This window comes from Paenibacillus sp. FSL M7-0420 (assembly GCF_038002345.1).
In the GTDB taxonomy this organism is placed as follows: domain Bacteria; phylum Bacillota; class Bacilli; order Paenibacillales; family Paenibacillaceae; genus Paenibacillus_AQ.
The window spans coordinates 115,343-230,685 of the sequence record NZ_JBBOCJ010000001.1; the positions used below are offsets into that span (position 1 = coordinate 115,343).

Sequence of the window (115,343 nt, forward strand, 5' to 3'; positions counted from 1 at the left end):
GAAGAGGCGCTGCGCAAGCGGCTGGTAGCCGATCTGTCGCATGATCTGCGGACTCCGCTGACCGTCATTCGCAGCCACCTCCATGTACTGGGCAAGGAGCCGTTGTCACCGCACGGCCAGTCCTCCCTTGAGCTGATGGATCAGCGGATCGAGAGCCTGGGCATCCTGATTGAGAACCTGCTGTCCTACAATCTGCTGAACAGCGGACGCATCGCGCTGACTCTGGAACGCCGGGATGTGCTGAGACTGGTACGGGAGAGCGCCGCCGCCTGGTATCCCGTCTGGGAGAAGGAGGGGTACCGGATCGATATTGATCTGGAGGCCGCGCCGCTGTACTGGGAGATCGATGACAGCTGGTTCCGCAGAGTGCTGGATAATTTGTTTCAGAACATTCTGCGTCATGCGCGCAGCGGATTATATGTAGGCATTCTTACGGAGATCCGTGAGGGCAACCGGGTGATTATCATCTCCGATCACGGCGGCGGCCTTGCGCAGAGCACGGATTCCGCCGGAGCAGGTCTGGGACTGTCCATTGTCGACTTGCTGTTGAAGCGGATGGACCTGGAGTGGAGCATGGAGAGTACAGCGAAGGGTACCGAGGTTGTGATCTGGAAGCGGGACGCCTGAACAATTTAAACAAAATTTAAACCGGCTGCTTCTGTGCTTTTAACCTTGGGGCGTTATGCTGTTACCGAGGTGAAGAGAATGAAGGATACAGTGATAGAGACAAGAAATCTGCTTAAGGAATACCGCGGCCGTGCGGCAGTGAAGAACCTGAATCTCAATATTACAAAAGGGGAAATCTACGGCTTCCTCGGACCGAACGGTGCCGGCAAGACAACAACCATCCGCATGCTGCTCGGCCTGATCAAGCCGACCTCCGGCAGCATTGAAATCTTCGGCAAGGAGCTGCGTGCGAACCGGATGCAGATTCTGCGCAAGGTAGGCTCGCTGGTGGAATCGCCGTCCTACTACGGGCATCTGAGTGCATGGGACAACCTGGAGGCGATCCGCCGCATTCTGGGGGTGCCCAAGGTGCGTATTGCCGAGGTGCTGGAGATCGTAGCGCTTACCGGGGAGGAGAAGCGGCCGGTCAAGGGCTTCTCGCTGGGCATGAAGCAGCGGCTGGGGATTGCAGCAGCTCTGCTGGGCAGCCCGGAGCTGCTGATTCTCGATGAGCCGACCAACGGGCTGGACCCGTCAGGCATACAGGAGATCCGGTCCCTGATCAAGCGGCTGCCTGGAGAGCAAGGCATTACAGTGCTGGTATCCAGCCATCTGCTGAGCGAGATTGAGCAAATGGCCGGTACGGTCGGCATTATCCGCGAGGGGCAGATGGTCTACCAGGATACCATTTCCCATCTCCAGCAGCAGGCGGCCGGCTATCTGCGCCTGGCGTTATCCGAGCCGGAGACTGCGCTGATGACGGCGGTGCGGCGCGGCTGCGGCGGCGAGCTGCAGGAGGGCCGGCTGGTCCTGCCCCGGATGAGTGATGCGAGAGTATCGCTGCTGGTCAAAGAACTGGTCGAGGAGGGCCATGCGATCTACAGGGTAGAAGAGCACAGGCAATCTCTGGAGGAATTCTTCCTGCAGGTGGTTGGGGGAGAGGAGCTATGATGTGGCGTGCGCTGTCGGCGGACTGGCTTAAGATCCGCGGCAAAGGTATATGGTTCCTCGCCTTCCTTGGCCCGCTGGGCCTCATCGCCATGCAGGGACTGAATTTCGGCCTCCGTTATGACTACCTTCGCGGGCAGTACCGGGAGGACCTGTGGGGTGGCCTGCTCAGTGAGATCGTGCCCTTCGTGCCGATTGCCCTATATCTGGGCGGTACACTGATCTGCTCTCTGATTGCGAATGTCGAACATCAGACCAGCTCATGGAAGCAGCTTCTGGCGCTGCCTGTCTCCCGTACGGCTGTGTTCATAGCGAAGCTGCTGCTCTGCCTGCTGCTGCTTATCGTGTCCTGCCTGCTGCTGTCGGCAGGAACTGTCGTCCTCGGGCTGCTGCTCGGCTTCGGCGCTCAGCCGATACCGCTTGCGGACATCCTGCGGATGGGCTTCGCCGCTTACGCTGGGGCCATGCCTGTCATTGCACTTCAGCTGTGGCTCTCTCTATCCAGCCGGAACCAGACACTTCCGGTATCGTTGGGATTGACACTCTCGCTGGTTAGCCCGTTCGGTGTGTACTTCACGGAATGGGTCCCGCTCTCCTGGCCGGCCTTGGCCTGGAGCGATCCGCGTCCTTGGCTGTTCAGCGGAGCCGGTCTGTTGCTTGGACTCCTGGTACTACTGCCGGGAGCCATACATTTCGCGCGAAAGGATGTGGACTGAATATGCGGACTTTCCTGCGAATATTGTCTGCGGAGGGCATGAAGATAGCCGGATTCCGCACCTGGCTGTTAATTCTGCTCAGTCCGCTGGTCTCTCTGCCGATAGGCGCGCTTTCGGACATGCAAGAGGATAGGGTGATAACCTGGCAGGTTCTGCTGAGCACAATGTCAGCGGTACATGCGCTGCTGTTTCTTCCGGTACTCTCTGGGCTCTTCGCCGCTTTAATCTGCCGCAATGAGCATAGTGACGGCGGCTGGAAGCAGCTCCTGGCGCTTCCGGTTACACGGACCTCCGTATATTTTGCCAAATATGCATTAATTGTAGCGCTGCTGGGTGCGGTTCAGCTGCTGTTTCTTGCAGGGGTTCTGGGAGTGGGATGGTATCGGGGTGCAGAAGGGGGAGTTCCCTGGTGGCTTCTGCTGAACAGCCTGTTCGGAGGCTGGTTTGCCTGCCTGCCGCTGGCTGCACTGCAACTGGCGATATCTCAAGGCTGGAGCAGCTTCGGCGCCCCGCTTGCGCTGAATGTCTGCTTCACCATTCCTAACATACTGATTGCCAATTCTTCCACCTACGGTCCTTATTATCCATGGGTGCAGCCGACGCTGGCCATGTCCCCTTTCGGCGAAGAACGGTTCGGCGCCTTCAACCTGCCGCTGGAGAGCCTGATGATTGTCGTGGCGGGGAGCCTGCTTCTGTTCCTGGGTGCTGGCTTGATAGCCTTTTGGCGTAAGGCGGTATAAGATTCCCTTCTCCATGGACATTGGACGCCATTTTTTCTATAATTAATCGTAGAAGATACTATTAAGCGCCGGTGATGCCGGATGAGCATATGGAGGAGGGCGGGAGCATGGAACCAGCGGCACTTGAAGAATGCGACAACACCTGTAATGGTTCCGAACTGGAACCGGAATCTATGGCCTTGATTCTGCCGGACCGTGAGATTACAGATAAGATGGCAGAAATGTTCAAGGCACTGGGTGATCCGACAAGAGTTCGGCTGATCTACGCGTTATCCCAGCAGGAGCTATGTGTGCATGACTTGTCCTCCATACTGGATATGGGACAGTCGGCAGTCTCCCATCAGCTCCGCTATCTGCGGAACCTGCGGATTGTGAAGCGCCGCAAGGAAGGCAAGACCGTATATTATTCGCTGAACGATGCACATGTGGAGCAGATCTTCCTGCAGACTCATGAGCATATCCGGCATGAATAGATTGTTATGACAGGAAAAGGGGCTGTCCCAAAGCCAGGTAGTGGCTTGGGGTAGCCCTTTTATATTATGATGTGCGATAAACCAAATGTATGTGGAAAACAGCATACATTCGGTGGTCGTGAGGGCAAGTGGTTCGAATATATGTGGAAAACAGCATACAAATGGTGGTCGTGAGGACAAGTGGCCCGAATGTATGTGGAAAACAGCATACAATCGGTCGTTGTGAGGGCAAGTGGCCGAATGTATGTGGAAAACAGCATACAATCGGCAGGCCTACAGAATCGTTAGGTTTTCCTCGTACTCCCTCAAATTTCTCGGCTTCTCACGGACTCGCTTGGACTCTCACACTCCCCCACCCTTACCCGCTAACCACCTCTTCCTCAGACCGGAAGGTGATCGTGCTTCACAGTGGAATTCTCAATCTGCAGTGTGGTGTGCCGGATGCCGAAATTCTCTTCCACCATTTTAAGTGCCAGTTGCAGTACCTGTTCCGAATTCATCCCGTCCTTGATCAGCAGATGACCGCTGAGAGCATCCAGGCCGGAGGTGATGGTCCAGATATGCAGGTCATGCACATCCTGAACCCCTTCAATTGCCAGTAGCGCCTTCTCGACATCATCAGCATTCACGCTAAGCGGAGTTCCTTCCATAAGGATATGGAAGGCCTGCTTGATGACACCCCAGGCGCTGCGCAGGATGAGCAGGGCGACCAGCACACTGATGATAGGGTCTGCCACATACCAGGAGAACAGGTTCATAATCAGACCGGCCGCCAGCGCTCCAACGGAGCCGAGAGCATCGCTGATCACATGCAGATAAGCGCTGCGGATATTGATGTTGTCTTTAGCCCCGCTTTTGCGCATCAGCGACCATGCGCTAACGAGATTGGCCAGCAGTCCAACACTGGCAATCAGCATCATTGTTCCGCTGGCTACCACCGGAGGGGCGGAGAAGCGCTGGAAAGCTTCATACATAATGAATCCGGAGATTACAAACAGGGTCACCCCGTTGAACAAAGCCGCCATAATCTCAAACCGGTGGAAGCCGTAAGAGTTCTTGGAGGATGCCGGCTTCACCGCGATAATCATGGCCACAAGGCTAAGGGCAAGGGAAGCGGTGTCGCTGAGCATATGCCCCGAGTCGGACAAAAGAGCCAGGCTCCCGGTGAGCAGGCCGCCGAAGAATTCAAGAAACATAATACCGCCTGTGATGATTAAGGCGATCAGCAGGCCTTTCTTATTATCCGGTGCATGGGAATGTGAATGGGAGTGGGAATGCGAATGCCCGCCAGCGTGCGAATGAGCATGTGAATCGTTGTGCGTATGCTCTGCATTCTCATGACCGGGGGGCTCCGATCCATGTCTGTTCGAATTTGCTGCATGCTGGTGCTGCCCGGAAGGTCTAACGTTGTTCATTTTGGAATTGTTCATTAGGTAGGACCCCTTTTCAGTTAACATATGAATGATTGCTCATATGTTAATATTATGACGGCAGCAGGCAAATTACAAGCTTTTGTTATTTTATTTTTGCCACAATCTGTGGGCTGAATGCATTGACACTGTATGATTCAGGGGAATATAATAAGTGTAAGTTAACATATGAACAAATACTCATATATAGGAACGATCAAGGGAGATGAGTCATTTGAGTACGGTAGAAGACAATGTGAAGCGCAAGTGGGTCCTGGATGGGCTGGACTGCGCGAATTGCGCTATGAAGATCGAGAATAAGGTCAAGAAGATCGAAGGCGTGTCCTCCTGCTCCGTCAACTTCGCGACGAAGACCATGACACTGGAGACAACAGCTGCTGCTGCGGATGAAATCGCCGAACAGGCTGAGCATACGGTAACCAAGCTGGAGCCGCATGTGAAGCCGCGGGCAGTTCAAGCTTCACGGGCGGTCAAGAAGCCGTTGTCTGCGGAGGGTGCAGCTCAGGTGCGCGGTGTAGCGGTTCAAGGACGGGGACATGTTCATTCCCACGGCGAAGGGCACCAGCATTCACATGCTGCTAAGCATAACCACAGCCAGGAGGAATCACATGGCCACGGACACAGCCATGACCATGGGGAGGGCGATACGCGCCGCATCCTGATGCGGCTGGGCGGCGGTGCCATTCTGGCTGCGGCCGGGATGTTCCTGCCGGTCAGCGGGATCACCGAGCTGCTGATCTTCCTCGCAGCCTATCTGATTGTCGGCGGAGAGGTCGTCCTCGCCGCTGCCCGGAATATTGTAAGGGGCCAGGTGTTCGATGAGAACTTCCTGATGGCCCTTGCGACCATTGGCGCCTTCGCCATCGGCGAATATCCCGAAGGCGTTGCGGTTATGCTCTTCTATCAGGTAGGGGAGCTGTTCCAGGGGATGGCGGTGAACCGTTCACGCCGTTCGATTACAGCGCTGATGGATATCCGGCCGGAGTTCGCCTATCTGAAGGAAGGCAGTAATCTGCGCAAGGTGTCCCCCGAAGAGGTTAGAGTAGGAGACAGCATCGTAGTTAAGCCCGGCGAGAAGGTTCCGCTGGACGGGATCATTCTGGAGGGCAGTGCGATGATGGATACCTCGGCGCTGACCGGAGAATCGGTGCCCCGCTCGACACAGCCGGGAAGCCAGGTACTCAGCGGATTCATTAACCGCAATGGCGTGATTACCATTGAAGTGACCAAGGACTTCGGTGAATCCGCAGTCTCGCAGATTCTGGAGCTGGTCCAGAATGCTACGAATAACAAAGCAAAGACAGAGAATTTCATCACCAAATTCGCCCGTGCCTATACGCCGGTCGTAGTCATAACAGCGCTGCTGCTGGCAGTGGTTCCGCCGCTGGTTCTGAGCGGAGCTACCTTCTCCGACTGGATCTACCGTGCACTGGTCTTTCTCGTTATCTCTTGCCCTTGTGCGCTTGTCGTGTCGATTCCCCTCGGGTTCTTCGGCGGGATCGGTGCCGCGTCGAAGAACGGGATTCTGGTGAAGGGCAGCAACTATCTGGAAGCCTTGAATGATGTGAAGATCGTTGTGTTCGATAAGACAGGAACCTTGACCAAAGGCCAGTTCACGGTAACCGGCAATGTTCCGGCGGAAGGCTTCACAGAGCAGGAACTGCTGCGGGTAGCGGCTTATGCGGAGAGCCACTCCAGCCATCCGATTGCGGAATCCATCCGTGCAGCCTATGGCGAACCTATTCCGGGTGAAGCCATTAAAGGCTATAACGAAATTTCCGGCCACGGCATCGCCGTTACAGTGGAGGGGCAGGCAGTGCTGGCCGGGAATGCGCGGCTGATGGAGCGTGAAGGGATCGCCAGCGTAATCCCGCAGGAGTACGGGACGATCGTTCATATTGCTGTAGATAAGCGCTACGCAGGCTATCTCGTCATTGCAGATGAAGTGAAGGACGATTCGCTTAAGGCCATTCAGGCTCTGAATGCACTGGGAATCCACAAGACGGTTATGCTGACTGGTGACGCCGCCCCTGTAGCCGAGTCTGTCGGCAGACAGCTGGGCATTCAGGAGATTCATGCAGAGCTGCTGCCGGGAGATAAGGTCGCGGCGATTGAACAGCTGGAGCGGGAAAAGGGACCGAAGGAGAAGATCATTTTTGTCGGGGACGGGATTAATGATACTCCGGTGCTGGCCAGAGCAGATGTCGGGATTGCCATGGGCGGACTTGGCTCGGATGCAGCCATTGAGGCTGCGGATATTGTCATCATGACGGATGAGCCTTCCAAAATCGCTTCCGCCATCGGGATCGCCAAACGGACGCGGACCATTGTCTGGCAGAACATTGCTTTTGCGCTGGGAGTCAAAGCGGTCTTCCTGCTGCTGGGAGCGTTCGGAATTGCCACGATGTGGGAGGCCGTATTCTCAGATGTCGGAGTGACTGTACTAGCTGTACTGAACAGCATGCGCGCCTTACAGCCGCCGAAATCGGTATAATCGTGTAAGATGAAGCGATAATGAAATAATTATGAAAAGTATAAGCCTTAATGATCCTAATTTTTGGGTCTTAAGGCTTATTTTTATTGCATGTATTATGTTTTTTGTCTATTTATGCCGATATATCAATATACATATTTACAGCATATGGAAGACCAGAATGGGTTTCTAGGGGGATTTTGCGGTGAATGAGGGAAATGTACGGTCAAAATTGAAAATGAATGCAAAGAATGGAAAATCATTATCGCTGCAAAGCAAGTATTCGCTTGTTATTTTGGCAATTGCTATTGTACCTCTGCTCGGCGTCACGATTTTTTTCATGCAGTACTTCGGGGGTGTAACCAGAGACGACAGCGAGGAGCTGGCCCAGAATATTCTGGAGATGAACACCACACGGATCGTAGAGTGGCTGAATACGCGGACATCTGCGGTCCAGGAGCTGATTGCGCAGCATCCTGAATTCGATACCGCAAGACCCGATACTATTTTTCCGGTGGTCAAGGTACTCGAAGAGAGCGATACTCAGTCCGAAGGCTACAGCGTCATTAACAAGCAGGGCATTCTGGCCAATTCCCTTAAGCTTACGGCGGATGTAGGCCAATCGGCATATTTCCTGCAGGCCAAGGGGAGTCTTGCTCCGGCGGTAGCGGAGATGTCTTATCTGGAACAGCTCAGTAAATATATTATCCCGGTATTCGTTCCGGTCGTGGACAAGGACAAGCAGTTTGGCGGCGGTATCGCCTTCTCGGTGACACCGGACATTCTGATGGAGATGGGCAAAAACATTCACGTGGGCGATACCGGCTACGGATATGTGATCTCTGGCAAGGGTGATTATTACGCCTACTCCGAGACCGAGCGGATCGGCAAGAATATCGCGGATTACGCCAAGACCACAGAGATGAAGCAGGCCGTAGCGCATATTCTCGGCAAGGAAGCAGGCTCGGAGGCCTATAAGGGAGAGGACGGAAAGCAGGTGATTACCTATTTCCGTACCGTCCCTGGCACAGACTGGAAGCTGCTGATTACGGTTCCCAAAAGCGAGATTACCGCTAAAGTCACCTCAGCCCAGCGGATAACCACACTGTTCATTGTAATCATCATTCTGGCGGTCATTGCCTTGGCCTTGTATCTGACCCGTCTGATTGTGAAGCCGATTGTGGCAATCTCCGGGGTGATGAAGAAAGTAGCGGACGGCTATCTCAGCGAACGGGTAACCGTGCGCTCGGGTGATGAGATCGGCCAGATGAGCCAGAGCATTAATGATATGATCGGATCATTGTCCGGCATTGTCGGCAAAATCGATGCTACCGTGGCGCAGGTTGCTGTCTCGGCAGAAAGTGTGCTGAAGTATGCCAATCAGACCTCGAATACGTCGGCAGAGATTGAGACGGTCGTCCAGGAGGTCGCCCAGGGAATGGGCGAGCAGTTCAAGGGCTCGGAGCAGGCGGCCAGAGCTACGGAAGAGATGGCGATCGGGCTGCAGCGGATTGCGGAATCCTCTGTTAATGTGTCCGACCAAGCGGAGACGGTCAGCACGGAGGTCGAGAACGGATACGTGGAGATTCAATCCACACTTAAGCAAATGACTGTAATTAGCGGCGCAGCGGAGGAGACCTCGGCTCTGATCAGCAATCTGAGCGGGCAATCCGAACAGATTGGGCAGATTATCGATGTAATCTCCGAAATCTCCAATCAGACGGGGCTGTTATCCCTCAATGCGTCGATTGAAGCGGCCAGAGCAGGCGAGCATGGGCGCGGGTTCGGCGTGGTGGCGAATGAAGTGAAGAAGCTGGCGGAGCGCACGAACAGTGCCATTGTGAACATTGTGGAGCTGATCCGTCAGATTCAGGAATCCACCAGAGCGGCCGAGGTCTCTATGGAGAAGAGCATTGCTGAGATCGGCGACGGGATGGGGAAAATGCAAAACGTAGGCACCTCCTTCGATCATATCCGCTCGTCCATCCGTGAGGTATCGGTTCAAATTCAGGACGTCTCTGCCGTCAATGAGCAGATGTCCGCCGGGACAGAGGAGATTACAGCCTCCATCTCCGATATGCTGATTATTGCCAGAGATTCTGCCGAGAGCGCCGAGATGGTGGCTGAGGCCTCCACCGAGCAGCGGAATCTGATGGGCCAGGTTGTCACCTCAGCCGAATCCCTCAACCAGCTGATGAGCGAATTGCGCAGCGAGATCGAGAAGTTCCAATAATATCAGGTAAAATAACCGCAAACACCCCTCTGCCCCACAGGTTACTGTGTGAAGCAGAGGGGTGTTTGCGGTATAGGCTGTGCTGTTAAGCTTAGTGCTGCTCCTCCAGCGTGAGGCTGTCAATCCCTGTGCGGATGATACTGCAGGAGTCGGTGAATTTAGCCATCTCCGTATCGCTGAGGTTCAGCTCCAGCAATTCCTGAATACCGCTGCTGCTGATAATGGCCGGGACCCCGGCGCATACGCCGCGTTGTCCGTATTCCCCGTCCAGGATGGCGGAGACGGCGATGATTTTGTGCTCGTCATTCAGAATGGAGCGGGTGATATAAGCGAGGGCACTGCCGATTCCGAAGTGAGTCGAGCCCTTGCGCGTAAAAATCTCCCAGCCTGCATCTTTCGTCTTGCGGGCAATATCCTCAAGGTCCAGGCTGCTGAAGCGCTCGCGGTGCTGCTCCATAATCTGCAGAATCGGCTTGCCGCCGATGGTCACATGGGACCAGGCCACGAACTGCGACTCCCCGTGCTCGCCAAGAGCGTAGCCGTTGACGCTGCGCGGATCAATCGTGAATACCTCCGACAGCAGTGTCTTCAGCCGGGAAGAGTCGATGGAGGTGCCGGTGCCGATCACCCGGTGCCGCGGCAGGCCGGAGATCTGCCAGACCATATAAGTCACAATATCTACAGGGTTCGCAGCGACGACGAAGATCCCATCGAAGCCGCCCGCCATAATCTCGGTGATGATCTCCCGGGTAATTACAGCGGCGGCATCCAGTACATCCAGCCGGGTCTGCCCGGGCTTGGGATTGGCGCCTGCCGTCAGTATGACGACATCCATCCCCGCACAGTCGCTTGCGGTGCCCGCATAGACCTTGGTGCGTGTTCCGGTGAAGTCCATGCAGTGCGAGAGATCAAGCGCTTGTGCCATGGCGCGGTCGTAGGTGCGGTCGATCATCATGATCTCATCGCATACGGCTTGATTCACCATGGAATAGGCAACGCTTGAGCCGACCATGCCTGAGCCGACGATTGCCACTTTTCTCGATTTACTTTTCAATTGCCCAGTCCCCACTCTCTACAAGTATGGTACTATTCTAACTGATCTCATCGCAAGTTACCTGACATGGCACCGAAAATGCCCGCTGCACCCGTCCGTTATTTGGCCACAATTCACATGGGAGGTTAGAGTGTTCAGAATTCTTATAAACTATAATATGCAGCGGATGGGTATTGGGGAATGCAGAAGGAAAGGGTATCCCCGGCAGTCATCCCTATGGCTGCCGGGGATACCCCCTTGTACATAATCATATAATCCATCCCTGCTTCGCCCTAGACCCGGGGCTGCGGAATCTGCGGCTCGGCAGGCAGCATTCCGGTATAGTGCTTATACATGAACAGTCTCCAGTGGAGGATCATGCCGAAGGCAAGAATGAAGAATAATCCGCCGGACTGCGGAACAGAGACATACCGGTTGATGAACTCATGGAGCAGGGTGCGGACCAGCAGCAGTCCCAGCAGAATGAAGGCGAAGCTCTTGGAGCGCTGGGCATAGATCAGCCCCTCACGTTCTTCGAACCGCGTACTGCGGATTAGCGGATAGGCAAAAATAAACCAGCCGACCAGGAAAGCCGCTACCGCCCACCACCAGGGGAAGCGCACTTCCGGTACGACGAACATGGCGAAGCCGGTGGACATGCCAAGCGGCGGAATCCATATTTTGCGGATGGTTACCGGGCGGGCGCTGGCTTTCATGCGGATAAAAATCACCATCAGCGCCATGAATACAGCTCCCAGTGTGGAGCCCACATGCAGAAGTGAGGGGTTGATGTTACCCATAATTCACGTTCCTCCTCTGTGATTTCGGTCACTATTTACTTCATTATAGCAGATAATGAACGGATTTCATTAATGATGCGCAGCCTGCCTCATGCGGGGGGATCTGTCCGAAGCACACAACAAACCCGCCAGAGTCTAACCCCGGCGGGTCTGCTTGTTAAGTATAGTTCAGCAGCTTCAGGAAAGAATGCTGCCATAGGGCTTAAGAGCGGCTACGTCCGCCAACCGAACGCAGAATCAGGCTTACGATAAAGATCAGAACCACAGCACCGATCAGTGAAGGGAAGACATAGTAGTCGCTGATCTTAGGTCCCCAGCTTCCCAGCAGCATGCCGCCAAGCCATGAACCGAGAATACCAGCGATAATGTTGCCGATAATTCCGCCCGGAATGTCTCTACCCATAATCAACCCGGCCAGCCAACCAATTACGCCACCAACAATCAACATCCATAGTAAACTCATTAACTCTCAGCTCCTTTTGTGTTTGTTGTCTTCGATGGTTACTATTAACCTTATGCCCAGCGTTTAAACCAGTGTTAAATTTTGCCGGCACACATTTATTTAGTATTCCAGTCTGTCCAGATTTATGCTGTTTAACCCTGATAATGTAGTGGGTACATAAAGATGTTATAGTGAATTTATGGTTCACCCGCTGAGTGAGTATAGGGGTGTACAGGGTATATAAGCTTATATACTATACAACAAAGGAGCCGCTGCCATGCACCAGCCTAATGAAGTATTATTCTATATTGGAACGTACAACAGTGAGGAGAAAGAGGCCATCCTGCTGGGTGCGCTGGATAAGGAGAGCGGAGAAATGAGGGTTATGGGCGGTACCCGGGGGACCCGGAACCCTTCTTATCTGGCGGTTAATGCGGCGCAGACGGTATTATATGCAGTGAGTGAGCAGGATGAGGGTGAGGTTCATGCCTACGCCATTGATCCCGGCAGCAAAGCGCTGCATCCGCTGGGCAGCAGAGCGACCGGGGGCGGCGCGCCCTGCTATGTCTCGGTGGCTCCGAAGGGAGATTACATAGCCGTGTCTAACTATACGGGAGGGAATGTCAATGTGTTCCCGCTGAACGGGGACGGGTCATTACAGGAGATGTCCTCCCAAGTGAAGCATGAGGGCTCGGGAATCCGCAGTGACCGTCAGGATGCCCCCCATCCCCATTCCGTGATTCCGGACAAGACGGGTGATCATGTGCTGGTCTGTGATCTCGGTCTCGACCAGATCGTGTTCTACCGTGTGAAGGACGGGAAGCTGGTCACTCACCGGGAGGTAGAGCTTCCTCCAGGCTCAGGACCGCGCCATCTGGCGGTTCATCCTTCGCGGCAATGGATCTATCTGGTTAATGAACTGAACAATACGGTCACCGTATTCGCCAATGATGAGCCTCAGGGCAATCTGAAGCTCCTGCAGAGTATCAGCAGTCTCCCGGAGCATTATACCGCCGGAAGTGATGATACGGCTGCAGATATCCATGTCTCCCCATGCGGACGTTATCTCTACGTTTCCAACCGCGGGCATGACAGCATCGCACTGTTCCATATTGATAAGGCTACGGGTCTGCTGGAAGCCGAGGACTGGGTGACTTCCGGAGGACGGACACCGCGTAACTTCGCTCTGATCGGCGGCATGCTGCTCGCTGCTAACCAGAACAGCGGCAATATTGCCTCCTTCCGCATAGACAGTGAGACCGGACGGCTGATCCCTACCGGCAATGAGCTGGAAGTGCCGGCACCTGTCTGCCTTGTAGCCCTGGATTAACCTGCATAAGGATTTCCTATGCAGGAACAGCAAAGCCCCCTGTTAGCCGGAGTATGGCGGACAGGGGGCAATTTGGGCTGTTGTTATTTATTTTATAAATAGAAGGATGTCCAGTTAATATACGCCTGTCAGCGGGTCCTCCCGCTCGTAGAAGCCGATGTCGTCCAGCATAATCTTGTCTTCTGTCCCTTGCAGATAAAAGGTGATGTCCTTCAGACTGTCCGGATCAAGCTCGGGCTCTTCCTCAAGGAACAGCTCGAAGGGCAGCTTGTACGTCTGGTAGACGGCTTCCGAGCGGTTGCCGAATTTGCCGTCACTGATCCGCTCCTCCAGCCACGGACTAAGCGTAAATTCCGTCTGCGGCAGCGGCAGAATATCCATCACCTCGTCCAGGGGGATTCTTGCGGCGGTGTCGTTGCTGTCAGTCAGCTCCACCTCCACATCCGGGGAGAGCTCAGTTTCCGGCATCGCCCCAGCATCGCCGTCCTGGTTAGGATCGGAGTTATGGTTCGCCAGGGAGAAGGCCAGTCCCTCTACGGCAGGGGATTCCGCAAGCGTCTGAGTCAGCGTGTCGCTAAGCCTAATGCTGTAAGCGGCTTCGGCATCCGTATGCTCCTGATCCGGGCTGCTACTGCGCTCCAGCAGAATACCGTAAGAGGGCTTGTTGTTCCGTTCGCGGTCCTTCGCGGCCTCTTCGCTCCAGTGAAGCCCCGTTGTAGCAGAGACGGTCCCGCCTTGGACGGCGCCCCGGTTGCGGTCTTCATCATAGTCCGCCACCGTGATATAGGCCCCGCTCTGGAAGCGGTTATAGTAGGCGGTATCCGGCAGCCACCGGGCGCCGCTGCGGTAATCGCGGAACAATTGCCGGTACTCGCTCCTCCCGTGCAGCGTGGTCTCCAGGAAGGCAGAGACATAGACCTTGGCGATTCTCCGCTGCTCCTCCCCGTCCATGATCCGGGAGCGCTTCAGGAACAGGCCGGTAGGCAGCGTCTGGTCATATAGCCCCCAGTCCGTATTGAACTGGCTGTGATTAGCGTCGGCAATATAGAGCGAACTTTTGAAGCCAGGGGTATTGCCGGTGTAGGAAGAGCGCATATATTGACGGTCCCCGTAGAAATCATGTACATCGCCGTCACGGGCGCCCTGGAGTGTCAGATAGCTCACATCGGTTAGACGGGCCTGCTTGCTGTCGATCATTTTATCCGTAGGAGCCAGGGCAATGACTGAAGTAATATGGAACTGCTGAATAGCGTCCAGAACAGGATCGCTGCTGAACCAGAGCGATGCATCCGCCGCCATGGCTGCGGCCTGCCCGCCGCGGCTGTGGCCAAGCAGTGCAACAGAGTCATAATCAACCTTCTGGTAAAAGGGGGTGCCAGGCTGCTCCGCGAAGCTGCCGATCTGCTCCAGATGCTTCAGAATCATCCAGGTCCGCGCCTTGAAGTCGTTGTCCGGAATACCCGACCAGGCCGAATAATTCAGGAAATTCTCATCCAGGGTGACCGCGATGAAGCCCCGGCTGGCCAGTAATTCACCCAGATAGGTATAGCCGTCCTCGGAGAAGTCCTCCATCATATGGTTGCCATGGACCATGAGCACCAGCGGATAAGGCCCGTCCCCATCCGGCATCCATACTCTGGCATTCAGCGGGAGGGAAGCGGGATCGAAGCCCCAGAACAGGGTCCGCAGCATGGGCCAGGAAGAGATATATTCGGTAGCATCCACGGAAGCAGAGGCTAGAAGGACATCCTTGCCATACGCCTTGCGCTGCAGATCCTTGCCGCTGCCATAGGTGAAGGTGTGGAATTCATAGACACCCGGCTGGGCGGGATCGTCCGCCGTTACGGGAAGCACCTGTCCGTCCTCCGCCAGACTCTGAAGCGAGGGTACAGGTTCCGGGCTGCTTCCCGTCCCATAGCCATAGGCCAGTGCGAAGGGGGAGAGGAAGAGTGCCGCTGCCAGCAGACCACCGGTGAACATTCTCCGGGTCCGCAGCAGACCGGCCGCAAGTCCCCCTATCCCGCAGGCCAAGGCTGCGATACAGGCGACAACGGCTGCAGCTCCAAGCTCCAGATCGGAATAATACAGGATCAGCAGTACAGCCCCATAGGTGCTGAGTAAAGAGCCTGCGAACAGATGCGGAAGCCGCAGTCCGGTTAAGGAGAGCAGCACAGCCAGCAGATTGCTGGACAGTGCCATAACAAGTGTTCCCGCACCGGCTGCCAGCATGATATCTGCTGCGCTCCCGAGGCCGGTAGGGATACCCATGACAGCTATAGTAAAAGCCAGAATACATAGAATCCAAGGACCGCTCAGCGCAGTCCTCCATAAGGTTGTATCGTACCTGTACGTCTTCAGGATACGTCTGCCCAGTTCTCTGAGTACACGCCTGTGCAGCCGCGGTCCCTGCGGCGCGGGGCCATACTCCAAATCCATTCCCATGATTATTTCCCCCGGTGTAAGCGGCAATAATAGAAACTGCGCTGCCGTTTCTATTTATATGAATTCGCTCTATTTTCGCTCAATAAGATGTAGCAATGATATTACTTTGAGGCAACAATAACAAGTGGGTCTTACAGGAACGGGCACCACTTCCTGCCCCGGGTCCGGCGGTCGCCGTCTTTCATTCAAAGTGAAAAAAAGGTTTGACAGCGCGGGAAGCGTTCAGTATTATATCTGTATAACCTACTAAATGGGTAGGAATAATCGAATAAGTTCTTACCGTACAGACGGAGGAACGCCTGCTTCAGGCTCGCAGATACGTGTCTTTAAGACCGGTTTGACTTGCCGCAAGCGGGCTTTCCTGCGTCTATTACTTGTTACAAGACTATTATGGGGGAGTGGACTAAGATGACAAAAGGGATCAAGAAGGGGCTTCTCGCCGGGGTTGCATTGATATTGACGGCAGGGCTTACGGCTTGCGGGAACAGCAATACAGGGAACAGTGCGGGTGCCGGAACAGCGGCCCCGGCCCCCACAGAAGCGGCTGCAAATTCTCCGGCCGCAACGGAAGCTGCCCAGACACAGTCAAAGGAACCGGTCGAGCTGCTGAATGTATCCTACGATCCAACGCGTGAGCTGTATGAGAACTACAACAAGGCCTTCGCCGCCTACTGGGAGCAGGAGACCGGCCAGAAGGTAACAGTCAAGCAATCGCATGGCGGATCGGGCAAGCAGAGCCGGGCGGTGCTGGATGGCTTGGAGGCGGATGTCGTTACACTGGCGCTCGGGTATGACATTGATGCGCTTCAGGAAGCTGGCTTGATTGGCGAGGACTGGCAGAGTAAATATGAGCATAACAGCTCCCCGTATACCTCCACCATCGTCTTCCTGGTCCGCAAAGGCAACCCGAAAGGCATCAAGGATTGGCCGGATCTGCTGAAGGAGGGCGTAGAGGTCATCACCCCTAACCCCAAGACCTCCGGTGGTGCCCGCTGGAACTACCTGGCTGCCTGGGGCTATGCGCTGGACCACAATAATAATGATGAAGCCAAGGCCCAGGAATTCGTGCAAAAGCTGTTCAAGAATGTACCGGTCCTGGACACTGGCGCGCGCGGCTCGACCACTACCTTCGTGGAACGCGGCATCGGGGATGTACTGATCGCCTGGGAGAATGAGGCGTATCTGTCCATCAAGGAGCTGGGTCCGGACAAATTCGAGATTGTGAATCCGTCAGAGAGTATTCTGGCTGAGCCGCCGGTTGCTGTGGTGGATAAGGTCGTCGATAAAAGAGGAACGCGCGAGGTAGCAGATGCCTATCTGAAATATCTCTACACCGAGGAAGGCCAGAAGATTGCTGCCGAGAACTATTACCGTCCGACACTGGATAGCGTGAAGGCACAGTTCAAGGACCAATTCCCGGAGATCAAGCTGTTCACCCTGGCGGATAAATTCGGAACCTGGAAGGAGACGCAGGCGAAGCACTTCAATGACGGCGGGATTTTCGACACAATCTACGTTCCGGGCAGCTGACAGCGGAGTTCGTGAACGATGATGCAGAAGCGGCAAGACCATACTGACAGGCGAAATTCCGCCAGAGGCTGATCGGCCATATGCCGAAGGCAGGAAAGGATGAATGGGCACATGAATGTCACGACCAAAGCTGCTGTAAGGACGGTGTCACGGCGCAAGCTGCTGCCGGGGTTCGGGATTACGATGGGATTCAGCGTGCTGTATCTGAGTCTTGTGGTTCTGCTGCCGCTGTCCGCGCTGCTCTTCAATTCAACGGGGCTGAGCTGGGCCAAGTTCTGGGATGTGGCTACGGATGCCCGCGTCCTGGCCTCCTATCGTGTCAGTCTGAGTACGGCGGGCGCTGCGGCCCTGATCAATGTTGGTCTGGGACTGCTGCTGGCCTGGGTGCTCGTACGGTATGAATTCCCCGGCAAAAGAATCTTCGACGCCCTGATCGATCTGCCGTTCGCGCTCCCTACAGCCGTGGCGGGCGTATCGCTGACCGCTCTCTATTCCCAGAACGGCTGGATCGGCTCTCTGCTGGCGCCGCTGGGAATTAAGGTAGCCTTCACGCCGCTGGGCATCACGCTGGCGCTGATGTTCATCGGCATTCCCTTTGTCGTCCGCACGGTACAGCCGGTGCTGGAGGACCTGGACAGAGACATGGAGGAGGCAGCCGCTACGCTGGGGGCAGGCCGCGGGCGGACCTTCCTGCGGATTGTCCTGCCGGAGCTGTTCCCTCCGCTGCTTACGGGCTTCGCCCTGGCGTTCGCCCGGGGCATCGGCGAATACGGCTCAGTCGTGTTCATCTCCGGCAATATGCCGATGCGCACCGAGATCGCCCCGCTGCTGATCATGTCCAAGCTGGAGCAGTTCGATTACGCCGGAGCGACCGCCGTGGCCCTGATTCTGCTGCTGCTCTCCTTCCTGATGCTGCTGGTCATCAACAGCCTTCAGCATTGGGCGCGGAGGAGCTCGCGGTAAGGGAGAACGGGTATGCTTCATAAAACTTAAGCGTATGCTTCCGAGGCGAGTTTTGTCTGGAGCGAATTCAGGATGCATATACTAACAAAACTTAAGCTTAAGCTTCCGAAGCGAGTTTTATTGCGGAGTTAATCGGGGAGCGTATGCTTCATAAAACTTTTAGGAGGAATAAATATGGCCGGTACGGTTCCCTTGCATGTCCCCGGGCCGCGTACAGGCGCGTCATCGCCCTCTACCACAGAGTCCCAAGCGGTGAAATGGGTGCTCATCTCCCTGGCCGGACTGGTCCTGCTCTGGCTGATTGCGCTGCCGCTGATCATTGTGCTGGTGGAGTCGCTGAAGCGGGGGCTGGATGTCTACTGGGCCGCATTGACCGACCCGGACGCCGCCTCGGCGCTGAAGCTGACGCTGCTGGTCGCCGCCATTACGGTTCCGCTGAATACGGTCTTTGGGGTAACGGCGGCGTGGGCGGTGACCAAGTTCCGTTTTCGCGGCAAGGGCTTTCTGGTGACGCTGATCGATCTGCCTTTTGCCGTATCACCGGTGATTGGCGGGCTGATCTTCATTCTGGTGTTCGGCTCGCACGGCTGGTTCGGCCCCTGGTTAAGCGACCATGATATCAAAATCGTCTTCGCCCTGCCGGGCATTGTGCTGGCTACACTGTTTATCACGTTCCCGTTCGTAGCCCGCGAGCTGATTCCGCTGATGGAGGAGCAGGGCACACAGGAGGAGGAGGCTGCGATTACGCTCGGTGCGCACGGGTGGCAGATCTTCTGGCGCGTAACGCTGCCGAATATCAAGTGGGGCCTGCTCTATGGCATCATTCTCTGTAATGCACGGGCCATGGGTGAGTTCGGGGCCGTCTCGGTGGTGTCCGGGCATATTCGCGGGGAGACGAATACGTTGCCGCTGCATGTCGAAATTTTGTACAACGAATATCAGTTCTCGGCATCCTTCGCGGTGGCTTCTCTGCTGCTCCTGCTGGCACTGGTGACGATGGTTGTAAAAAGCCTGCTTGTACGCAAAAATGCTCATTGACAGCTATTGGGTGCCGTGCTAAGTTAATTCATAGTATACAAGGTGGTAATAACGGAATTTAGGCAGAGTTATTCCCTAACCGGGAAAGGGAGGCTTGCGAATGGCGAAACCACTGAAGGTGGATGAGGTATGGCTTGCGCGGATAACGGAACTGCTCGACGATATGGAATTCGGCTCCTTGCACATCGTAGTGCATGAAGGCCAGATCGTACAGATGGAGCGCACGGAGCGCAAACGTTTCGAGAACAGCACAGCAAATTCACGTGGTAGTGGAGAGACCGGAAGCCGGCGGACCGATACCCGTGCAGGGGGGCGAGGATAATACAGAAAGACCTTCCATTGGGCAACTAATGGAAGGTCTTTCTTGTGGTATAGGAAATTATGATTTTCTTCTGTTGTGAATAAGTGGCGCGCAGGCATGTGGCCCGAATGTATGCGGAAAACAGTATACATTGTGCTCACATGCAGACGCGTGGCCCGATTGTATGCGAAAAACAGCATACAGTTGCTGGCACGCAGGCATGAGGCCCGAATGTATGCGAAAAACAGTATACATGTCGGTTTCCCTGTAGGTTCCTCTCAGCATGGCTGCTGGAACTAATCGCTGGACTTCCTGCACAGCTCCTCCCACTCCTCAAAAGACAGCTTGCTTGTGATCGTCTTCAACCCCTGAGGGACTTCGATATGACACATCAGCTCCAGAGAGTTGCCGTCCGGATCATTGAAGTAAACCGAGGCATTGCCTTGATGGGGGCGGATAAAAGGCTCAACCGTGCTTCTGCTGCCGAAAGGAACCGGGTCAATCCGCAGGGAACGCAGCCAGGCGAGCGATTGCTTCAGGTCCTCATAAGTGACTTCGAAGGCAATATGCCTCAGGGAAGGGTGATAAGGGGTCTGAACCTCCGGCCCTTCCCATAATCCGATCCAGCTCCGCCCCTCTGTAATCCAGAAGAACGCGGTGTCCTCATCGCGCCAGGCGAATTTCAGTCCCAGCCTTTTATAGAATTCAATAGATGCTTCCAGATTAGAAACGGGTAAATGGGCTTCGTATAATCCTTTAATCATAGCTGGTAGTGTACTCCTTGTTCACTGATTAGTGTGTTGAATTTCAGTAACGTGGATTGCGCCGTGATCCGCTGAGCCCTTCTACGAGCAGAATAATTGCGGTAATGGCATGCATCACCCAGCCGACAAAAGGAATCAGGGCAACCACCGAGGTGACCACGCCCACTGCATTTCCGATAATCGGACCACGCTCTCTCAGCAGAATGATTATGGCTACCGCATGCAGCAGAAAAGCGATTCCGAGCGGCGCCCAGGCATTTGCCACCACAAAGCTTCCCCCGATAATCGGCAGCGCCAGAAAAGCCTCATAAGCGAAAGTTCCCCATTTAAACAGTTTCCCTGTAGGAGACATAATTACTTCACCAACCTTCCAAAATAGTAGTGTTGCTTGTCTATCCACAGTTTACCCAAGGACACGGGGTAAGAATAACCTGCCCGTTTGCAGAGTGCAAGTGCTGTGTTTTGAGTTATTGTACGCCGGAGGAGGCGGGGCGTTTCAATTTTGAACAAATACATATATATTGGTATCAGTATGGCAGGCGGGTTATGCTTGCAGATTGCAGTAAATAGGAGGAGTAGCATGACAGATTCAGCACAGCCGGAGATCCGGCAGGAGCTGCCCTCGGTAGAGGATTATCTCGCACTGCGGCAGGAGGCCGGGCTTAGCCCGATGAGCATAGAGGGGGCGGCAGCCGGACTGCCTAATTCTGCTTTTGCAGTTACTGTGTATGCGGGCGAGCAGCTGGTGGGAATGGGCAGGGTTATTGGGGACGGGGGATGTTTTTTTCAAGTGACGGATATCGCAGTGAAGCCTTCCTTCCAGGGACGGGGTCTCGGAAAAACCATCATGCGGGAAATCCGCGCATTCCTGGACAGTGTGCCGGAGAAGGCGTATATCAGTCTCATCGCTGACGGGGAAGCGGCCAAGCTGTATGCCAAATACGGGTTCGCGCCGGTAATGCCTGCTTCACAGGGAATGTTTCTGCGGCGATAAATCGTGTGAATTCGTGTAATGCTAAAGGATAGCAGATTAGGAAAGTGAGGCAGCGGTAGAATGGATATTGTAGTGTTTGGAGCATCGGGCAGGGTTGGAAGTGCCATCGTACAGGAAGCGTTAAAAAGAAAACATGAGGTCACGGCTGCGGTACGCAGACCGGAAGCCTTCGGCCTTCAGCATGAGCGGCTGCAGGTGACGGCTGCTGATCTGCTGGACCCGGCCTCGGTAACGGCAGCGGTACGCGGACATGAAGAGGTAATCAGTGCGTTCGGCCCGGCGGCGGGGCATGAGAATGATCTGCTGCGGGTGGCGGATTCACTGCTGGAGGGGCTGCGGGCGGCTGGGCTTGAGCGTCTGATCATTGTCGGCGGAGCAGGCAGCCTCAAGACGGAATCGGGAGAATGGCTGATGGACACCGCCGGATTCCCGGAGGACTACCGCGCGCTGGCTTCGGCTCATGCCAATGCTTATGAGATCTATAGAGGGTCAGAGCTGGACTATACGTATCTTAGTCCGCCTGCCGCTCTGGTAGACGGGCGCCGTACCGGCCAATTCCGTATCGGCCTCGACCGGCTGATTGTAGACGAAGACGGCCGGAGCAGCATCAGCATCCAGGATTTCGCCGTGGCGGTCATCGATGAGCTGGAGGAAGGCAATTTCAGCAGAGCCAGGTTTACTGTAGGGTATTGATGTGGGTATACGCAGAAGCGGAAGATGAAAAGGCAGAGGTAGAGGCAGCGGCAGATTTAATCGCACTCTGTACAACTAAAACGCCTGATTTTTCACCGATTATCCGTATAGTTGCAGTCTGTACATTTAAAACATCCTCTGTGCCGGGATTCTCCTCATTCGGGCAGATATAGTTGTACAAACTACAGTTAGAAGAGGAGGGCTTTGCTTTTGCGTGTTTTTAGGTGTATGGAATGCAACTATGGATGCAAGTATGCTTATCTGATCCTCAGGACTAAGGGATCATTGTATATCCTTAACTAACTAATATAGAGGTCCTCTTCGTAGCGGGAGGGCTTTTTGCTGTTGGAGGGGCTTGTCGCTCGTTGGCCGCCATGAGCTACTTGGGTTATTTGCTTGCTGAAACGGGACTTAGTACAATCGAAGCAACTATAAAGGAGGTCTGGAGCAATGGATGTGGTGACAGCGGAGGAGATGCGGGCATTCGACCGCGACACGATCGAGCGGCTGGGCATCCCGGCCATCGCCCTGATGGAAAATGCCGGACGGGCTATTGCCGAGGAGGTCATCGCCCTGTGCCGCCGCCGCCGGGCAAGCGTAGCTAGTGTGCCTGGTGGCGGGACGTGGGGGGCTGGAGCGGGAGCGGTTGGAGGCGGAGCGAAGTGGAATGGAACGGGTACGGCTGGAGGCGGAGTGTGGAGTAATGAAGCGGGAGTGCTGGGTGGTATGATGCAGTGGAACGGGGCAGGCGTGGCTGGGGCTGGAGCTGGAGCGGGAGCGAGCGTTAATGGTGCACCGGGTGATGGGTTCGGCACGGTTGGTGGCGGAGTGCAGAGTAATGAAGCGGGAGTGCTGGGTAGCATGATGCAGTGGAACGGGGCAGGCGTGGCTGGAGCTGGTGCGGGCAGTGGCGGCGCGGGCGCTTTAAGCGGGCACGGGGCGCCAGGCTTCGGCGCTGACGCTGCGGGCTTCTCCGTCAGCGGAGATGCGGCGCTGACGCTTCCCGCTGCCGGCGGAGAGCATTGGCTCGTCCTCGCCGGCAAGGGCAACAACGGCGGCGATGGCCTCGCCGCCGCCCGGCACCTGCGTGAGGCCGGCATCGCCGTCACGCTGGTGTACGCCGCCGCGCCGGAGTCGCTGGCCGGCGAAGCCGCGCTGCAGCGTGATGCTGCTGCAGCCATGGGCATTCCTGCCGTAGTCTACGGCAGGGACGCCCTGGACCTTGCCGCATGCAGCGGCATCGTGGATGCGCTGCTCGGCACAGGCAGCGCGGGAGCCCCGCGCGGTGCCTATGCGGAGCTGATTGCCGCTGCGAACGCCAGCGGCAGAGCCATTGTGTCCGCAGACATCCCCAGCGGGCTGGATGCGGACACGGGGGAGACGCATGAGCCCTGCATTCATGCGTCAGTGACCGTCTGCCTCGCGTTCCTGAAGCGAGGGCTGCTGCAATATCCCGGCGCGCAGGCCGCCGGGCGGGTCGTGGTCCGCTCCATCGGCATACCCGCTGCCCTTGCCCGAGAGGGAGGCGTCCAGGTCAGCCTCCTGACGCCGGAAGTACTGACGGCGCGCCTGAAGGTCGACCTGGCGCGCCGCCGTTCGCCCGAGGGCCACAAGGGCACCTACGGGCATATCCTGCTTGCAGCAGGAAGCCGGCGCATGAGCGGTGCAGGCCTGTTGTCTGCCCGCGCTGCACTGCGCGCAGGCTGCGGGCTGGTAACCTGGGCGCTGCCGGAGAAGCTGCTGCCCTATGTGATCGGTTCTGTACCGGAGCTGATGCTGGCCCCGGTCACCGGAGGTGACGGGGAGTGGAATGCGGGTACGGCCGCTGAAGTGCTGCGGCTGAGCACCAGCCGCGATTGTATAGCCATCGGCCCCGGCCTGGGCCGGTTCGAAGGAGACACGGAGTGGCTCCGCAGACTGTGGGAGGAGACGGACGGTCCTATGGTTATCGATGCGGATGCGCTGAATATACTGGCCGATACCGGTTACCGGAGCTGGAGCCGCCGCCATCCGGTTATTCTGACCCCGCATCCGGGGGAGATGGCCCGTCTGGCGGGGATATCTACAGCGGAGGTGCAGCGGGACCGGATCGGAATAGCATTGTCCTACGCCGTTCAGCATGGGGTAATCCTTGTGCTCAAAGGAGCACATACCGTAATAGCAACGCCCGAAGGTCAGGCCTATATCAATATCACCGGACATCCCGGTATGGGCACCGGCGGTGCGGGGGATGTGCTGACAGGCATCATCTCCGGTTTGCTGGCCCAGGGCCTGGAGGCGGATCAGGCTGCAGCGTTTGGAGTCTATCTGCACGGGCTGGCTGGAGAGCGCGCCGCCCGGAAGCGGGACAACCCTTCCGCCCTGATCGCAGGGGATATTATCGAAGCGCTGTAAGTGTAGGCACCGGCTCGATGTCTCCAACCAACATTCCTTTAACAAATTCAAGCTCTTGCTCGCTCTGGCGCACGGCCCTGCTTCGAGCTCAAAGTCTATGTTGGTCTGCTATCTGCTTTAGCGGATAATAGGTGGATTTCGTCCACCTGCTGATGAGCGGACGAGTGCTGGCGGGACGTTAGTTGGATAAACGACACTTCATTTGGCACATTTCACCCCAGGCGGCAAAACTAACTTTATTAGTTGTAGTTTTTTCACCTGCTTGCCTATAATCGGCAGAAACGGATGAAATAAGACACATTTCTCCAATTGTTTGCTTAGGGCATCCTATTGAGCTCGATGCACCGGACGATAAGAGTTAACGCAATGTGCTAGCGCGAGGTCATCGGGCCCAATATAATCGAAAAACCGACCACATTGGGCGTGACGGAGGCGTGTGGTCCCAATATAGTCGAAAAACCGACCACATTGGGCGTGACGGAGACGTATGGTCCAAATATAGTCGAAAAACCGACCACATTGGGCGTGACGGAGGCGTGTGATCCCAATGTAATCGAAAAACCGACCACATTGGGCGTGACGGAGGCGTGTGGTCCCAATGTAATCGAAAAACCGACCACGTTGGGGGTGACGGAGACGTATGGTCCCAATATAGTCGAAAAACCGACCACATTGGTCCTGACGGAGGCGTGTGGTCCCAATGTATGCGGAAAACCGAACACAATGTGCCGTGAGAAGGGTTTGCGGTTTCCGAATACCGATCCCATCCAGCCCGGTATCCAGCCTTACCCGCCATCCCGGCCCTTCCCCATTCTCCGCCCCGTCTGAACCCGCCAGGTCAGAACAAGATCAGACAGACCAGCGGAATGAACAGAGCGAAGAAGGGAAGCAGGATCGGGAAGCGTTCGCCCGCGATCTGGGCGATGCGGAACAGCAGCAGGATGGCGAGTCCGGTAAGGCCGGAGACAAGGGAGTCGCCGCCCTGCTCCGCAGCGAGCCACAGGCCGGCGCCATAGCCGGCAATGGCATACAGGGCCAGCGCCGGGCTGAGCGAGGTGGAGCGCAACATGCGCAGCAGCGCATCGGCCAGGATGGCAGCCGGTAGGCCGTAGGCGTAGATGGCATAAGGCACCGATACCGGCCAGCCGGACGGAATTCCGTCCTCATAGCCATGGATCAGCATGAACAGGGAGATCAGGATGAAGGTCAATCCGGCGGCCGACAGCTTGGTTAGAGCATACATGCCCGCATTCAGGCGGACAGAAGGCAGGTTGAAATCCTTGTGTTGATTCATCGCTATACATCCTTTCGGGTTGGGAATGAACAAGGCCGGAGTGACCGGCTGAAGCCTGGACATGGATCAGCTGGTAACCATGTCTCCGCCGTTAACATGAATGCAGGTGCCTGTTACATAAGAAGCATCATCGCTGGCCAGGTAGACATAGGCTCCTGCCAGTTCGTAAGGCTGTGCCGCACGCTTGAACGGAGTCTCCGTACCGAAGACACTGATCTCCTCCGCAGAGAAGCTGGCGGGAATCAGCGGCGTCCATACCGGACCGGGAGACGATAGCGCCCTTGGTAGATGGCTTCCGTATATGGGTATGCATGCGCCCAGAAAAGCGTGCGGCGTGAAGTGGAGTCATACACATAGAAATGGGGAGAATGCATGATATATAGAGCAATGACAGGGGAAGATTACGAAGCGGCTTACCGGTTGTGGGAGAATACGGACGGAATGGGCCTCAGTGAAGCCGACTCACGTGAGCATATTATCCGTTATCTGGAGCGGAATCCGGGGATCAGCCAGGTATGCGTGAAGGAGGACGGTACCCTTATGGGCACAGCGATGTGCGGGCATGACGGACGCAGAGGCTATATGTATCATGTGGCTGTTGACAGCAGCAGCCGGGGAAGCGGTGCAGGCCGTGAGCTGGTGAGGCGTTGTCTCGCGGGACTGCAGGAAGCGGGCATCACGAAATGCCATCTCATGGTGATCGGGGATAATACGCCGGGCCGCAGCTTCTGGACCCGTATCGGCTGGCAGGAGCGGGACGGGCTGGTGCTTTTCTCAAAATAAGAATGTATAGGTTTCACGTTATAAATTATCCTTCTACTTCCCTCACAATTCATGTAATAGTGTAGCTTTGGGGCGGACGCAGTATAATGTATAGGTGCTGCACAATGAACGGATGTACATCATTACATCATTCGTTGTACATGGCCGAATTCAGATAGCGGGAGACCAGAACTATGAGATTTAAAGATGTATTCTCAATTATAGGTCCGGCTATGGTCGGGCCTTCCAGTTCTCATACAGCGGGAGCCGCGCGGATCGGGCGGGCCGCAAGGCAGGTGCTTGGTGAGCTGCCGGGAGAGGCCGAGGTTACGTTCTTCGGTTCTTTTGCCGCGACTTATCAGGGACACGGGACAGACCGGGCGATCGCCGGAGGTCTGCTTGACTTCGCCACGGACGACCACCGGCTGCCGGATTCCATTGAGCTTGCGGCCGAAGCCGGGATGAGCCTCTCCTTCGGTCAGGGAACGGGGCTGTTTCCCCATCCCAATACGGTCCGTCTGCGCCTTGCAGGCAGGGAGAGCGGGACGGAGCTGACCCTTACCGGCACCTCCATCGGCGGCGGCAATATTGAGATTGTAGATATTGACGGCTTCAGCGTGAAGCTGACCGGCATGTACCCGACGGTGCTGATTCAGCATATGGATTATCTGGGTGTGCTGGCCAGTGTTACGGATGTCATGCGGGAGGGCCAGTTCAATATCGGACATATGTCACTCGACCGGAAGAACCGCAGCGGGGCGGCCTTGACGGTGCTGGAGCTGGATGAGCCAGCCACGGCGGAGCTGCTGGAGAAGCTGCGGGCGCTTCCGGCAGTGAACAGCGTCAAGGTAGTCGATTTGAACGGCAATACACAAGAACAGACACAGAAGGGGAAGGACATCACAACATGAATTTTCAAACACTCAGCCAGCTGGCTGTACTATGCGGGGAGCGGGAGCTTGGAATCGGTGCTCTGATGCTTGAGGAGCAGAGTGCCGAATCCGGCCGTTCCCAGGAGCAGGAATTTGCCACCATGCGTGAGTATTACGGGGTAATGAAGGAAGCGGTGCAACGCGGCATGACCGAAGATACCACCTCACGCAGCGGCTTGACAGGCCTGGATGCCCAGCGGGTGGCCGCCTATAATGCAGCGGATGAGCCTTGTCTCGGGGGACCGGCAGGCCAGGCGATGGCGTATGCCCTTGCCGTCTCTGAAGTGAATGCCTCCATGGGCCGGATTATTGCCACACCGACTGCCGGTTCCTGCGGGATTATTCCCGGGGTGTTCTTGAGCTGTCAGGAGCGCTTCGGCTGGGACGATGATTATATGGTCTCCGGTCTGTTCGCGGCTGGAGCGATAGGGTATGTTATTGCTAATAATTCTTTTGTATCGGGTGCGGAAGGCGGCTGTCAGGCCGAGGTGGGTTCAGCGATCGGCATGGCGGCCGGAGCCTTGACCGAGATGCGCGGCGGGACTCCGGCACAGGCTGTACATGCGGTGGGTCTCGCGCTCAAAAATACACTGGGGCTGATCTGTGATCCGGTGGGCGGACTTGTGGAGATTCCATGCATTGTCCGCAACGGCTTCGGTGCCGTTACGGCACTGGCGGCGGCGGATATGGCCTTGGCCGGCGTCCGTAGCGTGATTCCGTCCGATGAAGTGATTAAGGTCATGCTGGAGGTCGGCTCTGCGATGCCCGAGAAGCACCGGGAGACGGCCGGGGGCGGGCTGGCCCAGACCCCGACCGGCCGCCGGATTATGAAGGATCTGCGGAACCCGAAATAACCGCCCGGTCACAGGCACACTTGCAGTCTGCCGTTCATCAGAGCATACGGAAGCGTTCCAGGTGCTCCCATAAGCCCTCCTGCCGGAGAATCTCCGCCTGCTTCGGGCCCATGAGGTCGAAGTGGGGGAACGGCTGGCGGTTATGAATATACCGCGCGGGGAGACCATGCTTCCTGCACCACTCCCGCAGGCGGGGCAGATCGCTGCAGCCCACTTTGGTGACGGTTGTGATCTCCGGGTAGCGTTTGTCTATCCAGTAATGGGTCAGGAACGCAATCTCCCCTGCGGAGACGGCCTGTTTCCAGCGGGTTAATTCCGCCCGGTTGATTCCAAAAGCCATGGCTGTTCATCCTTATCTGTAAGAGTAAGTAGACTATATATAACGCAAATATTACCGGAAGGAGAGTGTATTATGAACGGACAAGTAAGAGCCGATATCCGCCCCGGCATTCAGGTAGACATCGTACTGAAGCAGGATCAGGCAACCGGCAAGCTCACGCACGGCACAGTGAAAGACATCCTGACCAACTCGCCCCGCCATCCGCACGGGATCAAGGTGCGGCTAGCGGACGGCCAGGTTGGACGGGTCAAGAACATTACCGGCTCATGAATTGCTCCACCGACTGGTCGGCCTTCGTCTGATTGCATAAATTGCAGGCACAGACGCAGTTATCCGGCGTAGTATGCCCGCCCTTGGCGCGGGGGAGCAGATGATCAATGGTATCCCCGTATTGGCCGCAGAAATAACAGGTATAGTTGTCCCTCGTCAAAATATAGGCGCGGAAGTCCTTGTTGCTGTATAAGCGGCGGATCGTCCGCCGGTTCACGACGATGGCCGCATGCTCCTTGACCAGTGTCACGGCAAGCTCAAGGTCGATCTCCTGATGCCAGCGGCGGCCCTTATCGCTGTGCCCGCGCATGAGAATCATGCCCTTGGCTGAAGGAATCAGAGCAGAGGCATCCTGCGGATCGGGCTTCGGCCCGCGCTGCTGCGGAAGGCTGCGCCCGGTCTCGGCGGCATGCCGTGGACGCGCCTTGCCCTTAAGGCCGGCCGTGCCCGCGCTGCCTCTGGCGTCCCGGGCACGCTCCGGCCGGGAGGCTGGACGGGGCTGGGCCATGGGCGGCTTTGCCTTCTCGGGCGCCGCTGCCCCGGAGGTAGAGACCGGCCCCTTGTCCCGCTTAAGGGGGCTGGCCGGTCCGGCCTGGCGCTCCGGCAAGGCAGGCGCTGCGCTTGAATGCACTGGAGGCAAGGAAGCTTCGGCCTCGCGGAGCTTGCGGCATTCCCGGCACGCGCCGCGCCGGGACATGCCTTTGGCGCGCTTGCCTGTGCGTCTGCGGAATTCAGAGAGCGGCTTCAGCTGATGGCAGTACGCGCATTTTTTGGATGGAGGTAGAGTTGTAATCTCAGTCATAAGTGTACTTGGCAGAAGCAGCCTTAAGCCGCAACCGTCCAATCCCTTCTGTATTGTGAATGATAATTGCATCTGCTTGTATGCGTCCGCTTTAATGTCAGTAGTTGTCCTAATTGATACTAGTATAGCGTAAACCGCAGACATTCACACAGCAGGCACATCATGCAAATTTTCCGGAGTGTGATTTCTTTCCCGGCAATCTTGAGGAGAAATGTGTAAAATCTCAATAAAGCATAGGTGCTAACCAGAAATAGCCCTAATCCGTAGCCGGAAAACATGTGCCTGAAATGAGGAATGAGGATGAACGCTGCTAAAAAAATGCCAGGTGCTGTTAGGGTGCTGGTGGTACTTCAAGGGTTTTTGAGCTTGGGGGCCATCGCAGGCGGGCTGGCGCTGCTAACGGATCCCAGCGGGGAATTGCTCGGTATGCCGGCCACTGCAATGGCACGGATGCCCTTTCACAGCTTTGCCGTCCCTGGGCTGCTGCTGCTGTCCGTATTCGGCATGCTCCCGCTGCTCGTGCTGTACGGCCTCTGGAAGCAGCCGCAGTGGGCTTGGAGCTACGCCTTGACACCGTTCAAGGAGCGGCATGCGGCCTGGAGCTTTTCGCTCTATATCGGCTTCGGCCAGATTATCTGGATTATGGTGCAGACCTACATGTGGAACATGGTCAGCTTGATTCATGTGTTCTATATGTCGCTGGGAATGCTGATTCAGATCGTGACGCTGCTGCCCGGGGTTCAAAGATATTTTATGCTGGACGGCCGTGCCGAAAGAAGTTAGAATGTCAGTGAACATAAAAGGGCTTTCATTGAGCTGCGGGAGTGAACCGGAAATGACCACGATATACGATATTGCCAAAAGGACCGGCTACTCACCAACCACAGTGTCCAAGGCGTTCAATAACTATTCCGATGTGCGGGAGAAGACGCGTGAGGAGATTCTGCGTACCGCCCGGGAGATGGGGTATCTTCCCAATGCGCATGCACGTACACTGACGACCAAGAAATCCTGGACCATCGGTGTGCTGTTTGTGGAGAATACGGGGGCGGGAATCCGCCATCCTTTTTTCAGCGCAGTGATTGAGAGCTTCAAGCAGGTTGCCGTAGCCAAGGGCTATGCCCTCATGTTCATCTCGAAGGATGTAGGCGGCAAGCAGAGCGGATATCTGGAGAACTGCCGGATTCGCGGCGTCGACGGGGTGGTAGTGTTCCTCTCTGATTATGATGACCCGTATTTCCGGGAGCTGCTGGAGAGTGATATTCCGACCGTGGTGCTCGATTTCGAGACGGAGCTGTCGCATACAGTCTGCTCGGATAATATGACGGGTGCGCTGCAGGCCGTGGAGTATCTGGCCAGTCTTGGACACCGCCGGATTGCCCATATCTCGGGAGGCGGGAACACCTATCCGGGACAGCAGCGGGAGCTGGGGTACAGAACGGCGATGAAGCAGCAGGGACTTGAGGTGCCGGATGAATATGTGGCTGAGGGAGCCTTCTACGCGCTGGAGAATGGTTATGGTGCAATGAAGCGTCTGCTGGCGTTGCCGCAGCGGCCGACGGCTGTTTTTGCTTCGGGTGACTTGCTGGCCCTGGGTGCGGTAATGGCGGCCAAGGATCAGGGGCTTGCGGTGCCGGAGGATGTCTCTGTGATGGGTTATGACGACATTGAGCTTGCCGGATACGTTACGCCTGCGCTGACCACTGTACGCCAGAATACCGAAATGCTGGGGACCCGGGCGGCGGAGCTGCTGCTGGCATCTATGAACGGTCCAGGTACGGCACAGGAAGCACTTGTGCTGCCTGTGGAGATTATTGTGAGGGATTCCTGCGCACCGCCGCGCATGTGATGAAGGTGCGTACATTCAGGAATACCTTTTTTTTCGGCAAAATCGAAACCGGTTTCGATTTCTTTCGTCCCTGGTTTCGCTGGCACAAATAATAAAGGAGTGATGGACATGACAACCGTTCAAACCGTAGTCACCGCCAAAGATACAGGAGATCGCCTGAGTCCCAAGGATGGCATTCAGTTCAGCGCAGAGGGCGCAGCGGCAAAAGCAGATATCGTGCTGCACCCGGAGCAGGCGTTCCAGACCATTATTGGTTTTGGCGGCGCATTCACAGAAGCAGCGGCTTATACCTTGTCCCGGATGAGTCCTGCGAAGCGCACAGAGGTCATCCGGCGGTATTTTGACCCGGTAGACGGGCTGAATTACAGTATGGGCCGTGTGCATATCCATAGCTGCGACTTCGCACTCGGCAATTATACGTATGTGGAGGATGGGGATACGGAGCTTAAGACCTTCGATATCTCGCGTGACCATAAGTGGGTTCTGCCGCTGATTAAGGATGCTATGGAGGTCCGGGGCGAACCGTTCACCATGCTGGCCTCCCCGTGGAGCCCGCCTGCCTGGATGAAGACGAACGGGGAGATGAACAACGGCGGCTCGCTGAAGCCGGAGTATGCGCCGGTCTGGGCGCGGTATTACACCAAATTCATCGAGGCCTACCGCAAGGAAGGCGTTCCGGTCTGGGCTGTCTCTGTACAGAATGAGCCTGCAGCGGTGCAGACCTGGGATTCCTGTGTGTACAGTGCGGAGGAAGAGCGTGATTTTGTCAAAACCCATCTCGGCCCCGTGATGCACGAAGCCGGAATGGGCGATGTGAACATCGTAATCTGGGATCATAACCGCGACATTATGGTCGAGCGTGTGACCCCGATTCTGTCAGACCCGGAAGCTGCACAGTATGTCTGGGGGACCGGTATCCACTGGTACGGCGGCGAGGAGTTCGGCAATGTGAAGCAGGTGCATGAGCTTTTCCCGGATAAGCATGTGCTGTTCACCGAAGGCTGCCAGGAGGGCGGCGTGCGTCTGGGAGAATGGTTCACGGGCGAGCGCTATGGCCGCAATATGATCGGCGATCTGAATGCCTGGACCGAAGGTTACCTGGACTGGAATCTGGTGCTGGATGAGACAGGCGGGCCGAACCATGTGGGCAATCTCTGCGATGCTCCGGTGATCGCGGATACGGCTACTGACGAGGTCCACTACAACAGCTCGTATTACTACATCGGGCATTTCAGCAAATTCATCGCTCCGGGTGCGGTGCGGATCGGCCTGGATTCGGCGGCGGCAGATGTGCTGTCGGCAGCGTTCCGCAATCCGGACGGCAGTCTCGCTGTGGTGCTGATGAACGAAGGCGGGGAAGCACGTACGCTGACGCTGGGACTGGGCGCTGAGACCGCCGAATGTACGCTGCCTGCGCACTCTATCGCGACACATCTGATTACGCAGGGGTAGGCCTGCATAGTGGAGCAAGGTTAGAGGGCGGGCTCTGTGGAGTAGCTGGAAGAAGGATCGAGCGGCGGGGCTGTACAGTAGCTTGAAAGAGGAATGTGATCCGGCGGGAGCGTACTGGTGTAAGTGGGTGGACGATTGCATTTTGTACACTAGATTCCTGTTATTCACGCCTAAATTAGCGATCTATTGCACTAGGTACAGTAGAATCCTGCGTAAGCGGCCTTTTTGGGCAGCAAGCCGGGAATCTACTGTATGAAATACAACAGAAGGCTGGTCGGGAGCGTAATGAGACAAATTTTATTGTACAAAGTGTAATCACCCAGGCGGGTGGCTAATCTTCAAAGGGCTGTAGAGCGGTCATAAAGCGAAGGCACCCAGACTGGCAGCAGCCATTCAGGGGGCGCAATTACCCAAAAGTTATATCGCAAGGGAAAGTTCAGCCGACAACGTAGCTACTACGGCCCGGTAGCTGAAGCGGGCTGTAAGCATTCATTGATATTTTAGGAGGAGTAAATATGAGCCGTTATACTTTTGACTCAGGAAAATTTGTGATCGAGCAGTTCCACGAAGGCAAGCCGTTTGCCAGCTTCCTGCCCGGCCTGGCCGGACTGAAGGGGATACCGATGTGGACGTTCTATGTGAACCGCGGCCAAGGGATCAGCAGCTTCGGCGTACGGGACAAAAACTCGCCGATTATGGAGTTCTCTCCAGCCAATATTTCCTACAAGAACGTAACATCGACCGGCTTCCGTACCTTCATCAAGCTGAAGGGAGCAGCAGAGATCTATGAACCGTTCCAGTCAGCCCGCCCGGACCCGGCAGCCAAGCGGATCATGACCATTCTGCCGAACGGACTGACCATTGAGGAATCGCATGCCGGACATGGACTGAAGACTACGGTCCACTATTTCAACCTTCCGGGGGATGATTATGCCGCGCTGGTCCGCCAGGTGGAGATTCAGAATACCGGCGGGGCTGAGCTTGAGCTGGAACTGCTGGACGGTCTGCCGGAGGTGCTTCCATTCGGGGTAGAGAACAGCAACTATAAGGAGATGGGGAACCTGCTCCGCAGCTGGATGGATGTGTTCAACCTGGAGCACGGGATTCCGTTCTACAAGCTGCGCTCCGGCACGAATGACGATGCCGAAATCGGCAAGATCGAGAGCGGGCATTTCTATCTCTCCTCCACGGCGGAAGGGGAATTGCTCCGTCCGCTGGTAGACTATGAGGTGATTTTTGGCGGGAATACTTCACTGACCTACCCCGACCGCTTCGCGGCGCTTCCGCTGGCCGAGCTGCTGGCACAGGCGCAGTATCCGGTCAACAAGGTGCCGTGCGGCTTCAGCGGCACAGCCCGCACGCTGGCCCCGGGGGCTTCGCTGAAGCTGAACACCATCATCGGGCATGTGAATGATATTGCCCGGATTAATGAACGGACGGCGGAGTTGTGCCGTGCGGAGTATTTTGCCGCCAAGTCCCTTGAAGCTGCCGCGCTTACCGAGGAGTTAACTGCGGATATCGCCACCCGGACGTCCTCGCCGATCTTTGACGCGTATTGCCGCCAGTCCTATCTCGACAATTTCCTGCGCGGGGGATATCCGTTTATTTTTGACAATGGGGAAGAGGGCTTCGTGGTCCATCTCTACTCCCGCAAGCATGGCGATATGGAACGGGATTATAACTTCTTCTCGCTGGCCCCCGAATATTATTCGCAGGGGAACGGGAATTTCCGCGATATGAACCAGAACCGCCGGAATGACGTCTTTTTCCATCCCAAGGTGGGCAGCTTCAATATCAAAATGTTCTATAGCCTGATTCAGGCGGACGGCTACAACCCGCTCAGTGTGCAGGGCACCAGCTTCGAGATTCTGCCGGGTGCGGAAGAGCAGCTTAAGGCATGGCTGGACGGGGCGCTTGCGGAGCAGCATGCGGGACTTACACAGCTCCTGGCCGGACGCTTCACCGCAGGCAGTCTGATTAACTATATTGCCGATCAGCAGATCGTGTTAACCCTAAGTGAGCAGGAATTCCTCAGCGGGGTGCTTGCGTTGTCGCAGCAGAACATTGAAGCCGCCTTCGGCGAAGGGTTCTGGTCGGATCACTGGACGTATAATCTGGACCTGGTGGAAGGCTATCTGGATATTTATCCTGAGCGCCTTGGGGAGCTGCTGTTCGGGGATGAGACGTATGCGTTCTACGACTCTCCAGCCTATGTCCTGCCGCGCAGCGAGAAGTACGTGATTAGCGGCGGCAAGGTGCGGCAGTTCGGAGCTCTGCTGGAGGATGAGGAGAAGCTGCATAAGCTGAAGCGCAAGGCATCCGGTACCGAGTGGCTGCGCACACAAGGCGGGCACGGGGAGATCTACCGGACCAGCTTATTTGTGAAAATGCTGTCGCTCGCCCTGAACAAATTCGCCACGCTTGACCCGTATGGCATGGGTGTGGAGATGGAGGCGAACAAGCCAGGCTGGAACGATGCGATGAACGGGCTGCCGGGCCTGATCGGCTCCGGGATGAGCGAGACGCTGGAGCTGAAGCGGATGCTGGTCTTCATGTCGGAAGCGCTGGAGAACTGTGCGGAGCTTCCTTCCGCAGTTGCTCTCCCGTCGGAGATCGCGGCGCTGCTGACACAGGTAGGCCAGGCTGTAACGGAAGTGCTGGACGGTTCGCTGGACCCATTCCTGTACTGGGACCGCATAGCCTCGGCACGTGAGGCTTACCGGGCAGACATCCGCTTTGGGATTACCGGCGAAACTACGGACTACTCTGTTGCCGAGATCCGCGATATGCTGGCCCGGTGTATCATCAAGGTGGATCAGGGGATTGCGCGTGCGGTGGAGATGGGCGGCGGACTGGTGCCCACCTATTTCCGTTTCGAGGCTACGCGCTTCCGGCCGGTCACGGATGCTGCCGGAGCGCTGGTCATCAGCGGCTATGGACTGCCTAAGGCAGTAGTGGAGGAATTCGAGGCTTCGGCGCTGCCGTATTTCCTGGAAGGTCCAACCCGCTGGCTCAAAACTCTAGATGATCTTGAGACTGCCAAGGATATATACAGCCGGGTGAAGCAGAGCGGGCTGTTCGATCCGGTCACCTCGATGTACCGCACTTCGGTATCGCTGGAGGAAGAGGGGCACGAGATCGGACGCATCCGGGCCTTCACCGCCGGGTGGCAGGAGCGGGAATCCAACTTCCTGCATATGTCGTATAAATATCTGCTGGAGCTGCTGAAGGCGGGGCTGTATGAAGAATTCTACAGTGAGCTGAGAACGTCGCTGATTCCGTTCCTTGATCCGGAGGTCTATGGACGCAGTACGCTGGAGAATTCGTCGTTCATCTCCACGGGCGGCAACCCTGACCCGAATACACACGGACGGGGGTTCGTTGCCCGGCTGAGCGGCTCCACGGCCGAGTTCCTGAGCATGTGGAGAACGATGATGGCAGGCAGCAGCCTGTTTGCTATCGAGAATGGCGAGTTGACTCTGGCGCTGCATCCGGCCCTTCCCGGCTGGCTGTTCGACGAGCAGGGAGAGGTCTCCTTCAAGCTGCTGGGCAGCACGGAAGTAACGTATGTGAATCCGCATCATGCGGATACCTTCGGTGACAGCAAGGCGGTTATTCAGACGCTGGCACTGACCTTCCGGGACGGTATGGAGCGCGTAATTACCGGCGGCTTGCTGCGCGGCGCAGATGCCGAGGCCTTGCGGCGCGGGGAGATCGCCGCGATCCGTGCGGAGATGGAATAACGGGCATAGATAGTGATGGAGAGGAGGTCCTTGGGGGCCTCCTTTCTGATTGTCTGGGGAGTATGATTACTTTTGATGTGAATAAGACAGTGCGGACCAAATGTAATCGAAAAACCGATTACAATGGGCGGGCGGAGGGTGTGCGGACCAAATGTAATCGAAAAACCGATTACAATGGGCGGGCGGAGAGTATGCGGACCAAATGTAATCGAAAAACCGATTACAATGGGCGGGCGGAGGGTGTGCGGATCAAATGTAATCGAAAAACCGATTACAATGGGCGGGCAGAGGGTGTGTGGACCAAATGTAATCGAAAAACCGATTACAATGGGCGGGCAGAGGGTGTGTGGACCAAATGTAATCGAAAAACCGATTACATTGGGCGGGCAGAAGGTGTGCAGACCCAATGTAATCGAAAAACCGATTACAATGGGCGGGCGGAGGGTGTGTGGACCCAATGTAATCGAAAAACCGATCACAATGGGCGGGCGGAGGGTGTGCGGATCAAATGTAATCGAAAAACCGATTACAATGGGCGGGCGGAGAGTATGCGGGCCAAATGTAATCGAAAAACCGATTACAATGGGCGAGCGGAGAGTATGCGGACCGAATGTAATCGAAAAACCGATTACATTGGGCGGGCGGAGGGTGTGTGGACCCAATGTAATCGAAAAACCGATTACAATCGCAATAGGCTGGCGCAGACTCCAACTTAGACGCAAATTCACCAGTCCAAAAGCTAGTTTATAATACTAAGGTATACATCTGTTAACAGGATACAGCCTGAGGTGATATATCAGATTGGGTTAATCTAGCTTGGGTTGGAGCAGCTCGGTTTGAATTACCTTAGAGCAGAGCAGCCAAACACGAGGGGAGCATCATCAACAATGAGCGAGCTTAAGATGGGACTGATTGAGAAATATTCTATGATTGTTCCGGCCGCGCAGCGGGAGGTGTGGGAGTCGAGGGGCTGGGTGGAAGAACCTGCGTTCAGGGATTTCCACTATGAGGCGGAAGAAGGCGAGGCGATGATGACCGCCAGACCCCGGAGCCTGACAGAGATTGACACGGACTCGCTGCTGGGCAGCAGGGCAATGGAATTCTGCACCCATCTGGGAACCTATGGCATGGGCGGTCCCGGGTTCTTCGGATTGCTGCTGGAGAAGGAAGGCATTAGGCAGTATCTGGTGTATGCCGTCTGGGCATCGGGTCAATATATTCTGCTGGACGGTAGAGTGATTGAATGCCATCTGAGGCATAACCAGAGCCACCGGCCATGGATATCCAGCTGGGCAGGGGAGCCTGAGGAAGAGCAATGGGGTGAGCTGACGGCAAAAGTAACGGGGAGCGTGGTGTCCGCTGTCCATCTGACCGATGAGGAGCTGCGGCTTGAGCTGACTCAGGAGGGCGCGCGGTCCCAGTTTGTTTTCTACAGATACCATCAGGATCTGCCGCCGCTCGGAAACGGCCAGCCGCGCAAGCCTGCCTTTGAGGACGGCGTGATCGGTGATTATATCGTACTATCGGAGGAGCATGCGGTTCTGCATGTGTAACAGGCTCGGCTTGGGGAGTCCAGAAGAACGCTCCAAGCCGAAATATGAGCCCCTAAATACGAAATATGAGGCCTTTTACCGGGTATCTAAAACGCATACAATACATACATAGAGATGAAAACGCTTCACAATAAAGATAGGTATTTTGGAGGTCCATACGATGGAGAACAAACGAAACACCAAGCCGGATCCGGCCATGGCGCCGCTTATTCCGGCGTCAATCGAAACCGGTTCAGGTCGTAAACATTCACTCTGGAGGAAGTTTGTAGCCCAGCGTCATCTGCAGACCATGGCCCTGCTCGGTGTAGTCTGGATGATCATCTTCAACTACATCCCGATTTATGGCTTGATTATTTCCTTCAAGGAATATAACATCGTCAAGTCGATTGCCGAAGCCCCATGGGTGGGCCTGCAGCATTTCAGAGAACTGTTCGACGACGACGAGCTGCCCAATGTTATACGCAATACGCTGGGAATCAGTCTGATCAAGCTGATTATCGGATTTCCGCTGCCGATTATATTCGCTTTATTTCTTAATGAGGTCCGTTCCCTCCGCTATAAGAAGGCGATTCAGACGATCTCTTATCTGCCGCATTTCCTCTCCTGGGTCGTGCTTGGCGGGATTCTGGCCACCTGGCTGGCTGATGTAGGGATTGTCAATAATATCCTGATGGCGCTGCATATCATTGACCAGCCGATTACGTATCTGGCAGAGCCAAGCTACTTCTGGACCATTATTATTAGCTCCGACATCTGGAAAGAGCTGGGATGGTCAGCGATTATCTATCTGGCGGCGATCGCCGGTGTCTCTCCGGAGATGTATGAGGCGGCGACGATTGACGGAGCCGGGCGGTTCCAGAAAATGTGGTTCGTCACGCTGCCGTCCGTCCGGGGCACGATCAGCATTCTATTCATTCTCGCGGTCAGCGGGGTGCTGAGCTCCAACTTCGACCAGATTCTGGTGCTGCGCAACTCGCTGAATGACAGTGCTTCTAACGTCATTGACTACTATATTTATCAGACAGGTATTGTTTCTAACCGCTTCTCCTACTCTGCGGCGGTCACTCTGGTTAAGGCGGTCATTGCACTGATTCTGCTGCTGATTGCTAACCAGGTATCCAAAAAAATCAACGACACGTCGCTGTTCTAGAACAAGGAGGATCTATCTATGTTTGCACTCAAACGCAGAACCAAAGGCGAAGTCATCTTCGACATCATCAATAATCTGGTCATGCTCTGCGTCTGCTTCCTGACGCTCTATCCGATCTGGTATGTGCTGGTCAACGCCTTCAATGACGGCAATGACGCCATGCTGGGCGGAATCTACTGGTGGCCGCGAATCATTACACTGAAGAACTTCGAGGCGGTCTTCGCAAGTCCGGGCATTATGCTGGCGATGGCCATTACCGTAGCCAAAACGGCGCTTGGCGTCGTCGTCCATGTATTCTTCACGGCGATGGTGGCGTATGCGTTATCCCGCAGGGATCTGGTCGGCGGCAAAATCTACATCCTGATCGGTACCATCACCCTGTTCTTCAACGGCGGGCTGATTCCGACCTTCCTGCTGAACCGTGACCTGCATCTGCTCGATAATTTCCTGGTGTATATCATTCCAGTCATGTTCAGCTTCTTCGACCTCATTATCTTCATGACGTTCTTCCGGGAGATACCGGATGGCCTCGATGAGGCGGCGCGGATTGACGGGGCTAACGACTGGTCGATTCTGCTGCGGATTGTGCTTCCGGTCTCCATGCCGGTCATCGCCACCATCGCCCTGTTCCACGGGGTCTACCAGTGGAATGATTATTTTACAGGCATTATCTATATCAACAATGTGGATCTTCAGCCGATTCAGACCTATCTGTTCCGGGTCGTGGCCCAGTCCAGCTCCAATACGATGATGACCGCTGTCCAGGGCAGCGCGGCTACAAGAACGGTCACCTCACAGTCGATTAAGCTGGCTACCATGGTCGTGACCACACTGCCGATCGTGTTCGTCTATCCGTTCCTGCAGCGTTATTTTGTCAAAGGCATGATGATTGGTTCGATCAAGGGCTAAGCATCTGCAAGCCACAGGTAACTCCTCCAACGCCCGGGTGTCTGAAGGGCTACGGGGTTGAGCTTATAAATATTATGATCTAGAAAAGGGGTAAACAAATGGGCATGAAACATAAGCCGAAGAAAACGGTCCTGCTGCTCTTGGGACTCATGATGGCCTTCTCTGTTACGGGCTGTGGCAGCAAGGATAACGCCGCGGGCGGAAACACGGGGAATAATAAGCCGGCGAACACGGAGGCTACAACTGCACCTGCAACAGACAGCGCAACACCGGCACCTGCGGCTTCGGCCGATGAACCGGGCTGGAAGAGCGATACTTCACCGATTACTTTTGACTGGTATCTGAACTTTGCCTGGTTCCCGAATAAATGGGGTGTAGACCCGACCTCCCAATATGTGACGAAAAAGACCGGCGTAAATATCAACTTCATCGTTCCGGCGGGCAATGAGAACGAGAAGCTGAACACATTGATGGCTTCCGGCAAGCTGCCGGACTTCATTACACTCGGCTACTGGGAAGATGCGATTAAAAAAATGGTGGAAGGCGATCTTGTACTTCCGCTGAACAAGCTGGCGGATGAATATGACCCTTACTTCTACAAGGTATCGGATAAGGATAAGCTGGGCTGGTATACTCAGCCGGACGGCAATGTCTACGGCTACCCGAACTCTTCGTCCTCTCCGGCCGATTATAAGCAATACGGCGACACCTATGTATCCAACCAGACCTTTGCTGTCCGCAAGGACATCTATGAAGCCATCGGCAGCCCGGATATGCGTACACCTGAAGGCTTCCTCGCCGCGCTGAAAGCGGCGCAGGAGAAATTCCCTCAGGTGAACGGCCAGCCGCTGATTCCGCTCGGTCTGCATGAGTTCACCGAGAACGGCAACGACTCGCTGGAAGGCTACATTCAGAACTTCCTGAACATCCCTTGGGAAAAAGACGGCAAGGTCTATGACCGTGAGACTGATCCTGAGTATGTTCGCTGGATGAAGACCCTCCGCCAGGCAAACCAGGACGGACTCTTGGCAAAGGATATCTTCATTGACAAGCGTGCGCAAATGGAAGAAAAAATCGTACAGGGACGCTACTTCGCAATGCTCTATCAGCGTACAGATTTTGCTTCGCAGCTCGGTACAATTTTCCAGAAAAACCCTGATCAAGTGTACATTGCAGTAGACGGACCGGCCAACACCAAGATGGACCCGCCTGCACTGAACGGCCCTGGGATCTCCGGCTGGACGGTGACCCTGATCTCCAAGAATGTGAAGGATAAAGCGCGTGCGATTAAATTCCTCAGCTATCTGAACAGTGAGGAAGGCAACAAGGATCTTTATCTGGGCGAAAAAGGGGTCAGCTATGATACAATTGACGGCAAGGATCAATTCCTGCCTGAGGCGCTGAAGCTGATGAACACCGACCGCGGAGCCTTCGATAAGCAGTACGGTTCATCCTTCACCTTCTGGATGATGCAGAACACCAATATTACCGATCAATGGAAGCCGGAATCTGTAGAGCCATACAAACAACTGGAAGACTGGACGAAGGGCAAATCGGTCAATACCTCCGAATTCCAATTGATTGACCCTACCGGCAACTCGCCGGAAGGCATTATCGCGACCAAGCTGAAACAGCTTCGCGGCAAAACCATGCCGAAGCTGCTGATGGCGGATTCCGATGCAGACTTCGATAAGATCTGGAGCGATTATCTCGCCAAGAAAGAAAAGGACGGCCAGGCGACCTTCGATGCCTACCGCCAGACGAAATATGAAGAGAACAAAAAGAAACTCGGAATGTAAGTTTTAAAATATAAGACCCATTGGCCCGCAGACTGCGGGCTTTTGGGCTATTTTCAAGAGGTGAGCATGCGCGAACGAACAGGGGCATTATGGAATTCCTTCCGCTATTGGTGGGGGCGGAGATCACTGCAGAGCCGGCTGATTGCTGCATATATCTTCATTATTCTGGGACCCAGCCTGCTGGTGTCCCTCTATTCGTACAGAGCGATCAATAATACTTATAAGCGGGATTCCATTGAGAAGAACAGCTATCTCCTTCAGATGGAGAAGCTGTATGTGCTGAACCAGATTGAAGCGATGGAGCGGGTCGCCCAGATGGCTTCCTCGGATAAAGGGGTGGAGAGCTATCTGGTCAGCGAGGACGATCCCCCGCTGGGCGAGCTGATCGATTTCAATACGACCACCTATGTGAGCTTGAGTCAGATGCAGTTTAACAATCCGAATATCGAGCATCTGCGGCTGTTCTCCGGCAGCAGCAATGTACATGAGCTGTGGCCGGTCATCTTTCGGGAGGACCGGGTATCCAGGGAGCCGTGGTTTCAGAAGGCGCTGCAGTTGGAAGGAGGCTATTATTGGTCCTTTCAGAAGAGAGATCCCGACCTTATGAAGCGCTACTCGGGGGAAGTGGAGGCGGGTCCGGCCAAGGTCTCGCTGCTGAAGGAGATCAGTATTCCTGCCGGGCACCATGTCGGGATGGTCCAGGTCGATATGCTGCTGAGCAAGTTCGCGCCGAAGGCGTTCACCACTGTGCAGGACAATGAATCGCAGATGATGATCGCCGATGAGGAGCTGAACCTGTTCTCCAGGACGGATCACTCTTTTTTGCAGGAGAATCCGGGACTAGCTGAAGCGGTAAAGGAACGGCTGGCCGATTATCGTAAGACCGGGGAATGGGCGATGGATTACCAGGAGAACGGCAATTCCTTCCTGCTCATTCAGACCCCGCTGGAGCAGATTGACGCCTCGCTGGTAACGGTGGTCTCGATGAAGGGGTTAATGAAGGATATTTCGCATACCCGTAACCTGATTGTAGGGGCGAATATCGGCTTCCTGTTCCTGGTTACCGTCATTACGTATGTGATGAATGCCTTCATTCTGAAGAATCTCCGCCGTCTGACGGACACGATGAAGAAAGTGCGCCGGGGCGAGCCGTATGGCAGCATCCGCATCAGCGGGGGCGGCGAGGTCGGGGAGCTGGCGCATCATTTCTCCAAGCTCATGAATACGATTAATACGCTGGTTGCCCAGGCAGTTCATAAGCAGGCGCTATCCAAAGAGGCGGAGCTGCGCACCCTGCATAATCAGATCGATGCCCACTTCCTCTACAATACGCTGGAGAATATCAAAATGCTGGCGGAAATCGAGAACCAGCGGACGATCTCAGATGCATTGACCCGGCTGGGGGGCATGATGCGTTATAATTTCAAGTGGAGCGGAGAATACGTGAAGCTGAGGGACGAGATCCGCCATATTGAGAATTATGTGGAGGTTATGAACATCAGGTTCGAGCATACCATCCGGTTAGAGCTGGATATTGACAGCGCTTATCTGGAGGTGGAGGTGCTTAAGATGTCGCTGCAGCCGATTGTCGAGAACAGTGTGAAGCATGCCTGGAACGCGGACGGAGTCGAGCTTACGGACCGGGTGGTGCGGATTGATCTGACGGAGGTCGGGACGGAGATTCTAATTGTGGTGCGCGACAATGGTCTGGGACTGACGCCGGAGCGGCTGCTTGCGCTGCATGAGGCGATCTATGCGAAGGAGGAGCCTGGAGCGGACGCTTCCGGGATCAGCAGCGGTGGATATAAGGCTGGAGGCGTCGGGCTGCGCAATGTGCATCAGCGCCTGCAGCTCTTTTACGGGGAAGCCTATGGACTGGAAGTGCAGAGCGAAGCAGGGAAGTGGACAGCAGTGTACATGTCTCTGCCCAAAGTTCTATTGACAGGGGATAATCAGCGATGACAAATCTGATGATTGTGGATGATGAGAGAATGATCCGTCAAGGTCTGAAGGCGATGATCGAACGGGAATATCCGTCGGTCTACAATATATTGCTGGCGGGGAACGGCGCAGAGGCACTGGAGCAGTACAAGCGGGAGCGGCAGGATGTGATTATCACCGATATCCGGATGCCGATCATGGATGGAATTACGCTGCTGGCGCGGCTGTCTGCGGAAGCAGGGCCGGGTGGAGCTCCGGCTGTGATTATTCTCAGCGGCCATGATGATTTCGAATATGCCAAAAGCGCAATCCGCTACCGCGTCAAGGATTATCTGCTCAAGCCGATCCGCCGCGAGGAGCTGTTCGAGATTCTGGAGCGGATAGCCAAGGAAGGGGCGGAGCGGGAATCCAGCAGCCATAAGCAGCAGCAGGAAGCAGAGGGCTACCGCCGCGAGCTGCGGGCAGCCCGTCTGCGCAGCCTCCTGATGCAGCAGGAGGGCGAGGTATCGGCGGCCCAGCAGGAGGAGCTTGCGGGGCTGGCACTGCCTTTTACAGTAGGGGTGCTGAACTATTATCACAGTGACGGTACACGTATGAAGCCTGGAGAGGTGCAGGGGCTGCTGGAGCAGCTGGACGGACCGCTGGAACATAAATTCAAGGAGATCCTGACGGACGGGGACGGGAAGCTGGTGCTGGTCGGAGAGGGGGAGAGCTTCCTGGAGCTGGCAAAGAAGGCCGAGTCCAAGGAGTTAACGCGGCTGCTGCTCGGAATCAGCAGGGAGAGCCGCAGCGCCGAGCAGTTCCGCGCCTGTTATCTGGAGGCTTGCCGGGCGCTGGAATACACCTTCCTGTCGCCGCAGGCCAGCTTCGTGGACTATGCGGATATTCAGGCCGGACGGCTGAGCTTCCCTTCCCCGGAGGAGGAGCTACGCAAGCTGCTTAATATGCTGGGGACCGGGCGGGAGAAGGAGATTAAGGCGCTGCTTAGCGCTGTTTTTCAGACGGAGCATCTGCTGAGGCTGGATCTGAGTTACCTGGAGAATGTAGGGCGGAGTATGAATGAACGCGTACTGGATGAGGTGTTCCGTGCGCACGGCGAAGCTTCGGTGGAGGTGCTGAAGCTCTACCGCCAAGTGGGCAACCTGCATAATTTCCGCCATTTCCACGACTATTACCGTGCGCTTGAGCATCTGCTCCTGAGCGTTAACGATTATATTCTAGGCATCAAATCCGCCCACACGGAGCATGCCGATATGGAGGAAGCGCTGGCTTATATCGAAGCGAATTATGCCCGCCCGCTGAACATGGCGATGGTCAGTAACTATGTATCTCTCAACTATTCATATTTCAGTGAAGCGTTCAAGGCTTACACCGGGGAGAGCTTCGTGCTGTATCTCAAAAAAGTCCGCATCCGCCATGCCAAAGAGCTGCTGGCCGATAACCGGGTCAAGCTGGCCTCCGTCTCCGAGTCCGTCGGCTTCGAGAACAGCAAGCAGTTCGCGCGGGTATTCAAGGAGCTGGAGGGCATCTCTCCCGGGGAATTCCGGGCGAAGCTGCTGATGGGGCGTTATCCCGGCCAGGCCGAGGATAAGGAGTCTTAGGGCGGGAGCAAGTGCAGGTGCAGGTGCAGGTGCAGGTGCAGGTGCAGGTGCAGGTGCAAGAGTAGGTGCGGGTGTAAGAGCAGGTGTAAGTGCAGTAGCGGCAGGTGCAAGTGCAGTAGCGGCAGGTGCAAGTGCAGTAGCGGCAGGTGCAAGTGCAGTAGCGGCAGGTGTAAGTGCAGTAGCGGCAGGTGCAAGTGCAGGGGGGCCACGGGCGTAAGATAAGGCCGGTTGGCAAGGCCGCCGGTTCTGGTCTATGATAGGAGAGATGAACGGCTGGGAGGTGACTTACAATGGAGGAAGTACAAGGAACATTGATTACAGTAGACAGGCTTGCCGCCGACTTCCGGCGGCTGGGTGTGCAGGAGGGGATGACGCTGCTACTGCACTCCTCCTTGAAGTCACTCGGGCAGTGGGTAGCAGGCGGACCCGTTGCCGTGATCCTCGCGCTGGAGCAGGTGCTGGGCGAGGAGGGAACGCTGGTGATGCCGACGCAATCCTCGGATCTGACCGATCCGTCAGGCTGGAGCAGACCGCCAGTGCCGGAGGCCTGGTGGCCGGAGATCCGGGAGCATATGCCGGCGTACGACCCTGACCTCACTCCTATCAGAGGCATGGGGATTATCCCGGACTGCTTCCGCAAGCAGCGGGGGGTGCGGCGCAGCAGCCATCCGATTGATTCTTTTGCCGCCTGGGGGAAGCACCGGGATGTCATTATTGACGGCCATGGCCTGGAATATGCCTTCGGAGAGCGGTCGCCGCTGGCCCGGATCTATGAGCTGGGAGGAAGCGTGCTGCTGCTGGGCGTGGACCATGGGAACAATACCTCGCTGCATCTGGCGGAGCACCGGGCGGATTATGCCGGGAAGCAGGAGGTTATCGCAGGTGCTCCGATGCTGGTGGATGGCGTCCGGCAATGGGTGGAGTTCAGTGATTACAACTGGAATTCAGATGATTTCGCTGAGCTTGGTGCGGACTTTGACAAGGAGACCGGGCGGATTGCCAAGAGCTTCATTGCAGCTTCTGCGGCACAGCTGGTCCCCCAGCGGGAGATTGTCGATTATGGGGTGAAGTGGCTGGAGCACCGCCGCAGGTAATTATCGATACATACTTGGGTAAAGGGGAATCAGAATTCATGACTACTACGGTGTATATTACAAGACACGGGCAGACGGAATGGAATGTGCAGAAGCGGATGCAGGGCCATCAGGATTCGCCGCTTACGCCGCTGGGCGTCCAGCAGGCGGAGTGGCTGAGTAAGAGCCTGCAGGATATCCATCTGGACGCGGTCTATGCCAGCTCCAGCCCCCGGGCGCTGCGGACGGCACAGATTATCCGGGGCGGGCGGGAGATCCCGCTTACCGCCTATGATGAATTCAAAGAGATTAACCTCGGCATCTGGGAAGGCAAGGAGGCCGGTGAGCTGGAGGAGCAGTACCCGGAGCAGCACCAGTTATTTTTGGGGGACCCGGCGCTGTTCAGCATCCAGGGCGGCGAGACCTTCGCAGCAGTGCAGGAGCGTGCGCTCAGCAAGCTGCGTGAGCTCATAGATCTGCATGAAGGCGGCACGATCCTTATTGCCACCCATACGGTAGTAGTGAAGGTGTTGATGGCTTATTTTGAAGACCGGGCTATGGACAAGCTATGGGATCTGCCCTACATTCACCCTACCTGCCTTTGCAGAATTGATATTACTGACGGCGTGCCGGAGATTGTGCTGCACGGGGACACCAGTCATTATGTGACCAGTGAGGGCGGGCTGGAGTCCTGAGCAGCAGTTACTGGATAGCAGCACAGCAGGTAGAGTTACGATAAACAGGCGATGCGCATGTGGCATCGCCTGTTTGGCGTGGTGCGGTGTAAGGCGTGGATGACGTCGTGCGGCGTGTATAGTGAGAGGTAATGCTGCATGAAATACAACACTGGAGCTCAATAGGGGCTGCCTGCGTGGAGATCCTGCACGAAATGCAACACTGGAGCACGATAGGGGCTGCTTGCGCGGACATCCTGCACGACATGCAACAATCCAGCTCCCACTCGCCCCGAATCGCCGGAAATCCTGCAATAGTTGCAACAATGCGTCATAGCCAGTAACAAATTAGAAAAAATCCTGCATAATGTGCAACACTGGAGCACGATAGGGGCTGCTTGCGCGGACATCCTGCACGAAATGCAACAATCCAGCTCCCACTCGCCCCGAATCGCCGGAAATCCTGCAATAGTTGCAACAATGCGCCATAGCCAGTAACAAATTAGAAAAAATCCTGCACATTGTGCAACACTGGAGCACGATAGGGGCTGCTTGCGCAGAAATCCTGCACGAAATGCAACAATCCAGCTCCCACTCGCCCCGAATCGCCCGAATTCCTGCAAATGTTGCAACAATATGCCACAGCCCGTAACAAATTAGAAAAAATCCTGCACATTGTGCAACACTGGAGCACGATAGGGGCTGCTTGCGCAGAAATCCTGCACGAAATGCAACAATCCAGCTCCCACTCGCCCCGAATCGCCTAAATTCCTGCAAAAGTTGCAACAATGCGCCACAGCCAGTAACAAATTAAGAAAAATCCTGCACATTGTGCAACACTGGAGCACGATAGGGGCTGCCTGCGCGGAGATCCTGCACGAAATGCAACACTGCGGCTCTCACTCGCCCCGAATCGCCTGAAATCCTGCAATAGTTGCAACAATGCGCCATAGCCAGTAACAAATTAGAAAAAATCCTGCATAATGTGCAACACTGGAGCACGATAGGGGCTGCTTGCGCGGACATCCTGCACGAAATGCAACAATCCAGCTCGATAGGAACGACCTGCGCGGACATCCTGCATGAAATGCAACGCTGCCAGCTCCTTGAGGTCCATCTACATAGAGATCTTGCCCGTCAGTGCAGCCTCTCTGCGCTGACGGTCCCGCTGCTCCAGCACAGACAGGTCGCCGTCCAGCGCCTTCAGGCCGGGCAGGCGCAGGGCCACTCCGGCGTAGAGCGCCGGAAGCAGGCCTGCGGCAAGCAAAAGAACAGGAACCCCATACAGCTCGGCGACCGCACCGGCTGCCAGGGCACCAATCGGCGACAGGCTTCCGCCAATCAGGAAGCGGACCGAGTTGACCCGGCCCTGAAGCTGGCCGGGCACGAGCCGCCCGTGCAGGGAGGAACTCAGGGAGCTGAAGAAGGGCCCCATCAGTCCGGCAGCGAATACGGCGAACAAGGCGAAGGCATAGCTGGGGATGAAGCCCCACAGCATGGTGACGATGCCTGACAAGCCCAGGCTGCCCAGCATGACAGCGCGCCGCTGCTTAATCTCGCCCAAGATAGAGATGACCCCGAGTCCGGTGAGATACCCAAGCGCAGAGGCTGTAGACAGCGTGCCTACAGCCGCCGCATCGCGGTGCAGCACCTCGCGGACATAAGGGACCATCATCGTCCATATGGCTGTGGAGCTAAGATTGCTGACGGCAGCCATCATCATGATCGTCAGCATGGCGGGGAACCGCCGGTAGAATGAGAAGCCTTCGGCCACCTCCCGCAGATAGCCGGATCTGGAGGCGGCAGCGGCAGGCGGACCGGCGGGCTTGCCCATCCGGGGCAGCCACAGTAGCATGGCAATCGCAGCTATGTAACAGACGGCGTTGACCCCGAGTGCAGGCAAGGCGCCGCTGGCTGCGGTCAGGATGCCGGCAAGGGCCGGTCCGAGCAGCGCGGCGGCACCCTTGCAGCCGTCAATGATGGCGAAGGCGCGCATCAGCTTGCCGGTCCCGGCAACGCCGGGGATGACGGCCATGGCCGTCGGCAGGAACAGCGCGGAGCAGGCGCCGCTCAGGCTGGCAGCAGCGAACAGCTGCCAGAGCTGGAGATGCCCGGCGAGGCCCATGCCGAGCGGAAGCAGGAGCGCCAGCAGCCGAAGCACGGCGAGGCAGGCCATGAACCGCACGCGGGGCAGCCGGTCGGATAGCGGCGAGCCGAGCAGGCGCAGCACCTGCTCGGGAATCATGGAGCTGAGCGCAAGCGCCCCCATTGCCACCTTGGAGCCAGTCAGGTCATAGACCAGCCACTCCATGGCCAGCAGCCCAAAGGCATCGCCGAAGGCGCTGAGTGAAACCGTGGATAACAATCCGTAATAGCTCCGTTTCTGCAACCCGCTCACCCCTTCAGATAGTCCTCAATATGTCCGGGCAGATCGTCCAGCGCCTCCAGCCGCAGGCTGTAGGAGATACTTTTGCCGCTGGTGTGAACGATGACCAGACCTGCTGCGCGCAGAGCGATCAGGTGGTAGTGGATCGTGCTTTTGGACAGCTGGACTGCCTTCACAATCTCCGTGAAATTCATCTGACGTCCGGTAAGCTGCCGGAGAATGAACAGTCGGGTCTCATCCGACAATGCCCGGGTAAGCCGCAGGAGCGCGGCAGCAGGACGTCCTTCTCCGGGAGGGAGTGCATCGCAGGAGTAGCTGGTGAACACAAACTCATCATATTGAGAGGAGATGACCAGCGGACGGGCATGATACTGCGGAGTGATAATAACCTGCTTCAGCGTCTCCGACGGATAGAGCCGCATCCCTTCGGTGGCTGCCTCGTAGATGGCCATATCATTCGTGCCGTCCAGCATCGCTGCCCGTGCTTCGGCCTCCTGCCGCAGCCCTTCTATAATAGCCGGATCAATGCTGCTGAAATAGCTGTCATTCCATACCCGGATCACTTCAGCCGCAGCATCCCGCAGCCCGGCAAGATTCGCAGGCACACTCTGCCCGAACTGCCCTGCAATGTCGTAGAGCTCCCCCGGAGACAGCGCTTCGAACCAATGCAGGAACTCCTCCGCCGTACGCTCTCCGGGACAGCTCCAGATGTAGGGGGAGAGACTGAAATTATCGGTGAGCTTGAGCACCTCCTTCATACGCTGGAGCATGACAGGGGCGAACTGCGTCTGAACCTGGCGGACCCAGGAGGTCCCGGCATCCATAGCCGTATGATTTTGCTTGCCGATAAAAGCGTTGAGGCTGGTAATGCATTCATAGACAGGCGCGAAGTCCACAGTTACTTTATAATCCATAAGAAATTCCTGCTTTCTGGTGTAGTTGAGATAATTGTTCTACAAACATAGAACTTATATTTGTTTTATTATAAACGAACTTTTTGGGTTTGGGAAATGATTCTTTTTGGTGGGTCTGTCACAAAACACAGCCTTTTGCAGTTATACAGGCAGAGAGGAGAGAGAAGCTGTGGATAAAGCGGAAATCAGCGGTTCGGATAACCGGACAGAGCAGGGGGCGGAGCCGAAGCTGGCAGTGGAGCAGACGGTAAAGCAAGTCCAGCAGGGGGATGTACAGGCATACACCCTGATCATTAGACATTTTCAGCGGCCGATCTACTTGTACTGCTACTACTTACTGGGAAACCGGGAAGAGGCTGAGGATGCGGCGCAGGATATTTTTATCAGGGCACTAACGCGGCTGCAGCAGTATTCGGAGGAAGTTTCTTTCTCGGCTTGGCTGTACACCATTGCGCGCAACCATTGTCTCGACCGGATTAAGCGCAGGAATAAGAGCTTCAAGCTGCTCAGTCTCTACAGGCAACATCAACACCAGGAGGAAGAGCAGGCCGGAGATACAAGATATACAGAGATTGTCCACGGTCTGCTTGAGAAGTTAAATATGGAGGAGCGGCAGATTCTGCTGCTGCGGGCGCTTGAGGAGCATAGCTTCGAGGAGATCGGGATCATCATGGACATGAAGGCCGGGACGGTCCGCAAAAAATATGAACGGCTGCGCAAAAAGCTAGGACGCCGTCAGAATAGTGGAGGGAGAATCACCCATGAACCAAGTTAAACGGGAGGAAGCCGAACTGGAACGGATTGGACGCATGATCCGGGAGACCCCGGTTCAGATTGATCTGGAGGAACGCATCATGCGCCGGGCGCTTAGCGGGCGACTGTCAGGCGTGAAGGCAGAGCCTAGAAGGCTAAGAAGAACAGGCCGGATGCTGCGGAAAAGTGCGGGGATCGCAGCGGCTGTCCTCCTGGTTACCCTGCTGATTGCAAGCACTGAATGGATCTCTCCTACGCTGGCGGCATCCATTAAGCAAATACCGGGGATGAACTCGATCTTCCGGCTTGCCGGGGATCTGGGGCTGCGGAATGCAGATGAGCAGGGGCTCGCAGCAGTACCGGAGCGTAGCGATACCCACGGCGGGTTAACGCTCAAGGTGTCTGAGGTGATGTACGACGGAATTCGCGTGACCCTTGGGATAGAGCGCCATACGGATGTAGAGAAGCTGCAGCAGGGCGATATCAGCGACCTGATGACAGATATCAAGCTGTCGGTGGACGGTGAGGATATTAACACCTATGGTCCGCTTGGCGGCACCGGCGGCGGTTCCTTTGGTCCGTTCCTGCTGCGCGGGAAGGATGCCGATTCCAGGATCATTCAGTTCACGGATTTGCAGAATCAGGGCGGGCGTGCCTTCCCGGATACCTTCGATCTGACGATGGCTGTTGATATCCAGGGCATCGCGGAGCCTTTTGAAATCACGCTGCCTGTGGTCAAGAAGACCTATCGTAACAGTATTGCGGAGCCCATTGTCCGCAGCGTCTCCGGCATGACCTTCACGCTGGAGACGCTGGAGCTTACGCCGATTACTACAAGACTCACCACACGGATTGAACGGCCTGCGGGGCAGCCCGTCGATGCAGTGAAGGACTTCTTGGGCTATGATCTTATAGATGATGAGGGCAACGTATTGCAGGAGATTAACGGGGGTACCGGCTGGAGTGCCTCGGGAGGAACTGCTCTGCTGTCAGCAGCCCTATTCGAACCGCTGGTGCATCCGGGCGGACGGCTCACGGTCAAGCCCTTCCGTACACTGTCCATCAACAAGGACGGAGTGCGGGAGAAGGAGTATATCCCCGAATTCGAAGTGACTGTGCCGGTATCAGTGCCAGTGCCAGTACCAGTACCAGTACCATTGCCGATAACGGAGAAGTAATCTTATGCTTCACAAAATAACCCCACAAAGTGGAGTTCCAGCTTCGAAGATGACTCAGGTACTTTGCGGGGACCCCAAAACATAAAAATTCTTATCTATCAAAAAAGGCGGTTCCCGCAGCGCATCATGCGCCTTGGGAACCGCCTTTACTGATTTAAACCTCGTATAACGCTGTAGCGTGCGTGCGTTAGTTAATGAATTGCAGCGACTTCAAGGTCTTCTCCAGCATCGTAGCCGCTTCCGCACGGGTAGCCAGCTTCGCCGGAGCGAACGCACCATCAGGGGTACCCTGGATGATGCCTGCGGCGGCGATCTCTGCTACCGCTGCTCTGGACCAGGCCGGGATGCTTGAGGCATCGCGGAATTTAGCCAGTACAGCCGGATCGGCCGTCAGGGTCTTGCCGGTGTATTTCATGGCTTTGGACAGGACGGCTGCCATCTCCTGCCGGGTAATTGGACTGCCCGGCTTGAAGCTGCCATCCGTATATCCGGTAATCAGACCTGCGGCTGAGGCTGTCTGTACGGCATCCGTGTACCATGCTCCAGCACGGACGTCACTGAAGGACGTTCCTGTTGCTGCCGGGGCAAGGCCCAGGGAACGGGTAATCAGTGCCGCGAACTCTGCCCGTGTTATGGACTGGGCAGGCGAGAAAGCGGCGGCGCTGGTGCCGGTAATCACCAGCTTCGAGGCCAGCAGTTCAATGGCGGATTGTGCCCAGTGCCCGGTAGTGTCACCGAAGGTCTTGGACGACTTCACCACAGTATAATAGCTGTTGCTGTTGCGCTTAATCGTTACTTCCGTATGCCCCTCTGCCGGATTACCAAAGACCGAAGGCACGAAGGATAGCTTGCCTGTGGCCGGGTCAAAGGCGACACCGGTCGCACCCTTGGCATCAAGTGCCCCTGTGGCCGTGAGGGTCCGCTTCACATAAGTGCTGCCGAAGCTGTTCAGAGGTACGCTCTTGCCGCCGGCCTGGGCAGTGATGCTGAATTCAATCACGGGCGCCGCCACAGTAACACTGCCGGCATGCACTGCGATAGCCTTGTTCAGGCTGTCAAGTATAGCGTTACCCGCCTGAAGCAGAGAGACGGTAACCGTGAATTCACTAGTGCCAAGCTGGGCAGCCAGAGCCGTTCCGTTAATAAGACCCAGCGGCAGGGAATAGGAAGCGCCGCCGGTAGAGGTGAAGGTCAACACTGTGTTCGGATGTGCCGCCGCCTGCTGCACTAGCACGCTGCCTGGAAGCACAGCCTGGGCGCCGCCTGCTGAAGCCGTGAGCGGGAGCTTCAGCTCATTAGTACCGGCAGGCAAGGCTGCAAACTGAGCGGTAAGCTCCGCTGCTGTAAACGTGGTAATCTGCGGCGCTGCTGCACTTGAAGCCGGAGTCGGACTTGGTGCAGGCGTTGCTGTAGGCGTCACTCCTCCGGAGCCTCCCGGATTAGATCCGCCCGGATTGGTGGTTGGTGCTGGTGTTGTAGTCGGACTTGGGTTTGGAGCGGCACCCTTCAGATCGGTGATCCGTCCTTCAACGCTGGAGGTCACCTGAAGGTGTTTCTTCAGATAGGCCAGCAGAACTTCGAAGTCGGGAAGACCCAGCTCGTAATAACGTCCGTCTGCCTTGGCTGAGGCCAGTGCACGGTAGAAATCCCCGCCGCCTGCCATGAAGGAATTCGTAGACAGAATATAATAGCCTGCCGGATCAATCGGCAGGTAAGACCCGTCTGCCTGTTTGATTTCAACGGAGATTATGCGTTCTCCCGCTTGCGTGACCTTGCCGGTTAATGAATCTATAATCTCCGGCTTCTTGGTAGAGTCATATGTGTATTTCATCCCCGAGACATGGGCGAAACGTCCCTGGTCGGATTCCAGGCCGCTGACTGCGTTCTCCAGGGAGGAGATAATTTCTGCGCCGGTGACCTTCAGGGCTGCCAGACTGTTATTGAATGGGAGTGTGGTCAACACCTCACCCATCGTAATATCGCCCTTGTCAATTGCTGCACGAATGCCACCGCCGTTCTGGATGGCGACGACCCCTTTGATCGTACTCTGGTCCTCCTTGGAGACGAAGTTAGGCATTAGCTCGGTTACTTTCTCCGCAATACTGTCAGCAATCATGTTGCCGATTGGCGTCTCTTCCTTACGCACTACGCGGACGGATTTCCCGTCAATGTCGCGGTTGGTGTAGAGGTCAACGTTCGAGTAACCTACCACCTGGCTTCGAACCGTTTCTAGTTCGGCATCGTATGGGGCAAGAATTTTTTTGGCAGCAGCATCTTCACCGAACAGGTTAACATCCAGCAATTTACCTTGGTATGCCTTAACCTCACCGTTCTTATCGAAGGTAACGTCAAGCTCACCGAGGAACTGGCTGTACTCGCCGGTCTGTACAATCAGGACCTTCTTGTCCGTCCCTGCAATCACCACAGGAGTTGGCGGGTTGTCGATCTTCGTGTGGGAATGTCCGCCGACAATGATGTCGATCCCCGGAACGGCCTTGGCCAGCTCCTGATCCACGGTGTACCCCAGATGGGTGACGGCGATAATCTTGTTGATACCCTGGGCTTCAAGCGCCTGGACGGTCCGCTTCGCGCTTTCTATATGATCTTTGAAAATAATCTTGTCACCGGGAGATGCGAGGCCTACAGTATCCTCAGTCGTCAAGCCGAAGACTCCGATCTTCTCTCCATATACGTCCTTGATGACGGAAGGATAGATATGACCGTCTTTGGCGGTACTTTTGGACTCATCGGTCTCCAGAATACCAGTCATCTCATGATACAGATCGGCAAGCTCACTGTTCTTCGTAGTGAAATCAATATTGGAGCTGGCAAAAGGGAACTTGGCTGCCGTCACGAAATTCCGCAGAATCTCCGGATTCTCCTTATTCATATCAAACTCATGATTGCCGAAGGTCATCGCATCATAACCGATATGATTCATGAACTTGATGTCTGCCTGACCCTTGAACTGGTTGAAATACAGAGTTCCGGAGAAGACGTCACCCGCATCCAGCAGCACCGTATTGCCTGTCCGTTCGCTGCTGATGGCAGAGGTCCGCTTGGTGATATTCTCCAGATGGCTATGGGTATCGTTCGTATGCAGGACGCGCAGATTGAAATCTGCCCCGCCGAAGTCAATCTGTGCGAGCAGCGGATCATGGTCACTGATCCGGATGCCGTCTGCATCAGATACAGTACCTTGCGGATAATCTCCCGGATCTGCGTAATCGGCATTAATATGCACGATATCAAGCTTGCTGGCAGAAGCCAGCCGGTTATTGACGAGGATATGATCCAGCGTCTGGGAGTTGCCCTGGAAGTTGTAGGAATACCGTTCATTCAGCGGCAGGGTATTTACAAGATTCGTAAGTGCGCTGCCCTTGAGGATATTCAGCGTGTCTGAGAACTGGAAGTCATTCAGATCGCCGAGCACGACAAGATTTGCCGCCGGGTTCTTCTGAAGCACATCCTCAGCGAAGCTGCCTACCACCTTGGCGATCTTGGCCCGCTGAACTTCAGTCGAGAAGACCGGAGGTTGTACGGAACCGAACAGATAGTTGTCACTGCTCTTGGAGTTGAAGTGATTGGCAATCACGATGATTTCTTTGCCTCCGAAGATGAACTCGGCAGCCAGCGGCTTGCGCGACTCCTTGAAGGCTTCATTGCCGGGATCAATGCGGCCCGGATTCAGGCTGAGGCCGGAACCGGCGGTATAGCTTACAGCGTCAGTAGCATTACCAGGTGTGCCTTGCTTCAGCGAGACGCGGTTCATATTGTACAGGAAGCCGGAGCGGATATTGCCGTCCGGAACGCCGCCATCCTGGTTGTTCAGCGGTGCGATATCCGTGTAACGATAGTTAGATGCACCGCCGTCAACAGCTGCAATGGCAGCAATTAGCGCTGTGTAGCTCTCGCTGGCATCCGTTCCGACTTTGCCGGTTCCATCATTATCCTGCACTTCTGTCAGGCCGATAATATCGGGTGTTTTGAGATTGACCACGATATCTTTGGCGACATTGGCGATTTTGGCGGGATCATTATGCTGGGAGAAGTTCTCAATGTTAAAAGAAGCGATATTCAGCTTATCCGCATCTCCCGGGGAGAGCGAAGTCACTTCTCTCTTCAGCTTGCTTGGGGAGACATCCGGCAGGCCGTCTGTTTCCGTAGAAATCAGGAATTTGCCGTAATCATAGGTCAGAATACCGGTGACATTGCCCAGGAATTGTTGGCCTGTAGTGAGTACCGGAGCGGTCTTCACAGAGAGTATGAGGCGCTGCGGGTTAAAGTCGGCACCCGTCAGTACCAGCCCGCCGGCAGGGGAAGTCACTTCAGTCGTGTTGCCCGTACCGTTGACGGTCACCACTGGGATTTCAAAAGTACTGCTGGAAGCATAGTAGACTGCCGGGCCCACAGTGGTTGGCTTGGCAATCTCCAGCCGCATGCCTTCCAGACTCTCATAGAAGTCTATGGCATCGGTGGCCGGCTCGAACTTGGCCGGATTCAGACCATCATCATCGATCACGGCTGTTGGGATGAGGCGCCCGCCAGTGCCCAGCAGGGTTGGGGCCGGAAGCGGATTACCGCTGCTGATAACCGTTGTCTGGGTGGCAGTGATCTGTGTAGTGGATAACTGCCCAGAGCGGCCGAATTCCTTGACTACTCCGTCTACCGTTACAGCATCGCCTGGTTTAACGGCGCTGCTTTTTCCTTTTTGATAGATTTGGATGGCCTCTGAGGTCTTGATATCCGTATCCATATCAGCGGCTGCAGACTGAATGTAGAAGCTGTCCGCATCCTTGATGTAGGTAACAATTCCCTTGATATCGGTGACCACTTTGTCCGCGTAAGGGGAGGTATGTCCAGCGCCCTGAATCTGGTTAATCTTCAGACCTGCCAGTGCAGGGGCGACGCTGTATTCAAAAGTGGAGGTTGGACCTTTCTCAGAATCGGGTAATAAGGCATAGGCTGTAATCTTAAGCGAGGTAATACCGGAATGAACGATGATTGGGGCAGTATACAATTGGTCTGCCACTTCTGGGGTTGCACTCTTGTTAGCGTAGACACTGTAATACACACTTGCCGTTACCGGGGTGCTTAGCGTAATGGTTGAGCCTGTGCCAATCTTAGTACCCGAAGCGGGAGATGCAGTAACGGGGGGCGCTTGGGTCGCTACAGCAGTGTCGGCTGCTATAATCGGCTCTGCTGAGGCCGTCCCTGAGCCTCCTGATAATGCCGGGAACATCCCGGTTAATAGCAATGCTACCGCCAGGAATAGACTGAGCGGCTTCCTGCATTGTGAAGAAAGTTTCATGTGAGTATACCTCCCCATAAAATATCATTCGTACTCTATTATAATAGAGATAATATGAATCTAGCGCAATTTTTCGGCAATATTTGTTAAACTTGCATAAATCCATGGTTGGAAATGCATGAAATATATAAAACTTTACTATGTTTATACGAAATTCGTTATGTTTTCTGAAAATCATGTAAACTACATGTTATTTATATGCTAAAACAGCGTTCCTCTCCTGAGTGTGGGGGAACGCTGTTCCACTTTCCCCTCAACGCCTTCGGTGCGCTAAAAACCGATAATAATGTGCTAGCGGGAGGATGCGGGGCAAGTGGGCCGGATATATGTGAAAAACAATATACAATGGGCCTGTGCGGGGGTGAACGGACCGAATGTATGCGGAAAATAGTATACAATGGGGCTGTGCGGAGGCGAGCGGCCTGGATGTATGCGGAAAACAGTATACAACGGAGCTGTGCGAGGTCGAGCGGGCGAATGTAGGCGAAAAACAGTATACAATGGGGCTGTGCGGGGGCGAGCGGGTGAATGTATGCGAAAAACCACTTACAATTTGTTAGCGGGAGGGTGCGTAGGACGGGTGAAGCTCAGGTAAGGGCAAAAATCAGGGGCAGTATTGCCCCTGAATGTCCCCCGAATGCCCCCCGAATGCCCCCCGAATGCCCCCAGAAGTGGGCGGATGAGTAGCCGGTGGTGGTTAAGGTGAGGTTACTTGAGTTCAATCCGCTCCGCCCCGCCCATATACTGGCGCAGCGCCTGCGGGATGTAGATCGATCCGTCCTCCTGCTGGTGATTCTCCAGCAGCGGAATCAGAATGCGCGGCGTGGCGACCGCTGTGTTGTTCAAGGTATGGCAGTATTGCAGCCGCCCGTCTTCATCACGGTAGCGGATGCCCGAGCGGCGGGCCTGGAAGTCGAGCAGATTGGAAGCCGAGTGGGTCTCCCCGTAGGCTTCTCTGCCCGGCATCCAGGTCTCGATGTCATACTGCTTGTGGGTCTTCATCGCCATGTCTCCGCTACAGACGGCGACTACCCGGTAGGGCAGCTCCAGCAGCTGGAGAATATGCTCGGCATTGCCGAGAATCTCCTGGAGCATCTGCTCCGATTCTGCCGGATCGTTCTTGCACATGACCACCTGCTCGATCTTCGAGAACTGGTGGACCCGGTACAGCCCGCGCACATCGCGCCCGGCCGAGCCGACCTCGCGGCGGAAGCAGGCCGACATCCCGGCCAGCCGCAGCGGCTGATCCAGCTCCAGAATCTCATCGCTGTACAGCGAGACCAGCGATACCTCCGAGGTCCCGGCCAGCCAGCGCTTCTCGCCCGTCAGCTCGTAGGTCTGATCCATGCCGCCGGGGAAGAAGCCGGTCCGCTCCAGCGCCTCCGGCCGGACGATCACGGGCACATCCAGCGCGGTGAAGCCGCGCTGCATCAGCACATCGAGGGCCAGCCGCTGCACGGCAAGATGCAGCAGCAGCCCGGCCCCCTTCAGCACATAGCTGCGGGGCCCTCCGGCTTTGACGCCGCGCGGAAGGTCGATGATGTCGTGCAGCTCTCCGAGCTCGACATGGTCCCGCGCGCGGAACCCGAAGACCGGCAGCGCGCCATGCCGCCGCAGCTCCACATTCGCGCGCTCATCCGGCCCGATCGGCGTATCCGCCGACACGGGATTCGGCGCTTCCAGCAGCAGCTCGCCGCAGCGCTGCTCCGCTTCCGCAAGCTCCGCCTCCAGCAGAGTCAGCTGGCCGTTGATCACCCGCACCTGCTCCTTGGCCAGCTCGCCACCCGAAACGTCGCCCCCGCGCAGCAGGCGCTCGACCTCCTTCGTCAGCGCGTTGCGCTCCGCGCGCCGCTGCTCCGTCTCCCGGCGGGCCAGCCGCCGCCGGTCATCCCACTCCAGAAGTTCCTCCAGGGGGAACTTCAATCTTTTCCACTCGGCTGTCTTCCGTACAATGTCCTCATTCTCCCTGATCCAGTTCATATCCAGCATCTGCATCCGCTCCTTAAGTGTGGGTAAAAAAACGCAAAAAACGCCCTCATCCATGGGACGAGGAGCGTCAGCTCGCGGTGCCACCCAGGTTGACCTCATTCGCGTACAGCTGCTATGCAGCGCGCGGAATCAGGCCCTCTTTGGTCTTCGCGGTAACGGGCGAAACCCGGTAAACTTAGGGAACAGGAAGCTGCTCCGGTCGCAGACGCCTCGCGGTTGGATGCCGGTCGTTGGCCTGGTCGGGATATAGGTTTGCCGCTTATTATAACCAGAGCGGCAGCGGTTTGCAAGCATAAGAGGGGTTTGACAATATTCCTTGTACTCTGCTAGGATTATTACTAATTTAAAGTATTGATGCCCGGCGAAGCAGCCCGGTTTATCCTATCATGCGGACGGAAGAGGTGCGGAAATGGCCAAAATAGTCGTAATTAACGGAACACCCTCGCTGGTCTCACGGATCAATGCCGTGATTGAGTATGCAGAGAATGACCTGCGGGAGCGCGGATTTGAAGTGGAGCGGATCAATGTGGCGGAGCTGCCCGCGGAGGATCTGATCCATACCAAATTCGAGAGCGAAGCCATCGTCAAGGCGAACGGGCTCGTGGCGGAAGCCGATGCGGTCATCGTAGTTAGCCCGGTGTATAAGGCCTCCTATACCGGAGTGCTGAAGACCTTCCTGGATCTGGTGCCGCAAAAAGGGCTGGCCGGCAAAATCGTGCTGCCGCTCTTCATGGGCGGAAGCCTCGCGCATCTGCTGGCGATTGACTATGCGCTGAAGCCGGTACTGTCCGTGCTGGGTGCCCGCTACATTCTTGGCGGCGTCTACGCCGTAGACTCGCAGGCGGTGCGTAACGACCAGGGCGTAGTTGAGCTGGCCGAAGAGCTGAAGCTGCGTCTGGACAGCGTACTGGAGGAGCTGGCAGAGGAGACGGAGCATAAGGTGGCACGTAAGGCAGGGCAATAAGCCGTACCCGGTCCGAACCAATAAAAGGCACTAAACCACCCGGTAGCGGGAGTTTAGTGCCTTTGTTATTTTTGTACCCCTTGAAAGCTCAGCTCCGGCTCCCACAGAACAACCCTATCTCCCGCCAGACTCGCAGGAATATCAATGATCCGCTGGTTGCTGCTTCCCCGGTAAGAGAGGGTAAGGTCTTTGAGCGCTTCGACGAACCGTCCGTCGATCACGACCTGGCACAAGGCCAGCAGGTTCCATTCCGCTGAACCGGGGGAAGCCGTAAGCTCCTCGTACGTATAACCGGTATAGATCCAGATTGGGAAGTCCGGCAGCTCGGCGCGCAGCTCGTGAATGAAGTCTGCAGCCTCCTCAGCCGAGAAAAAAGGGTCCCCGCCCGCCAGCGTCAAGCCGTCCAGCAGCGGATTGCCTGCAATCTCTTCTATGATCTCCCGCCGCCGCTCCGGGGTGAAGACTTCCCCGAAGTTAAAGTTCCAGGTCTTCGGGTTGAAGCAGCCCGGGCAGCGGTGGCGGCAGCCGCTGATGAAGAGGACGGCCCGCAGGCCTTCCCCTTCATTGATCGACTCCGGGTAATATCCGCAGATGTTCATAGATGCTTAACACGGTCCCGGACTTCGGCTTGCTTGGCCGCATTGAAGCGGGTCTGATAGTCACCGGTCAGATACCCGGTAACCCGGCGCAGACGGCGGATATGGGTGGTATCCTCATGGGCATTGCAGGTCGGGCAATTCGTACCGATGACCCCTTCATAGCCGCAGCCGGAGCAGCGGTCAATCGGATGGTTAATGCTGAAGTAGCTGATGTCCTGCTCCAGCGCGTATTTGATGATTTTGACGAAGGCTGCAGGGTTGCTCCGGGCATTGCCGTTCAGTTCGACATAGGAGATCGCTCCGGCGTTGCAATATTCATGGAACGTGGCTTCCAGGCTGATCTTCTTGGCTGCGCTCAGTTCATGGTAGACCGGAATGTGGAACGAGTTCGTATAATATTCACGGTCGGTTACCCCAGGGATAGAGCCTAGCACCTTGCGGTCGATCTTGGTAAATTTGCCGGAAAGACCCTCGGCCGGCGTGGCGAACAAGGTGATGTTGAGGTTAAGCTCCTCGCTCTTGCGGTCGCAATATTCACGCATGTGGCGGACGATGGCTACAGCCTTGGCGTGAATCTCCATATCTTCGCCGTGGTGCTTGCCGTACATGGCCTTCATGCATTCCGCCATCCCGATGAAGCCCAGTGACAGGCTGCCGTGCTTCAGCAGTTCGCCTACACTGTCATCAGGGGCAAGCTGCTCGCCGCCTTCCCAGACGCCTTCACGCATCATGAAATCGGAGGCTTTGGCCTTCTGGGAAGCCTGGATACGGAAGCGGTGCAGCAGGCCGTCCAGCGCAATATCCATATAGTGATTGAGGTCGTCGAAGAACCCTTCTTCATCAGCAGCGAGGCGGCGGCCGGTTATCGTGCCGTGGGCCAGTCCAAGACGCACCAGGTTGAGCGTGTTGAAGGACAGGTTGCCTTTGCCGGAGCAATGGTTGCGTCCGAAGCGGTCGCCGAGCACACGGGTCCGGCAGCCCATCGTAGCGAACTCGGTATCCGGGTCAGCCGGATCGTAATACTGCATGTTCAGCGGAGCGTCCAGATTGGCGAAGTTCGGATACAATCTGCGCGCCGAGCACTCCGCTGCCTTCAGGAACAGCTCGTAGTTAGGATCACCCGGTTGCTGGTTAATGCCTTGCTTGCATTTGAAGATCTGAATCGGGAACACCGGCGTCTCCCCGCTGCCCAGTCCATTCATCGTGGCCGTCAGCAGCGAGCTGATCACCAGCTGGCCCTCCGGGGAGGTGCAGGTGCCGTAGTTGATGCTGGTAAAAGGAATCTGGCCGCCGGAGCGGCTGGACATCGTATTCAGGTTATGTACCATACTCTCTGCGGCCTGCAGGGTCTCGCTCTGCGTCTCCTTCAGGGCAAAACGGAAGGCCCGCGGATACTGCTCAGCCAGATCGCTGCGGCTCATCGTAATCTCCCCAAGCTCCGAACCCTCTGCGTTCTCCTCGAAATACTCCAGACCTTTGCGGAAGAGCTTGGAGAAGGATTTGGTCACATAAGGGGCCAGATCATAATCCAGCTTGTTGGCGGACACACCGCCGTACTGCGCATTCTGCTGCGACTGGAAAATAATCGCCACCAGCGACATCGCCGTCATAATCGAGTTGGGAGGCCGTACGCTGCCGTTGCCGGTGTTGAAGCCTTCACGGAGAAGCCGTTCGAACGGGATGAAGATGCAGTTGGTAGTTCCGATGGCGTATTGATCCAGGTCATGTACATAGACGACATTATCCAGGGTAGCCTGTACCAGCTGCGGCGGCATGGTGAAGTTGCGGGCATACCATTTGGAGTATTCACTGCCGAACTTGCTCATTTTGCCGGAGAAGCTCTCCCCGTTCAGGTTCGCATTCTCGCGCAGCAGATCCAGATCCCGGCTGTCGATAATATCCCGTCCCAGATGAATGACCTCTTCCAAAAGATCCTCCTGTGCAGCTTGTCCTTCGTTATAACGTTTCTCCAGCAGCGTCATTATATAACTCTCTCCTCTCGGGTATTGTAAGCGTTAAAAAAGCACCCCCGGCCGGGAAGGCCGGAAATGCCCGAATGCATGATGCAAAGATCCGGGAAACGGAAATTTGCCTGTGGTCTGGGTGGAACATACGAGCAGACACAAGGGCGATAGCTTACGCCCGTTCTTGTATATTCCGCAGAGCCGATACCTGAAAATAATCCCCGATCGTCCTCAGGTATCGGCAGCCTCTGACCCGAATGACGGAAGGCTAACTCTGCTATTGCAGGCCGCATACGGACACCTCCCCTGTTCCTCGCAGGAGTCTAAGCGGTGCCACCGAAACAGGCAGGTCTCCTGGCTTCCGGCAACTCCTCCGGCGCCTTCCCGGGGGGCTTATTCCGCCCCTTAGTGGCAATTAGCCGGAGAATGCGGCCCTGGGCATCGCACCCTGGGAGCATCCGGTTACAGTGGCGGGACCGCAGCGGTTTTGCACCGCGCTTCCCTATTAAGTCGCACCTCTATTACAAGAGGTGAAACACCCGTTTCTACTATATTTTGTTGTTATCTATTAAAGCTACCGCAATATATTGTGTTTGTAAATGTTTTTTTGCAATCCCGCACGGGGAGCGGGTTCGGCGCTTTTACTCACAGCTGATCCACAGTTAGTCCACAGGTAATCCACAACTTTCCTCTGAATCTGCCGTGAATGTTTCATAAAATCTCCGAAAATACGCCACAAAGAATCCATAAATAGAGTGCGTCTAATCCTGGTAATCATTTTGACGGATATTAATAGAATAGAGAGGGTGCAGGTGATTTGTAGCAAGCCTGGCGAAGCGTTACAATAAAGAGGAAAAGTTAGAGGCAGGCACATCAGATCATTAGGAGGCAGTTCACAATGGCAATTGGCGAAGTGACCGTTATTCCGGTTGGGACAGGCAGCACCAGTCTCAGCAGCTATGTGGCCGAGATGCAGCGCGTGTTGGAGACGGTGGAGGGCATTACCTATGAGCTTACTTCCATGGGTACGATTATTGAGGGTCCGGTAGCGCGGATTCTGGCTGCGGTAGAAGCGCTGCATGAGTCGCCGTTCACCGCCGGGGCGCAGAGAGTCTCAACCTCGCTCAAGATCGATGACCGGCGCGACAAGACCTCGACCAGCCGCAGCAAGCTGGAATCCGTGGAGCGCAAGCTACAGGGGAAGTAGCGGGAATATAGTATCCAATCAGAAATGACGATAAGGAGCGGATTCTTCATGACAACAGCAGCACAGCAGATCGGAATTCAAATGTATACACTGCGCGACCAGACGGAGCGCGATTTCCTCGGCACACTGGCCAAGGTGGCAGAGATGGGGTACCAGGCAGTGGAATTCGCCGGTTATTTCGGTGTATCTGCAGGGGAACTGCGCCGTAAGCTGGATGAACTTGGCCTGGCGGCCCCCTCGGCGCATGTAGGCCTGGACTTCAGCAGTCTGGATAAGATGGAACAGGCCTTAGCCAAAGAGATTGAATACGCGGTAGAGCTCGGACTGCAATATATAATCACCCCGTCGGCACCGCTTCCGCCGAATCCTTCCATAGAGGATGTAACGAGAATCATTCCATTCCTGGAGAAGGCTTCCGCGATGGTCCGGGCGGCGGGGATGCAGTACGGCTACCACAACCATGATTATGAATTCAAAGAGGTTGACGGCAAGGCGGTCATCGATATCTGGCTGGAGCAGATTCCTGCCGAGCATATGCTGGCTGAGTTTGATCTGGGATGGGTATACAGGGGTGGAGCCCGGCCCGTTGATTATGTGTCACGGTACGCCGGCCGTGTTCCGCTGGTTCACATTAAGGACTTCGGAGCAGACAATGAGGAGACCGATCTCGGAAAGGGAGAGGTCGATTTCCGGAGCGTCTTCGAGATCGCGGAGCAGAGCGGAATTCTCTATTATATTGTAGAACAAGAGGCTTATGAGGTATCCTCCCTAGCAAGCGCTAAGCTCGCGCTGGATTATTTCCGCGGGCTGGGACTGATGCACGGCTAATGCACGGCTGAGGATACAGCAACCAGCGGAAAAAGGGGTTGCGTTTTCCGCTGGAAGAGTTATAATATTTTTTGCTTGGCAGGACAGCAAAGCCTGTTCGCTGGTGTAGCTCAGGGGTAGAGCAACGCACTCGTAATGCGTAGGCCGGGGGTTCAATTCCCTTCACCAGCATTTGTAAGAACTCAATAGTGGCGCGGCTTCTCAAGGTTTTGGGAGGGCGCGTTTTTTTGTGGGAAAAGCTGAACTTCTAACATTCTTCTAACCTTTACTCAACTAAAGTGGTTATTTTACCCTCTTCCTTTACTTCATGGCGGGTTCCTAAGATAGAGTCACCGATGCCTCGAAGCACTGCTTCCTGCAGATTGGGCAGGACATGAGAGTAAGTATCCAAGGTAACATTGATAGAGGAATGCCCCAGTCTCTCCTGGACGATCTTGGGATGAACCCCGGCCTTCAAGAGCAGAGTTGCGTGAGTATGCCTGAGATCATGGAAACGAATGTTTGGGAATGATGGGTGTTCCTTGGTAATCTGCTCAAGTATTCGATAATAATGACGCATTAAGAGGCGTGGACCAACCGGGGTACCAATGCTGGTCTGGACAACCAACCCGGTATACCGTTAGATCTCAAGCTGAGAACAAGATGAAAATGGACAGACGGGCAGAATTTTCGGAAGATTGAAATTTAAGCGGCGTTTGTGACTTGTCGTCTCGATATAGCTAGCGCAGAAGCAAGCAAAACAATAGCATTCAAATATTGATGAGTTGTGACTTTCTGAATGCCCCAAACATGTAATTGGTCTGCGGTTAGATAGGTCTTCATTCGAGAATTGCATCGTTCTACAATTGTTCGCTTGTTGTAGAGTTCTTTCCAATTTCGGCTTTCTCGGTGTGGTAACGCATAGCGGCGAAAATCGTCTCTGCTGCTGCTGACCTTAACGACCATTCCGTAATTGGACGACTAACAGGCCGTCATACCTAAAGGACAATCCACTTGTCCGGTAGCATGTGGACGACGAAACTTCAAACGTCCTTTTCCTGTCCCCCAATACGTCATCAGAACCCCCATTGAACACAAGGTGTCCCTTTGCTTGCATAGTTGGGAGTTCCTTTTCGTTCTGCGGATTCATGGGAATAATCGCTTGGGCCTTGATGCTACGAGCCGTTTCGTAGTTTTTCATTTGGTCATTTGTAGGATCATTTTCACGGCGAGGTAACGTGGGATAACGCCCGATAAGAATCATTCTTTGGGCATTTAAAGACGAGGCCTGTCTTATAAATTATAAAAAATGGAAAAATTGAGGAAGGAAATCAAGAGCTACATGCTTTACTACAATTTCAGATATCAATGGAATTTAAAGAAGATGACTCCTGTATAATACAGAAATCACCTTCACATACCTCATATCACAGACGTGTTATAGATGCATACGCATTCTCTTCCGCAGTAACAGCTGTGTTAAACATGGCAATTACTCCTCCAGCAGTAACGGCTGATAATATTCCAAGGCTAACTAATCCAGGAGGGCCTAACCATGGGGCAGTCAATGAACTTCCTGTTAATCCAACCAAAGCCGTTGCGTAAGACGCTCTATAGTTCGAATAAGCATTTCCAAAATTATCTACATCTTGTCTAGCTCTATTAAAAAAGCCGTTTGTACTTGTAACTCCATATTTCGCAATATGATTCCCCTCAGGTTCACCGTGACCATTCCCCTCACCAACCCAGTTATAGTTCATAGATTCGTAAGCTCTAAAAGTATAACTTGTCCATGCATCGTTAGAATAGTAGTGACAAACTGCTGCAAAACCACCTGTATCCCCAGCGCGAGCGGATAAACCTTTTTGGACAGCGTCTATATCTTTCTTTTCTCCGTTAATAAACAATTCGTTATTATTTGCAAATAGAACTACAGTTTGGTCGGTAGAATCGTTATACATTGTACCATACTCTTCTTGATAAGCAGGTAAGATAGTATAGTCATAATTGATGTCGACAGTGACTTCAGTCCCATTCGTTTTTGTAACACCTGTAGAATCTGTAGTCACTGTTACACTTCCAATTATTTCCTTTGAATCACCGACCACAACATTATTCGTAAAACTACTGGTTTCTTTCACTACTTCTGGAGTTACTATTTCTTCTGCAAGTGCAACAGAACCCATGCTAGAAATTATGATAACTAAAGCGACAAATGATGAAATTAACCTTTTCATTAATGTAACCCCTCTTCTTAATATTATTGAACTTTTAGAAAGAACGATTTTTAGATATGCACCAAACAATTCACCACCAATCCGAGAATGAGTGAGTAGTAACTGCCCTAAACTTGAAATTTTCCGATTAAACAATATAATTGGAATTATATCCATTATGAACCAATGGAATCTATGTTTAAATAGGTATGAATGATCAAATAATAGAAAAAAATGTCGAATATTAGGGGCGCTGCTGTGTGTGTAGAACATTTAAGGAAAAAGGGAGATTCAGGTTATGCTTGCAGAAAAACTAATCCGGATTACTGGAATAGTTTTAGAGAGAGTTTTTCGCTCGTGTTATGAATACTTATAAGCTGCAGCAAATGAATAATAGACTAGGAGTTGGCCATTATAAGGAAATCAGTCATGTTCGAATATCATTTGAGTAGTTTCGTTGATTTATTTTTACAATGTTAAACACAGAACACGGAGATAGAATCCAACTCTTAGAAGGTAAGGCAGAGGAAACTGAGAGGTCCTGCCCTTAAATTGTCTAATCAACACAACGAGATTAAAGAGCCTGACAGACCAGAGGATCTAATGAATGAGGAACAAGTGGATCTGCTAAAACTTAACACTGATCAACTGAAAGAGATTGCCAACATTGGTCAATTAAATGGTAAGTACGAAGATATCCTCACAGAAAATCGAGAACGCATAGAACGTTTCTCAAGATGTAATTATGCTGAACTATAGATTTTGTGCTTGTGCTGAAACATTGGGCTAGGTTTTGTACACATTTCCAAACCAGCCTCAATCTTAGTGATGACAAGTAGTAGTGGGGAACATTATAGTGCTCGGGATGAACCCCTACGGGCAGGAAGGTTCGATCCGGCTACCTTAATTCTTAAAGCTAATGAAAAGGGATCAATCAGAAAGAACTGGTTGATCTTATAATCACAAAGAGGATATTATGAACTGATCTGCTGAATTACACTTAAAAATAATGTTACAAAATATGGATATTTTATGAATCCCTTATTAATTCTTTATAATGCTATGGAGGGAATGGTTATTAAATTTATGTATTGGTTGATTTTATGGGCGTATAGGCGTTAGCGGGCGAATACAATAGAACTATAGAAACACAGTAGTGTGTTAAACTGTACATTCAAGGGAACAATTAGTTTATCCCGCATCAGCCATAGATGTTTGATTGCTTATTATTGAAGTGGACAATATCTCAGGAGGGATTGGAGAAAGTATGAAGAAAAAAGACTGGATTTTAGTAATTTTAGTAGTTTCTCTATTCGGGAATGCTGCATTATTTATGAATCAGAAACGTGTCAGCAGAAATGAAGATTTGCAATATGAATTATTGAATGCTTACATTCAACGAGATCTAGCTCAACTTGAAGAAACTATACAATATCAACAAGATAATAATTGGAAAAATGAAACTCTTGTTACACAGAAACTAGATGATGCCATCGATTCAATTATCTTGCACAGTGGAATGGAACGACATAAGGATAGAGAAGATATCCTTATGAAATTGTACGATTACATGAATGAGTTCAAGGTTGGTGACACTACTTTTGATGTTAGCCTAAACGATAAGCAACGAGCCGATTACATCCTTTTAGGTCAAAAGCTGCGTTCTAACGGGTGGAATTATGGTGTAGGATATGATACAAGCTGGGATTCTTTTGCATCAAAAGTTAACAAGTTCGTAGGAGAATCATAGAAGTTATTATATGAATCACTCTTTCTCTAATTGGGATGTTTTATGGTGGAATTACAATTACATATAGTTTAAGAGCCTGTTCAAAAAGCTATCAATTTCATAAAAGAAACAAAAATGTACCGCTGCATTAAATGGTAAAATGGAGGTATCCCTACAACCATCAAACCAACTATGCGAGGTGCATTTTCATGGAGTTGCAGTTAGAACTGCTACCCTACCTAAACCGATATCATCGCCAACATTGATACTCATCAAAGTCACTTGAAATGTTTCCCTGTCCATAAAGTAGTACGGTAAGTTTGGTTTTGCTTTGCTACCTGGTCAATATTCACTACAAGTGGACATTGTCTATAATCTCTTAAGTTTATTTTTCCATAGGGGTAACAATTATAATAATGTTGAGGCTGATATGTTTGATAGTTGTTATTCCAATTGTTATGCATAGGGTAATGCAATTGATACTGGTGGCATGAATTATGGTACATACTCATTCTCCTCTTACGATTTTGTGTGTACTTTAGTCAGATGCATTTGCCTATACAAAGGAGTGCAAAACCTGCAAAAATGGGCTGCAGGCATAAGGAATTTACAATTAGATTCTTCCTTCGTTTCAATGGAAGGTTAAAGACGTTTATAATAAACGTGTTAACACAAGGACGCTCATGTTCAAGGAGATTTAGGAAGAAGTGATATGCTGGCCCCAATACTTAGTATTATTCCAGCGGGAACGTGGTGTTAAGGTAGCGTTACGTTGCGGTTTTTCTTCTAACAAAACTTCTAACCAATCTTCTAACAATCCAAATATCAACAATACTTTAGAAGTAACTATACGCTTAAAACACGCGATTTATTGCCCAACAGACCCCAGGAAAACCTTATAAATCTATGCTGGGTCGCACTCGTAATGCGTAGGCCGGGGGTTCAATTCCCTTCACCAGCATCTTTACAAAGTCGATAGTGGCGCGGGTTTCCGGTTTTTTGGAACTGCGCCTTTTTTCTATGCAAGCATCAACATCTACCATTCTTCTAACCTTTAGTTAAGTAAAGTGGGGAGCATAGGGTTGGATGCTAGGAGGCAAGGATCTTATATGGGAAACCGGACATTCCTGAGTGTTACCAGTGCCGATACAGATTTGATTGATTATGAGAATACAGCTTTCGAGACGAATAATTTTCTCGCTCCAGTATGGTTTTGTCTGGTCAGCCAAGACCAGTTCCAGCGCTATAGCAGGCAGCTTATGCAAGCCTGGAGCAAGATTCAACCCCATATGGACCAACCGGATGTGGAGGATTTGCCTGAGTGGGAACATTTTGCAGGGGCCTTCCAATGGCAGATTCCATGGGCGGATGCTGCAGAGCAATTGCGCCTGAGCTTACCCGGCACGCTGGCCCATTTCCCGGCGCTTTCCACTCCTGTACATGAGTGGCTGGTAACCTTATCGACCCATGTACAGCGTTATTCTACTGCCGTTATTCATCTGGAGCTTTCGCAATATTTCTCATTCACGGGCGATCCCGCCCTGTATCTAAAAGACATTCAAGAATACGTTACTCTCTGGCAGTCGCCGCATCCCTCGCAGGAGAAGGTCTGGCAGGGAGCAGCCGATAACGTTTATATGCTGAACGGGGAGCATTTGCCATGGAGAGAACGTAGGGCAGCTCAACCGGAGCAAGCTCTTGATATTCAGCCAGCACAGTCCATTCCTCCAGCATCCGGGAAGCGCCAGTCCAAATGGCGGCAGGAGATCTACATCTGGTTGCTTGCGATTCTATCCGCAGCCCTCTTTTTTACCGTCTATGTTAAGACCTCCAGTGGTTGGTTGGCGGTGCTCTGCTTCTTCATCCCCTCTCTGTGTATCGTTTTGTGGAATATAATTATCGGTCGTAAACGAACCTCCCGTCATCAGCTCGAAGCGGCTAGGACCTTGAAGAGGAACAGTCGCCCTTCTGATGCTGTGCTCAGAATTGAGTATTTCGCTGGGCATTCCCCTATTGGGGTGGATGGCATGGAGACCGGTCCTTCGGAGGATAAAGCGTTACCGGATCTTATCCCCTGGCTGCAAATCCTGCAAGCGAAGGTGCTCTCATCTCATGAGGTTGAGCTCATCGTTTCTGCTAACCATTCACCAGTCGCTACCTTACAACTTCATTTGAAGCTGGATGAACAGCTGGATGCCAAGGATACCGTATCAGCGGTTAATGCGTTGGTGTTGGCTCATGACAAAGCATTGGTATGATTACATTCACTAACCGGCTTGGTGGCATCTCCCTGGTCGTTAGTACACCAGGATTGGGACTGGAAGGCCAGGAAGATAGCCACCCATCTGTGTTCATTCTCGAAATGAATAAGGACTCCGCCGTCTTGCCATGTGCCATTTTCTCTGGCGTACCCGCCCGCATTGCCTTGGTTCATATGAATATTATGGACGCCCTGCCCAGGGGAGAAGCCGAAGTATTTATCGGATTTATCCTCTTCGGGTCCCCAAGGCTCGCCGAATACGTACAGGGTTGCATCCTGTTCCTGTGCCTCCTTGAGATAAGAGGTGATTTTATCATACAGATTGTTGTGGGGATCATTGTCTTCCTTGTCATCCTGGTTCGTATTAGGCAGAGCCACCATCTTACTGGGAATCACCAGGTTTCCCCTGATATAATCTAGGGCAAGGCTCCGGTTATGCCAGGTGATCTTCGTGAAGCCGGATTCAAGCGTGAGCCAACGGGCCGTTTCTTCCGCTTTGAAATCTTCGCCCACATAATAAAGCACCTGATTTGCAGTGTCCTCCGGTAAATGTTCCGCTTTAGCGCTTGATCTGATATTGATAGCCACCCTGTACTTTTTATGAATATCACCTTCAACCTCAACCAGTACCTGGATATGATTATTTTTGACACCTAGCTTATATATGATATTCTCATTGGATAATTTGCATTTTAATACCCCGTACCCTTGATCTAATCCGTTACCCATAGTCCGTCAGTCCCCCTTCTTAGCTATTATTCTTTCCCGTAGAAGGCCATAGTAATTCTGAGTAAAAAGGTGTTCATCAGAGGAGGCAAGCTACTTTATGAAGATTCTGACCATCCGCCAGCCGTGGGCAACATTAATTGCGCTGGGAGAAAAACAAATCGAAACCCGGACCTGGCGGACCGCCCACCGGGGAGAGTTAGCCATTCATGCCGGGATGCAGGTGAATAAGGCGATCTGCCGGACGGAGCCGTATCAGTCGTTGCTGGCACGTTACGGCTACACTGCGGACAACCTGCCAACCGGCAAGATCATTGCAGTCAGCCGCATTGCGGATTGCTGTGAGGTGACGCCGGAGCTTGCGCAGCAAGGCTGGCCGGGCGGCAATGAATATGTATTCGGCAATTATGCCGAAGGAAGGTATGCCTGGAAGCTGGAGGAGGTTGTTCCGCTGGTACATCCCATCCCTGCTAAGGGACGTCTGGGTTTCTGGGAATATCCTGTGCTGGAAGAGGAATTGTGAATTTCTTGACGGCAATGTGAAGAAAAATTGCTCCAGATTGGCTGTCAGCTGGTATAATTGGGATATTCGGCGGGAAATCTTCCTATATATAAGGATAGTTGTGCTCTGAGGCGGTCTACCGCTGGAGAGGGGCAGAAATGCCGGGAAGGAGCGTATGCATAATAGATGGGAAGCCTTCTAATTGCATGGCTTTGTATGCTTTGTTTGTTTCTTGCGTTCAGGGATCAGGTAAGCCGGAGAATCCTGTACCCGGTAGCTGTGGTGGTGATATGCGGCACGCTCGGGTATTGGACGTTGTTAATGTAACCGCATCCGGGTGAACATTTCATGCAGAAGTCTGCCGCTTGCGGCAGGCTTCTTTGGTTAGCCCTGCTCCATCTTCTCCATACCCAGGTATCTGCGCATATGCAGAGTGGCCTGGGCTGCAATCACATCATCCAGCAGCAGCATCCGCTCGTGATAACCCCTGCAGACGAATTTGGCTTCAACACCCGCCTCCAGCCGCTGCTGCTCATAGACTTTCAGACCACGGGCGCGCATCCCGGCACGGACCTCCCGCAGATCAGCAGAAGCGGCATGGACGGCCGTCTGGATCACCTCCAGATAAGGCGCAGGCGTGCGCAGCTCTGAGGATATAGCAGAAGCATCGCGCTCGAAGGCGGATAAAATAAGCGGCAGCAAAATATAGGATTTGACCAGCAGGTTATCCTGGCTCTCTGCTCTTTGCATCCTTCTCAACCCCTCGAAGAGAACGTATATTCGCATTGTAACTCATCCTTCAAAAAATAATCAATGGGTTTTATAAATTAACTCAAATAATGTGATATATTTCACAAAAAAATAAGATGAATTATTTTATATTAAAATTGAAATATTAAAGATTAAGGATTGAAAAATAAATCAGCTCAAAGGAGAATGGCAATGAGTCATGAAGGAAGTCTCCGCCGTGGTTTGGTATTCGGGATCATTCTAAGTGTTCCGCTCTGGGTATCGATGATTGGCTGGGTTCAGCTGTTCGGGTCTGCCTAGGCGACATTTTATTCAAAATATATGAAGTCTATTAGCAGGTGTCGTCCCTATGGGCGGCACTTTTTTTCTGAGCTGAGCTGCCTGTAAATAGGTAAAATTGCATTGAACAGGAGCAGACAATGAGTTCGAGGGGCCTGAGGGCTATAAAATAGGACAAATGAATCAAATTTAAATAATATAAATTGATATTATTATAGGGAAGAGAGACAAACGGCTACAGCCAATCTTCTGATTTCTCGACTTTTTTCGTCAATAAATAAAAAGAGACTCGCCCCTGAACCCTTATGGTACAAGGGATCAATGAGGAACCATCGAAAAATATAATTTCAAAAAATATACTGGGAATGGATTGACAATAGGATGGGGGAGCGGATAAACTGAAATTAGTACAAAAGTAACAAATGTCATAGACTCAACGATGAATTTACATAAGTTACTCCCAATTTCATACCGAAATCATGTACAAACGCAAACCGGATCGAAAGAACGGGACGCAAAGTCAGGAATCTACTGTCTCTAAAGTTGAGACTAGGGTCGTCCGGCCGCCGTGAAGCTAACCCTTCTTGGCGGTCTTTTTGTTGTTATAGTCGCGTGACAGATTCATAGAATAGTAACTAGGAGGTGTGGACTATTGAAAAAAGGAGTACGTAAAACAGCCGCCATCCTTATGGCAGGCTTATTGACCGTATCCAGTGCTTTTACGTGGGGCACGGATGTCAGAGCAGCTTCAGGGGTTCCTTATACGCCAACACCGGTTTTGGGGGTCGCAGGGAATTTTAATGCTTTTATTCTTGGGGATTTCACACAAGGCGGTGATCAGATTGAAGGCCGTCTGGCAGCGGCGGGGAACATTACCCTCACCGGAGGTTACGGAGTAGCCAGGGCATACAGGAATGCTTCGCCTACGGATGTGCTGGTTGCGGGCAAGAATTTTGAACATTCGGGTAGCGGAGAAATTTACGGAAATGTGGTATACGGGGACAGCATTACAGTCAATGAGCCCCAGGTTAAAATTATAGGTACTAAGAGGAAAGAGAAGCCGATTGATTTTGCAGCCGAGCAGCAGGCTCTGATCTCCCGTTCCACAGAGTATGGGGCCTTGGCTGACACGAATGAGATCGGCAATAACAATTATGGACAGCTCAAGATAAGTGCACCGGATCGTTTCAATGTAGTTCATTTGGATGCCTCGACACTGGCGAAGACCAACTATATTGAATTCAACATTGCCCAGAACGCTACGCTGATTATTAATATAAGCGGGCCTACAGTCAATGTGCCGAGCTTTTCAATGAATAACGGCAGAGCCAGTCAAGTATTGTTCAACTTTTACGAAGCTTCTGAGGTGAATATCGCTAATACCTCCTTCTATGGCAGCATTCTCGCACCCAGAGCGGATGTTCATTATGCCCGAGCAGAGCTGTACGGAACCCTGATTGCAAAATCTTTTAGCGGCGGGGTAGAGATGCACCTGGGATTGTACGAGGGAGAGGGGCCGCCGCCGAGTCCGACGCCGACCGCAACGCCGACACCTAGTCCGACACCAACGGCAACGCCGACAGTGAAACCAACACCAACGGTAACGCCAACGCCGACTGTGAAACCAACACCAACGGTAACGCCTACACCAACAGTGAAACCTACACCAACGGTAACACCAACGCCAACGGTAACGCCTACACCTACAGTGAAGCCTACACCCACAGTAAAACCTAGCCCGACACCTGTGTGCACCCCAACTCCAAAGCCAACGCCGACTGTAAAGCCGACACCAACGCCAACTGTGAAGCCAACGCCGACGCCGACCGTGAAGCCGACGCCGACGCCGACCGTGAAGCCGACGCCAACACCGACCGTGAAGCCAACGCCGACACCGACCGTGAAGCCAACGCCAACGCCGACTGTGAAGCCAACACCAACGCCGACCGTGAAGCCGACACCAACGCCGACCGTGAAGCCAACGCCAACACCGACCGTGAAGCCAACGCCGACACCGACCGTGAAGCCAACACCAACGCCAACGGTGAAGCCAACACCGACGCCGACCGTGAAGCCGACACCAACGCCGACCGTGAAGCCAACACCAACGCCGACCGTGAAGCCGACACCAACGCCGACCGTGAAGCCAACACCGACGCCGACCGTGAAGCCGACACCAACGCCAACGGTAGAACCGACACCGACACCAACGGCAGTACCGACACCAACGCCAACGGCAGTACCGACACCAACGCCAACAGCAGTACCGACACCAACACCAACGGCAGTACCGACACCAACACCAACGGCAGTACCGACACCAACACCAACGGCAGTACCGACACCAACGCCAACGGCAGTACCGACACCAACGCCAACAGCAGTACCGACACCAACGCCAACAGCAGTACCGACACCAACGCCAACAGCAGTACCGACACCAACACCAACGGTAGTACCGACACCAACACCAACAGCAGTACCGACACCAACGCCAACAGCAGTACCGACACCAACACCAACGGCAGAACCGACACCAACACCAACGGCAGTACCGACACCAACGCCAACGGCAGTACCGACACCAACACCAACGGCAGAGCCGACACCAACGCCAACGGCAGAGCCGACACCGACGCCGACAGCGGTGCCTACGCCAACGCCAACGGTAGAACCGACACCAACGCCAACGGCAGAGCCAACACCGACGCCGACAGCGGTGCCTACGCCAACACCAACGGCAGAGCCGACACCAACGGTAGAGCCAACGCCAACACCAACGGCAGAGCCAACACCAACACCGACGGTAGAGCCGACACCAACGCCAACGGCAGAGCCAACACCAACACCGACGGTAGAGCCGACACCAACGCCAACGGTAGAACCGACACCGACACCAACGGTAGAGCCAACGCCAACACCAACGGCAGAGCCAACACCAACACCGACGGTAGAGCCGACACCAACGCCAACGGTAGAACCGACACCAACGCCAACAGCGGTGCCTACGCCAACACCAACGGCAGAACCGACACCAACACCAACGGCAGAGCCGACACCAACGCCAACGGTAGAACCGACACCAACGCCAACGGCAGAGCCAACACCGACGCCAACGGCAGTACCGACACCGACGCCAACGGCAGTACCGACACCGACACCAACAGCAGAGCCGACACCAACGCCAACGGCAGAGCCGACACCAACGCCAACGGCAGAGCCGACACCAACGCCAACGGCAGAGCCAACACCGACGCCGACGATAGAACCGACACCAACACCAACGGCAGAGCCAACACCGACGCCAACAGCAGTACCGACACCAACGCCAACACCAACACCAACACCAACACCAACACCAACACCAACACCGACACCGACACCAACACCAACACCGACACCAACGCCGACACCGACACCAACGCCGACACCAACGCCGACACCAACACCGACGCCGACACCAACGCCGACGCCGACACCAACGCCGACACCAACACCGACGCCGACACCAACACCGACGGTAGAGCCGACACCAACGCCGACACCAGATCCAACACCAGTAACAACGCCAGCGCTAACATCGCCGCCGTTCAGTTTCCCTCCAGTGCCTACGCCGACTCCGATTATCGGATTTATCGTGAGCAATGATGTGGCTGTGAATGATGATCCGCTGCCGCTTGGGCCTGTAGCAACTCCGATAGCTACAACAGTACCGGCATCAACGCCGACACCGGCTATTGCGGTTGCGCCAATAGCAGCAACACCGGAGCCAACGCCTTCAGCAGAACCGGCACCCGATGTAGTCCTTATTGATGATGAGGTTCCTCTAGGCGGTGTGCCTGTGGATGGAACCTTGCCGAAGACGGGCGAATCCAGTCCGGCGCCTTATTATTTTGCCGGTTTGGCACTCGCTGGTCTGGGCTTGATTCTTAGAAGAACCACCAGAAACAGCAAACGTAAATGAGTGACCGGAACTGAGATTTATATAAACAAACAATGATCCTGTGATTTGACAAGGGCTGCTTTCGGAGAAGACGTTCTCCTGGAAGCAGCTCTTTTTTCGTTGGAAATAAGTGCCCGGATACAGAATGTATGCGAAAAACAACATACAATGTGCCGGTGAGAGAGTCAGCGGACCAAATGTATGCGAAAAACAATATACAATGTGCCGATGAGAGAGGCAGCGGACCAAATGTATGTGGAAAATAGCATACATACATGCAATCTGCTGCGGGAAGGCGAGTGTGCTAAATAGAGTCCACCTGCTTCTTTCAAGAGTCTTGCAGAGTGCAATGGATTTGAAGTTTGTGAAGAGAAAGAAATTCATGCTGAATCTCTTACCGTAGCCCCAGCCGTATTTTTAGTTGGCCGTACTCCCATGCTATACTAGGCTCAAATTAATATGGTTGCTTACTGAAGGAGGAACGTTGATGTGGATGATATACCTGCTTGTGGTGCTGATCGTGGTGGCCGGAGGGGTGGGGTATGCCGGATTCTATTTTTATGGAGTAGCCATTAAGCGGGCCCCTAAGGAATTCCTGGCCAAGACCCCAGACCTTAAGATTGATCCGCCGCCGGTGGCCGGAGCCTCGTGGGGAGAAGGAGCGGAGTGGGTGTCCCGGCAGACCTTCCGTGAGGTAGAACTGGTGTCTGAGGATGGGCTCAAGCTGCAAGGCTATTATCTGGCGTCAGCACGTGCTGCGGGACGGACGGTCATTGTTGCCCACGGTTATTCCGGGAAGGCCAAGGATATGGGAGCGACCGCCAAGAACTATTATGAGAACCTGGGGTACAATGTGCTGCTGCCTGATGCCAGGGGACACGGGAAAAGTGAAGGAGATTATATCGGCTTTGGCTGGCCGGAGCGCCGGGATTATCTGAAATGGATCGGATTCGTCCTGCAGGAGAACGGCCCGGACGCGCAGATCGTGCTGCATGGCGTATCGATGGGCGGAGCCACGGTGCTGATGACGTCCGGCGAGGAGCTTCCTCCGCAGGTCAAGGCGATTGTCGCCGATTGCGGCTACACCTCGGTCAAGGCACAGCTGTCCTATCAGCTGAAGCGGATGTATCGTCTGCCCAGCTTCCCGTTTGTGCCGGTGGCCAGTCTGGTGACCCGGATGAAGGCCGGTTATTCCTTCGGGGAGGCGTCTGCGCTGAAGCAGGTACGCAAGGCCAAGGTGCCAATTCTGTTCATCCACGGGGATGCGGATAAGTTCGTGCCTTATGCGATGATGAATGAGCTGTATGAGGCCTGTAAGAGTCCGAAGGAGAAGCTGGTGGTGCATGGAGCGGGGCATGGTCTTGCCTATGATACGGATAAAAACACATACATCCGCACAGTAGGCGAATTCGTGGAACGCTATGTACACAGCCCGGCTGCCGCTGAATCTGTCCGGTAAAAGTCCATAGAACGTAGACGCGCCCGATATCCGCTGACAGCGGTTATCGGGCGCTAATTATGTTCCACACATGGAGCCTTTCCCTGAAGAACAGAGAAGCAGCGGGCCATGTCTTATCGGTATATTAATCCCCCGCCGTCTGTGAGCAAGACGGGTGTCGTTATTCCTTGTTATTTCCAGCAGCCGTGTGGCGAGAATAATCCTTCCAATACGACAAAAGCCCTACCTCTCTTTTGTCCTTGCGGCTCCGTGGCCGCGCCAGTGTGAATCGGAATGCTATGTTCGAATTTAATCTCATAAAAGGGATAAGTACTGCAAGAAAACGTAAGATATTGTGTCCAAACCGCCGATAATATAGAGAAGTGATTCATCGGCCTGACATCTTCTTGATGGGGATAAACATACTCGAAAACAAATATTATTTTATTATAGCACGGGAATTATAAATACGCAAGAGTATATTGGGCTGAGGCCCGGGCAGGAATGAGGGGACAGATGGAACTATACAGAATTTTTTTGAAGCAACAGATCCGGAACTATATCTTCGGTTCAGCTGTAGCGGTACTCGCGGTCGGGAGTCTGCTTATGCTATCTTCCCTGGAGATCAGCCGGGTTGAATATTACCGCCTCTTACTGGTGCTTGTTTGTTCTTTTGTAATAATGGCGTCTATAGAGATTACTGTCTTTCTCAGACAGATCAGGCCCATACGGGCTGCGCTCGTTCAGGAGAATGCTGCGCTATCGATGCTGGAAGAAGCATATCTGCACACGCACCTGCTGCCCAAACGGGCTATACAGCGGATTATGGGCCCGCATCTGCTCGGATTATCCGTTCCGGCTCTGCTGCTGTCGGTGTGGATGATCCATTCTGGCTGGGTCACGTTTCCGTACTTCTATCTGATTCTGGCGATGTGCTGCGCAGTGCTTGTGGCTTGTATGCATTCCCTCATTGAATTCTTCCTGACCTGCACCTCCATTATTCCGCTGATCAAGGAATTCAGGAACCGTGCGCTGGAGCAGTACGGTGTGGATTTTTCCCTGGAGGGCCATGTGTTCGTGCCGATACGCCCCAAATTCCTGGTGAGCTGTATGCTGATCGGTACCTTTCCGCTGTTCCTGTTTATTATGGCCACGCATATCCGTATGAACGGTGAGGGGGACTCGATAGTCGTCGTCGGACTTCAGAGCTATTGGGCCTGGGCGGGGATGGTGCTGCTGATCGGCACGCTGTTCTCCTCCATTGCGGCCTGGCTGCTGACGAACAGTGTGCAGCATCCGATCCATGAGCTGTATCAGGCGATGAACCAGGTGAAGGACGGGAATCTGGTCCAGGTGCAGGATGAGTACTCCGATGAGTTCTCGAAGCTGGTGGCAGGCTTTAACATGATGGTCCGGGGGCTGCAGGCGCGAGAGCAGCAGAGCCGCCAGCTGCTGGACAGCTACTTCTCCACCCTTGCCGTGGCGCTGGACGCCCGCGATTCCTATACGGCAGGACACTCGCTCCGTGTAGCGGAGTATTCGGTGATTATCGGACAGCTGGCCGGACTGAGGGGGCAGGAGCTGGATGATCTGCGCAAGTCAGCGCTGCTGCATGATATTGGTAAGATCGGGGTGAGAGACAGCATCCTGTTCAAGGAAGAAGCCTTAACGGATGAGGAATTCCTCCAGATTCAGAGTCATACTGTGCTGGGAGAGAATATTCTGCGGCAGATTGAACCGGCGGACAAAATGGCACCCTATCTGGGTGGCGTCCGCTCGCATCATGAGCGTTATGACGGCCGGGGCTACCCTGATGGTCTTGCCGGCAGGGAGATCCCGCTGCACGGCCGGATTATCGCGGTAGCGGATGCTTATGATGCGATGACGTCCGACCGGCCTTACCGGAAAGGGATGGACCACGAACGGGCGCTGGGTATTCTGGAGCAGGGCAGGGGCAGCCAGTGGGACCCTGAATTCGCCGGATTGTTCCTGGGGTACTTCGGCCGGAAGCCGGAAGCCCGTAAGGGTACTCAGCCTGTTCAGGCCGGATAATACGCTAGTTGAAGGCATTATCCTTATATTCCTTGCCGAAGCGGATACTATCCAGTTTATGGGGGTTCCGCTTCGGCTTTGCGTGCCTATTTTGTGAACTGCCCATGAAATGCGACAATTAACGACTACATTCATTGAAGGATTGAAGGCGGACCGTTATAATTATTAAGTCTGGATTTTAATTAAAAAATAAGGGAGATTTCTATGAAACGCGCAGATGTGCTGCTGATTTCTATCGTTCTGATTGCTGCGCTCGCTTTTCTCGTGCCAAGATGGTTGTCTAACGATGCTGATAAAGGTGGGCCAGGCAAAGAACTCAAGGCCAATATAACGGTAGATGGTAAGTTATTCAAAACGATAACCCTTACCAAAGAAGAGCAGACTATTGAGGTCCGCACCGAACGGGGCTATAACATTCTGAAGGTGCATGATTACGGGGTCGAGATGTTTGATGCGGATTGTCCCGATAAGGTATGCCTCGGCTTCGGATTCATCACGCTGCCCAAGCAGACCATTGTCTGCCTTCCGCACCGGGTATTGGTTGAGATTGCAAGTGCGGCCGGGGAGGATGAAGTAGATGGCTATGTCCAGTAGTGAATCGGCTACAGCGCTGAAGCGGACGGTAATTATTGCTATATTCGCTGCCGTTGCTGTGGTGCTGAGTATTGTGGAGGCACAGATCCCGCTGGCCGGAGTGGGGCTGATGCCCGGGGCGAAGCTCGGCTTCGCCAATATTATGATTTTGACCTGTATTTACTTTTTGCGCGGACGCGATGTTCTGGTTCTGGTGATCCTGAAGACACTGCTGACCGCCTTCCTGCTCGGCACGCTGTCCAGCCTGCTGTTCAGCTTGTTCGGCTCCCTGTTCAGCTTCATTGTGATGTTCGCGCTGGTGAAGCTCGGCCGCAGAAAGTTCAGTGTTATCGGCATCAGCATTGCGGGCGGCTTGGCTCATAATACGGGACAGCTGCTGGCAGCCTCGTTCGTATTCAATTCAACGAGTATTTTCTATTACCTGCCGGTTCTGCTGATTACCGGTATTATTACGGGCATTGCTGTCGGCTTCGCCGTCCGGTATGTGGTTGACTCGCTATCCAAAATATCCTTGTTTGAAGAGTTCCTGAACGGACCGGGTCACTAGCTGCGGAAGGATGAGTAACATGAATCAAGCGTACAACGATAGAACAGCCGGTGAAAAGCCAGCGGTGATTGCCCTTGAGGGCGTATCCTTCGGCTATGACCCGGAGCATCCGATTCTTCATGATATCAACGTAACGGTCCCGCAGGGCCAATGGGTGAGCATTGTCGGGCCTAACGGCTGCGGCAAATCGACCCTGGTCAAGCTGCTGAATGCGCTGCTTCCGAAGAGCGCCGGTCATATCTCAGTCTGCGGGCATACGCTGCAGGAAGAGACGGTCCAGTCCATCCGGCAATGCATCGGAATGGTCTTTCAGAACCCTGATAACCAGTTCATCGGGCAGACGGTGGAAGAGGATATTCTCTTCGGCCTGGAGGGTCTGTGCTTATCGTACGAAGAGATGAAGCAGCGGCTTGAATTCTATACCGGGAAGCTCGGGATAGGCCATCTGCTGTCCAAGCATCCCGGAGAACTGTCGGGCGGGCAGAAGCAGCGGGTGGCCATCGCCTCGATTCTCGCCATGAAGCCAGGCATCGTCATCTTCGACGAGGCCTCTTCTATGTTGGACGAAGGCAGCCGCGATGAGCTGATGGGGATTCTGCGGGATATGCAGGCCGAGGGCAGTTACACCATTGTGCTGATTACTCATGATGCCGATGAGATTCTGGCTTCGGACCGGGTGCTTGCGCTGCACGGGGGGAGCATCGCGGCGGATGTATCACCTGCGGAGCTGTTCCGTGATGCAGAGCTGCTGGAGAAGTGTCATTTGCGGGAGCCTTATACTTGGCAGCTTGCCCGTGAACTGGAGAGCCGGGGAATTAAGGTGGATGTACCCGCCAGCGAAAAGGAGCTTATAGATACACTATGGCTATACAACTACAGCAAGTAAGCTACACGTATGCTGACCGCAGTATGTGGAAGCAGACGGCGCTGCACGGGATTAATCTGGAGATTGCCGAGGGTTCGCTGACCGGAATTGCCGGAGCCACCGGCTCGGGCAAATCGACACTGCTCCAGCTGTTCAATGGCATTCTTAAGCCGACAGAAGGCACGGTGCAGGTGCTGGATGTAACGATAACTGCAGGGGAGAAATCACCGAGGCTGCTTCCGCTGCGGCGGAGGGTAGGCCTCGTCTTTCAATTCCCGGAGCAGCAGATGTTCGAAGATACGGTGGAGAAGGATCTCTGCTTCGGGCCGCTGAACTTCGGGGTCAGCCTGGAGGAGGCCAAGGAGCGGGCGCGCAAGTCGATGACGGATATGGGACTGGATCTGGCGCTGCTGGAGCGCAATCCCTTCCGGCTCAGCGGAGGACAGATGCGCAAGGCAGCCATCGCCTCCGTGCTGGCGATGGACCCGGACATTGTGGTGCTGGATGAGCCGACAGCCACCCTGGACCCGGTAAGCCGCGCCGAGCTGATCGCGCTCCTGGAGCGGCTGTGCCGCGAGCAGGGCCGGACGATCATCATCGTAACGCACCGGATGGATGAACTGCTGCCTTATGCCGACAACTGGGTCCTGCTTAAGGATGGGGAACTCGCCTTCCAGGGCAGCGGACCAGAGCTGGCCGCCGATCCGGCGATTCTGGAGCGCTGCGGACTGCGGGTTCCGCAGTCTCTGCGGTACTGGCAGGCTGCCGCCGAGCGCTTCGGCCTTAGCGGCGAGCAGCCGCTTCTTACAGCGGAGGGCCTCGCCGGGCGGCTTGCCGCCTTGCTTGAAGAGCGCCGCACGCTGAATGCCTCCGGCAGGGAAGAAATGGGGAATGGCCATGAATGAGCGGCTGCTGCTGGGACGCAGCATTGATACGGGCTCCTGGGTCCATAAGCTGGATGCCCGGTCAAAAATCACCGGGATGCTGCTCTATGTAGCCATCATCCTGCTGTCTACTTCGTGGATATCAATCGGGCTGGTCGCGGTCTTCTCCATCGTGGTGATGGCGACGACCCGCATTCCACTGAAATATTTCATCAAGGCTGCGAAGCCTTTGCGTTATCTGATGTTGTTCATCTTCATCGTACAGGCGCTGTCCGTGAAGGAAGGGGAGGTGCTGTGGTCCCTGGGCTCGTTCTCGCTGCATGCGGGCGGCCTGCGGATGGGGGCTTTCTCGGTGATCCGCATGCTGTTCCTGCTGACCTTCACCGCGCTGCTGACCTTCACGACAACGCCCGCCAAGCTAAACCAGGGGCTGGAGGGAGTGCTGGCCCCGCTGAAGAAGCTCAGGCTGTCACCCGACCGGATTACGCTGATGATCAGCCTCGCGCTGCGCTTCATTCCGACGATTCTGGATGAGGCGCAGATTATTCTGAAGGCGCAGGCCTCGCGCGGAGCCGATCTGAAGGAACTGCCGCTGAAGGAGAAGGCGCGGATGCTTGTCTCGCTGCTGGTCCCGGTTATCGCCAGTGCGTTCCGGCGCGCCCAGGACCTGATCTATTCCATGGAAGCCCGGGGCTTCCGCATGGATGCGCCGCGCAGCCGGTATCACCGGCTCAGGTGGGGCACGGCGGATACGCTTTTTGTTGCTATGTTCGTTGTACTGGGAGTTGCAGTTGCATTATTGTAAGACATTTAGGGGGATACGGGAATGGCACGTTATTTTAATGGTAAAGAAGTAGAGTTACTGGCGCCTGCGGGAACCTTCGAGATCTTCAAGGCGGTCATTGAATCGAAGTGTGATGCGGTGTATTTCGGCGGTCCGGTGCTGAACATGAGAATGATGCGCAAGGGCTACAACTTAAGTCATGAAGAGATTATCGAAGCCCTGAATATCGCCCATAGTATGGACAAAAAAGTATATATCACGGTCAATAATCTGTTCAGCGAAGAGGATGTGGAGGAGGCCAGAGCGTACCTGCGCTTCCTGGACACGGCCCGCCCGGACGCGCTGATCGTGCAGGATATGGCGGTGCTGGAATTGATCCGCGAGATGGGGCTGAATCTGCCGGTTCACGCGTCTGTCATGATGAATGTGCATAATCTGGAGATGATCCACGCACTGAAGGAGCTGGGCGTCAGCCGGGTGGTTACCTCGCGGGAGATGGATCTGCAGACCGCGAAGCTGCTGGGCGCAAGAAGCGGCATGGAGCTGGAGTATTTCATCCATGGCGATATGTGCTCTGTCCACGGGGCGAACTGTTATTTCAGCTCCCAGGTGTTCGGGATGAGCAGCAACCGGGGCAAATGCATGAAGCCTTGCCGCTGGGATTACCGGATTAAGCGTGACGGCTACGTCTTCCCTGCGGAATATCCGCTGGCAGTGAAGGATATGTTCATGTATGAGCATCTTCCGGAGCTGATTGAATCCGCTATTACTTCCTTCAAAATCGAAGGCCGTATGCGCGACCAAGACTTCATGGTGATGCTGTCCAACAGCTATGGCGATGCGATTGACCGCTATATCGATGATCCGCTGGGCTTCGACCGGACCAAGGATTCCAAGGCGCTGTATAACAACCGCAAGCGTGATTTCTCCACGGCATATGCTTTTGGCAAACCGGGACTGTCGAATATCAACCGCCGTTATGAGGGAACAGGCAAGTTCTACAGCACCGGCAAAGTATTCAGTACGCCGACTGCGGAGCGTGAGCTGTCTGCCGAGCGGGTGAAGGAGCTGCGCGGGCGAATGGCTGAAGACAGACGCAATACCCTCAACAAGCCTGAGCTGGCAGTGCGTGTGAATAATATGGAGCAGGCGTGTCTCGTACTGGAGATGGGAGTAGACAGCCTCTACCTGCCAGGCGATGTGTTTGAGCCGGACCGTCCTTTTACGAAGCAGGATATTAAGGAGCTTGGAGCGGTAAAAGGTCATACCAAGTTATACCTGGGCCTGCCGCGGATGATGAACGAGCTGCATTTCGACCAGTATGATCATCTGCTGAACGGAGAACGGCTGCCGATTGACGGACTGATCATTACGAACCTGGGGGCGATCCGCCGTTACCGTGGCACCGGTTACCCGATGATGGGTGATGCTAATCTGAATGTCTACAACCATCTGTCAGCCGGACTGTATGCCGGACTGGGCCTGACGAAGCTGACCGTTTCGCCGGAGATGACGCTGGAGCATTTCGCCTCCTTCACCTCACGCAGCGACTTGCCGCTGGAGGTTGTGGTGCACGGAACGCCTGCGCTGATGTATATGGAGCATGATCTGTTCGAGAATACAGAGGTGATGGAGCCGATCGGTGAGGAAGACAACCAGTATGTCCGCAATGATGTGCTGGTGCTCAAGACCGACAAGGGCGAGAATCCGGTCTACCGTGACCAATATGGCCGCTGCCATCTGCTGTTCGCCAAGGAGCTGTGTTATCTCCCGATGCTGGGTGAAATGAACGGCCTGGGGATTGCCAGCTTCCGGATAGAAGGCGCGACCTATAGTATCAAGGAGCTGCGCACCATTATTGCTGCTTATCAGGCTGCGATGGATGGAACGAAGCCTGAGGATGATCTGCTGGGCGGGCTGAAGCCGGTCTATGCGGGGTACACCCTCGGTTCACTGCAGTTTAACTAATGCTAATAATTCAATTTTAAAATAACGCTGCGGCGAGTATAATAAGGGTATATGGCGCGATTATAAGTACCTTTTTTCACAAACTATCATCTTGAATCATCAGCAGTTGAAAGTGAGGGAAGCTTCATGGAATTCGAACAGAGTAACTTCATTGGAAGAGAAGCGGTAGCTGCTAAAAGAAAGCAGTATTTCTACCCGTGCACCGCACATTTTTACCGGGATGCCCCGCAATTGGTACGCGGAAGCATGCAGTATGTCTACGATGAGAATGGCAAGGAATACACCGACTTCTTCGCGGGAGTCTCAGTGGTTGCCTGCGGCCACTGTAATCCGGCTATTACTTCCCGTACGATAGCACAGCTTCAGCAATTGCAGCACACTTCGCCCATCTACCTGACCCAGCCGAATGTAGATTTGGCGGAACGTCTGGAAGAAGTGCTGCCGGGCGCGCTGCGCCGGACATTCTTCGTCAACAGCGGCTCGGAGGCGAATGAAGGAGCGCTGCTGCTGGCGCGGATGCATACCGGCCGCAAAGGCTTTATTGCCCTGGAAGCCGGCCTGCATGGCCGGACCAACCTCACCATGAGTGTGACCGGGCTGCAAATGTGGAGAACCGATGCCTACCTGGATGAGGATGTGACGTTCATTAAGCGCCCGTATCATCCGGAATTGACGCTGGAGGAAGCGGCGGCGCAGTCCATCCAGAATCTGAAGGAGGTACTCGCTGCCCAAGGAGACACCATTGCCGCCATGATCGTGGAGCCGATTCAAGGGAACGGCGGGATCGTCATGCCTGCGCTGTCCTATTTCCGTGAGGTGAAGGCGCTGCTTGAGCAGTACGGTGTACTGCTGATTGACGACGAAATCCAGACCGGCTACGGCCGGAGCGGAGCTATGTTTGCGATGGAGCATTTCGGCGTCGTGCCGGACATTATCAGCATGGCCAAGGCGCTGGGGAACGGAGTACCGATCGCTGCCTTTTCCACGACGGATGAGATAGCGGCATCGCTGAACAAGCCTTCCGCCTCGACGTTCGGAGGGAATCCAGTCTCTGCGGCTACCGCGCTGGCGGTGCTGGACTACATCCGTGATGAGCGGCTGGCAGAACGTGCGGCTGAGCTGGGCGGCCAGTTGAAGCAAGGCTTGCTTGCTCTCCAGGAGCGTTACCCTGCGTTGATTACCGATGTACGGGGCAGCGGACTTATGCTGGGGGCCGAGCTGGCCGGTTCGGAGACTGAGGATGCCGCTGCTGTGACAGACTATGTGCTGGAAGAGCTGAAGGACCGCGGATACCTGATCGGCAAAAACGGCATAGGCCGCAACGTCCTCGCCTTCCAGCCGCCGCTTGTTGTGACTTCCGGGAATATTGATGCCCTGCTGGCTGCACTCCATGAAGTACTGCAAGCGATCCACTAAGAAAGAGGCCTAACATTATGGTGATCATTAATGCTTTTAAACATACGGCGCTTAAAATGAAAATGTTCAGCGAGCTGGTGATGTTCTCCCATACGCTGTTCTCACTGCCTTTTGCCATCATCTCCATGGTCTGGGCGGCGGGCGGCTGGCCTTCCGGCCATATGATGTTATGGGGGCTGATCGCGCTGATCGGGGCACGCAACGGGGCGAATGCGTTCAATCGCCTGGTGGACCGTACCTTCGACGGCAACAATCCGCGAACCGCCCACCGGCATCTGCCGCAGCGTCTGCTCGCAGAGAAGGAAGTCATTCTGTTCATTATCATCAATTATGCCCTGTTCATTGTGGCCTCCGGGATGCTGAACCTGCTCTGTCTGGTGTTGTCCCCGGTAGCCATTGTACTGATCTCATCCTACTCTTATACGAAGCGGTTCACCTTCCTGAGCCATCTGTATCTGGGCTTCGTGATTGCTTCGGCCCCGATTGGCGCCTGGTTTGCGGTTACCGGGAATATCGCGTTCACGCCATTCGTGATCGGAACCGTGGTGATGCTCTGGATTGCCGGGTTTGATATCATCTACGGGACTCAGGACATTGAGTTCGACCGCAAGAACGGCTTATGGTCCATCCCGAGCTTCTTCGGCCTGGAGAACGCGCTGCGGATCTCCAAAGGGCTGCATTTCATTATGGTTATGCTGCTGCTGTTCCTGTACCTCTGGCGCGATCTCGGCTGGATGTATCTGGTGGGCATCGGCATCGCTACGGTGCTGCTTATGACAGAGCACAAGATTATCAAGCCTGCTAACCGCAAGCTGATGAAGGTGGCTTCTTATAATTTGAATCAGGTGATCAGTATGGTGATATTGCTGTGTACGCTGATTGATTATTTTTACGTTAATTAGGTGGGGCGGCGCATCGGAGTGGGGCGCGTGCTGGAGGTTGGGAAGCTGCATTGCGCGGATTTTTGGACTTACGGTCGCTGTTAATTTCGGATTCCCTGATTGAAGCCGCTGAACGCGGTAGGAATCCGAAATTAAAGGCGAACGCTGCCGCTCCTCCAGTTCCAAAATTCCTCTCCATTCCGTCCTAACCTCTCCCCAGGCAAGATCAACTTCAAAAAGACAACAGGCCTACCCAGGGGGCGGGCGGCAAAAAAAGCGCGAAAAGCTAAGAGCTTCGCGCTTTTCTTCATTTTGGGCGGCACCGCAAACCGCAAACGCAAACCGCAAACGCAAACCGCAAACGCAAACCTCCCTAGCTAAACATCACTCACGTACGCTGCGCTGCGTTTGTTTGTTCAGCAAAACTTCAAGTAACATGCGCTTTAAGTGCATATTGGGTGGGTATAGAAAGAATAGGTCTTGGAACATCCAATTTCTTGAAGGAGGAGTACAAAGTGAACAACAAACTGGCGCTCAGCCTCATTGTGGCTTGTGCTGTACTTTCGGGCTGCGCTTCGGACACGAATAAGAGGAAGCCTGACAGCACTACGGCTGCTGCTGAACCCACTGTCGCTGCAACTGCCGAGCCCACGGCAGAGGTTACTCCTGCTCCGACAACGGCGCCTACCGAAGTCCCTAAAGCAGAGCCTACGGCTGCGGAAGAGCTTGCTCTGGACTACATCATTACATATGTGAACAATTCGGATGTGGCGGCGAAAAAGAAGTTTGTGGCTGAACATCTCCATCCCGGTGTGCAGGCTTTATTTAAAGAAGACCAATTGACTGAGACGGAGCCAGAGCTTAAAGTGCTTAAGCCCAAGGTCATTGAATCTACAGAGTATAAGGATGACAATGGGACAAAGGTGGATGCAGTGCTGCTTCAGGGGGAGAAACGGTCGAATATGAACAATGAGGTTATTGTTCTGATTGCAGACCATAAAATCTTCAGAGCTATGGAAGCAGTGGAAAGAGCAGAATTTGACAACGTCCGCAGCAAGTTCAAGGCACCTGTTCCGGCTGTGACGGTACCGCCCCTAACGGTGCTGGATGAATTGGTTAACTTTATGATTGTCGATGTATGGAACGAAGGCTTCGCTGATTTCCATTATTATTCCCAGAACGGGAAGAACAGTGTCGGCGAAAAGATGGATATTCAGGCAACCATGGAGCGATTAGCTGTTGCGATGGCCCACAAGAAAGAATCCGACAGCTATATCGCAGGCCTGGGTGCAGAATATGACGATGTGAAGAAAGTATGGGCACCGCTATCCAAAGAAACTGACCGTTTGTATGCTCAGCTCCTCGCTGGTCCGCCCAAGCCCAAAGATCCCAATACTAAGTTTGATACCGAGGCATTCCGTCAGTACCGGGATGATTTTCAGGAAAAAATAGATACCATGCTGCTTGAAAATAAATAAACAAAAGGGCGCCTCTGTGGAAGGGCGCCCGGGCTGCCGGGAAAGTTCCGGCAGTCTTTTTTGCTATATTAGAAAACTATAGTTTCCTGCTGGTGTGGAAAAGGTGTGTGCAAATTTGTGGACAAGAGAATTGCAACAACTAAAAACTAAAGGTATGTGGAAAACAGCATACGTTGTGCCGATGCCCGTTCAGCGGTCACGCCCGGCGAAGTATTGCAGCAGGGTCCTCAGGTCGGCATGGGCCGGGAAGCTGGAGAGCTGCTCCACAATCGCAGCAGCCTGGGCCAGATAATCCTGGCTGACGGCCTCTGAGCGGGTCAGGGCATCACTGCCCCTTACCAGCTCCAGGACTTGCTCGATGTCCGCAGCAGAAGAGCCAGGGCCTATTCTGCGGATGACAGGGGCAAGCTCGGCATCCTCTAAGGCGAAGAGCACAGGAAGGGTAACCTGGCCGTGGCGGAGATCGCTGCCGGCCGGCTTGCCGAGTACATCCGCCGATTGCGTGAAGTCCAGAATATCATCCTGGATCTGGAACGACATCCCCAGCGCTTCGCCGAAATCATAGAGGAGCTGGGCTGTCTCTGCGCTGCTCTCCGCCGACAGTGCGCCTACCCGCAGGCAGGTAGCCATTAGCAGCGCGGTTTTGTTACGGGATTTCTCCAGATATTGCTCCAGCGTAAGATCATAATCGAAGGCATGCTCTAATTGCTGATATTCGCCAAGACACAATTGGGAGGTGGCAACAGAGGACAGATCGTGAACGTAACGGTCCTTATCCCCGGTGTACTTGCTGAGCAGTTCAATGATGCGGGCAGACATATAATTACCGATATGAACAGCGGATAGAATGCCGGTCTTGATATGAAGCGCAGGCACGCCCCGCCGCAGCTCGGCGTTATCAATAATATCGTCATGAATCAGTGAGGCCACATGGATAAATTCAGCCGCAGCGGATAATTGCAGAGTTCGGCGTCCGGCAGGTCTCAGGCCAAACCGGCTGCCGACAATAACCATCAGGGGGCGGAGGCGTTTACCGCCGGAGCCTGTTAATTCGAGAATGCTCTGCGCCAGCTGCGACTTTTTGGGAACATCCTTATCATGGGTCACCAGATTCTTAATTTCACGGTTAATTTCATTCAGATCAATATTCAAGGCTTCATGCAGCTTCATCGTTCATGTTCCCACCTGTCAAATGGCTTTACTGGTACGGCTTCGTTGTCTGCGCTCCTGAATGAGGAATTCACCCAGGTCCCTGGCAGGATTGTGTTCCGTGAACTCTCCATTTGAACGTTCGATCTGCATTTTTTTGATGGAAGGGGCCATATAGGCCACCAGATCCAGCTCCCGGTATTTCACTGCAAACTGCAGATAGAAGCTGTACAGGTAATCTCCATCCAAAATGTTACGGGTCAGGTCAGGATGATGTGGGACACATTCCATATGGCGCTGTGCTGCTACGGTAAGAATGGTATAAATGCCTAGCAAATGGGTTTTGCGGTCATACTCCAGATCATGGCGTTCCAGTACCGAGAGCATTTGCTCGCATTCTGCCGGAGAGAGAGACAACTGAATTCCGGCGATCTTAGACATTTCAGCCTGAAGCAACCGGAACGTATCTTCTATGATTTTTTGGTTCACAAGCTTCTCTCCTTCATGTCGGTTTTGCCGGATGGAACCGAATCCTGATTATCCCTACAAAACCATTTTGTTGAAAACGCGCATATAAATGTACTTTCACCTCGTTAAACAAGGAGAGTAATGTGTCCTAGGGACACATTACTCTTAAGAATATCCTATTCAGCTTGCAGCAGCGCAGCCTGTGCATGCGCCGCTGTTATAAATGAATGTAGTTCTTAACCACTTATTACCCGGTTCATCAGTCGGTATACAGATACCAGCGCCGGACGAGAGGAATCCTCTTCCACTGCTTCTTGAGCCAAGGAAGAACATAGTAATCCAGGCTGAACACGGTACCGGAACCGCCGATGCAGGCAATCGCTGCCCCAACATACCAGAGCATTTCAGTTGCTGCCATCTTGGTGGTCCAGATCATAACCGCCATACCTATCGTGGCTATAGCAGAGATCGCTGTGAACAGACCGACGATCAGCATTACACCGAAGACGATCTCGGCACAGACCATACCGATTTGGAACCATTTGGCGAGGAAGGTGTAAGAACCATCCGGGTTATAGAACATGAGATCCATGAACCAGTTGGAGATATCATAAATGAAGCCTGGAACCGGAAGAGCCGATACAGCTTCTTTGGCAGTGGATACTGCGGAAGCTGCAGATTGGGCATCTACGGTAGTTTTGACTGCATCCACAGCCTGACTTGCTGCCGATGTTGCATCTGCATAAGGAGCCGCAGGAATCAGAAAAATCTTATTCGGATCAACCCAGATTTTGCGGATTTTCTCTATACCTTCATATAACCACATTCCCCCAAGGAGCATACGGAGCGGAACGAGCCAGAAGTTCGGAGAGCGCTTGGAGAAGTAACCGCCGACGAAGCTCTTGCGGTTCTCAACATGGAAGAACTCGTGCATCATGTAAGTCCAGACCTTGTTGAAGCCTACAACCTGTGACAGATAGAACATATTGATGAAATGTTTGGATAACATAGCCATGAAGCCGGTCAGCATGAAGAACTTGCCCGGAAGACCGACGTTCGCTACACCGTAGCGGCTGCCGATTGAAACCATGGTGCCGTGGAAGCCTGGTTTGTATGCTTTTTTAGGCGTACCCTTGATATCGGCAGTGATATTGCCTGCGATAACCGGAGCCGCTTGTTCAGCATTCTCAACCATTTGCGGAACTGGACGTTCTTCGCCTTCAGGGATGAAGAAGATGTTATCCCCTACAACGTATACGTTCTTATGGTCAACACTTTCAAGGTGTTCATTGGTAACAATACGTTTGCGGCCTTGCTGCTGAACATCAAGGTTGCCGACGATTTCGGAGCCTTCAACACCGGCTGTCCAGACGATTGTCTGTGCATCCACGATGTTCTTCTCACCAAGGGCAACAGAGCCTGCGCCTACTTCGGTGATTTTGGCGCCGGTGACGATTTCTACCTTCAGCTTGCGCAGACGGGCTTCGGCTTTCTGGATCAGCTTATCCGGCAGGATAGGCAGAATCTTCGGAGCCATATCAGCCACGATCAGTCTCACTTCGGAAGGATCGATGAAGAATTCTCTGCAGAGCTCGTCGCGCTGCTCGGCCATTTCACCTACAAGCTCAACGCCGGTGAAGCCGGCACCGATAATTACGAAGGTCAGCATAGCGCGGCGTGTAGCCGGGTTCTTTTCCTTCGCAGCCTTGGTGTACATGTCGCGGATCTGACGCTTCAGGGCAACTGCATCATCGTAGGACCAGAAGGAGAAGGTGTTCTCTTCTGCTCCGGGGATTCCGAAGAAGGTTGGCTTGCTTCCTGTGCCGATGACCAGATAATCATAAGCATAGGTGGCTTTGTCGGACTTCAGCTTCTTGTTCTTGAAATCAATGTTGCTGATTTCATCCAGAACAACATCTACCTTCAGGCCGGCAAAAATTTTCTTCAAGTCAATTTTGATCGAATCCTCAGGTGCGCGATTCGCAGAAACCTCATGCAGCTCAGTCAAAAGAGTGTGGTATGGATTTCGGTCGATCAGTTTGATTTCTACATCTTTGTCGTTCTTAAATTTCTTTGCCAGTTTCTTAGCCGTGAGTACGCCGCCGTAGCCGCCGCCCAAAATGACTATTTTCTTCAAGAGAAACTCACCTCATTCATCTGATTAGCTGCAAAAGGGTGGCGAATAATTATTTCGCGCCTTCCAGTGCTTTTTGTGCAAGTGTGAAATATTCACCAACGTGGATGGATACGCCGGAGATTGCATCTGTTTTACCTTCAGCATCCAGGGTAGGAGCTACGCCTTTGTTCTCAAGGAAGTATTTCTCGGCAAGGGCGATTTCTTCATGCCATTCAGCAGCAGCGCCGCCGGCTTTCATGCCGTATTTGCCATCTACAGAATATTGTTTCTTATCGTCGCCTGCAGCATTCACGCCGCTGAAATTAACAGCTACAACGTTGCCGTTAGCAACAGAGAGAGCTACTGTGGACTTCCAGCCGGATTTAGCATCCATTTCGCCTTCAGCAGTATATCCGCCATCTTTGTATGGGCCTGCTTGTGCAGGGCCGGCAGCAAGTGCAGCCTGAGCCGCGCCGACGAAATCACTAACGTGTACGGATACACCGGAGATTGCATCTGTTTTGCCTTCAGCATTTACAGTGAGAGCAGCAGGATCTTGTTTTTCAATCAGGTAGGCTTCAGCAAGAGCAGCCTGTTCATGCCATTCGGACTTCGCTCCTCCGATTTTTACCAGGCCGTAGTTGCCGTCTTCAGATACTTTTTTCTTCAGATCGCCCGCTTTTTTAACATTGAAAGCATTCCAGTCAGCTTTGGTGATTTTGCCGCCTTCTACAGTCAGTTGTGTAAAGGTCTGCCAGCCAGTCTCTGGATCGGCATCCACTGTACCGTAGTAGGTTCCGTCCTGGTACTTGCCTGTTTCGGCTGCAGGTGCAGTAGTTGCTTCAGTTGCAGCAGTAGCAGTTGCCACAGGTGCTGTTGTTGCAGCAGCGTTCTCTGCTTTGTTGCTGTTGCCACAACCTGCGAGTAAAGTACCCAATACCAGAGCGCTCGACAAGATTACAGAAGCTTTTTTCATTTTGATATGACCTCCAAGAAAATAGTTTAAAATATATATATTAAAATGTAAAACATTTTAATAGCGCTGGAAGTGATAAAAATCACTTTATAAATGATAAATGTCACTTTCATCTCGGTCTTAAGTCCCTTTTTGTAGCAGGCATACGACATATATCGGCAAGTAATAAGAAAAAATTTAATCATATCGTTTCTTGTTCGATGGCATTTTAGCACAAGCTATGGAACTAACATGTGAAAATAATCACTTAAATCATAAATAAATTTACTTCTGAAGTATATCAAATTTTAAGATAGTTGAATAGCTTTTTAAAAAGACTATTATGTGACAAAAGTTGAGTTATTCTGCATGGTTTCATGCAATTGCAGGTGCAGCCCCTGTACAGCCAGGAGATTCAGCCAAAAGTCATGGGGGTAATAGTTCACAAGCAATTATAAGCTTTCGCCAGACATTAAATAGACAACTAAGGAGATGAGCTTGTAGTGGATAACAATGTGATCAAAGGTAAATGGCTGCAGATTAAAGGTGAAGCCAAGAAGCAATGGGGCAAGCTGACAGATGACGATCTGGATATCATCGATGGTGAAAAAGACAAGCTGGTAGGCAAGCTGCAGGAGCGTTACGGCCATTCCAAGGATGAAGCCGAAGCGGAGTACCATAAATGGGAGTCCTCCCACCGCAGCTAATCAGCAGTTAACGATAAGCAGGGCAAGGGAAGAGCGCAAATCGTATCTGATTTGCGCTTTTTTGCTGTCCCCCGGACATTCCGAAGCCATCCCTCTCATACATATACATATGCAATAGCCCTCACGCTTCATGTTTTTCATTCCTCCAGTATGATACTATAAATATTATTGTGAACTTATTTTCGCTGCAGGAGTGAAGCCATGGAATATGTCAAAATCTTTTTTGTGAATACAGCTTTACTAATCACTCTGTCGTATCTGGCGAATCTAATATACAAGTACACTGTAACCCACGCATCCGAGCCTGTAAAAAGAGTAAGCTGGGTGCTGCTCGCGGTCTTCGCAGGGTGGATCAGCACCTTTTTCGGCTACAGACTGCATGAGCATGTCATTTTTGACCTGCGGTATGTACCGCTGATCATCTCAACACTGGCTTACCCCCAGCCCTTGGTCCTGATTATCATCGGAATCGCAACCGGGCTTACGCGCCTGACCTTTGGAGTGAACGAGGCAGCGCTGGTAGGCGTGCTGAATCTGACTATCCTGGGCTTTGTCTGTGCCGCTCTAAGCGTATGGATGAAGCGTTCGTCCACCTCTATGATGTTCAAGGGGATTGCTGCTATTTTGGTAGTCAATGTAGTGAATGTGCTGAACATTGCCGTATTTGGGGTTATTCCCACACATGATTACATAACGAAGATTCTGCCGGTTACCTTTCCCGCAGGCCTTGTCCTCAGTGCGTTGTTCGCGCTGATTATCCGCGATTTCCATCTGGACCTGATGCGTACAGGACAGATCATTAGAGCGAATAAGCTGTTGTCCGAGCAGACGGAGGAGCTGCATAAGAATAAAATTGTGCTCGAGGAAAGAGCCAAGCAGCTCATGCTCGCCTCACAGTTCAAATCGGAGTTCCTGGCGAACATGTCCCATGAACTAAGAACCCCGCTGAACAGCATTATCAATCTGTCCCAGATGATTGAAGAAGGCGATGAGTCCCTGAGTGCGGAGGAGCTTGCTGAATATGGCGGGATCATTCACCGCTCCGGGGAGGATCTCCTGTCGCTCATCAATGATATTCTCGATCTGTCCAAGGTGGAGGCAGGGAAGCTGGATATTATTATAGAGGATTTAAATACCAGCGAGGTCCCTGATCTGCTCGTCCAGCAGTTCGGCGTCTTAGCCAGACAGAAGCAGCTCACCTTCAGTGTCTCCCTGGACGAAGGGGTGCCTGCGGTAATCTACACGGACCCCCAGCGGGTGCAGCAGATTCTGCGCAATCTGCTCTCGAATGCGTTCAAATTCACGATGACTGGCGGGGTCACTATGAATATCCGTGTAGTGGAACGTCAGGAGGGGGCTGCTGCACAGAAGTGGATTGCCTTTGAGGTGCAGGATACCGGAATCGGCATTCCCCCGGAGAAGCATGATCTGATCTTCGAGGCCTTTGAACAGGCGGATATCAATGTCAGCCGCAAGTATGGCGGTACGGGGCTGGGCCTGTCTATCAGCAATGATCTGGCCAGGCTCCTGGGCGGCTTCATTACCCTGCATAGCCGCGAAGGCCAGGGCAGTATATTCTCCTTACATTTACCACTGCATTCAGGCGCGTCCGTATAATCCCCGCAGCTCCAACTTTATTTGTGATTTCGGTGTATTGACAGGAATCTGGTGCTGAGTAGAATGAAGCAAAAGCCGCATCAAAGGAGAGTCAACACCCCATGAACATCATGAGAAGCCGGCCGCTGCGGAACCGTTCCAAGGATTTGCGCAAGGCCTCCGTACACCGCAAGAATCTGCAGATCGCTACCTTTGAGGGGATACCATCCACCATATTCCAGGTGCTGCTGCAAGGCCAATTTCTTACAGGATTTTTGTTATACCTGGGTGCCAGCTCCAGTCAGATCGGATTTGTCCTCGCGCTTACTACGCTGGTGAATGTCGCACAGATCGGTGTGGCTTTCCTGATTCAGAAGCTGCCGAGCCGCAAGTGGGCGCTCGTGACTTTTATTGGCTTACACCGGCTGTTGTGGGGATCTACGGGCCTGGTTCCGTTTATTTTTCCGCAAGAGCACTGGGTTACTGCCTTCATCGTACTGTATACCATTGCCTTCATTGCCAACACTGCCGGCGGTGTGCTCTGGAATTCGGTCATCAGTGACCTGGTGCCTGCAAGGGTCCGTGGCCGGTACTTCGGTATTCGCAATACGTTCCTTAATGCGCTGGGAAGCCTGGTGATGTACGGAGGCGGTATTATTCTTGACCGTTATCCGGGCGGACACGGATTCCTTATCCTGTATATTGTAGTGTGGATTTTCTCGATCTCGAATATTGTGGTGTTCTTCTTCTACCCGGATGTGCCGTTTGAGAAATCGGAAGAGAAGGCCTTCCTGCCGATGCTCAGGAAGCCGCTTCAGGACAAGCTGTTCATGAAATCCACGCTGTTCCTGTCTGCTTGGCTGCTGCTGCAGAACCTGACCGTGCCGCTGTATTCCTATGTCATGCTGCAGCTGCTGAATATCAATTATGAGAAGCTGTCCCTGCTGAATGTCGCGCAGACGGTCTTCATGATGGCCAGCTTCTATGTATGGGGCAATCTGAACGCCAGGCACAGCAACAAGAAGCTGCTGCTCTGGACGCTGCCGATTATCGCGGTCTCTTCCCTGATCTGGGGACTCTTGTCTGTGCTGCCGATGCTTCCGGTATTACTTGCGGCCCATATTGTGTTCGGCGTGGGTGTGGGCGGCTTCAACCAGCTTGCCTTCAACTTCATTATTGGTGATACGCCGAAGCGGGAACGGCCGATGTATATGGCGATGTATGCAGCGCTTACCGGTCTGGCGGCCTTCTTCGGCCCGCTGCTGGGCGGCCGTATCTATGAATGGATTAAGGAATGGCCCCAATGGATGCAGATCTACGGCATGCAGTTAGTGGTAGGCGTGCTGATGATTCTGCTGGCACTGCTGCTGGGCCGCCGTATTCTGAGGGATGAATAAGGAGGAATATAAGGAGGCTATTTCGGTGACAAGAATTGCACTGGTACTGGGAGCTACAGGTCTGGTCGGCAGTGCGCTGACCCGGGACCTGCTGGGCGGGAATTGGGACGAGGTCCGTGTGCTGGTCCGCCGTCCGCTTGCGCTTGAGCATCCCAAGCTGAGACAGATTCAAGTGGATTGGGACCGGCTTGAGCAATACAGTGAGCAATTCGCCGGTGTATATGCAGTATTCTGCTGCCTGGGAACGACGATTAAGCAGGCGGGCTCGCAGGAGCAGTTCGAACGGGTGGACCTGGAGTATCCGCTTGCAGCTGCGGCCCTGGCTAAAGAGCATAACGTGAAGCAGTTCCTGGCCGTGTCCTCTATGGGAGCCAGCGCCAAATCGCGCACCTTCTATAGCCGGACCAAGGGGCGGACGGAGGAGGGCTTGATTGCTGCCGGATTCCACGGCCTGCATCTGTTCCGGCCTTCGCTGCTGCTCGGTGACCGGGCAGAATTCAGGCTGGGGGAACGCGCTGCGGCTGTGCTGATGAAGGCGCTGGATTTCGCCATGGCCTTTAAGGCCGCGAAGTTCCGGGCCATACCGGCCGCCACGGTAGCGCGGGCGATGATGAATATTGCCCTGGCCGATACAGGCGGCGTTCATATCTACACCAATGAGGTTATTCATGTGATCGGCAAGCATTAGACGGGCAGTAAGGTTTGCCAACCGCAGACTCCAGGACGTACAATGAGCATACGATTAGAATGTACATAGCGGTCTACAGGCCGCGTACAGCATGCAGGAGGCGTTCACTATGACCAAAAAACAAGTAGCTACAAAGAAAGCTCCAGGAGCGATTGGCCCTTACAGCCAGGCCATTGTTGCCGGCAACTGGGTCTACACTTCAGGCCAGCTCGGAATGGACCCGCAGACAGCGGAACTGCCGGGCAGTGTGCAGGAGCAGGCACGCCAGTCGCTTAACAATGTGAAGGCCATCCTGGAAGAGGCCGGAGCATCAATGGATCAGGTGGTGAAGACAACCGTGTATCTGAAGGATATGAATGATTTCGCGGCGGTTAACGAGGTGTACAGCACCTTCTTCACCGAGCCTTACCCGGCCCGCAGTGCCGTTGAGGTAGCCCGTCTGCCGAAGGACGCGCTGGTCGAGATCGAAGCGGTAGCACGCAAGAAATAAGCCAGGCCGGATACATCCGGTCGAGGTTGGGTACAGGGAAATCCCCCGCACGTGAAGCAGGCGTGCGGGGGATTTTTTGTGTGCATATATAGGCGTATCTAGTATCTGCTGCGGGAACGGCGCGGAGTCAGCAGCAGCCAAATACTGTAGAGCAAGAGAAGTCCTGCTGCAATCAGGCCGGTGAAATACACCTCATTCGTGTCCTTATGCTCCATAGCAATGGCGATATAGGCCCAGACGAAGACGAGCGGATAGATGCTGTCCCGGTACGGGTAGCTTACCAGTACAGCCAGCAAGGTACCCACACAGAGCATGATGACTGCCCAGAACGGGGCGCTGAGTCCGAAGCCTCCCCAGTCGTTCTTCACCAGCACAACGCTGACATTGACGATGGTGGCTACCGAGATCCAGCCGAGGTAGAGGCTGAACGGCAGCTTCACGAGCCATTTCTCGCCTGTCGTGGGATCTGCGATGAAGCGGGTTTTGCGGTAAATGACGATCAGTGAGAGCAGCAGAAGCACCATCGCCACCAGCGACAGCTCAATGTACAGGTAATGCCAGAGGAGCAGCCAGCCCATATTGAAGAGACAGCTGAGCATGAACCAAATTCCGATCCGCTGGACGGAATCCCTGCCCCCGGTATCGCTGCGGAACTGATAAATGATGAATCCGGCCAGCAGCAGATAGATCAGGGACCAGATGGAAAAAGCATATCCGGCCGGTGTGAGGTACGTATGATACCTGTCCGAGATTTCGGCGGTGCTGTTCCCGCCAAGCGGCAGGACGACTGAAAGGGTATTGACGACAATGACGCCGAGGAAGAGCAGCAGATTCCCCCACTTATAAGGATTAGTTCTAGTCATATGACCACTCCCTAACTTGTTTGATAACTACGTTTTGGCCTTGGCCTATATAGAATATACCCGCTGTGGCGGTAATTAAGACTAATCCGGCAAAAAAATGACCAATTGGTCATAAGAATCGCGGATAGTATTCCTTAGGCCCGGGGTAATATGTAGTCAAGAAGTAGATCAGCAAGCAGCGAAGGGAGAGAAGATTCATGGAGAGCAGTGAGGCGATACGCCCCGAGAAGATGGGGCCGATGGTGATGAAGGAGACCTGGAACACGCCGGGCAGCGTGGTGTCCTGGGAACGCTCCGAGAATATCTACATCGTTCAGGGGGAATGCGCCGGGATGGCTTTTATCTTCCTGAGCGATGATATGTTCCGGATGAAGGTCTTCCATAGCAAGGTACCGGACCTGACCACCTCGGAGGCTGTGCTGAAGGAGTGCTGTATTCCGCATCTGTTTCCGGTAGAGGAGACGGAGGAGCAGCTCATTTTCTCTACAGGCGCTATCCGGCTGATTATTGAGAAGGCCTCGTTTCTGCTCCGTGTGGAGAATACATCCGGGAAGGTGATCATGCAGCAGAATCTGGCGAGCTGGAACCCGCGCGGCGCAAGCCATGCGGAATATGACATGCAGCCGGACTCACATTTCTACGGACTGGGTGAGAAATCGAGCTTCCTGGACAAACGCGGGGAGCGTTATACGAACTGGAACACCGATGTGTTCGCCCCGCATCTGCCGGAGATTGAAGCGCTCTATGAGTCGATTCCGCTCATTATCCACATGCACGGTGACCTCTCCTACGGGCTGTTTCTGGATAATACGGGCCGGAGTGATTTCGACATGCGCTCCCACGGCATTGCTTTTACCATTGGCTGCTCAACGGGAGCGTACGATATCTATTTCATTAATGGGCCCGAGATGAAGGATGTCGTCCGAAGATACACCACGCTCACCGGCCGGATCGCACTTCCGCCCAAGTGGGCGCTCGGTTATCACCAGTCCCGCTACAGTTACATGAATCAGCAGGAGGTGCTGCAGCTGGCCAAGACCTTCCGTGAGAAGAACATTCCATGCGATGTGATCTATCTGGATATCCACTATATGGACGAGTACCGCGTATTCACCTTCGACCCTGTCAACTTCCCTGATCCGCAGACGATGATCTCGGAGCTTGCGGAGCTGGGTGTGCGCATTGTCCCGATTGTTGATCCCGGCGTCAAAAAAGACCCCAAATACGAGGTGTATAAGCAAGGGGTGCTGGAGAAGCATTTCTGCCGCCGCCTGGAGGGCGATATTTTCTTCGGTGAGGTGTGGCCGGGGATCAGTGCCTTTCCTGATTTCAGCGACAGCCGGACCGCCGAGTGGTGGGGAGATCTGCACAAATACTACACAGAGCTTGGCATTCAGGGCATCTGGAACGATATGAACGAGCCTGCGGTCTTCAATGAGACCAAGACAATGGATCTTGATGTGATGCATTTCAACAACGGGCGGCCGGTGACGCATGAGGAATACCATAACCTGTATGGGATGATGATGTCCAAAGCGACCTATGAGGGACTGGCCGAGCATATGGGGGGCGAGCGTCCCTTTGTGCTGACCCGTGCCGGGTATGCGGGCATCCAGCGCTATGCGGCCGTATGGACCGGCGATAACCGCAGCTTCTGGGAGCATATGGCGATGGCGATGCCGATGGTACTGAACATGGGACTGTCCGGGCTGGCCTTCTCGGGCCCGGATATCGGCGGGTTCGCTCATCATACGTCGGCGCAGCTGCTGGTGCGGTGGACGCAGATGGGCGTGTTTTTCCCCTACTGCCGGAATCACTCCTCCATCGGGACGCTGCGCCAGGAGCCGTGGTCCTTCGGGGAAGAGGTGGAAGGGATTCTGCGTGAATTCATCGGGCTGAGGTACCGCTGGATGCCGCATTTGTATAATCTTTTTCATGAAGCGGAAATGAGCGGTCTGCCTGTCATCCGTCCGCTGGTGCTCGAATATCCGCGTGATCCGCATGTCTCTAACCTGTGCGACCAGTTCCTGCTGGGTGAAAATGTGCTGATTGCCCCGGTCTACCGCCCGGATACGGATCACCGCTCCGTCTATCTGCCCGAAGGCTGCTGGTTGGATTATTGGGACGGGGAGGTCCATGAGGGCGGGCGTCACATTCTTGCGGCTGCACCGCTGCACATCATGCCGATGTATGTGAAGGCCGGCAGCTTCGTGGCCGAAGGCCCGCTGAGACAGTATGCGCTGGAGGACACGGAGGAGACGATCATCTTCCACCTCTACGGGGCGGAAGCGGCTGCGGGCTTCTCTTCGTCCTTCAAGCTGTATGAGGATGATGGCCACAGCTTCAGCTACCGCAAGGGGCAGTATACGGAGCTTACCGTGCAGGCTGAAGGCGAGGAAGGGGCACTGGTGCTGAAGTGGGCATATGCGGTGCATGACTATAAGCCGCGCCGTGAGACGCTGAGGTTCGCACTCTGCTATCCGTTCTTCACCGCAGCTGCGGTGGACGGACTATCGGAGATCAGCCTGGAGCAGCTGAATGAGGGGGCGCTAGGCTGGGCCCGGAACGGCAAGAACGGCGCGATCATCGTTCAGGTAGCGGATGCTGCCGGGGGCGGGGAGCTGCGGATTCTGGCAGGTACGGATTAGTGTGCGGTAAAGGTAATCCATAAGAGCTGTGTAGCATAGCACGGATTGACTGGAGTTTAGGACCGGTTTCGCCTGGAAAGAGGGCGGGCCGGTTCTTTGTGGTGTGTGGGGAGAGAAGGCTGCCCGGCAAGGAAGGAATGAGGTATAATCCTGCCCGAATTGCAACAATCCCTCCAGTATTGCGAGCATAACTCCGAAATGTTGCTAGAAATGCATTAATTCTGCTCCCCAAAGCGGCTATGGGAGAGAATTGCTGACATTCCTGCAACATTTCCCCTGAAAGCCAACTATTCATAAGCCGGAGTTGATATTTGTGCAACAATTTGGCTCTTTGCATCATTTTTGTGGCCCGTCCGCTGCTGGAAGTAACGCTCACTGAACTATAATGAGCCGCTCGGAACAAAAATCTGCTGTAAATCGCAGAAAAAGCATAGAAAGGTTTTTAAATATATGGTTTTTCGTATAAGATGAAGGGATGAAGAAAAAGTTGCAGCAATAACCTGAGCGTTCATGGAATGGTTGTACAGTTCATGCTGCCGGTGCAGCCTCATAATATACTTTTCGCGCAGAAGGGGACAGTCTTTCGGTCTGGAAGGGCTGGCTCTTGCTGTCTGCTCACAAGAATGGAGATTAACCAACAATGATTAAGCATCTGTATGCAATATGGTTAGGGGACGTATTATTCTGCTTCTCGGGCGAAACCTCCGAGCCGAAGGTGGACGCATGGACACGCGTGATCAAACGGCTGGAGCTCCGCAGTGGCTGGCGTCCTTTTGCGGGTGCTGCACTGCGGCTGGCGGAAGTGAAGTATCCTGCGGCCGCCGCCGTGGAGGGCAAACCGGCGCGGCGCGGACTGCCCGGACGCACGCTGGAAGGGCTGGCGCTGTCGCCGAAGGATGCCTTCGAGCTGCTGCTGGCCTGGGATGAGCAGGCCAGCCGTGCCCAGGGCATTGAACCCGGGGGAGAGCTGCGCTACTGGTCGGCAGCCGCCCGCTTCGCGCTGGAGCTGATGGGCAAGGGCGGGATTGTGCCCGGCGCCCAGCCGCCGCGCAAGGTCGGCTCGCGGCGGCGCGGCGGCGAACAGGCTGCTGCCGTGTGCTGGTCACCGGCGTTCCGGGAAGAGGCGGATAAGGAGTTCTTCCTGCAGATGGCGGCCTCTATGCCGGTGCTTGCACTTGGCACACACGTAGCTGAGGAAGGCGACCTGTCCTCGCGGGAGGAAGCGGGCGGGTATGTGCTGTATTCCTTCCTGCAGGCGGTCATGACCGCCGAGATCAAGAATGTGGTTGCCGCTCATGAGAGCGCGCTGTCGCCGTATAAGGCCAATTACCGCCGCGGCTATTCTCCGCTGACGGAGCTGTGGTGGAACAGTCTGCTCACGGGCAGCCGGGATATCCCCGTGCAGGGGACCCCGGCTGAGGTAACAGAGCTGCTGGCCGTGGTGAACGAGACGGCGGGCCATGAGGTGCCGCATTTCGAGACTGAGGAGGCCCGTAGCGGACAGCTAAGCCTGGGCCTGCGGCTGGAGCCTCCGGCGGAGGAGAGCGAGCTGTGGCAGCTGACCTTCTGGGCGGAGAGCCGGGAGGAGGGGGAATTCTGGATTCCGGCGGAAGCGGTGTGGAGCAGCCGGGAGCGGGAATTCACCCTATGGGGCAAGCGTTACCGCAATATTCAGCAGCAGCTGCTGGCTGCGCTGGGACGGGCGGCGAAGAGTTCGCCGGACATCCGGCGCTCGCTGGCTGAACCGGCCCCGCGCGGGATTGAGCTGCCGCCGGAGCGGCTGTATTTCTTCCTGAAGGAGAGCGTGCAGCAGCTGCGGGAACGGGGAATTACCGTGCAGATGCCTTCGCGCTGGAGCAAGGAGGGACGGCGGCGGATCGGCATGAGAATGAAGATGCAGCAGCCCCCGGCGGGTGCAGCGGATGGCCTGGTGCAGTCTGCGCTGGGTATGGAAGAGCTGATCTCTTTCCGTATTGAAGCCTCTCTGGGAGATTCAGACATCACAGAGGGGGAATTGAATGCCCTGGTGGAAGCAGGCGTGCCCTTTGTGCGCTTCCGGGGAGAATGGATTGAAGTGGACCCGAAGGAAGTTCGTCAGGTCCTGCGATATATTAAGCGTGGTGAGAGCGGAGAGATGACCGCAGCCGACTGGATGCGCCTGGAGGCTGAAGATGGTGAAGAGCGGCTGTGGAAGGGCATGTCGGTTACCGGCATGGAGACCTCTGGCCTGCTGGCCTCCCTCATGCACGGCGATGTGCTGCGCGGGATGCCGCTGCGTCCGGTGCCGGAGGATCTGAACGGAACGCTGCGGCCCTATCAGGAGCGGGGTTATCAGTGGCTTACGGCACTCAGCAATCTCGGCTTCGGCGTCTGCCTGGCTGATGACATGGGTCTCGGCAAAACCGTGCAGGTCATCACCTGCCTGCTCGACCAGGCGCTGAATGCCCCGCCGGGCGAAAAGCAGGAGCCTGTGCTGATCCTCTGCCCGACCTCGCTGCTGGGCAACTGGCAGCGGGAATTGCAGCGCTTCGCCCCTTCACTTAGCTTGCATATTCACCATGGAGGGCGGCGGGTGCGCGGTGAAGGTTTCAGAGAGCTGGCAGCCAGCCATAAGATTGTGCTGACCACCTACCATTTGGCGGGCCGCGACAGCGAGGATCTGGCCGGGGTACGCTGGTCTACCGTTGTGCTGGATGAAGCGCAGTACATCAAGAATCACCGCACCAAGCAGGCGCAGAGCGTCATGAAGCTCAGTGCGCCGCACCGGATCGCAATGACCGGGACTCCGGTGGAGAACCGGCTGGGCGAGCTGTGGTCGATTTTCCATTTTCTCAACCCCGGTTATCTGGGGACGTATCATTCCTTCCGCCAGCGTTATGTGTCGGGAGAGGGCGGCGAACGGCTGCGTGAGCTGCACCGGCTGGTCTCGCCCTTCCTGCTGCGGCGTCTGAAGAGCGACCCGGATATCTCGAAGGATCTGCCGGAGAAGCTTGAGCTGAAGTCTTATTGTCCACTTACGGAGACCCAGGCCGCGCTCTATCAGGGGGTTGTGGATGAGATGCTAGGCGTCATCGGCGAGCGTTCGGGCATGGCCCGGCGGGGGCTGGTGCTGTCTTCCCTCACCAAGCTGAAGCAGATCTGCGATCATCCCCAGCTGTTCCGCAAGGACGAGGGGCGGAGCCTGCGCAGTGAGCCTTCGGGCAAAATGGACGTCATGTTCGAGGTGCTCGACAGCATCTCTGAGCTTGGTGAATCGGCGCTGATCTTCACCCAGTATGTGGCGATGGGCGAGCTGCTGGTCAGCCGGCTGGCCAGACGATACGGGCAGACGCCGCTGTTCCTGCATGGCGGCATCTCGAAGCGCGAGCGCGACGAGATGGTGCATGCTTTTCAAGAGGGGGACGGTCCGGCTTTCTTCGTTCTGTCGCTTAAGGCGGGAGGCGTAGGCCTCAATCTGACACGGGCGAATCATGTGCTGCATTATGACCGCTGGTGGAACCCGGCTGTAGAGAATCAGGCGACGGACCGCGCCTTCCGGATTGGACAGCACAAGAATGTGCAGGTGCATAAGCTGATCTGCCAGGGGACGCTGGAGGAGCGGATCGACGAGCTGATTGAACGCAAAAAGAGCCTGTCCGAGCAGGTCGTTGGCTCCGGTGAGAACTGGTTAACCGAGATGTCTAACCATGAGCTCAAAGAGCTGATTGAACTCCAGGGACAGGACTGGATGTAAACACGGCAATAGATTGTAAGGCAGAAGGAGGCAACATCTATGAATGAGCTGCTGGAGCTGCGGCTGGAGGTGCTGCCCGGGGTCATTAAGGCCACCGGGAGTGTGGGGCCTGCTGCTGAAGGGGCAGACAGACGCAGCAGCAAAGCCGGAGCGGAGATAGAGAAGCAAGGGGAACAGGGCCAGCGGGAGGTTGTTACTCTGCGTATTCCGCAGTGGACACCCGCCCGGAAGAATGAAGTGCTGCATCAGCTCGCTGCGCATCCGGGCGAATTGTATGATCTGCTGCAGGGCAGCCTGAATGGCGGGCTTACTGCACTGGAGCTGCTGCCTGTAGATGACGAGCTGAGGCTGGCTGCAGAGGAACAGGGCACGGGTCTGCTGCCTGCTGAGGATCTGGTGCAGCGGGTCCGGCAGCAGCTGACCCAGGAGCCGCTGCTTGCGTTCGCCCTGCGCGGACTGTCCAAGGAAGAGCTGCTCTCCGGCGTATTCGCCCTGTGGGCGGAGCGGGAGAACGAGCGGAACGCTGAAGAAGACGCGCCTGCATCTGTGTCGCTCGCGTCCGAGCTGGCCCGGTTGGAGCGCAAGGGCCCGGCCGTATCCTCTGGAGAGTGGCTGGCCGAGGCAGCGGCTGAAGGCTCTCTGCACCAGCCGGGGCCGCTGTTTCACGAGATCTCCTCCCGTCCGTTTCCGGCTATGCCTGAGGTAATGGAGCCGGAGGAGGATTGGAGCGCCCTCCTGCCACAGACACCCAAGGCGCGTGAAGGGCTTGCGCTGCTGATGCGCCGGGTCTCGGAAGCCGCCGCGAAGCGTGCGGCGGGCTTGAATAAGCTGTAGCTGCGCGGGGCGTGAGTTGGGGTCTGAGTAAGTTGTAGGTTGCACGGATAGGTGTGGCGGGCTTGAGTAAGCTGTAGGTGCATGGGTTCGTGAGTAGGGGCTTGAGTTAGCTCCGGGTTGCACGGATAATAAGTGCGGTGGGATTGAAGGAGCTATAGGCTACAATGTTTATGCGGCGACTAAAGCTGCTCTTTAAGTAATATAGAGTGTAAACTAGACCAACTGGTGGAATTGAATCGGATGCCGGGACACGAACGAACGTAAGAACTGATCTCACAAGTAATATTAGTTTTGTTAGCAGTGCGCCGGAGAGGATTGGGGATGGCTGCACGAGAATAAAGTGGATAAATCCCTCTGAATCGGCTGGAAGTCGGCGGAATGGAGAAATGAAAGGGAAAAATCCCTCTGATTCGGCTAGAAGTCGGCGTGCTGAGGTAGCCAATATTCTTCGGGCGGGAATGAGGGGCAGAAGTGCCCCTGATTTAGCCAAACTGGATGGTAGGGCGGCCCTCCCACATCAAGCCAGCCAAACAAAAGAGGAGCACAAAGGTGCCCCTCTTGCAGCCGGATAACGGCCTGGCTGCGGCCATTTTATCCTAGGATTATGTCTGTTCGTTGCCGCCGCTGCCTTCTGACAGCTCCAGAATCTCCCGGCGCAGGCGGAGCATCTTCTGGTCCAGTTCATCGGCAGCACGGGCGGCTTCCTTCAGCTCCTCGGCCACATGGGAGGGCAGCTGTTTGTCGAATTTATAGTAGAGAATATGCTCCATGCTGGCCCAGAAATCCATGGCTAACGTACGTAGCTGCATTTCTGCCTTCACCCAGCGGGTGCCATCAAGCAGTACCAGCGGTATAGCCACGATAAGGTGCAGGCTCTGGTAGCCGTTCGGCTTCGGGTGGGCAATATAATCCTTAATCTCAAGCACACGGATATCCTCGCGGGCGCACAGGTGGTCCACCAGCCGGTAGATATCCTTCACGAAGGCGCAGACAATCCGCATCCCCGCAATATCATGGATGTGCTGCTCCATATTATCCAGGTTAAGCTCATAGCCCTTGCGCTGCATTTTTTGCACAATGCTCTTCGGTTCTTTGATCCGGCACTTCACATGCTCAATCGGGCTGAAGCCGTCACGCACCTGCCACTCGGTCCGGATGATATCGATTTTATTCTCAAGCTCATTCAGAGCGTGACGGTACAGCGCCGGCAAAGCCTTGAAATTCTCAACCTGCTTGGCGAAATCCTCGTTAATCTGCCACTTCTGCATATCCTTCACATGGACCTGCAACTTGTTCAATGTTACTTGTGTACTATCATATTCTTCCACTGAAACTCTCCCGGTTTTCGTTATTTGTGACTGTAGACCATGAATGGATGACTACGGCAATCTTATACAGCGCTAGCTGCGGTTCTGATTCTATTTTAACCGATGTACAGCCCCGGAAGCAAAATAAAACCGTAACCCTGACCGAAGAGAAACATTCTTCCCTCCGGCGCGTATTAGCACAGTATAGGCATTAAGCCGTCCTTATGGCGCAGCTCCGTTCATCCTTATTTGTTGGTGGGAGAGCCTGTGCCGTAGCCTTCATCCTGATAGCCTGTATTGTCCAGCTTCTGCAGGACGTTCAAGCCTTCGATCTGAAGGCGGGTCTCGTCAGTGCCATGGTCGTGCAGATACTGGAACAGGCGGATGGTGGCTTCATCGAACTGCTCTGCGGCATCATCATGATCGGCTGACTTGTAGGGAACCAGAGCACGCCGGAAGGCGTAGTCATCCCCGCTGGCCAGATCGGCCAGAAGATCCTGAAGCACAGTCAGGCCGTCACTGGACAGCAGAACCTCGTACTCACTGGAGTCGCCTCTCTCTTCCTGAATCAGACCGTGATTCACAGAGACGAAATATCGGTTAAGGTTATCGTCAGGCACAATTCATCCCTCCATCATTCGATAATGTACGGGTACGCAGGAACGGATACAGCAGAAGGCAATATGTATGATTGCTTCTTCCGCAGCATACTCATTCCAATAAGAACGCTAGCCGCCTCTACTTGGTATTTACCACATGACGACAAATAATGAATCTGCCGTGGACTTTTGGTATGATAGAATCACGTTTCCGCTGCTGCGTGGAGCAGCAATCGGAATGTAAGGATATACGCGGCTGCGAATCAGCCTATTCTCACTCTGGAGAAGGAGGAACTACAATGAATTTACTGCAACGCATTAAAGACGGTGCCAGCCGGGTGAGTGAAAAAGCGCAAAGCTCGGTGGAAGTGAGCAAGCTGAATGGGCAGATTTCAGATATTGAGCATGAGATGCAGGTTGAATTTCTGAAAATGGGGAAGCTCTTCTACGAGGGATATCGTTCAAGGGATATGTCGGTAGCTGAAGGCCAGATGATCGAGCTTGCGCGGGGCTGTAACAAGCTGCAGGAGCAGATCGAGGACGTACGCTCAAGAATTGCCGAATTGAGAAATGAACGCTTGTGCGCCTGCGGTCAGATCGTAGGGCTGGATGCCAATTTCTGTCCGCATTGCGGACGTAAGCTGGAAGCACGCAAGCCGGAAGATAAGGAGATTTCACTGCGTAAAGAGCCGTCATCGGCGGCCGCCGCTACCGCAGCACCGCCCGTGGTTACCGTACATACGGTGCTGGAGCATGAAGATGAAGAAGACCAGTACTACGGTGAGGAAGAGCTGACCGAAGCGGAACGGGAGCTGGCCAGAAGACCCGAAGCACGTGTGCAGTATGCGGAGGTGCTGCCTGAACTGGAGGAAGACGCAGAGCTGGAGGAAGCGGACCGGATGGCTTCAGGTTCTGACCGGAGCCGCCGGGAGGCAGATGAACTGGAACGGGAACGGGAGCGGCAACTCGAGTTGGACCGCCGGATCAGGGACTGGAAGGCAAGTGAGCCAGCCGAAGAGCGGGTAGCCGGAGACGCGGATACACGGGAGATCGTGAATTGCCAGATCTGCCGCGCCGATCTGCCGAAGGGCTCCATGTGGTGCCCGCGCTGCGGCTCGGAGCAAATATAGACAGGGTAGTACTGACAGCTTAGGGGGACAACATAGATGGAACAGTTGCTGCTGCATCTGCGCAATTTGGGTTTCACAGAGATGGAATCCAAAATAATGGTTGAGCTGGCCACCAAGGGCCAGGCTTCGGGCTACGAAGTGGCAAAGCAGCTAGGAGTATCAAGATCAAACGTATATGCGGCGCTTCAGCGCCTGACTCAGCAAGGCTACGTGCGCTGCGGAGAAGGGGAGCCGGCACGCTACAGTGTGCTGGACCCGGAAGAGCTGGCCACGATGATATCCGGCCGGGTGCAGGCCTCGCTTGCCTATATGGAGAGTGAAATGCCGCGCGGGGGTCCGGTCAGCCCCTCCTTCTACAACGTGGAGGGTGACCGGAATGTCATTGGAGAGCTGGTCCGCCAGCTGAATCTTGCCGCTCAGGAGATTGTAGTGGATGTGTGGCGGGAGGAAGCCTCGCTGCTGCGCAGTGAGCTTGAGCAGGCGGAGAAGCGCGGAGTGAAGCTGCTGTGGGCTTTTGACGGCGGTGATGCTGTGCCGGCACCTTATCCGGTATGGCCGCCCCTGCCGGGGAAGCCGGAACGCAGCGGAGGCCGGAAGTTCTCCTTCGTCGTGGACCGGAGCTGGTGCATGCTCGGCATGCGTTATGAGGACGGAAGCGCCCAAGCCGTGATTACCGAGCATCCGGTGCTGGTGGAGCTGCTGCTCAAATCTTTTACACAGGAATTGGTATTGTTCGAGCTGGAGGAAGATATGGGCCCCGAACTGCAGCGACGCTACGGGGAGCACTATAGCCGGATCTACAGCAAATATGTGCTGCATGATCAGGAGGAATCGGGGGAAGAGCCTGAGGAATAGGGCTGCAATAGTAAGTGCCAAAGTTCACTAAGCGAGGGAGGTGACAAGCATGGAGTGTATCGTTCATTTTGAGGTGCAGCATACAGAGGGCGTCAAGCCGCTGCGCGGACTGCTGTTCCTGGAAGAGGGCAAGACCCCGGAAGAACGGGAGCTGGTGGAGATGTTCAAGGACATGAAGTTCAACGTCCGGCTGGATGACCGGGAGAAATGGATCTTCAAGCCCGTGGCTTCGGGAGAAAGTTATTCCGAGATCCGCATTACCAGCTTTGACAACGGGAAGAAAAGCAGCAAGCCGGAGGGCGAGCTGAAGTCGATTGTCGGCAACCTGCTGCCCCAGAAGCCAACCGGGATATAACCGGGGCAGCGGGGTTCCAGCGGTTTTTGTCCGCCAGCAGCATTACTGCTAGCGGAGGATATCTTTGTGAAGAAGGTCTATTTCCGCACGAAGCAGGAAACGGACCCGGCGGAAACGTGAAGTACGTAACAAAGAGCAGGCTCAGGGGAATACCCGGGGCCTGCTCTTTGTGTTGGGAGAAATATCGTTCCAGCTTTTTCATTAGCCAGACCAATCTGCTCCTAACGGACCTGAGAGACCTTATCCCCTGAAAAACACCACTTCTGGTGTCTTAACGGACTGAGGAGACTCTAAGGTAGCTCAAAACGATACTTAAGAGCGGTATTTCAGGGAATAAGGTCCGTGTGGTCCGTTACCTGCCTAATTTATGACTTTCATCCAGAATAAGAGCGCCTCAGTCCGTGACGCGGAGCCATATATATGCCCCGCCCCGCCGCGCCTGTCCTAGACGCTGGCGTGACAGGAACCGGGCCCGGCTTCGCCCGGTGCCCCGGCTGCCGCCAGCGGCGAGAGCACGCGCAGCGCGCCCGGCTCGCAAGCCACGGCCAGCGGCGCCGTGCCGAGCGCTTCGCCGTCGCCGATGGCGTGGCGCGGCTGCGCGAAGCTCACGGCTACGCTGCGTCCGCGCAGCATGGTGACATAGGGCAGCTTCGTGTGCCTGCCCTTCACCACCGTCGGGAACAGCCGCAGCAATTGCCCGCGGCTGACCCCGTGTACAACGCAGACGTCAAGCAGACCGTCGCCTGATTCCGCCTGCGGGCAGATCAGCAGCCCGCCGCCGTAGCTGGGCAGGTTGCAGACCGAGACCAGCCACGCCTGGTCGTAACCCTGCTCCTTCCCGTCGCAGGTCACGCTGACGCGGCAGGGCTTGAAGGTCATCAGCGTATGCAGCACGCCGATGATATAGGCTAGGCGCCCGGCGCCAATGGCGTTGCACAGCCGCTTGTAGCGGCTGCCGTTCACATTGACGGCCACCTGCGCGTCGAAGCCGCTGGCCACCGCCGTCAGGGTGAGCCGGCCTGCCGCGCTGAGCAGATCGGCTTCGATGCAGTGTTCCTGCAGCGCGGTGTCCAGCGCTGCCTCGGGCGCGAGCGGGATGCTGAACCCGCGCGCAGTGTCATTGCCCGAACCCGCCGGGATGACTCCCAGCGGGACCCCCCTGCGCCGCAGTGCGCCCAGCACACTGTGGATCGTGCCGTCGCCGCCGACAATGATGGCGGCACGCCAGTCCTCGCGGCGGGCAAGCGTCTGCAGCACCTGATCCTCTGCGCTGTCAGCGCTCTGGGTGAACAGTGCTTCATACGGAACAGCCCGCGCCGCAAGCAAGGCCTGTATGGTGCGCCAGGTCCGCCGTCCCGCCCCGCCGCCGGAGCGGGAATTTATGATGAACAAGTACATGGATGCTTCCCCCAGCCTGTAGATTCCTGCATGTCTTATCCCATTGTAAGGAGCGGGCAGGCAAAAGGGAAACTATTTTCTGCTGCACACAGCTACAGCTGCCGCAGCTGGCTTTCGGCGATCTCCCCCACCCAGGGAAGCTTGAACCATCTGCTGCCCAGGGCATGGTAGATCATCAGCAGCCAGACTGCGAAGCTGCATAGGGAGATCAGGGCGCCCGCCACATCACCGAGAAGCGGAATGAAGCCGCTGAGCACATGGGCGATCATAAGCGCTCCGAAGGCAATCAGGGATTGAAGCGAGTGGAACAGGACGAAGCGGCTGCGCTTCTCCAGAGCAAGGAAAATAATTGCCCCGATAAACGGGAAGAAATAACACAAGGCAGCTGCAATGTTATCGGGCAGTCCGGTGGATGATCTGAAAGGCGTCAAAGGGCTCACTCTCCTTGGAATGTAGAGGAAAAGGCAAATTACATTCGTGCTTCTTCCCTACAAGCCTATGAGGTGTACAGGCAAAGTATGAGCCGTGCGGAGATGCTGTCCAATAATTTCTGCGGATAAGGGGCATACTAATGTCAGGATCACAAACAGTTGGGCAAGCATATACTATAAAAAATTTCCATTTGTATTTTTACATGGAAAGGTGGAAGTTAATCTGGAATATGATACAATATAACGATAAGGCCCGAAAGGAGTGATTCAGCAAGTGGCTCTTCGGGTAATTAAAGTGTCAAGGTGTCTTTGCAGTGGGACATCCTTACTCTCAGCCCAAATCACGACGAACCTGCTTCACCGGCAAGGCGGATTTCCAAGTTCATGGAATGGTAGTCTGGACGGGTAATGCAAGCCGCGTATGTGTAATGGTTTCTTACTTGCATTTCAAGGTTACGGCGAACTTTTCATCATGCATTCTCTACAACGGAGCATTCATTTTCAATGTTTTGGGAGGGAACTGATCATGGCAAGTAAAGGTCATAACGAAGTCAAGGAAAGTCTGCGGGAAATGACACGTATTTTCCGGCCCAAAGATCCCAAGAAATTTGTGAAAGAGTACGTCCGGAAGTATCGGATCACGGGAGGCTATGAGGAAGAGCTGACCATGGTTGTGGAGCATGAGCTGGTTAGAATGAATTCTTCCGTCTCCTGAAGAAGCCGGCAGAGCGAGTGATTCTGTTTCGTGCTGTTTGATGCCGACAACTACATTTAATCTACATTCAAGCGATAACATCCATAGCGAAGCATCCATGAGGATTCTCATAAACCGTGCCCGG

Annotated in this window: 93 protein-coding genes, 1 tRNA gene, 4 pseudogenes and 2 riboswitches (1 of these 100 cut by a window edge); of the genes and pseudogenes, 66 read left to right on the forward strand and 32 right to left on the reverse strand. The window is 54.4% G+C overall.

The annotated features are described in order from the left end of the window. The 5 genes from MKX51_RS00520 to MKX51_RS00540 all read left to right on the forward strand — a co-directional run. A protein-coding gene (locus tag MKX51_RS00520; RefSeq protein WP_340945124.1) for a sensor histidine kinase crosses the window boundary here: on the forward strand, positions 1-627 show its final stretch. 792 nt of this gene lie to the left of the window's left edge; only the last 627 of its 1,419 coding nucleotides appear in the window; its start codon lies off the left edge, out of view; it ends in the stop codon at positions 625-627. Between the two features lie 78 nt (positions 628-705). Then, positions 706-1,617, forward strand: a complete 912-nt coding sequence (locus MKX51_RS00525; protein ID WP_340990821.1) for an ABC transporter ATP-binding protein — start codon at positions 706-708, stop codon at positions 1,615-1,617. Beyond that, positions 1,614-2,330: an ABC transporter permease gene (locus tag MKX51_RS00530; protein ID WP_340990822.1), complete on the forward strand. Its 717-nt coding sequence runs from the start codon at positions 1,614-1,616 to the stop codon at positions 2,328-2,330. The genes MKX51_RS00525 and MKX51_RS00530 overlap by 4 nt, the downstream gene beginning before the upstream one ends. 2 nt (positions 2,331-2,332) lie before the next feature. Next, positions 2,333-3,070: an ABC transporter permease gene (locus MKX51_RS00535; protein ID WP_340990823.1), complete on the forward strand. Its 738-nt coding sequence runs from the start codon at positions 2,333-2,335 to the stop codon at positions 3,068-3,070. 107 nt (positions 3,071-3,177) lie between these two features. Beyond that, the gene (locus MKX51_RS00540) at positions 3,178-3,543 is read left to right on the forward strand and encodes an ArsR/SmtB family transcription factor (RefSeq protein WP_036732785.1); all 366 of its coding nucleotides are present in this window, start codon (positions 3,178-3,180) and stop codon (positions 3,541-3,543) included. A 380-nt stretch (positions 3,544-3,923) separates the two neighbouring features. On the opposite strand, the gene MKX51_RS00545 is transcribed toward MKX51_RS00540, so the two are convergent. Beyond that, on the reverse strand, positions 3,924-4,973 hold the full coding sequence (locus MKX51_RS00545) for a cation diffusion facilitator family transporter (RefSeq protein WP_340990824.1): 1,050 nt from the start codon (positions 4,971-4,973) through the stop codon (positions 3,924-3,926). A gap of 214 nt (positions 4,974-5,187) precedes the next feature. Here MKX51_RS00545 and MKX51_RS00550 point away from each other — a divergent pair, with 214 nt between their 5' ends. Together MKX51_RS00550 and MKX51_RS00555 are read left to right on the forward strand one after the other, a co-directional pair. After that, the gene (locus MKX51_RS00550) at positions 5,188-7,467 is read left to right on the forward strand and encodes a heavy metal translocating P-type ATPase (protein ID WP_445321977.1); all 2,280 of its coding nucleotides are present in this window, start codon (positions 5,188-5,190) and stop codon (positions 7,465-7,467) included. Positions 7,468-7,651: 184 nt separating this feature from the next. Next, positions 7,652-9,679 (forward strand): methyl-accepting chemotaxis protein, encoded by a 2,028-nt coding sequence (locus tag MKX51_RS00555; protein WP_340990826.1) that lies wholly within the window; start codon positions 7,652-7,654, stop codon positions 9,677-9,679. Positions 9,680-9,770: 91 nt separating this feature from the next. On the opposite strand, the gene MKX51_RS00560 is transcribed toward MKX51_RS00555, so the two are convergent. The 3 genes from MKX51_RS00560 to MKX51_RS00570 form a co-directional block, all read right to left on the reverse strand. Next, entirely contained in the window at positions 9,771-10,733 is a 963-nt protein-coding gene (locus tag MKX51_RS00560; protein ID WP_340990827.1) for an L-lactate dehydrogenase, read from the reverse strand. Positions 10,734-11,005: 272 nt separating this feature from the next. Beyond that, positions 11,006-11,512 (reverse strand): CcdC family protein, encoded by a 507-nt coding sequence (locus MKX51_RS00565; protein WP_036732774.1) that lies wholly within the window; start codon positions 11,510-11,512, stop codon positions 11,006-11,008. Between the two features lie 202 nt (positions 11,513-11,714). Then, the gene (locus MKX51_RS00570) at positions 11,715-11,975 is read right to left on the reverse strand and encodes a GlsB/YeaQ/YmgE family stress response membrane protein (RefSeq protein ID WP_036732764.1); all 261 of its coding nucleotides are present in this window, start codon (positions 11,973-11,975) and stop codon (positions 11,715-11,717) included. A gap of 256 nt (positions 11,976-12,231) precedes the next feature. Between MKX51_RS00570 and MKX51_RS00575 the strand changes: the two genes are divergently transcribed. Further along, positions 12,232-13,284, forward strand: coding sequence for a lactonase family protein (locus MKX51_RS00575; RefSeq protein ID WP_340990828.1), 1,053 nt, complete (start codon positions 12,232-12,234; stop codon positions 13,282-13,284). A gap of 114 nt (positions 13,285-13,398) precedes the next feature. Here MKX51_RS00575 and MKX51_RS00580 read toward each other — a convergent pair whose 3' ends face one another. Continuing rightward, positions 13,399-15,726: a poly(ethylene terephthalate) hydrolase family protein gene (locus MKX51_RS00580; RefSeq protein ID WP_340990829.1), complete on the reverse strand. Its 2,328-nt coding sequence runs from the start codon at positions 15,724-15,726 to the stop codon at positions 13,399-13,401. 408 nt (positions 15,727-16,134) lie between these two features. Between MKX51_RS00580 and MKX51_RS00585 the strand changes: the two genes are divergently transcribed. The 4 genes from MKX51_RS00585 (at position 16,135) to MKX51_RS00600 (ending at position 19,579) form a co-directional block, all read left to right on the forward strand. Further along, positions 16,135-17,256, forward strand: a complete 1,122-nt coding sequence (locus MKX51_RS00585) for a sulfate ABC transporter substrate-binding protein (protein WP_340990830.1) — start codon at positions 16,135-16,137, stop codon at positions 17,254-17,256. Between the two features lie 111 nt (positions 17,257-17,367). Continuing rightward, positions 17,368-18,219, forward strand: coding sequence for a sulfate ABC transporter permease subunit CysT (gene cysT / locus MKX51_RS00590; protein ID WP_340990831.1), 852 nt, complete (start codon positions 17,368-17,370; stop codon positions 18,217-18,219). Positions 18,220-18,393: 174 nt separating this feature from the next. Continuing rightward, positions 18,394-19,257 carry a sulfate ABC transporter permease subunit CysW gene (cysW, locus tag MKX51_RS00595; RefSeq protein ID WP_076083413.1) on the forward strand — a complete coding sequence of 288 codons (864 nt, stop codon included), beginning with the start codon at positions 18,394-18,396 and terminating at the stop codon, positions 19,255-19,257. Between the two features lie 100 nt (positions 19,258-19,357). Next, positions 19,358-19,579 carry a YezD family protein gene (locus MKX51_RS00600; RefSeq protein WP_036732753.1) on the forward strand — a complete coding sequence of 74 codons (222 nt, stop codon included), beginning with the start codon at positions 19,358-19,360 and terminating at the stop codon, positions 19,577-19,579. A 275-nt stretch (positions 19,580-19,854) separates the two neighbouring features. Here MKX51_RS00600 and MKX51_RS00605 read toward each other — a convergent pair whose 3' ends face one another. Together MKX51_RS00605 and MKX51_RS00610 are read right to left on the reverse strand one after the other, a co-directional pair. After that, the gene (locus MKX51_RS00605; protein WP_340945097.1) at positions 19,855-20,322 is read right to left on the reverse strand and encodes a VOC family protein; all 468 of its coding nucleotides are present in this window, start codon (positions 20,320-20,322) and stop codon (positions 19,855-19,857) included. 43 nt (positions 20,323-20,365) lie between these two features. Further along, on the reverse strand, positions 20,366-20,674 hold the full coding sequence (locus tag MKX51_RS00610) for a hypothetical protein (RefSeq protein WP_036732747.1): 309 nt from the start codon (positions 20,672-20,674) through the stop codon (positions 20,366-20,368). Between the two features lie 228 nt (positions 20,675-20,902). Here MKX51_RS00610 and MKX51_RS00615 point away from each other — a divergent pair, with 228 nt between their 5' ends. The 3 genes from MKX51_RS00615 to MKX51_RS00625 all read left to right on the forward strand — a co-directional run bounded on the left by MKX51_RS00615 (position 20,903) and on the right by MKX51_RS00625 (position 24,403). After that, positions 20,903-21,316: a GNAT family N-acetyltransferase gene (locus tag MKX51_RS00615; RefSeq protein ID WP_340990832.1), complete on the forward strand. Its 414-nt coding sequence runs from the start codon at positions 20,903-20,905 to the stop codon at positions 21,314-21,316. A gap of 60 nt (positions 21,317-21,376) precedes the next feature. Beyond that, the gene (locus MKX51_RS00620) at positions 21,377-22,009 is read left to right on the forward strand and encodes an NAD(P)-dependent oxidoreductase (RefSeq protein ID WP_340990833.1); all 633 of its coding nucleotides are present in this window, start codon (positions 21,377-21,379) and stop codon (positions 22,007-22,009) included. Positions 22,010-22,459: 450 nt separating this feature from the next. Continuing rightward, on the forward strand, positions 22,460-24,403 hold the full coding sequence (locus MKX51_RS00625) for an NAD(P)H-hydrate dehydratase (RefSeq protein WP_340990834.1): 1,944 nt from the start codon (positions 22,460-22,462) through the stop codon (positions 24,401-24,403). An 838-nt stretch (positions 24,404-25,241) separates the two neighbouring features. Here the strand turns inward: MKX51_RS00625 and MKX51_RS00630 are convergent. Then, positions 25,242-25,697 carry a hypothetical protein gene (locus tag MKX51_RS00630; RefSeq protein ID WP_340990835.1) on the reverse strand — a complete coding sequence of 152 codons (456 nt, stop codon included), beginning with the start codon at positions 25,695-25,697 and terminating at the stop codon, positions 25,242-25,244. 66 nt (positions 25,698-25,763) lie between these two features. Then, a pseudogene (locus MKX51_RS00635) lies at positions 25,764-25,967 on the reverse strand (SDR family oxidoreductase); the annotation flags it as partial. A 102-nt stretch (positions 25,968-26,069) separates the two neighbouring features. Here MKX51_RS00635 and MKX51_RS00640 point away from each other — a divergent pair. From MKX51_RS00640 to sdaAA, 3 genes are all read left to right on the forward strand, one after another. Next, a complete protein-coding gene (locus tag MKX51_RS00640) occupies positions 26,070-26,480 on the forward strand; it encodes a GNAT family N-acetyltransferase (RefSeq protein ID WP_340990836.1) in 411 nt (136 codons plus the stop codon). A gap of 173 nt (positions 26,481-26,653) precedes the next feature. Next, positions 26,654-27,370, forward strand: a complete 717-nt coding sequence (gene sdaAB, locus MKX51_RS00645; RefSeq protein WP_340990837.1) for an L-serine ammonia-lyase, iron-sulfur-dependent subunit beta — start codon at positions 26,654-26,656, stop codon at positions 27,368-27,370. After that, positions 27,367-28,245, forward strand: a complete 879-nt coding sequence (sdaAA, locus tag MKX51_RS00650; RefSeq protein WP_036732726.1) for an L-serine ammonia-lyase, iron-sulfur-dependent, subunit alpha — start codon at positions 27,367-27,369, stop codon at positions 28,243-28,245. The genes sdaAB and sdaAA overlap by 4 nt, the downstream gene beginning before the upstream one ends. Positions 28,246-28,282: 37 nt before the next feature. Here sdaAA and MKX51_RS00655 read toward each other — a convergent pair whose 3' ends face one another. Next, positions 28,283-28,585 (reverse strand): hypothetical protein, encoded by a 303-nt coding sequence (locus MKX51_RS00655; RefSeq protein WP_209877347.1) that lies wholly within the window; start codon positions 28,583-28,585, stop codon positions 28,283-28,285. A 72-nt stretch (positions 28,586-28,657) separates the two neighbouring features. Here MKX51_RS00655 and MKX51_RS00660 point away from each other — a divergent pair, with 72 nt between their 5' ends. Next, on the forward strand, positions 28,658-28,855 hold the full coding sequence (locus MKX51_RS00660; protein ID WP_209877346.1) for a YwbE family protein: 198 nt from the start codon (positions 28,658-28,660) through the stop codon (positions 28,853-28,855). Here the strand turns inward: MKX51_RS00660 and MKX51_RS00665 are convergent. Continuing rightward, positions 28,842-29,657, reverse strand: coding sequence for an HNH endonuclease (locus tag MKX51_RS00665; RefSeq protein WP_340990838.1), 816 nt, complete (start codon positions 29,655-29,657; stop codon positions 28,842-28,844). The genes MKX51_RS00660 and MKX51_RS00665 overlap by 14 nt on opposite strands. Positions 29,658-29,957: 300 nt before the next feature. On the opposite strand from MKX51_RS00665, the gene MKX51_RS00670 reads away from it, so the two are divergent. The 12 genes from MKX51_RS00670 (at position 29,958) to MKX51_RS00725 (ending at position 47,422) form a co-directional block, all read left to right on the forward strand. After that, positions 29,958-30,440 carry a hypothetical protein gene (locus MKX51_RS00670; RefSeq protein ID WP_340990839.1) on the forward strand — a complete coding sequence of 161 codons (483 nt, stop codon included), beginning with the start codon at positions 29,958-29,960 and terminating at the stop codon, positions 30,438-30,440. Between the two features lie 52 nt (positions 30,441-30,492). Beyond that, positions 30,493-31,506 (forward strand): LacI family DNA-binding transcriptional regulator, encoded by a 1,014-nt coding sequence (locus MKX51_RS00675; protein WP_340990840.1) that lies wholly within the window; start codon positions 30,493-30,495, stop codon positions 31,504-31,506. Positions 31,507-31,614: 108 nt separating this feature from the next. After that, positions 31,615-32,958, forward strand: coding sequence for a glycoside hydrolase family 30 protein (locus MKX51_RS00680; RefSeq protein ID WP_340990841.1), 1,344 nt, complete (start codon positions 31,615-31,617; stop codon positions 32,956-32,958). A 515-nt stretch (positions 32,959-33,473) separates the two neighbouring features. Further along, the gene (locus MKX51_RS00685; protein ID WP_340990842.1) at positions 33,474-36,701 is read left to right on the forward strand and encodes a cellobiose phosphorylase; all 3,228 of its coding nucleotides are present in this window, start codon (positions 33,474-33,476) and stop codon (positions 36,699-36,701) included. Positions 36,702-37,588: 887 nt separating this feature from the next. After that, entirely contained in the window at positions 37,589-38,254 is a 666-nt protein-coding gene (locus tag MKX51_RS00690) for a hypothetical protein (RefSeq protein WP_340990843.1), read from the forward strand. A 160-nt stretch (positions 38,255-38,414) separates the two neighbouring features. Further along, positions 38,415-39,404, forward strand: coding sequence for an ABC transporter permease (locus MKX51_RS00695; protein ID WP_340945064.1), 990 nt, complete (start codon positions 38,415-38,417; stop codon positions 39,402-39,404). A gap of 18 nt (positions 39,405-39,422) precedes the next feature. Next, the gene (locus tag MKX51_RS00700) at positions 39,423-40,313 is read left to right on the forward strand and encodes a carbohydrate ABC transporter permease (RefSeq protein ID WP_340945063.1); all 891 of its coding nucleotides are present in this window, start codon (positions 39,423-39,425) and stop codon (positions 40,311-40,313) included. A gap of 98 nt (positions 40,314-40,411) precedes the next feature. Beyond that, on the forward strand, positions 40,412-42,112 hold the full coding sequence (locus MKX51_RS00705; RefSeq protein ID WP_340990844.1) for an extracellular solute-binding protein: 1,701 nt from the start codon (positions 40,412-40,414) through the stop codon (positions 42,110-42,112). A 66-nt stretch (positions 42,113-42,178) separates the two neighbouring features. Then, positions 42,179-44,074 carry a cache domain-containing sensor histidine kinase gene (locus MKX51_RS00710; RefSeq protein WP_340990845.1) on the forward strand — a complete coding sequence of 632 codons (1,896 nt, stop codon included), beginning with the start codon at positions 42,179-42,181 and terminating at the stop codon, positions 44,072-44,074. Next, entirely contained in the window at positions 44,071-45,654 is a 1,584-nt protein-coding gene (locus MKX51_RS00715) for a response regulator transcription factor (RefSeq protein ID WP_340990846.1), read from the forward strand. The genes MKX51_RS00710 and MKX51_RS00715 overlap by 4 nt, the downstream gene beginning before the upstream one ends. Before the next feature lie 290 nt (positions 45,655-45,944). Further along, positions 45,945-46,748: an aminoglycoside N(3)-acetyltransferase gene (locus MKX51_RS00720; protein ID WP_340990847.1), complete on the forward strand. Its 804-nt coding sequence runs from the start codon at positions 45,945-45,947 to the stop codon at positions 46,746-46,748. 38 nt (positions 46,749-46,786) lie between these two features. Further along, complete coding sequence (locus tag MKX51_RS00725; protein WP_340990848.1) at positions 46,787-47,422, forward strand: histidine phosphatase family protein; 636 nt, start codon at positions 46,787-46,789, stop codon at positions 47,420-47,422. Between the two features lie 1,096 nt (positions 47,423-48,518). On the opposite strand, the gene MKX51_RS00730 is transcribed toward MKX51_RS00725, so the two are convergent. Beyond that, a complete protein-coding gene (locus MKX51_RS00730) occupies positions 48,519-49,790 on the reverse strand; it encodes an MFS transporter (protein WP_340990849.1) in 1,272 nt (423 codons plus the stop codon). Positions 49,791-49,795: 5 nt separating this feature from the next. Continuing rightward, entirely contained in the window at positions 49,796-50,701 is a 906-nt protein-coding gene (locus MKX51_RS00735) for an ArsR/SmtB family transcription factor (protein WP_340990850.1), read from the reverse strand. 169 nt (positions 50,702-50,870) lie between these two features. On the opposite strand from MKX51_RS00735, the gene MKX51_RS00740 reads away from it, so the two are divergent. After that, complete coding sequence (locus MKX51_RS00740) at positions 50,871-51,476, forward strand: sigma-70 family RNA polymerase sigma factor (RefSeq protein ID WP_083685774.1); 606 nt, start codon at positions 50,871-50,873, stop codon at positions 51,474-51,476. Beyond that, positions 51,463-52,632, forward strand: coding sequence for a DUF4179 domain-containing protein (locus tag MKX51_RS00745; protein ID WP_340990851.1), 1,170 nt, complete (start codon positions 51,463-51,465; stop codon positions 52,630-52,632). The genes MKX51_RS00740 and MKX51_RS00745 overlap by 14 nt, the downstream gene beginning before the upstream one ends. Before the next feature lie 187 nt (positions 52,633-52,819). Here MKX51_RS00745 and MKX51_RS00750 read toward each other — a convergent pair whose 3' ends face one another. Next, entirely contained in the window at positions 52,820-57,943 is a 5,124-nt protein-coding gene (locus MKX51_RS00750) for an S-layer homology domain-containing protein (protein WP_340990852.1), read from the reverse strand. 708 nt (positions 57,944-58,651) lie between these two features. After that, positions 58,652-59,932, reverse strand: coding sequence for a serine--tRNA ligase (gene serS / locus MKX51_RS00755; RefSeq protein ID WP_340990853.1), 1,281 nt, complete (start codon positions 59,930-59,932; stop codon positions 58,652-58,654). Positions 59,933-60,341: 409 nt separating this feature from the next. Between serS and ssuE the strand changes: the two genes are divergently transcribed. After that, positions 60,342-60,896 (forward strand): NADPH-dependent FMN reductase, encoded by a 555-nt coding sequence (gene ssuE, locus MKX51_RS00760; RefSeq protein WP_340945038.1) that lies wholly within the window; start codon positions 60,342-60,344, stop codon positions 60,894-60,896. Positions 60,897-60,961: 65 nt separating this feature from the next. Here ssuE and nrdG read toward each other — a convergent pair whose 3' ends face one another. Continuing rightward, the gene (gene nrdG, locus MKX51_RS00765) at positions 60,962-61,495 is read right to left on the reverse strand and encodes an anaerobic ribonucleoside-triphosphate reductase activating protein (protein WP_340990854.1); all 534 of its coding nucleotides are present in this window, start codon (positions 61,493-61,495) and stop codon (positions 60,962-60,964) included. Beyond that, complete coding sequence (locus tag MKX51_RS00770; RefSeq protein ID WP_340990855.1) at positions 61,492-63,477, reverse strand: anaerobic ribonucleoside triphosphate reductase; 1,986 nt, start codon at positions 63,475-63,477, stop codon at positions 61,492-61,494. Before MKX51_RS00770 ends, nrdG begins: the two co-directional genes overlap by 4 nt. Before the next feature lie 309 nt (positions 63,478-63,786). Further along, a riboswitch (cobalamin riboswitch) is annotated at positions 63,787-64,017 on the reverse strand. 340 nt (positions 64,018-64,357) lie between these two features. Here MKX51_RS00770 and MKX51_RS00775 point away from each other — a divergent pair. From MKX51_RS00775 to MKX51_RS00785, 3 genes are all read left to right on the forward strand, one after another. Continuing rightward, positions 64,358-64,666, forward strand: a complete 309-nt coding sequence (locus tag MKX51_RS00775; protein ID WP_340990856.1) for an MTH1187 family thiamine-binding protein — start codon at positions 64,358-64,360, stop codon at positions 64,664-64,666. Between the two features lie 48 nt (positions 64,667-64,714). Next, the gene (locus MKX51_RS00780; RefSeq protein ID WP_340990857.1) at positions 64,715-65,494 is read left to right on the forward strand and encodes a sugar phosphate isomerase/epimerase family protein; all 780 of its coding nucleotides are present in this window, start codon (positions 64,715-64,717) and stop codon (positions 65,492-65,494) included. Positions 65,495-65,593: 99 nt separating this feature from the next. Continuing rightward, positions 65,594-65,665: transfer RNA gene (locus MKX51_RS00785), tRNA-Thr, on the forward strand. A gap of 94 nt (positions 65,666-65,759) precedes the next feature. On the opposite strand, the gene MKX51_RS00790 is transcribed toward MKX51_RS00785, so the two are convergent. Together MKX51_RS00790 and MKX51_RS00795 are read right to left on the reverse strand one after the other, a co-directional pair. After that, entirely contained in the window at positions 65,760-66,053 is a 294-nt protein-coding gene (locus tag MKX51_RS00790; RefSeq protein ID WP_076085842.1) for a tyrosine-type recombinase/integrase, read from the reverse strand. Positions 66,054-66,178: 125 nt separating this feature from the next. Then, positions 66,179-66,692: pseudogene (locus tag MKX51_RS00795) on the reverse strand (transposase); the annotation flags it as partial. Between MKX51_RS00795 and MKX51_RS00800 the strand changes: the two are divergent. After that, positions 66,691-66,872: pseudogene (locus tag MKX51_RS00800) on the forward strand (IS3 family transposase); the annotation flags it as partial. The pseudogenes MKX51_RS00795 and MKX51_RS00800 sit on opposite strands and share 2 nt — an antisense overlap. Before the next feature lie 28 nt (positions 66,873-66,900). Here MKX51_RS00800 and MKX51_RS00805 read toward each other — a convergent pair. Continuing rightward, the gene (locus MKX51_RS00805; protein WP_076085836.1) at positions 66,901-67,710 is read right to left on the reverse strand and encodes a hypothetical protein; all 810 of its coding nucleotides are present in this window, start codon (positions 67,708-67,710) and stop codon (positions 66,901-66,903) included. 582 nt (positions 67,711-68,292) lie between these two features. On the opposite strand from MKX51_RS00805, the gene MKX51_RS00810 reads away from it, so the two are divergent. Then, positions 68,293-68,448 (forward strand): hypothetical protein, encoded by a 156-nt coding sequence (locus MKX51_RS00810; protein ID WP_340990858.1) that lies wholly within the window; start codon positions 68,293-68,295, stop codon positions 68,446-68,448. A gap of 508 nt (positions 68,449-68,956) precedes the next feature. After that, the gene (locus MKX51_RS00815) at positions 68,957-69,439 is read left to right on the forward strand and encodes a hypothetical protein (RefSeq protein ID WP_076085830.1); all 483 of its coding nucleotides are present in this window, start codon (positions 68,957-68,959) and stop codon (positions 69,437-69,439) included. 219 nt (positions 69,440-69,658) lie between these two features. Here MKX51_RS00815 and MKX51_RS00820 read toward each other — a convergent pair. Then, positions 69,659-69,924: pseudogene (locus MKX51_RS00820) on the reverse strand (cupin domain-containing protein); the annotation flags it as partial. A 603-nt stretch (positions 69,925-70,527) separates the two neighbouring features. On the opposite strand from MKX51_RS00820, the gene MKX51_RS00825 reads away from it, so the two are divergent. After that, the gene (locus tag MKX51_RS00825) at positions 70,528-71,676 is read left to right on the forward strand and encodes a hypothetical protein (protein ID WP_340990859.1); all 1,149 of its coding nucleotides are present in this window, start codon (positions 70,528-70,530) and stop codon (positions 71,674-71,676) included. Here the strand turns inward: MKX51_RS00825 and MKX51_RS00830 are convergent. Beyond that, positions 71,655-72,407 (reverse strand): YukJ family protein, encoded by a 753-nt coding sequence (locus tag MKX51_RS00830; RefSeq protein WP_340990860.1) that lies wholly within the window; start codon positions 72,405-72,407, stop codon positions 71,655-71,657. The two genes, MKX51_RS00825 and MKX51_RS00830, sit on opposite strands and share 22 nt — an antisense overlap. A gap of 97 nt (positions 72,408-72,504) precedes the next feature. Here MKX51_RS00830 and MKX51_RS00835 point away from each other — a divergent pair, with 97 nt between their 5' ends. Further along, the gene (locus tag MKX51_RS00835) at positions 72,505-72,927 is read left to right on the forward strand and encodes an ASCH domain-containing protein (protein WP_340990861.1); all 423 of its coding nucleotides are present in this window, start codon (positions 72,505-72,507) and stop codon (positions 72,925-72,927) included. A gap of 363 nt (positions 72,928-73,290) precedes the next feature. Here the strand turns inward: MKX51_RS00835 and MKX51_RS00840 are convergent, their stop codons facing one another. Continuing rightward, entirely contained in the window at positions 73,291-73,656 is a 366-nt protein-coding gene (locus tag MKX51_RS00840; RefSeq protein ID WP_340990862.1) for a hypothetical protein, read from the reverse strand. Positions 73,657-74,413: 757 nt separating this feature from the next. Continuing rightward, positions 74,414-74,506: riboswitch (cyclic di-GMP riboswitch) on the forward strand. 81 nt (positions 74,507-74,587) lie between these two features. Here MKX51_RS00840 and MKX51_RS00845 point away from each other — a divergent pair. The 12 genes from MKX51_RS00845 to MKX51_RS00900 all read left to right on the forward strand — a co-directional run bounded on the left by MKX51_RS00845 (position 74,588) and on the right by MKX51_RS00900 (position 90,785). Beyond that, complete coding sequence (locus tag MKX51_RS00845) at positions 74,588-77,899, forward strand: choice-of-anchor A family protein (protein WP_340990863.1); 3,312 nt, start codon at positions 74,588-74,590, stop codon at positions 77,897-77,899. A 472-nt stretch (positions 77,900-78,371) separates the two neighbouring features. Continuing rightward, positions 78,372-79,337 carry an alpha/beta hydrolase gene (locus tag MKX51_RS00850; protein ID WP_340946765.1) on the forward strand — a complete coding sequence of 322 codons (966 nt, stop codon included), beginning with the start codon at positions 78,372-78,374 and terminating at the stop codon, positions 79,335-79,337. 495 nt (positions 79,338-79,832) lie between these two features. Continuing rightward, a complete protein-coding gene (locus MKX51_RS00855; protein ID WP_340990864.1) occupies positions 79,833-81,368 on the forward strand; it encodes an HD-GYP domain-containing protein in 1,536 nt (511 codons plus the stop codon). A gap of 204 nt (positions 81,369-81,572) precedes the next feature. Then, the gene (locus tag MKX51_RS00860; RefSeq protein ID WP_036700638.1) at positions 81,573-81,962 is read left to right on the forward strand and encodes a NusG domain II-containing protein; all 390 of its coding nucleotides are present in this window, start codon (positions 81,573-81,575) and stop codon (positions 81,960-81,962) included. Continuing rightward, positions 81,946-82,509, forward strand: coding sequence for a Gx transporter family protein (locus MKX51_RS00865; protein WP_036700635.1), 564 nt, complete (start codon positions 81,946-81,948; stop codon positions 82,507-82,509). Before MKX51_RS00860 ends, MKX51_RS00865 begins: the two co-directional genes overlap by 17 nt. A gap of 19 nt (positions 82,510-82,528) precedes the next feature. Continuing rightward, positions 82,529-83,395: an ATP-binding cassette domain-containing protein gene (locus MKX51_RS00870; RefSeq protein ID WP_340945023.1), complete on the forward strand. Its 867-nt coding sequence runs from the start codon at positions 82,529-82,531 to the stop codon at positions 83,393-83,395. Beyond that, on the forward strand, positions 83,371-84,279 hold the full coding sequence (locus tag MKX51_RS00875; protein ID WP_340990865.1) for an energy-coupling factor transporter ATPase: 909 nt from the start codon (positions 83,371-83,373) through the stop codon (positions 84,277-84,279). Before MKX51_RS00870 ends, MKX51_RS00875 begins: the two co-directional genes overlap by 25 nt. Then, the gene (locus tag MKX51_RS00880; protein WP_340945019.1) at positions 84,266-85,063 is read left to right on the forward strand and encodes an energy-coupling factor transporter transmembrane component T family protein; all 798 of its coding nucleotides are present in this window, start codon (positions 84,266-84,268) and stop codon (positions 85,061-85,063) included. The genes MKX51_RS00875 and MKX51_RS00880 overlap by 14 nt, the downstream gene beginning before the upstream one ends. 21 nt (positions 85,064-85,084) lie before the next feature. Continuing rightward, positions 85,085-87,010, forward strand: a complete 1,926-nt coding sequence (locus MKX51_RS00885; RefSeq protein ID WP_340990866.1) for a peptidase U32 family protein — start codon at positions 85,085-85,087, stop codon at positions 87,008-87,010. Between the two features lie 126 nt (positions 87,011-87,136). Further along, positions 87,137-88,426, forward strand: coding sequence for an aspartate aminotransferase family protein (locus tag MKX51_RS00890; protein WP_340990867.1), 1,290 nt, complete (start codon positions 87,137-87,139; stop codon positions 88,424-88,426). Positions 88,427-88,443: 17 nt separating this feature from the next. Beyond that, entirely contained in the window at positions 88,444-89,328 is an 885-nt protein-coding gene (locus MKX51_RS00895) for a UbiA-like polyprenyltransferase (protein WP_340990868.1), read from the forward strand. Between the two features lie 494 nt (positions 89,329-89,822). Beyond that, positions 89,823-90,785 carry a PT domain-containing protein gene (locus MKX51_RS00900; RefSeq protein WP_340990869.1) on the forward strand — a complete coding sequence of 321 codons (963 nt, stop codon included), beginning with the start codon at positions 89,823-89,825 and terminating at the stop codon, positions 90,783-90,785. Positions 90,786-90,974: 189 nt separating this feature from the next. Here the strand turns inward: MKX51_RS00900 and MKX51_RS00905 are convergent, their stop codons facing one another. The 4 genes from MKX51_RS00905 to MKX51_RS00920 form a co-directional block, all read right to left on the reverse strand. After that, on the reverse strand, positions 90,975-91,955 hold the full coding sequence (locus MKX51_RS00905) for a polyprenyl synthetase family protein (protein WP_340990870.1): 981 nt from the start codon (positions 91,953-91,955) through the stop codon (positions 90,975-90,977). An 18-nt stretch (positions 91,956-91,973) separates the two neighbouring features. Continuing rightward, positions 91,974-92,423, reverse strand: a complete 450-nt coding sequence (locus MKX51_RS00910; RefSeq protein ID WP_340945007.1) for a hypothetical protein — start codon at positions 92,421-92,423, stop codon at positions 91,974-91,976. 238 nt (positions 92,424-92,661) lie between these two features. Further along, the gene (locus MKX51_RS00915; protein WP_036722120.1) at positions 92,662-94,539 is read right to left on the reverse strand and encodes an FAD-dependent oxidoreductase; all 1,878 of its coding nucleotides are present in this window, start codon (positions 94,537-94,539) and stop codon (positions 92,662-92,664) included. A gap of 49 nt (positions 94,540-94,588) precedes the next feature. Further along, positions 94,589-95,494 (reverse strand): hypothetical protein, encoded by a 906-nt coding sequence (locus MKX51_RS00920; protein ID WP_036722123.1) that lies wholly within the window; start codon positions 95,492-95,494, stop codon positions 94,589-94,591. A 482-nt stretch (positions 95,495-95,976) separates the two neighbouring features. Here MKX51_RS00920 and MKX51_RS00925 point away from each other — a divergent pair, with 482 nt between their 5' ends. The 5 genes from MKX51_RS00925 (at position 95,977) to MKX51_RS00945 (ending at position 100,351) form a co-directional block, all read left to right on the forward strand. Beyond that, positions 95,977-96,180: a CsbD family protein gene (locus tag MKX51_RS00925; protein WP_036695255.1), complete on the forward strand. Its 204-nt coding sequence runs from the start codon at positions 95,977-95,979 to the stop codon at positions 96,178-96,180. Between the two features lie 201 nt (positions 96,181-96,381). Further along, entirely contained in the window at positions 96,382-97,797 is a 1,416-nt protein-coding gene (locus tag MKX51_RS00930; protein WP_340945005.1) for an ATP-binding protein, read from the forward strand. A 101-nt stretch (positions 97,798-97,898) separates the two neighbouring features. Further along, positions 97,899-99,173, forward strand: a complete 1,275-nt coding sequence (locus MKX51_RS00935; RefSeq protein ID WP_340990871.1) for an MFS transporter — start codon at positions 97,899-97,901, stop codon at positions 99,171-99,173. A gap of 25 nt (positions 99,174-99,198) precedes the next feature. Continuing rightward, a complete protein-coding gene (locus MKX51_RS00940) occupies positions 99,199-99,861 on the forward strand; it encodes an oxidoreductase (RefSeq protein WP_340990872.1) in 663 nt (220 codons plus the stop codon). Positions 99,862-99,970: 109 nt separating this feature from the next. Beyond that, positions 99,971-100,351 (forward strand): RidA family protein, encoded by a 381-nt coding sequence (locus tag MKX51_RS00945; RefSeq protein WP_339221932.1) that lies wholly within the window; start codon positions 99,971-99,973, stop codon positions 100,349-100,351. Between the two features lie 98 nt (positions 100,352-100,449). Here the strand turns inward: MKX51_RS00945 and MKX51_RS00950 are convergent, their stop codons facing one another. Further along, positions 100,450-101,214, reverse strand: a complete 765-nt coding sequence (locus MKX51_RS00950; protein ID WP_340990873.1) for a tryptophan-rich sensory protein — start codon at positions 101,212-101,214, stop codon at positions 100,450-100,452. Between the two features lie 197 nt (positions 101,215-101,411). Here MKX51_RS00950 and MKX51_RS00955 point away from each other — a divergent pair, with 197 nt between their 5' ends. The 3 genes from MKX51_RS00955 to MKX51_RS00965 all read left to right on the forward strand — a co-directional run bounded on the left by MKX51_RS00955 (position 101,412) and on the right by MKX51_RS00965 (position 108,429). Beyond that, complete coding sequence (locus MKX51_RS00955) at positions 101,412-103,862, forward strand: glycoside hydrolase family 31 protein (protein ID WP_340990874.1); 2,451 nt, start codon at positions 101,412-101,414, stop codon at positions 103,860-103,862. A 640-nt stretch (positions 103,863-104,502) separates the two neighbouring features. After that, the gene (locus MKX51_RS00960) at positions 104,503-107,595 is read left to right on the forward strand and encodes a DEAD/DEAH box helicase (RefSeq protein WP_340990875.1); all 3,093 of its coding nucleotides are present in this window, start codon (positions 104,503-104,505) and stop codon (positions 107,593-107,595) included. Between the two features lie 39 nt (positions 107,596-107,634). Further along, complete coding sequence (locus tag MKX51_RS00965; RefSeq protein ID WP_340990876.1) at positions 107,635-108,429, forward strand: hypothetical protein; 795 nt, start codon at positions 107,635-107,637, stop codon at positions 108,427-108,429. 602 nt (positions 108,430-109,031) lie between these two features. Here the strand turns inward: MKX51_RS00965 and MKX51_RS00970 are convergent. Together MKX51_RS00970 and MKX51_RS00975 are read right to left on the reverse strand one after the other, a co-directional pair. Then, positions 109,032-109,697: a GTP pyrophosphokinase gene (locus MKX51_RS00970; RefSeq protein WP_340995455.1), complete on the reverse strand. Its 666-nt coding sequence runs from the start codon at positions 109,695-109,697 to the stop codon at positions 109,032-109,034. Positions 109,698-109,981: 284 nt separating this feature from the next. Beyond that, complete coding sequence (locus MKX51_RS00975; RefSeq protein WP_340944992.1) at positions 109,982-110,356, reverse strand: hypothetical protein; 375 nt, start codon at positions 110,354-110,356, stop codon at positions 109,982-109,984. A gap of 278 nt (positions 110,357-110,634) precedes the next feature. Here MKX51_RS00975 and MKX51_RS00980 point away from each other — a divergent pair, with 278 nt between their 5' ends. From MKX51_RS00980 to MKX51_RS00990, 3 genes are read left to right on the forward strand one after another with little or no spacing between them, the layout of a single operon-like run. Next, complete coding sequence (locus MKX51_RS00980; RefSeq protein ID WP_340944990.1) at positions 110,635-111,465, forward strand: zinc ribbon domain-containing protein; 831 nt, start codon at positions 110,635-110,637, stop codon at positions 111,463-111,465. 36 nt (positions 111,466-111,501) lie between these two features. After that, positions 111,502-112,320 carry a TrmB family transcriptional regulator gene (locus MKX51_RS00985; RefSeq protein WP_340990877.1) on the forward strand — a complete coding sequence of 273 codons (819 nt, stop codon included), beginning with the start codon at positions 111,502-111,504 and terminating at the stop codon, positions 112,318-112,320. Positions 112,321-112,369: 49 nt separating this feature from the next. Next, the gene (locus MKX51_RS00990; protein ID WP_340990878.1) at positions 112,370-112,675 is read left to right on the forward strand and encodes a hypothetical protein; all 306 of its coding nucleotides are present in this window, start codon (positions 112,370-112,372) and stop codon (positions 112,673-112,675) included. Between the two features lie 444 nt (positions 112,676-113,119). Here MKX51_RS00990 and MKX51_RS00995 read toward each other — a convergent pair whose 3' ends face one another. Then, on the reverse strand, positions 113,120-114,073 hold the full coding sequence (locus MKX51_RS00995) for a diacylglycerol/lipid kinase family protein (protein ID WP_340990879.1): 954 nt from the start codon (positions 114,071-114,073) through the stop codon (positions 113,120-113,122). A gap of 92 nt (positions 114,074-114,165) precedes the next feature. Beyond that, on the reverse strand, positions 114,166-114,504 hold the full coding sequence (locus MKX51_RS01000; protein ID WP_340944984.1) for a DUF4870 domain-containing protein: 339 nt from the start codon (positions 114,502-114,504) through the stop codon (positions 114,166-114,168). 526 nt (positions 114,505-115,030) lie between these two features. Here MKX51_RS01000 and MKX51_RS01005 point away from each other — a divergent pair. After that, positions 115,031-115,219, forward strand: a complete 189-nt coding sequence (locus MKX51_RS01005; RefSeq protein WP_019913840.1) for a hypothetical protein — start codon at positions 115,031-115,033, stop codon at positions 115,217-115,219. The last annotated feature ends 124 nt before the right edge of the window (positions 115,220-115,343 follow it).

Bases quoted from the DNA above. Each gene is read 5' to 3' on its own strand.
- MKX51_RS00525 (WP_340990821.1), top strand. From the start codon at position 706: ATGAAGGATACAGTGATAGAGACAAGAAATCTGCTTAAGGAATACCGC.
- MKX51_RS00530 (WP_340990822.1), top strand. From the start codon at position 1,614: ATGATGTGGCGTGCGCTGTCGGCGGACTGGCTTAAGATCCGCGGCAAA.
- MKX51_RS00535 (WP_340990823.1), top strand. From the start codon at position 2,333: ATGCGGACTTTCCTGCGAATATTGTCTGCGGAGGGCATGAAGATAGCC.
- MKX51_RS00540 (WP_036732785.1), top strand. From the start codon at position 3,178: ATGGAACCAGCGGCACTTGAAGAATGCGACAACACCTGTAATGGTTCC.
- MKX51_RS00545 (WP_340990824.1), bottom strand. From the start codon at position 4,973: ATGAACAATTCCAAAATGAACAACGTTAGACCTTCCGGGCAGCACCAG.
- MKX51_RS00565 (WP_036732774.1), bottom strand. From the start codon at position 11,512: ATGGGTAACATCAACCCCTCACTTCTGCATGTGGGCTCCACACTGGGA.
- MKX51_RS00570 (WP_036732764.1), bottom strand. From the start codon at position 11,975: ATGAGTTTACTATGGATGTTGATTGTTGGTGGCGTAATTGGTTGGCTG.
- MKX51_RS00575 (WP_340990828.1), top strand. From the start codon at position 12,232: ATGCACCAGCCTAATGAAGTATTATTCTATATTGGAACGTACAACAGT.
- MKX51_RS00580 (WP_340990829.1), bottom strand. From the start codon at position 15,726: ATGGGAATGGATTTGGAGTATGGCCCCGCGCCGCAGGGACCGCGGCTG.
- MKX51_RS00585 (WP_340990830.1), top strand. From the start codon at position 16,135: ATGACAAAAGGGATCAAGAAGGGGCTTCTCGCCGGGGTTGCATTGATA.
- cysT (WP_340990831.1), top strand. From the start codon at position 17,368: ATGAATGTCACGACCAAAGCTGCTGTAAGGACGGTGTCACGGCGCAAG.
- cysW (WP_076083413.1), top strand. From the start codon at position 18,394: ATGGCCGGTACGGTTCCCTTGCATGTCCCCGGGCCGCGTACAGGCGCG.
- MKX51_RS00600 (WP_036732753.1), top strand. From the start codon at position 19,358: ATGGCGAAACCACTGAAGGTGGATGAGGTATGGCTTGCGCGGATAACG.
- MKX51_RS00605 (WP_340945097.1), bottom strand. From the start codon at position 20,322: ATGATTAAAGGATTATACGAAGCCCATTTACCCGTTTCTAATCTGGAA.
- MKX51_RS00610 (WP_036732747.1), bottom strand. From the start codon at position 20,674: ATGTCTCCTACAGGGAAACTGTTTAAATGGGGAACTTTCGCTTATGAG.
- MKX51_RS00615 (WP_340990832.1), top strand. From the start codon at position 20,903: ATGACAGATTCAGCACAGCCGGAGATCCGGCAGGAGCTGCCCTCGGTA.
- MKX51_RS00620 (WP_340990833.1), top strand. From the start codon at position 21,377: ATGGATATTGTAGTGTTTGGAGCATCGGGCAGGGTTGGAAGTGCCATC.
- MKX51_RS00625 (WP_340990834.1), top strand. From the start codon at position 22,460: ATGGATGTGGTGACAGCGGAGGAGATGCGGGCATTCGACCGCGACACG.
- MKX51_RS00630 (WP_340990835.1), bottom strand. From the start codon at position 25,697: ATGAATCAACACAAGGATTTCAACCTGCCTTCTGTCCGCCTGAATGCG.
- MKX51_RS00640 (WP_340990836.1), top strand. From the start codon at position 26,070: ATGATATATAGAGCAATGACAGGGGAAGATTACGAAGCGGCTTACCGG.
- sdaAB (WP_340990837.1), top strand. From the start codon at position 26,654: ATGAGATTTAAAGATGTATTCTCAATTATAGGTCCGGCTATGGTCGGG.
- sdaAA (WP_036732726.1), top strand. From the start codon at position 27,367: ATGAATTTTCAAACACTCAGCCAGCTGGCTGTACTATGCGGGGAGCGG.
- MKX51_RS00655 (WP_209877347.1), bottom strand. From the start codon at position 28,585: ATGGCTTTTGGAATCAACCGGGCGGAATTAACCCGCTGGAAACAGGCC.
- MKX51_RS00660 (WP_209877346.1), top strand. From the start codon at position 28,658: ATGAACGGACAAGTAAGAGCCGATATCCGCCCCGGCATTCAGGTAGAC.
- MKX51_RS00665 (WP_340990838.1), bottom strand. From the start codon at position 29,657: ATGACTGAGATTACAACTCTACCTCCATCCAAAAAATGCGCGTACTGC.
- MKX51_RS00670 (WP_340990839.1), top strand. From the start codon at position 29,958: ATGAACGCTGCTAAAAAAATGCCAGGTGCTGTTAGGGTGCTGGTGGTA.
- MKX51_RS00675 (WP_340990840.1), top strand. From the start codon at position 30,493: ATGACCACGATATACGATATTGCCAAAAGGACCGGCTACTCACCAACC.
- MKX51_RS00680 (WP_340990841.1), top strand. From the start codon at position 31,615: ATGACAACCGTTCAAACCGTAGTCACCGCCAAAGATACAGGAGATCGC.
- MKX51_RS00685 (WP_340990842.1), top strand. From the start codon at position 33,474: ATGAGCCGTTATACTTTTGACTCAGGAAAATTTGTGATCGAGCAGTTC.
- MKX51_RS00690 (WP_340990843.1), top strand. From the start codon at position 37,589: ATGAGCGAGCTTAAGATGGGACTGATTGAGAAATATTCTATGATTGTT.
- MKX51_RS00695 (WP_340945064.1), top strand. From the start codon at position 38,415: ATGGAGAACAAACGAAACACCAAGCCGGATCCGGCCATGGCGCCGCTT.
- MKX51_RS00700 (WP_340945063.1), top strand. From the start codon at position 39,423: ATGTTTGCACTCAAACGCAGAACCAAAGGCGAAGTCATCTTCGACATC.
- MKX51_RS00705 (WP_340990844.1), top strand. From the start codon at position 40,412: ATGGGCATGAAACATAAGCCGAAGAAAACGGTCCTGCTGCTCTTGGGA.
- MKX51_RS00710 (WP_340990845.1), top strand. From the start codon at position 42,179: ATGCGCGAACGAACAGGGGCATTATGGAATTCCTTCCGCTATTGGTGG.
- MKX51_RS00715 (WP_340990846.1), top strand. From the start codon at position 44,071: ATGACAAATCTGATGATTGTGGATGATGAGAGAATGATCCGTCAAGGT.
- MKX51_RS00720 (WP_340990847.1), top strand. From the start codon at position 45,945: ATGGAGGAAGTACAAGGAACATTGATTACAGTAGACAGGCTTGCCGCC.
- MKX51_RS00725 (WP_340990848.1), top strand. From the start codon at position 46,787: ATGACTACTACGGTGTATATTACAAGACACGGGCAGACGGAATGGAAT.
- MKX51_RS00735 (WP_340990850.1), bottom strand. From the start codon at position 50,701: ATGGATTATAAAGTAACTGTGGACTTCGCGCCTGTCTATGAATGCATT.
- MKX51_RS00745 (WP_340990851.1), top strand. From the start codon at position 51,463: ATGAACCAAGTTAAACGGGAGGAAGCCGAACTGGAACGGATTGGACGC.
- MKX51_RS00750 (WP_340990852.1), bottom strand. From the start codon at position 57,943: ATGAAACTTTCTTCACAATGCAGGAAGCCGCTCAGTCTATTCCTGGCG.
- serS (WP_340990853.1), bottom strand. From the start codon at position 59,932: ATGCTGGATATGAACTGGATCAGGGAGAATGAGGACATTGTACGGAAG.
- ssuE (WP_340945038.1), top strand. From the start codon at position 60,342: ATGGCCAAAATAGTCGTAATTAACGGAACACCCTCGCTGGTCTCACGG.
- nrdG (WP_340990854.1), bottom strand. From the start codon at position 61,495: ATGAACATCTGCGGATATTACCCGGAGTCGATCAATGAAGGGGAAGGC.
- MKX51_RS00770 (WP_340990855.1), bottom strand. From the start codon at position 63,477: ATGACGCTGCTGGAGAAACGTTATAACGAAGGACAAGCTGCACAGGAG.
- MKX51_RS00775 (WP_340990856.1), top strand. From the start codon at position 64,358: ATGGCAATTGGCGAAGTGACCGTTATTCCGGTTGGGACAGGCAGCACC.
- MKX51_RS00780 (WP_340990857.1), top strand. From the start codon at position 64,715: ATGACAACAGCAGCACAGCAGATCGGAATTCAAATGTATACACTGCGC.
- MKX51_RS00790 (WP_076085842.1), bottom strand. From the start codon at position 66,053: ATGCGTCATTATTATCGAATACTTGAGCAGATTACCAAGGAACACCCA.
- MKX51_RS00805 (WP_076085836.1), bottom strand. From the start codon at position 67,710: ATGAAAAGGTTAATTTCATCATTTGTCGCTTTAGTTATCATAATTTCT.
- MKX51_RS00810 (WP_340990858.1), top strand. From the start codon at position 68,293: ATGAATGAGGAACAAGTGGATCTGCTAAAACTTAACACTGATCAACTG.
- MKX51_RS00815 (WP_076085830.1), top strand. From the start codon at position 68,957: ATGAAGAAAAAAGACTGGATTTTAGTAATTTTAGTAGTTTCTCTATTC.
- MKX51_RS00825 (WP_340990859.1), top strand. From the start codon at position 70,528: ATGGGAAACCGGACATTCCTGAGTGTTACCAGTGCCGATACAGATTTG.
- MKX51_RS00830 (WP_340990860.1), bottom strand. From the start codon at position 72,407: ATGGGTAACGGATTAGATCAAGGGTACGGGGTATTAAAATGCAAATTA.
- MKX51_RS00835 (WP_340990861.1), top strand. From the start codon at position 72,505: ATGAAGATTCTGACCATCCGCCAGCCGTGGGCAACATTAATTGCGCTG.
- MKX51_RS00840 (WP_340990862.1), bottom strand. From the start codon at position 73,656: ATGCAAAGAGCAGAGAGCCAGGATAACCTGCTGGTCAAATCCTATATT.
- MKX51_RS00850 (WP_340946765.1), top strand. From the start codon at position 78,372: ATGATATACCTGCTTGTGGTGCTGATCGTGGTGGCCGGAGGGGTGGGG.
- MKX51_RS00855 (WP_340990864.1), top strand. From the start codon at position 79,833: ATGGAACTATACAGAATTTTTTTGAAGCAACAGATCCGGAACTATATC.
- MKX51_RS00860 (WP_036700638.1), top strand. From the start codon at position 81,573: ATGAAACGCGCAGATGTGCTGCTGATTTCTATCGTTCTGATTGCTGCG.
- MKX51_RS00865 (WP_036700635.1), top strand. From the start codon at position 81,946: ATGGCTATGTCCAGTAGTGAATCGGCTACAGCGCTGAAGCGGACGGTA.
- MKX51_RS00870 (WP_340945023.1), top strand. From the start codon at position 82,529: ATGAATCAAGCGTACAACGATAGAACAGCCGGTGAAAAGCCAGCGGTG.
- MKX51_RS00875 (WP_340990865.1), top strand. From the start codon at position 83,371: ATGGCTATACAACTACAGCAAGTAAGCTACACGTATGCTGACCGCAGT.
- MKX51_RS00880 (WP_340945019.1), top strand. From the start codon at position 84,266: ATGGCCATGAATGAGCGGCTGCTGCTGGGACGCAGCATTGATACGGGC.
- MKX51_RS00885 (WP_340990866.1), top strand. From the start codon at position 85,085: ATGGCACGTTATTTTAATGGTAAAGAAGTAGAGTTACTGGCGCCTGCG.
- MKX51_RS00890 (WP_340990867.1), top strand. From the start codon at position 87,137: ATGGAATTCGAACAGAGTAACTTCATTGGAAGAGAAGCGGTAGCTGCT.
- MKX51_RS00895 (WP_340990868.1), top strand. From the start codon at position 88,444: ATGGTGATCATTAATGCTTTTAAACATACGGCGCTTAAAATGAAAATG.
- MKX51_RS00905 (WP_340990870.1), bottom strand. From the start codon at position 91,955: ATGAAGCTGCATGAAGCCTTGAATATTGATCTGAATGAAATTAACCGT.
- MKX51_RS00920 (WP_036722123.1), bottom strand. From the start codon at position 95,494: ATGAAAAAAGCTTCTGTAATCTTGTCGAGCGCTCTGGTATTGGGTACT.
- MKX51_RS00930 (WP_340945005.1), top strand. From the start codon at position 96,382: ATGGAATATGTCAAAATCTTTTTTGTGAATACAGCTTTACTAATCACT.
- MKX51_RS00935 (WP_340990871.1), top strand. From the start codon at position 97,899: ATGAACATCATGAGAAGCCGGCCGCTGCGGAACCGTTCCAAGGATTTG.
- MKX51_RS00945 (WP_339221932.1), top strand. From the start codon at position 99,971: ATGACCAAAAAACAAGTAGCTACAAAGAAAGCTCCAGGAGCGATTGGC.
- MKX51_RS00950 (WP_340990873.1), bottom strand. From the start codon at position 101,214: ATGACTAGAACTAATCCTTATAAGTGGGGGAATCTGCTGCTCTTCCTC.
- MKX51_RS00955 (WP_340990874.1), top strand. From the start codon at position 101,412: ATGGAGAGCAGTGAGGCGATACGCCCCGAGAAGATGGGGCCGATGGTG.
- MKX51_RS00960 (WP_340990875.1), top strand. From the start codon at position 104,503: ATGATTAAGCATCTGTATGCAATATGGTTAGGGGACGTATTATTCTGC.
- MKX51_RS00965 (WP_340990876.1), top strand. From the start codon at position 107,635: ATGAATGAGCTGCTGGAGCTGCGGCTGGAGGTGCTGCCCGGGGTCATT.
- MKX51_RS00970 (WP_340995455.1), bottom strand. From the start codon at position 109,697: ATGCAGAAGTGGCAGATTAACGAGGATTTCGCCAAGCAGGTTGAGAAT.
- MKX51_RS00980 (WP_340944990.1), top strand. From the start codon at position 110,635: ATGAATTTACTGCAACGCATTAAAGACGGTGCCAGCCGGGTGAGTGAA.
- MKX51_RS00985 (WP_340990877.1), top strand. From the start codon at position 111,502: ATGGAACAGTTGCTGCTGCATCTGCGCAATTTGGGTTTCACAGAGATG.
- MKX51_RS00990 (WP_340990878.1), top strand. From the start codon at position 112,370: ATGGAGTGTATCGTTCATTTTGAGGTGCAGCATACAGAGGGCGTCAAG.
- MKX51_RS00995 (WP_340990879.1), bottom strand. From the start codon at position 114,073: ATGTACTTGTTCATCATAAATTCCCGCTCCGGCGGCGGGGCGGGACGG.
- MKX51_RS01005 (WP_019913840.1), top strand. From the start codon at position 115,031: ATGGCAAGTAAAGGTCATAACGAAGTCAAGGAAAGTCTGCGGGAAATG.